This is a genomic window from Sphingobacterium kitahiroshimense (assembly GCF_025961315.1).
GTDB classification, from domain to species: Bacteria; Bacteroidota; Bacteroidia; order Sphingobacteriales; family Sphingobacteriaceae; genus Sphingobacterium; species Sphingobacterium anhuiense.
This window is the reverse complement of record NZ_JAOQNK010000001.1, coordinates 5,421,122-5,536,464: the sequence shown is the minus strand read 5'-3', so window position 1 is coordinate 5,536,464 and position 115,343 is coordinate 5,421,122. Positions and strand designations below refer to the sequence as shown.

72 protein-coding genes (2 of these 72 running past the window's edge) are annotated in these 115,343 nt (G+C 37.4%); 24 read left to right on the top strand and 48 right to left on the bottom strand.

The features are described 5' to 3' along the window. The 6 genes from M2265_RS23645 to M2265_RS23620 all read left to right on the top strand — a co-directional run. Positions 1 to 209: the 3' portion of a hypothetical protein gene (locus M2265_RS23645; protein ID WP_132770172.1), read on the top strand. Its footprint begins 127 nt before the window's first position; the window shows 209 of its 336 coding nt (coding positions 128–336); its start codon lies off the left edge, out of view; its stop codon occupies positions 207 to 209. Positions 210 to 359: 150 nt separating this feature from the next. Then, positions 360 to 1,343, top strand: coding sequence for an L-histidine N(alpha)-methyltransferase (locus M2265_RS23640; RefSeq protein ID WP_132770174.1), 984 nt, complete (start codon positions 360 to 362; stop codon positions 1,341 to 1,343). Between the two features lie 7 nt (positions 1,344 to 1,350). Then, positions 1,351 to 2,541 carry an ergothioneine biosynthesis protein EgtB gene (egtB, locus tag M2265_RS23635; RefSeq protein ID WP_317126535.1) on the top strand — a complete coding sequence of 397 codons (1,191 nt, stop codon included), beginning with the start codon at positions 1,351 to 1,353 and terminating at the stop codon, positions 2,539 to 2,541. A 260-nt stretch (positions 2,542 to 2,801) separates the two neighbouring features. Further along, positions 2,802 to 3,893, top strand: a complete 1,092-nt coding sequence (locus tag M2265_RS23630; RefSeq protein WP_132770176.1) for a zinc-binding dehydrogenase — start codon at positions 2,802 to 2,804, stop codon at positions 3,891 to 3,893. Between the two features lie 6 nt (positions 3,894 to 3,899). Then, complete coding sequence (locus M2265_RS23625) at positions 3,900 to 5,153, top strand: MFS transporter (RefSeq protein ID WP_243655413.1); 1,254 nt, start codon at positions 3,900 to 3,902, stop codon at positions 5,151 to 5,153. A 40-nt stretch (positions 5,154 to 5,193) separates the two neighbouring features. Next, entirely contained in the window at positions 5,194 to 6,192 is a 999-nt protein-coding gene (locus M2265_RS23620; protein ID WP_132770178.1) for a metallophosphoesterase family protein, read from the top strand. 104 nt (positions 6,193 to 6,296) lie between these two features. On the opposite strand, the gene M2265_RS23615 is transcribed toward M2265_RS23620, so the two are convergent. The 3 genes from M2265_RS23615 to M2265_RS23605 form a co-directional block, all read right to left on the bottom strand. Next, complete coding sequence (locus tag M2265_RS23615) at positions 6,297 to 6,443, bottom strand: hypothetical protein (RefSeq protein ID WP_165905890.1); 147 nt, start codon at positions 6,441 to 6,443, stop codon at positions 6,297 to 6,299. 95 nt (positions 6,444 to 6,538) lie between these two features. Continuing rightward, complete coding sequence (locus M2265_RS23610; protein WP_207902422.1) at positions 6,539 to 8,320, bottom strand: RagB/SusD family nutrient uptake outer membrane protein; 1,782 nt, start codon at positions 8,318 to 8,320, stop codon at positions 6,539 to 6,541. Positions 8,321 to 8,325: 5 nt separating this feature from the next. Further along, complete coding sequence (locus M2265_RS23605) at positions 8,326 to 11,535, bottom strand: SusC/RagA family TonB-linked outer membrane protein (protein ID WP_132770182.1); 3,210 nt, start codon at positions 11,533 to 11,535, stop codon at positions 8,326 to 8,328. Between the two features lie 909 nt (positions 11,536 to 12,444). On the opposite strand from M2265_RS23605, the gene M2265_RS23600 reads away from it, so the two are divergent. After that, the gene (locus tag M2265_RS23600) at positions 12,445 to 13,308 is read left to right on the top strand and encodes an AraC family transcriptional regulator (RefSeq protein WP_132770184.1); all 864 of its coding nucleotides are present in this window, start codon (positions 12,445 to 12,447) and stop codon (positions 13,306 to 13,308) included. 125 nt (positions 13,309 to 13,433) lie between these two features. On the opposite strand, the gene M2265_RS23595 is transcribed toward M2265_RS23600, so the two are convergent. Both M2265_RS23595 and M2265_RS23590 read right to left on the bottom strand, forming a co-directional pair. Beyond that, entirely contained in the window at positions 13,434 to 16,220 is a 2,787-nt protein-coding gene (locus tag M2265_RS23595) for a glycoside hydrolase family 2 TIM barrel-domain containing protein (RefSeq protein WP_207902423.1), read from the bottom strand. A gap of 373 nt (positions 16,221 to 16,593) precedes the next feature. Next, positions 16,594 to 18,261, bottom strand: coding sequence for a glycoside hydrolase family protein (locus M2265_RS23590; RefSeq protein WP_207902424.1), 1,668 nt, complete (start codon positions 18,259 to 18,261; stop codon positions 16,594 to 16,596). A 493-nt stretch (positions 18,262 to 18,754) separates the two neighbouring features. On the opposite strand from M2265_RS23590, the gene M2265_RS23585 reads away from it, so the two are divergent. Further along, positions 18,755 to 21,871 carry a SusC/RagA family TonB-linked outer membrane protein gene (locus M2265_RS23585; RefSeq protein WP_132770188.1) on the top strand — a complete coding sequence of 1,039 codons (3,117 nt, stop codon included), beginning with the start codon at positions 18,755 to 18,757 and terminating at the stop codon, positions 21,869 to 21,871. Between the two features lie 17 nt (positions 21,872 to 21,888). Continuing rightward, positions 21,889 to 23,451, top strand: coding sequence for a RagB/SusD family nutrient uptake outer membrane protein (locus M2265_RS23580; RefSeq protein ID WP_132770190.1), 1,563 nt, complete (start codon positions 21,889 to 21,891; stop codon positions 23,449 to 23,451). Positions 23,452 to 23,711: 260 nt separating this feature from the next. Here the strand turns inward: M2265_RS23580 and M2265_RS23575 are convergent, their stop codons facing one another. Continuing rightward, entirely contained in the window at positions 23,712 to 26,627 is a 2,916-nt protein-coding gene (locus tag M2265_RS23575; RefSeq protein WP_207902425.1) for a glycoside hydrolase family 2 TIM barrel-domain containing protein, read from the bottom strand. A gap of 242 nt (positions 26,628 to 26,869) precedes the next feature. Between M2265_RS23575 and M2265_RS23570 the strand changes: the two genes are divergently transcribed. Further along, positions 26,870 to 27,040 (top strand): hypothetical protein, encoded by a 171-nt coding sequence (locus tag M2265_RS23570; RefSeq protein WP_165905891.1) that lies wholly within the window; start codon positions 26,870 to 26,872, stop codon positions 27,038 to 27,040. A 67-nt stretch (positions 27,041 to 27,107) separates the two neighbouring features. Here the strand turns inward: M2265_RS23570 and M2265_RS23565 are convergent, their stop codons facing one another. The 5 genes from M2265_RS23565 to M2265_RS23545 form a co-directional block, all read right to left on the bottom strand. Then, positions 27,108 to 27,869 carry an HpcH/HpaI aldolase family protein gene (locus M2265_RS23565; protein ID WP_132770194.1) on the bottom strand — a complete coding sequence of 254 codons (762 nt, stop codon included), beginning with the start codon at positions 27,867 to 27,869 and terminating at the stop codon, positions 27,108 to 27,110. Positions 27,870 to 27,887: 18 nt separating this feature from the next. Further along, positions 27,888 to 29,036 (bottom strand): galactonate dehydratase, encoded by a 1,149-nt coding sequence (gene dgoD / locus M2265_RS23560; RefSeq protein WP_132770196.1) that lies wholly within the window; start codon positions 29,034 to 29,036, stop codon positions 27,888 to 27,890. A gap of 3 nt (positions 29,037 to 29,039) precedes the next feature. Further along, positions 29,040 to 29,828 (bottom strand): SDR family NAD(P)-dependent oxidoreductase, encoded by a 789-nt coding sequence (locus M2265_RS23555; RefSeq protein ID WP_132770198.1) that lies wholly within the window; start codon positions 29,826 to 29,828, stop codon positions 29,040 to 29,042. Positions 29,829 to 29,944: 116 nt separating this feature from the next. Beyond that, positions 29,945 to 31,255 carry a sugar porter family MFS transporter gene (locus M2265_RS23550; protein ID WP_132770200.1) on the bottom strand — a complete coding sequence of 437 codons (1,311 nt, stop codon included), beginning with the start codon at positions 31,253 to 31,255 and terminating at the stop codon, positions 29,945 to 29,947. Between the two features lie 66 nt (positions 31,256 to 31,321). Continuing rightward, the gene (locus M2265_RS23545) at positions 31,322 to 32,230 is read right to left on the bottom strand and encodes an AraC family transcriptional regulator (protein ID WP_132770202.1); all 909 of its coding nucleotides are present in this window, start codon (positions 32,228 to 32,230) and stop codon (positions 31,322 to 31,324) included. Between the two features lie 291 nt (positions 32,231 to 32,521). Between M2265_RS23545 and M2265_RS23540 the strand changes: the two genes are divergently transcribed. Then, the gene (locus tag M2265_RS23540) at positions 32,522 to 33,433 is read left to right on the top strand and encodes an AraC family transcriptional regulator (protein ID WP_132770204.1); all 912 of its coding nucleotides are present in this window, start codon (positions 32,522 to 32,524) and stop codon (positions 33,431 to 33,433) included. A 71-nt stretch (positions 33,434 to 33,504) separates the two neighbouring features. Here the strand turns inward: M2265_RS23540 and M2265_RS23535 are convergent, their stop codons facing one another. From M2265_RS23535 to M2265_RS23505, 7 genes are all read right to left on the bottom strand, one after another. Next, positions 33,505 to 34,344 carry an SMP-30/gluconolactonase/LRE family protein gene (locus tag M2265_RS23535; RefSeq protein ID WP_132770206.1) on the bottom strand — a complete coding sequence of 280 codons (840 nt, stop codon included), beginning with the start codon at positions 34,342 to 34,344 and terminating at the stop codon, positions 33,505 to 33,507. 179 nt (positions 34,345 to 34,523) lie between these two features. Next, complete coding sequence (locus M2265_RS23530) at positions 34,524 to 35,312, bottom strand: SDR family NAD(P)-dependent oxidoreductase (RefSeq protein ID WP_132770208.1); 789 nt, start codon at positions 35,310 to 35,312, stop codon at positions 34,524 to 34,526. Between the two features lie 8 nt (positions 35,313 to 35,320). Beyond that, positions 35,321 to 36,487, bottom strand: coding sequence for a mandelate racemase/muconate lactonizing enzyme family protein (locus tag M2265_RS23525; RefSeq protein ID WP_132770210.1), 1,167 nt, complete (start codon positions 36,485 to 36,487; stop codon positions 35,321 to 35,323). Between the two features lie 158 nt (positions 36,488 to 36,645). Continuing rightward, positions 36,646 to 39,546 carry a glycoside hydrolase family 2 protein gene (locus M2265_RS23520; protein ID WP_132770212.1) on the bottom strand — a complete coding sequence of 967 codons (2,901 nt, stop codon included), beginning with the start codon at positions 39,544 to 39,546 and terminating at the stop codon, positions 36,646 to 36,648. Between the two features lie 86 nt (positions 39,547 to 39,632). Further along, positions 39,633 to 40,340, bottom strand: a complete 708-nt coding sequence (locus tag M2265_RS23515; protein ID WP_132770214.1) for an RraA family protein — start codon at positions 40,338 to 40,340, stop codon at positions 39,633 to 39,635. Positions 40,341 to 40,372: 32 nt separating this feature from the next. Then, positions 40,373 to 42,004 (bottom strand): sodium:solute symporter family transporter, encoded by a 1,632-nt coding sequence (locus M2265_RS23510; RefSeq protein WP_132770216.1) that lies wholly within the window; start codon positions 42,002 to 42,004, stop codon positions 40,373 to 40,375. A gap of 18 nt (positions 42,005 to 42,022) precedes the next feature. Further along, positions 42,023 to 44,986 (bottom strand): glycoside hydrolase family 2 protein, encoded by a 2,964-nt coding sequence (locus M2265_RS23505; RefSeq protein ID WP_132770218.1) that lies wholly within the window; start codon positions 44,984 to 44,986, stop codon positions 42,023 to 42,025. Between the two features lie 244 nt (positions 44,987 to 45,230). Between M2265_RS23505 and M2265_RS23500 the strand changes: the two genes are divergently transcribed. Beyond that, positions 45,231 to 46,097 carry an AraC family transcriptional regulator gene (locus tag M2265_RS23500; protein WP_132770220.1) on the top strand — a complete coding sequence of 289 codons (867 nt, stop codon included), beginning with the start codon at positions 45,231 to 45,233 and terminating at the stop codon, positions 46,095 to 46,097. A gap of 130 nt (positions 46,098 to 46,227) precedes the next feature. After that, positions 46,228 to 48,471 carry a glycosyl hydrolase family 95 catalytic domain-containing protein gene (locus M2265_RS23495; protein ID WP_132770222.1) on the top strand — a complete coding sequence of 748 codons (2,244 nt, stop codon included), beginning with the start codon at positions 46,228 to 46,230 and terminating at the stop codon, positions 48,469 to 48,471. Between the two features lie 183 nt (positions 48,472 to 48,654). Here M2265_RS23495 and M2265_RS23490 read toward each other — a convergent pair whose 3' ends face one another. The 13 genes from M2265_RS23490 to M2265_RS23430 all read right to left on the bottom strand — a co-directional run bounded on the left by M2265_RS23490 (position 48,655) and on the right by M2265_RS23430 (position 72,668). After that, a complete protein-coding gene (locus M2265_RS23490; protein ID WP_165905892.1) occupies positions 48,655 to 50,685 on the bottom strand; it encodes a GDSL-type esterase/lipase family protein in 2,031 nt (676 codons plus the stop codon). Positions 50,686 to 50,835: 150 nt separating this feature from the next. After that, positions 50,836 to 53,076: an alpha-L-fucosidase gene (locus tag M2265_RS23485; RefSeq protein ID WP_132770226.1), complete on the bottom strand. Its 2,241-nt coding sequence runs from the start codon at positions 53,074 to 53,076 to the stop codon at positions 50,836 to 50,838. Positions 53,077 to 53,344: 268 nt separating this feature from the next. Beyond that, on the bottom strand, positions 53,345 to 55,321 hold the full coding sequence (locus M2265_RS23480) for a RagB/SusD family nutrient uptake outer membrane protein (protein WP_132770227.1): 1,977 nt from the start codon (positions 55,319 to 55,321) through the stop codon (positions 53,345 to 53,347). Between the two features lie 11 nt (positions 55,322 to 55,332). After that, positions 55,333 to 58,554 (bottom strand): SusC/RagA family TonB-linked outer membrane protein, encoded by a 3,222-nt coding sequence (locus M2265_RS23475; protein WP_207902426.1) that lies wholly within the window; start codon positions 58,552 to 58,554, stop codon positions 55,333 to 55,335. Between the two features lie 289 nt (positions 58,555 to 58,843). Then, positions 58,844 to 61,642 (bottom strand): sugar-binding domain-containing protein, encoded by a 2,799-nt coding sequence (locus M2265_RS23470; protein ID WP_207902427.1) that lies wholly within the window; start codon positions 61,640 to 61,642, stop codon positions 58,844 to 58,846. A gap of 358 nt (positions 61,643 to 62,000) precedes the next feature. After that, positions 62,001 to 62,771, bottom strand: coding sequence for an SDR family NAD(P)-dependent oxidoreductase (locus M2265_RS23465; RefSeq protein WP_132770229.1), 771 nt, complete (start codon positions 62,769 to 62,771; stop codon positions 62,001 to 62,003). A gap of 84 nt (positions 62,772 to 62,855) precedes the next feature. Then, a complete protein-coding gene (locus tag M2265_RS23460; RefSeq protein WP_132770231.1) occupies positions 62,856 to 65,279 on the bottom strand; it encodes a glycosyl hydrolase family 95 catalytic domain-containing protein in 2,424 nt (807 codons plus the stop codon). Positions 65,280 to 65,431: 152 nt separating this feature from the next. Next, on the bottom strand, positions 65,432 to 65,872 hold the full coding sequence (locus M2265_RS23455; RefSeq protein ID WP_237682801.1) for an L-rhamnose mutarotase: 441 nt from the start codon (positions 65,870 to 65,872) through the stop codon (positions 65,432 to 65,434). Then, the gene (locus tag M2265_RS23450; protein WP_132770233.1) at positions 65,856 to 67,496 is read right to left on the bottom strand and encodes a sodium:solute symporter; all 1,641 of its coding nucleotides are present in this window, start codon (positions 67,494 to 67,496) and stop codon (positions 65,856 to 65,858) included. Before M2265_RS23450 ends, M2265_RS23455 begins: the two co-directional genes overlap by 17 nt. Before the next feature lie 11 nt (positions 67,497 to 67,507). After that, a complete protein-coding gene (locus tag M2265_RS23445) occupies positions 67,508 to 68,728 on the bottom strand; it encodes an enolase C-terminal domain-like protein (RefSeq protein WP_132770235.1) in 1,221 nt (406 codons plus the stop codon). 581 nt (positions 68,729 to 69,309) lie between these two features. Further along, the gene (locus tag M2265_RS23440) at positions 69,310 to 70,326 is read right to left on the bottom strand and encodes a zinc-binding alcohol dehydrogenase family protein (protein ID WP_132770236.1); all 1,017 of its coding nucleotides are present in this window, start codon (positions 70,324 to 70,326) and stop codon (positions 69,310 to 69,312) included. Positions 70,327 to 70,372: 46 nt separating this feature from the next. After that, on the bottom strand, positions 70,373 to 71,131 hold the full coding sequence (locus tag M2265_RS23435) for an SDR family NAD(P)-dependent oxidoreductase (RefSeq protein ID WP_132770238.1): 759 nt from the start codon (positions 71,129 to 71,131) through the stop codon (positions 70,373 to 70,375). A gap of 49 nt (positions 71,132 to 71,180) precedes the next feature. Beyond that, positions 71,181 to 72,668: an alpha-L-fucosidase gene (locus M2265_RS23430; RefSeq protein ID WP_132770240.1), complete on the bottom strand. Its 1,488-nt coding sequence runs from the start codon at positions 72,666 to 72,668 to the stop codon at positions 71,181 to 71,183. A 189-nt stretch (positions 72,669 to 72,857) separates the two neighbouring features. Here M2265_RS23430 and M2265_RS23425 point away from each other — a divergent pair, with 189 nt between their 5' ends. Continuing rightward, positions 72,858 to 73,757: an AraC family transcriptional regulator gene (locus M2265_RS23425; RefSeq protein ID WP_132770242.1), complete on the top strand. Its 900-nt coding sequence runs from the start codon at positions 72,858 to 72,860 to the stop codon at positions 73,755 to 73,757. A gap of 70 nt (positions 73,758 to 73,827) precedes the next feature. On the opposite strand, the gene M2265_RS23420 is transcribed toward M2265_RS23425, so the two are convergent. The 3 genes from M2265_RS23420 to M2265_RS23410 all read right to left on the bottom strand — a co-directional run bounded on the left by M2265_RS23420 (position 73,828) and on the right by M2265_RS23410 (position 81,227). Continuing rightward, entirely contained in the window at positions 73,828 to 75,357 is a 1,530-nt protein-coding gene (locus M2265_RS23420; RefSeq protein ID WP_132770244.1) for a RagB/SusD family nutrient uptake outer membrane protein, read from the bottom strand. A gap of 52 nt (positions 75,358 to 75,409) precedes the next feature. Continuing rightward, complete coding sequence (locus M2265_RS23415) at positions 75,410 to 78,532, bottom strand: SusC/RagA family TonB-linked outer membrane protein (RefSeq protein ID WP_207902428.1); 3,123 nt, start codon at positions 78,530 to 78,532, stop codon at positions 75,410 to 75,412. Between the two features lie 304 nt (positions 78,533 to 78,836). Continuing rightward, the gene (locus M2265_RS23410; RefSeq protein WP_132770246.1) at positions 78,837 to 81,227 is read right to left on the bottom strand and encodes a PDZ domain-containing protein; all 2,391 of its coding nucleotides are present in this window, start codon (positions 81,225 to 81,227) and stop codon (positions 78,837 to 78,839) included. A 1,179-nt stretch (positions 81,228 to 82,406) separates the two neighbouring features. On the opposite strand from M2265_RS23410, the gene M2265_RS23405 reads away from it, so the two are divergent. Both M2265_RS23405 and M2265_RS23400 read left to right on the top strand, forming a co-directional pair. Continuing rightward, the gene (locus M2265_RS23405) at positions 82,407 to 82,601 is read left to right on the top strand and encodes a cold-shock protein (protein ID WP_021189194.1); all 195 of its coding nucleotides are present in this window, start codon (positions 82,407 to 82,409) and stop codon (positions 82,599 to 82,601) included. A gap of 293 nt (positions 82,602 to 82,894) precedes the next feature. Next, the gene (locus tag M2265_RS23400) at positions 82,895 to 84,001 is read left to right on the top strand and encodes a fatty acid desaturase (RefSeq protein ID WP_243655414.1); all 1,107 of its coding nucleotides are present in this window, start codon (positions 82,895 to 82,897) and stop codon (positions 83,999 to 84,001) included. Between the two features lie 167 nt (positions 84,002 to 84,168). Here the strand turns inward: M2265_RS23400 and M2265_RS23395 are convergent, their stop codons facing one another. Continuing rightward, complete coding sequence (locus tag M2265_RS23395; protein WP_243655415.1) at positions 84,169 to 85,128, bottom strand: heavy metal-binding domain-containing protein; 960 nt, start codon at positions 85,126 to 85,128, stop codon at positions 84,169 to 84,171. 283 nt (positions 85,129 to 85,411) lie between these two features. Here M2265_RS23395 and M2265_RS23390 point away from each other — a divergent pair, with 283 nt between their 5' ends. After that, positions 85,412 to 85,978 carry a hypothetical protein gene (locus M2265_RS23390; protein WP_132770248.1) on the top strand — a complete coding sequence of 189 codons (567 nt, stop codon included), beginning with the start codon at positions 85,412 to 85,414 and terminating at the stop codon, positions 85,976 to 85,978. A gap of 78 nt (positions 85,979 to 86,056) precedes the next feature. Here M2265_RS23390 and M2265_RS23385 read toward each other — a convergent pair whose 3' ends face one another. Together M2265_RS23385 and M2265_RS23380 are read right to left on the bottom strand one after the other, a co-directional pair. After that, on the bottom strand, positions 86,057 to 87,100 hold the full coding sequence (locus M2265_RS23385; RefSeq protein ID WP_132770250.1) for a fatty acid desaturase: 1,044 nt from the start codon (positions 87,098 to 87,100) through the stop codon (positions 86,057 to 86,059). Between the two features lie 485 nt (positions 87,101 to 87,585). Continuing rightward, complete coding sequence (locus M2265_RS23380) at positions 87,586 to 88,635, bottom strand: alpha-L-fucosidase (protein WP_132770252.1); 1,050 nt, start codon at positions 88,633 to 88,635, stop codon at positions 87,586 to 87,588. 311 nt (positions 88,636 to 88,946) lie between these two features. On the opposite strand from M2265_RS23380, the gene M2265_RS23375 reads away from it, so the two are divergent. After that, the gene (locus tag M2265_RS23375) at positions 88,947 to 89,438 is read left to right on the top strand and encodes a hypothetical protein (RefSeq protein WP_021189189.1); all 492 of its coding nucleotides are present in this window, start codon (positions 88,947 to 88,949) and stop codon (positions 89,436 to 89,438) included. Positions 89,439 to 89,659: 221 nt separating this feature from the next. Here the strand turns inward: M2265_RS23375 and M2265_RS23370 are convergent, their stop codons facing one another. From M2265_RS23370 to M2265_RS23355, 4 genes are all read right to left on the bottom strand, one after another. Continuing rightward, a complete protein-coding gene (locus tag M2265_RS23370) occupies positions 89,660 to 91,486 on the bottom strand; it encodes a right-handed parallel beta-helix repeat-containing protein (RefSeq protein ID WP_132770254.1) in 1,827 nt (608 codons plus the stop codon). 179 nt (positions 91,487 to 91,665) lie between these two features. Beyond that, complete coding sequence (locus M2265_RS23365; RefSeq protein WP_132770256.1) at positions 91,666 to 92,580, bottom strand: alkaline phosphatase family protein; 915 nt, start codon at positions 92,578 to 92,580, stop codon at positions 91,666 to 91,668. Between the two features lie 394 nt (positions 92,581 to 92,974). Then, complete coding sequence (locus M2265_RS23360; protein WP_132770257.1) at positions 92,975 to 96,208, bottom strand: sugar-binding domain-containing protein; 3,234 nt, start codon at positions 96,206 to 96,208, stop codon at positions 92,975 to 92,977. A 264-nt stretch (positions 96,209 to 96,472) separates the two neighbouring features. Then, the gene (locus tag M2265_RS23355; protein ID WP_132770259.1) at positions 96,473 to 98,803 is read right to left on the bottom strand and encodes a GH92 family glycosyl hydrolase; all 2,331 of its coding nucleotides are present in this window, start codon (positions 98,801 to 98,803) and stop codon (positions 96,473 to 96,475) included. A 227-nt stretch (positions 98,804 to 99,030) separates the two neighbouring features. On the opposite strand from M2265_RS23355, the gene M2265_RS23350 reads away from it, so the two are divergent. Continuing rightward, a complete protein-coding gene (locus M2265_RS23350) occupies positions 99,031 to 100,341 on the top strand; it encodes a hypothetical protein (RefSeq protein ID WP_132770261.1) in 1,311 nt (436 codons plus the stop codon). Positions 100,342 to 100,395: 54 nt separating this feature from the next. Here the strand turns inward: M2265_RS23350 and M2265_RS23345 are convergent, their stop codons facing one another. Further along, positions 100,396 to 101,133, bottom strand: a complete 738-nt coding sequence (locus M2265_RS23345) for a GntR family transcriptional regulator (RefSeq protein ID WP_231576925.1) — start codon at positions 101,131 to 101,133, stop codon at positions 100,396 to 100,398. Between the two features lie 93 nt (positions 101,134 to 101,226). On the opposite strand from M2265_RS23345, the gene M2265_RS23340 reads away from it, so the two are divergent. Genes M2265_RS23340 through M2265_RS23330 form a run of 3 tightly spaced genes read left to right on the top strand, consistent with a single transcriptional unit; the run spans position 101,227 to position 105,655 of the window. Next, on the top strand, positions 101,227 to 102,549 hold the full coding sequence (locus M2265_RS23340; protein WP_132770263.1) for a sugar porter family MFS transporter: 1,323 nt from the start codon (positions 101,227 to 101,229) through the stop codon (positions 102,547 to 102,549). 41 nt (positions 102,550 to 102,590) lie between these two features. After that, entirely contained in the window at positions 102,591 to 104,342 is a 1,752-nt protein-coding gene (locus tag M2265_RS23335; protein ID WP_132770265.1) for a class I mannose-6-phosphate isomerase, read from the top strand. Positions 104,343 to 104,359: 17 nt separating this feature from the next. Beyond that, a complete protein-coding gene (locus M2265_RS23330) occupies positions 104,360 to 105,655 on the top strand; it encodes an amylo-alpha-1,6-glucosidase (RefSeq protein WP_132770267.1) in 1,296 nt (431 codons plus the stop codon). Positions 105,656 to 105,791: 136 nt separating this feature from the next. Here the strand turns inward: M2265_RS23330 and M2265_RS23325 are convergent, their stop codons facing one another. Next, positions 105,792 to 106,478, bottom strand: coding sequence for a hypothetical protein (locus M2265_RS23325; RefSeq protein ID WP_132770269.1), 687 nt, complete (start codon positions 106,476 to 106,478; stop codon positions 105,792 to 105,794). A 309-nt stretch (positions 106,479 to 106,787) separates the two neighbouring features. On the opposite strand from M2265_RS23325, the gene M2265_RS23320 reads away from it, so the two are divergent. Then, entirely contained in the window at positions 106,788 to 108,125 is a 1,338-nt protein-coding gene (locus M2265_RS23320) for a cytochrome ubiquinol oxidase subunit I (protein ID WP_132770270.1), read from the top strand. A gap of 6 nt (positions 108,126 to 108,131) precedes the next feature. Beyond that, positions 108,132 to 109,208 carry a cytochrome d ubiquinol oxidase subunit II gene (gene cydB / locus M2265_RS23315; protein WP_132770272.1) on the top strand — a complete coding sequence of 359 codons (1,077 nt, stop codon included), beginning with the start codon at positions 108,132 to 108,134 and terminating at the stop codon, positions 109,206 to 109,208. Positions 109,209 to 109,232: 24 nt separating this feature from the next. On the opposite strand, the gene M2265_RS23310 is transcribed toward cydB, so the two are convergent. Continuing rightward, a complete protein-coding gene (locus tag M2265_RS23310) occupies positions 109,233 to 110,117 on the bottom strand; it encodes an AraC family transcriptional regulator (RefSeq protein ID WP_132770274.1) in 885 nt (294 codons plus the stop codon). A gap of 235 nt (positions 110,118 to 110,352) precedes the next feature. Then, the gene (locus M2265_RS23305; RefSeq protein WP_165905893.1) at positions 110,353 to 111,639 is read right to left on the bottom strand and encodes a Gfo/Idh/MocA family protein; all 1,287 of its coding nucleotides are present in this window, start codon (positions 111,637 to 111,639) and stop codon (positions 110,353 to 110,355) included. 347 nt (positions 111,640 to 111,986) lie between these two features. Continuing rightward, on the bottom strand, positions 111,987 to 112,571 hold the full coding sequence (locus M2265_RS23300) for a hypothetical protein (RefSeq protein WP_132770276.1): 585 nt from the start codon (positions 112,569 to 112,571) through the stop codon (positions 111,987 to 111,989). A gap of 279 nt (positions 112,572 to 112,850) precedes the next feature. Next, positions 112,851 to 115,343, bottom strand: coding sequence for an NPCBM/NEW2 domain-containing protein (locus M2265_RS23295; RefSeq protein WP_207902429.1), 2,493 nt, complete (start codon positions 115,341 to 115,343; stop codon positions 112,851 to 112,853). Next, positions 115,292 to 115,343, bottom strand: the 3' end of a protein-coding gene (locus M2265_RS23290; RefSeq protein WP_207902430.1) for a hypothetical protein. The gene runs 101 nt beyond the window's last position; 52 of the gene's 153 nt are visible here — the last part of the coding sequence; its start codon lies beyond the right edge, outside the window; it ends in the stop codon at positions 115,292 to 115,294. Before M2265_RS23290 ends, M2265_RS23295 begins: the two co-directional genes overlap by 52 nt.

Below are 115,343 nucleotides of genomic sequence, written 5' to 3'. Positions count from 1 at the left end.
TGGTCCTGATCATTCCAATTTTCACCTATAAAAAAAGACAGAATATCTTAAGACTATGGGAATATCCTGCTAAATCAAACGATCAATCCTGGAAAAACTTTTCAATACTAAACATCATAGAGTCTTTTTTCGTTTTATTAATTGGATTTGCTGGTTTATCAGCTGTACTATCAAGAGCATTCGGAGAGGGATATCCTATATTTGGGTAGAAAAAATAATTTAAGATCACGATACAGTCCTCACCTATCGCTAATACTCTTTCCGCACTACAATCCGACATCTTACCCTAAGCATTTCTCATTAAGCAAACAAGTAGTCGTATTCAACTGTTATCTTTCAAGAACAGTAAAATAAGAAAGATGAATAGCAGTCTCCACAGCGAAAACCAAAAAGCAACAATAACTAAGCATAAATTCCAAATAGAGGTATTAGATGATTTAAAAAATAATCCGAAGAGATTATCCTCTAAATATTTTTATGACAGTAAAGGAGATCATCTCTTCCAAAAAATCATGGCACTGGAAGATTATTATCTTACAAAATGTGAACTTGACATCTTCAAAAATCAGACAGCTGAAATTGCTAATTTAATATGTGCAGATGACAAACCATTTGATCTGATAGAATTGGGAGCAGGCGATGCTATGAAATCCACATTTCTATTGCAACACCTTGTTCGTAGAGAAGCAAACTTTACTTACATGCCGATCGACATATCTGGTAATATCCTTTCAGTTCTAAAAACAAATCTTAACGATGCAATTCCAGCTTTAAATATCATCTGCCTCAAAGGTGAATATTTTGAGATGATCGAAAAAGCAATGACAATATCGTCAAATCGCAAAGTAATATTATTTTTAGGGAGCAATATTGGTAATATGGAAATTGCGGATGCTGAACAGTTCTGCTCCAAATTGAAGAGTAAACTAAATCCTGGAGACAATGTTTTAATAGGTTTTGATTTAAAAAAGCATCCTAAAACGATACTTCGTGCTTATGATGATCCAACAGGTATAACTGCAAAATTCAATCTTAATCTTCTCCTTCGCATTAATCATGAACTCGGGGCTAATTTCAACATAAATCAATTTGAACATTATCAAACCTACGATCCCTTAAATGGCGCATGTAAAAGTTATCTCATTAGCCTAACAGAACAGCAAGTGACACTCGGCGAGGAGCAGATCTCATTTAAAAAAAATGAACCCATTTACATGGAGATATCACAAAAATTCTCACCTTCTGACATCCGAGATCTCGCCAATAGCTCAGGTTTTAACTTTGTCAGCGAACTATACGATTCGAAAAAATGGTTTATGGATGCAATATGGGAAATCAAGTAAAAAAACGATGATGAATACAAAACATACAATAACCGATCACATTACAGATTTAGAAGAACAATATTGGACTATTCGAAATCACTCTGTACATATATGCGCACCTTTAGCCATTGAAGATTATGTTGTGCAGCCAATAGTAGATGTCAGTCCTCCAAAGTGGCACTTAGGGCATACAACTTGGTTTTTTGAAACATTTTTATTGATCCCTTACTTTCCTGAATATCAAGTTTTCGACTCACAGTATAATTATGTCTTTAACAGTTATTATGAAACTGTAGGCGCGCGGGTCATCCGAACCGATCGTGGAAATTTAAGCCGTCCATCCGTATCTGATATTTACAAGTATAGAGCTTACGTAGATGATCAAATGCAGTTATTTTTTAAGCAGAAACGACATCACTTACAAGACGTATTAACTTTGCTCGAACTGGGACTTAACCATGAACAGCAACATCAGGAATTACTGATTTCAGATATTAAATATATTTTGGGACACAATCCACTTTTCCCATCCTACAAAAGCGATCCAGAACCTTCAAAATCCGAATTCGTAAATAACGAAATGATTACCTTTCCAGCCGGAATATACGAAATCGGATTCGAAGGAAAGGGATTCTGTTTCGATAATGAACTTGGGAGACATCAAGTCTATTTACAAGAATTCGAAATTGCTACACAAGTTGTCAGCAACGGGGAATACTTAGAATTTATAGAAAACGGAGGGTATCAAGACTTTCGCCATTGGCATGCTGAAGGTTGGGACTGGGTAAAAGAAAATGATACTCATGCACCACTATATTGGCATAAAATTGACAATCAATGGATGCACTATACATTATCAGGTCTAAAAATATTGGATCTCAATGAAGCACTCAATCATATCAACTATTTTGAAGCGACTGCTTATGCAAATTGGAAAGGAATGCGTTTACCAACAGAGGCAGAATGGGAAATCGCGGCTGATAACATGCATTGGGGCGACCGATGGGAATGGACCGGAAGCGCCTATCTGCCTTATCCAGGTTTTAAAAAAGAAGCAGGTGCGGTAGGCGAATATAATGGAAAGTTCATGGTCAATCAAATGGTTTTACGAGGTGCTTCGGAAGCTACGTCAAAAGGACATAGTAGAAAGACATATCGAAATTTCTTTCATACACAGCACCAATGGCAATTTACGGGTATTCGACTAGCACGATGATATCGATCACAACGAAATCAGCCCTATAATATCAAAAAAAACGATAATAAATAACGGTGACATGGATTATCAAGCCGTGGCTAATAATTTGAAAAGAACGTAACTGATAATAACCTATGTGACCAAACAAATTTTATAAGAAACCAAATCATGTACCTTAATTTCCATAAATTAATATAAATTTAACATTTAAAAGATATAGTATTTATAAACAATGTTTAGCATTGTAAAACATTTTATGTTATATTTACAATACAATTATGGCTAAGCAAGGAAAATTCTTGGTTTTTGAAAAACCTAAATCTCCTCTTCAATCAGTATCGACTACGATACCAAATCTGGAAGAAGGAGAAATACTCGTCAAAATAAATTACGCTACACTTTGTGGCAGTGATCTTCATACTTATTGCGGTCTACGTCAAGAACCTTGCCCAACTATACTTGGGCATGAAATAGTGGGGACAATAATGGAGACAAATTCAAATTCAGTTTTAACAGATGCTTCCGGACAGGAACTCAAAGAAGGAGATGTTATCACCTGGACCGTATTTGCTAGTGATCCCGAAACAGCTAGTTATAATGCAGTAACGCCTCAAAAAAATGAGAATCTATACAAATATGGACACAGACAGATTACTGATCGTGACAGTTTTCATGGAGGATTAGCATCACACATTATATTAAGACCACATACTTCCATTCGTATTCTTCCAAAAGAATTACCTGCACCTATTGCAGCAACGATCAATTGTGCCATTGCTACATCAGCTGGAGCTATTCGGTTAGCTGGAACCATCAAAGGTAAAAAAACACTTATTTCCGGAATGGGTTTATTGGGTCTCGTATGTGTAGCGATGTGTAAAGAAGCAGGCGCATCCGAAATTATAGTAACAGATATTGATGACAAACGCTTAGCGCTTGCTAAAAAATTCGGCGCTACCGAAACTCTAAATTCTAAGGAAACTACGCTTGATGAATTAGCAATTGTTAAAGTAGGAAATGGGATTGATCGCTTTATTGACATGAGTGGCTCACCAGATGCTATGGAAGCAGGAATAGCACAATTGGGTATAAATGGAGTTGCCGTATTTATTGGAGCAGTGTTTAAACAGCGTAAACTTGAGATCGATGCAGAGCAAATGATCCGACGCATATTAACAATTAAAGGTTTACATAATTATAATTATGAAGATTTTTCTACAGCAGTAGATTTTATTGTACAGAATTTCGAGAAATACCCATTTCTTGATCTTGTTGAAAAAGAATTTTCTTTAGATGAAGTGAATGAAGCTTTCGACTACGCTGTAATAAACAAACCAATACGTGTCGGCATCAATATGGACATCAAATAACAGAAGATGCAGATTCAAAAAAACTTCAGAAAAGAGCAGTGGAAGATGCTATTTATCACCATGTTCTGTTATTTATTTTTCTATACAGGTAGACATAATTTTGGCTGGGCGGCAAAAGGAATGTCAGCTGAATTAGGTATAAGTTACCAGCAAATCGGATGGATTAGCTTTTCCATGCTGATGGGGTATGCCATAGGACAATTGATTAACGGTAATCTTGCAGATCGTTTAAGTCCTAAAATCATGATCTTAACAGGCGGTTTTTTATCTATTGTCTGCAACCTGTCTATTAGTTATGCCAATACTTACGCTGTAATCCTTATTCTTTGGACGCTGAATGGTTATTTTCAATCTATGGCCTGGGGATCGGGAAGTAAATTAATCTCCAATTGGTGGGATAGCAATGAACGAGGTAAAGCTTTTGGTTTTTATACCATGGCAGCAGGGAGCTCATCTGTACTCACATTTTTCATGGCCCTACTTTTAGTACAACAAGAACAAAGCTGGCGTACACTCTTTAGGTATCCCATACTCTTTCTTCTTTTTGCCTTACTCCTATTTTTAATTATTGCAAGAAGTCATCCTGCTTTAAAAGGATTTACACTACAATCAGATAGTGCACAAAACGATTCAACCTCAAAATTAGGTTGGAAAGAGTCTTATAAGCTCGTATTCGGAAACAAAAAATTTCTGATTGCATCCTTTGCAATCGGATTTCAAAGTATGGCAAGATATGGACTTATTTTCTGGGTGCCGATCCATTTCTTAGGGAATAATTACAAGGAATCAAATGGTAATTTATGGCTAACTTTATTCATTCCTATCGGTATGGCTGTGGGAGCGGTTTCATTTGGTTATATTTCAGATGTACTATTCAACAAAAACAGAAGTAAATCGATTAGAGCCGGAATGCTCTGTAGCTGCGCAATTGCTTTGTTGATTTATATTATACCAACCCCACATCATGCATTCGCTGCTGTCTTGATGTTTACTGCTGGTTTTTTTGTGTACGGACCCCAAGCTAACTTTTGGACCTTAAGCCCAGATATCTTAGGAACCAAATTAGTAGGTACCGGTATAGGTGTTATGAATATGTTCGCTTATGTGTTTGCTGCAATCGGAGAACCCATATTTGGAAAAATTATTGATTACACTGGCAATACATCAAACATCTTCCTTGTAGTTGCTGTAATTTGTGCAATTTGTGCTATCATTATATCATTTGTAAAGCCAGCAACAGCAAATGAAGTTCAGATGTAAAAGCACTATTAAATGAAAAAAATAAACCGGATTATAAATTATGATAAACAGAAAATCATTCTTAAAAATTGGGGGGCTAAGTCTATCAGGACTCCTTGTAAATAAATCTATAGCAGCTCCAATAGTTGAAAGTATTGAAACAAATAGCATTAAAAATCGTGGAGTAAAATTTGGAGTCATATCAGATCTTCATTATGATCTCATGCATGATAGTGACCGAAGAGCACAATTATTTATTGATGCTATGGTCAAACAACAGCCCGATTTCATCATTCAATTAGGTGATTTTTGTGTTCCGAAACCTCAGAATAAACCCTTATTAGATATTTGGAAAAAATTCAGTGGTGAAAAGCATTACGTTTTAGGTAATCACGATACTGATGGTGGTTTCTCCAAAGAACAGGCGCTGGCATTTTGGGGTGCGACAAATCCTTATTATTCATTTGACAAGAATGGTTTTCATTTTGTCGTATTAGATGGCAATGAAAAAAGTGAAACGAAGAAAATAGATGGCTATCCCCGTTCTATTACAAAAAAGCAACTTAACTGGCTAAAAAAAGACCTTCAAAACACATCCTTACGTACCGTTATTTTCTGTCATCAAGGGCTTGAAAATACATTAGGCGGGTTAGATAATGGCATGGAGGTCCGTTATCTATTCGAACAGATCAACCAAGAGGCAGGCTTTAACAAAGTAGTACTCGTGTTAACAGGTCACCATCATATGAATTATCACAATGAGATCAATGGGATCCATTACGTTCAGATTAACAGTTCATCATACTATTGGGCGGGAGAAGACTTTAAAAGTACGGCGTTCTCAGATGATTTTTACAAAAAACACGGCATCCTTCGCTACACACTCGTATATGAAGATCCAATTTGGGCAGTAATTGACCTAGACAATAAAAAGAATATTCGTATTCAAGGTACGAAAACCAAAATGGCTGGAGTACCATTAAGCGATGCAGGAATTGATGTTTACAAAGATGTATATCCGATTACTTCCGAAATTGACTCGCGAAAATTGAAGTATTGATTTCATAATAAAGGCCTCTAAAGAGGCCTTTATTATGAAATCAATATCATTATCTTATCTGGAAACAATTAACATTACCAGAAAAATCAGCCACATAATTATAATTAACTTAGATATTCTTTACTTAAAAAGATAACTGCTCCGGAAGCCATCGATGCTAATAATATTCCATTGCGATCCAATTCATTACCTCCATTAACATATAAATATACACCACAGGCATAAGTTTTAAAGCGAGCTATTGGTAGCAAAAAATCTCAAAAGAATTATTTGCTTCATTATACTATAACAAAAGTTAGCCCTCGAAAATCAAGGGCTAACCATATTCAAAAAAAATTAACAGCTATTATCTCCAACCTAACGGCTGTATCAAATTTGGATTCAAGACAGTCTGTCCAATTGGAATCGGACGGTAATAATATTTAGGGCCATCAATCCACTGACGCGGTTGATTCTTATCTTTAAAAAAGACAATATGTCCTGAACTACCGTTACTCAAATAAATATTATTTTCACTTACATAATATCCAGGTAACGCTTTGTATTTTTCAGGTAATGAAGCTTTATCAGATTCTTTCTCTAAGATAACAAGATCGGGTTCGCCATCTCCTGTTACATCAAGTGCTCCAAAGCCAGGCACATAAATACCTTTAGGGTTGACTGCAAATAACTCCCCAACATACCATCTATTTAGATCATTAAACCTAAAACCCTCAGAGGCTAATTCTATTCTTCGTTCTCTACGAATTTCTAAAACAATCCCTTTATTAGCATGTTTTACATTACTATATTTTGAAGCCATAATAGGATCAATATTACTCTGTGCATCTGCAAGTTTTAAAGTAGGCATTCCTACCCGTCTTCTTAATAATCCAATAGTTAAATCCAGTTCACCTTGCGTTATTTTGCCAAGTTCTGCTTGCGCTTCTGCATAGTTTAAAAGTACCTCAGCATAACGCATCATTGGAAGATCCGTGTAGTTTAAGTTCCATCCCTTACGCTGATTTGGATCTCTAGGATAAAATTTAATCTGAAGATATCCACCATAACTTGGTTTCAATACATAAGGAATATTAACATCAGGATTCGTTTTAAAACCAGGTTCCATAATATTCTCTGCTAAACGAGGATCGCGATTTTTAAATATTTCAGTCACCTGTTTTTTATCATAATCAGGTAATGAAGTAAAACGGGAACCATCCTTCATCAGAAATTCCTCCATCAAGTCTTTACTCAATGCCCATTGGTAATCAAATACAGTATGCGTATTATTAGCTACCCCATCCGCTTCGCCATTCTTCCATAAATAAATAATTTCTTTATTGGCTGACAAATCTTTGCTAGCAAATAAGTTCCTGTAATCTTCTTGAAGCTTACCTGTATTAGTGATACTAAATCCTCCCTGATCCATTATCTGCTTAGAAGCACTTGCCGATCTTTCCAAAAATTTATGGGCAGTCTCTTCTAAATTAAGATATGTGTGATACTTACGATACGTCCCTTCATAAAGAGCAATACGAGACAGCAAGGTCAATGCGACCCATTTCGTCACTCTGGTATTTGTTCCTCCAGGTTTAATATGCGCCACCGCATATTCTAAATCGGCCATAATAGAATCGACAACTAAAGTCCGGCTATCTTGCTTTTTCATCAGCAAGTCTTCATCCGTATCTTTGATCACCTGGTTGTACCAAGGCACATCACCATAAGTCATCACCATATTATAATATAGGTTTGCTCTAAAAAAACGAGCAATACCTACATAATGATTAATCGAAGCTTGATCTCCCGTCGTGTTTGCAACTCTTTGTAGCATAAAATTGATTCTACGCACGTTATCCCATCCTCCCCATCCACCAGCATTAGCAATTGTTAGATTACCTCTAACCATTGCATCTGTTGTTGACGATCCACTCATACCCGCAATATTATCCGTAAATCCATCGCTATAAGTAGGACCAATCATGCCGTAAAATCCATTCGTATATGTTTCTAAATCAGCAGGAGTCTTAAATGTGCTATTCTCAGTCACACTCGTTTGAGGAAATCTATCCAAAAAATCTTTTTGACAAGAAGTGAGTGCCAATACGGCTACAAATGCCAGAGAAATAATTACTATGTTTTTCATAATCATTAAAAGTTTAAATTCATACCAAAAGAATAGGTACGTTGAAATGGATAAATCTGTCCTCCTAATCCTTCTGGATCTAACGAAACTTTAAGATTAGATTTTTCAAATAGATTCTCTCCACTAAAATAAAAATACACTCTTCCAAGTCCAGCTTTCTCAACCCATTGCTTAGGAAGTGAGTAACCAAAAGTTATATTCTTAACTCGCAAATAACTCGCATCTTGCATATACTTTTTATTTGGAACAGCTAATGAACGATTAGAAACTTCTGCGGCATAAGCTCGAACCGCAGGGAAATAACCATCTGGATTTTCCGGAGTCCAGTGATCCAGATTTTGTACAGTTACATTAGTCCATGGCTGGGCATAAATACCCCAAAAGTAAACATGAGCACCACCCGGATACCAATCCTTTTTACCCACTCCCTGAAGGAAAACGCGTAAATTAAATCCCTTCCAATCACCCCCCAAATCTAAACTATACGGATACTGAGTACTCGAGTTCCCGACAATTACACGGTCGCCATGATCTTCTAAGGTATTTTTACCGAAATTTATTCTTTTGTCACCATTTAAATCTTTAAACTTAATATCTCCGATATAAGAGTTATTACCTTGATTACCATTTCCGATATCAACTTGATTTAAAGCGTCCAATTGTGCTTGGTTTTCAAAAACACCATCATATTCCAAACCCCAAATTTCACCAAGCTTCATTCCTGTATAGTAGTCGCCCAAATTCCCGGCAGGATTACTAAACTTTGTTATCTCAGCTTTACTATTTGCGATAACAAAAGTGACATTATATTTAAATGGTGAATTAGATAACTCAAATTGATCATTCCAACCCAAACGTAACTCCCAACCTTTGGTTTTAAGATCTGCAGCATTTATCTTTGGTGATGCTGTTCCAAAAACGCCAGGTAGGGTCCTTCCTGCAGAAAGCATACCTTCAGTTTTTCTCACATATGTATCAAAATTTAAATTCAATCGATTATTGATCGCAGCTAGATCTACACCGAAATTCGTCGTAGAAACCTTTTCCCAAGTTAAACTATTTGAAACTTCACCTGGAGCTCCAATTGACATAGGTCTCTCGTTTCCTAATATCTGTCCGATTTTGGACGCCGACATTGTGGGTACAAACGAATAATTTGCAACACTTTGGTTCCCCAATTGACCATATGATCCCCTAAGCTTAAACATATTAAGTACAGGTTTAATCGGTTCAAAAAACTGCTCTTCCGAAATTACCCATCCCGCTGATGCAGAAGGAAAAAAGCCCCAACGATCACCTTTTGGAAATCTTGACGATCCATCATAACGTCCATTGAACTCAGCAAGGTATCTTCCTTTGTAATTATAACCTAGCCTATAAAAAATCCCCTGAACAGCCCAATCATCTATAGTATGACGCGTCGTCATGGTGCCTGTAGCCAGTTCGACAGTTGGTAAATCTTTTGATAATAGATCATTTCTACGCAACGATGCCCATTCATTTTTTCTATATTCTTGATTGTAACCAAGTAGAGCACTTAAATTATGATCTCCAAATGTTTTATTAAAATTTGAATAAATATTGATAACATCATATCTGTTATTATCATTGCTTTTACTTGCATATGAGGTCGTCGAACCGGCATACTTAATCTCTGTCTCAGGTCCAATTTTATAAGGAATTGGCACATCATATGAATCAGTATTTCCACTTGTACGCCGCAATGTAACATCAGCATTGATATCCCAAATATTTTTTATTATTGCAGCTTTCGCATTAAAGGTTGTTTGAAACTCATTTATATTACGTGTCGTTCGTCCTCCTTCTTGCATACGTCCCAGCAAACCTGCTCCTGCCGACGTCCAACTTCCATCAGGATTTTTAGGCACATCCAAGGAGCTTGTACGATTGACATTCCAAAAGAAGTCACCATCCATAAAAACTGGAGAATTAAAATCTCGAATAGTCAATAAAGTATTATTACCAAAAGAAAGCCAATCATTTACTTGAAAATCAGCTTTACCGCGTACGTTATATCTTTTTAGAACATCTTCACCATATTTTAACATCCCATCCTGTTTATAATATTCGCCTGAAAATAAGTATTGTAGCTTTTCTGCTCTTTTGCCAACACTCATATTAACAGTCGTAGTAGGGGCAGTTTTTTTGTATGCTTCATCCATCCAATCCGTCGAACCATAATACATATAATTCAATTTATTGGTAGGATCCAGAATAACATTGGGCAATGACGGATCTTCCTGCATTTTCTTTGCATAGTCTCGAATTGCATCAGGAAACAAATCATAAAGTGGAGCTGCGGCCATACGCTTATATTCCATAACAGTAAGAGGGTCTGTTACAATATCTGGCATTTTACCTACAGTACGGACCGAAGTGTTGATGCCTAAATTTACTTGAACATCATCACTTTTAGCAGTTTTAGTAGTGATTAACACAACACCGAATGCGGCTCTTGCACCATAAATAGCAGCTGCGGCTGCATCTTTTAAGACGGTATAAGTTTCGAAATCATTAGGATTCAATCGGGCCAATTCATCTTCCGAATGTGGAACATTATCTACTAAAATTAATGGACCACCTCCATTTATAGATGTTGTGCCCCTAATATTAAAGGTCGCAGCTGCAGTAGGGTTTCCACTAGGATTTGTAATATTTAAATTAGGGATTAATCCTTGCAACGCAGCTCCAATATTGGTGACAGGGCGATTTTCCAATTGCTTGGCAGAAATCTGATCTACAGCACCAGTTAAATTAATCTTTTTTTGTGTTCCAAAACCTACCACAACAGCTTCATCAAGAACTGAAGCATCCTCTTGTAATTCAACACTTAATAAAGAAGTAGCTAAGATTTCTTGTTGCTTATAACCTACCGAAGTAAATACCAGCGTTGATCCTTTTGGAACTTCCAAAACAAACTCTCCAGCACTATTCGTTTTAGTACCTATTGACTTCTTTCCTTTAACAAAGACAGATACATCTTGTAAACCTCGCCCTTGATTGATTACTTTACCCCTGACAAGGATTTCTGACTGTACAATATTGTGAAGTGGTGAAGCAAATATTTCATTCTGCTTCACATGCATTAGGGATAGCACTAAACCAAGGGATAATGCTTTTTGGGTAGTTGAAACTCGATACAATGGGCAATAAAATTTACCTTTCCATTTTGAAACGAGGGAAAACTTATTCATATTTGAACAATTAAGGTTAATTAAAATTTTTTCTAGACTTTTTGGTTTCCTTACACTTGAAGGAGATGTTAGCGCATCTCCTTTCTTTTTAAGGATGTTGTAACTAGTTATCCATAGGCATTTTTATTTTAGATGATTTAAATAGTGTTTATTAAAAATGTCAATTTTCAGCTATTATATTATGATTTATCTGTTTACAAATAGTAAAACAATAAATTAAAAACAACATTAACTCCCCAAATATAAGGCCTTAAGTTTAGCATTACTTAAACTCAATATTAAATTAAAAATTTTTTTATTCATATTAAGTAGACTTGTGAAGAACATTTCATATTCTACAATCTTTAAGTAATTAGCAAAAAATGGTTTTTATCAGGTTTTATATAGTAAATCACGCTCGGTATAAATAACAGGGTAAGATGTAAATGATCAATTTGAAACTTGTCTCAGAAAGAACATTTTGTAAAATTATTACCAACAATTATTTAATATATCTTAACATCAATAATAGATATTATAATTCAAATATCAAAGACAATTCATATAAAAATGACAAAACAAACAAATTAAAACGTTTAAAGCAACATAAAAGAAGAAAACAAAAGAAAAATGAAAACAACTAAAAGTTTAGCATTAATTAACAAAAAAAAGAGTAATTAAAAAATAACAATGACTTATAAGAACTTTTAATCTTAAAATATTGGATAAACTCGTAATTGACCAAGATTAAATTGAAAAATTCGTAGCCCAATTTTTCAGTAAATAAATATCTAACTATATCTTCTAAACAACTAGAATGTAACAACCCTGTGAATTACAATATACGAGACAGGAAATACTTGTGACTACTTAAAACTAATCTTATATTAGCTATGTACATTTATAGAACCTAAAAAACCATCAATATACATGAAGCCCGTATTTGCAAAAGTTTTAGAAGGATTTGAAACCAATATATTTGTAACACGTGAAATAAACCGACCTTTTTTTTCAACGGAATTTCATTTTCATAAAGAATGTCAATTCACATACATTGTCAAAAGCGAAGGTCGTCGCATGATTGGAGATAGTTTAGATACTTTTACCAGTGATGAACTGACTTTCATCGGATCAGATTTACCACATGTTTGGCACAATGACAGTCAAGATTTAAATATTAACCATGCGGCATCTTCGATGGCATTATACTTTGAGCCGGATAAGTTAATTAGTACACTTTCCCTTTTTTTTAACACATCCAAACTCGAGCAGTTCTTTGCCCTATCTCAGAGAGGGCTAATATTTCATGGTAAATTAAAAAATGACCTGAAAAGTATTTTACAAAAAATGATAAGCAGTGAGGGTATCCCAAAAACGATTCTCTTACTTGAGCTTTTCCAAAAAATGTTAAATTCTCAGGAATATAGTTTTCTTTCAAGCCCAGGATATACAAATACTTACATTGCTAAAGACAATGAAAAGATTGATAAAATTTTCCGACATGTATTCGACAATTTTTCTAAAGAAATAAATTTAAAGGAAGTTTCCAAAATAGCGAATATGACCAAACATGCTTTTTGTAGATATTTTAAAACCCGCACGCAAAAAACATTTATTCAGTTTGTCAATGAAGTCCGTATTAGTCAAGCATGTAAACTCATTAATGAAGATAAAAACCAGATTGGAAATATCGCTTATGATTGTGGTTTTAACAGTTTATCAAATTTTAACAAGATTTTTAAAACTACAAAAGGAATTACTCCAAGCGAGTACAAAAATGAGTTGCTGAAATAAAAAATAATGCTTCATTGCTAGTAAATATCGATAAATTGATACTCGAAAAATCATTAATAAATATAAAGTCCAGTCGAAGTTAATCTGTCTGGACTTTATATTCTTATTTATAATTTTATTTCTTTTTATTTTTCAAACCGTAACATTACTTTACCAGTTACACGGTCCCCCCTTTTTAAGGGACGATAGTCAACATCTGCATGAGAGGATAGAAAACCTTCACGTTCAGCATTATTGTAATCTGCGACCAACATATTAATACTATTTTTATCCGTGCTTATCCAAGCTCTGAAATGTTGTTTTCCATTACCTAAGACCTTAACCTTATTCCCATCTAAATTCGACAAATCAGCTGAGTAAATATTTTCTTTCGTTGCCCTAAAGAGGTTCGAACCTGCATCTGTCTGATCAAAAGACCAACCTAAGTGGGGTAAGGCAGATGGTCCCGCCGAAGCAGAAACAGGTAGATCAGGATTAAAAGCGACAGCATGACCAGTCAATGACCCGAGATGATCCTCCGGATACATATTCCAATATCCACGACGTTTCCATTCTAAATTATTAAATTCTTTAGGTATTTCAAATACCAATCCAACCTGCCTTGGTGATACTGCAGTTCTCAATTCAAAATCATAGCTAACCGTTAATACGCCATTTGCTTTAAACACATAAATATATGCTCCTTCAGCTTCTTTGTATGTACCCTTAACAAGTATAGTTAAACTATCTTTCTGTGTGTTATAGACCACCGATTGACATACCCAGTTCTCACAAACAGGGTTAAATGGTTCAAAATTTTGATCTTTACCAACCATTTGAATACCCCTGCCTTCCGAGTTGAGCGGTAATAACATTAATGTAGCACCCTGATTGATCAAATTGTTACCATGGACATCATAAACTTTTAAAAGCCCATCAGACTTATTGATTTTAAACACCTTGTTCTTGTCCTTAACAAGGATAGCCTCATTTTTTTCTTCAAAACTGACAGAACCTTTCTTTTCAACCTCCGCGGCCGCTATCCCCGGTTTCAGAGAATATAAATATTCATCTATTACAAAACCTAAAGGAGAAATTATTTTCAAATAAATTTCCTGATCCAAGTGTTTTTCATTCTTCAGATCGATATCAAAATGGCCTTTACTTCTGGCAGGTAAATTCACTTGCACAGCTCCACTATCCTGACCAGAGCGCCATTCAAATCGACAAGCAGACAGATCCGTAAAATTATGACGATTGTCGACATCAAAAGATACGACACCGTCATTTGATAAATTTCCACGCTGTTCAAGTCTTACTGGACTATATGACTTTTTCATATTCCAGTACTCGGGTTTCGCCCGACGCCAGCCATCCAACGGACCCCATGTTCCATATCCGACAACCTTATTGTTAGGTAAGAAAAAGGTATCATCTATTCCAGCCCAGATTGCGCCACCAAGCACACCTTGACTGTTGTACATAGCTGTCCACATTTTATCCAATAACGGTCCCCACATATTTCTTACACCGGGATCTGCCGATAGTTCAAAACGATTGTAAGAATTTACATGGATATATTCGTCAAAAGTAACCGGACGTTTACTATTGCGATATATATCTGGACCAGTTGGACCAGGATAATGATGGTTCGTCACCTCAAGCTCGCCATTATCAGCATCCGGGCCCCATTGACTGAATATGCGGGGACGGGATGGATCCATCTTTTTAATAACTTCACCAGCTTCCTTAAAATACTCTTTATAAAGATTAGACTCATTTCCTAAAGACCACATAATAATAGAAGGATGACTCCTGTCCCGGTTAACCATCTCAATATGTTGATTCACCAGAAGAGGGTACATATCCTCTTTTTTAATAGCAGTCTCATGTGCCCAACAAAATGGAGCCTCAACCTCTACAAACATACCAAGCTCGTCACAAGCCTCAAGCAATCTCTCATCAGGAGGATAATGCGATGTACGAATATAATTTACATTGGCTTCTCTAAACAACTTAACATCTTTAGCCCAAATATCACCTTCCAAAGATCTTCCTCGCAGTGGCATCACTTCATGTCTATTGACCCCTCTTAACTTGATCGGTTTTCCATTAACAAAAAACTGGTTTCCTCTTACTTCAAGCTCTCTAAAACCAACTCTTCGCTTTGTACGATGTAAAACACCCGATCCATCACTTAATTCACAAATTAACGTGTACAAATAGGGAGACTCAGATGTCCAATGATGAGGTTTACGAATCTGAAACTTTATACTACGATTTAAATTTATACCATTTTTCAACTCATCAACTAGATATTCCGACTTTCCTAAATCAACGGATCTTCCCTCTGTGTCCAACAAACTAAATGCTAGTTTAAGAGTACCTTTGGCTTTAATAGATTCATTGGACAACTGTACATCCGCAGACAATACCGCATCTGTATAGGTCGCATCAAAATCAGTAACCACATGAAAAGAAGAAATATTTGTCTCTGGGATCGCAAACAAAAATATATCTCGAGTTATACCACCAAGGGCATGTACAGCATAACGTGATGCGCTCGCTAAGGAATCAGCTAAACTTTCGCTACGTACAGCTATGGTAATCTGGTTAGTAGCACCATAGTGAACAAAATCTGTCACATCGATCTCAAAAGGAGTAAATCCCCCTATATGACTTCCTACTTTCTTACCATTAATATAAACTGTACTTTCACTAAAGATCCCATTACTTCTAAGCTTGACGCGCTGTCCTTTCCAACTTACAGGAATTTCAAATTGACGAAAATAGCCCGCTTTAGCTCCTTTCTCTACTTCACAGCCTTGCATCACCCATTCGCCCGGAACCTGTATATTCTTACAATCTACAGCTTGCGGAGACTTCCAGAAACTTTCGCTCGGATCAACATCAAATAACCATTTCCCATTCAAATCTATTTTTGTAGATTGGATATGATCAGGAAAAGGCGTTAATCTTGGAACAACAATATCTTGCGCCCATAATATAAGCGGGGAAAGAAATCCAAAGAAAAGGACTTATAATGATTTCATTTATTTAGATTTTAGATATTTACTCATGATAAAAAAATCCCTCTCGGATTACAGATCATGTACGTTTCAAAAATGAATAATAAAAATCGTCTTTTCTGCAACTAAACTAACTCTTTCTTAAACTATAATACCTCATAATATCACATACAACATCTCTTTCAGTATAAATTATTGAAAATTTACCCACATACACTAAAAATTAAAAAATCCAGCAAATGTATACTTGCTGGATTTCCTACATCAAAAAATAAGATTAATCAAGTTTCAAATCAAAATTAAATGTTGACTTTTGAACACCTTTTTCGTGAATAACAAGTTTCATTGGATTATTCGCCACCTTTGTTAATGGCATAATTCCTGTTAATGTAATTTTGCTCATGGCATAAGGATCAAGTGGAGCTATCGGTCCACTAGCGATCAAAGTTTTCTTTTCACCATCAAGAATATATAATTCTAACTTACTTTCCTTAGATTTCACTAGCCCAAAATTATCCACCTGTACTTCGAAAACTTGCTGATCTTTTGTTTTATCCACGATCGGCTTTCTAGCTGATAAAATCGCTTCGTTATATGCCACCCAAGGCACTCTGGTATAACCAAAAAGAAGCTTTCCCGACCTGGACTTACCAATTAATTTTGGAGCAAATTCATCTTGAGTTAACCCATGCCCACTATTCTCAAATGTAATGATAACCCCATCTTTTGTGTTTTCTATTTTAGTTGCACGGCTCCCTTTTCCATAATTAACAAGCTCTGATTTTCCAAATCGCAATGTTTGTAAATCCAATTCCTTAGCAGGATCAAAATTAGGCTCTTTTAACACTTTGACACGGACAAATTTTGTATTTAAAGATGGTAGTTCTGTATTCAACATTTCCATCAGCATTCCAGGGTTCAATGGAATCGAAATATTTTTTGAACTATGTTGGTCATTCGGTTTATCTTCCAACTTTAAAACATCAATAACGGCGAAGTTAGCCTGATAAGCTCGACCGTACTTATCCTGCAACACTTTAATGCGCTCATACTTAAACCAATCTTCCTTTACACCATCCTGATGAAAAGATATACCAGTGGTATAAGCTTCTCCTGGATCAGTTATCCAATTTACACCATCTTTAGAACGCTGATAAAAAGCAATTCGTCCCAACCAATCATTTACAATAAGATAATACTGAATATGATCGCGCCAAACAACTGGATCTTCGAACTCTCCATCAACAGCTGGATATATACGTTTATCTGTTATCTGATTATAAGGACTTAAACCTGTTTCACTAAACCAGATACCACCACCTCGGCACACCATCAAATTAGAGCCATCCTCACGTTTTGCAAAGGTTAGGTTTGACAAACCTTCGATGATAGGACGATCCCGTTGATCAAATACAAATTTCTCATACTTCCAAGGGCCGTTATAGCTATCAGATATGTAGTAACCATTGATCACAGAAATCACATACTTACCATTTTTCGCTCTGAAAATTTCAGGATTATGTCCTTTACCTATAGTATCAACAATTTTGTATGGTCCAATTGAATTATCACTAACCGTATGGTATACAATTGAATTCGGCCATTCCATATGTCCTTTCTCTGAACTTTCAGGCCATCCACATACATAAAGATGAAACTTACCATCGTCGCCTTTTAAGATGTTACCGCCCCAGTACGATCGCTCACCATCTTCAATTCCATTATCAATATATCGTTTCCGCACTCCCTCCGCTCCCCAATCACTTCCAGTTATAACTTTTCCTTTAGGCATAGGTAGAAAACGATCTTTAAAGCGAGCACCTTCAACAAGTAGATCCCATTCTTTAGGACGTGGCCTTTCAGTAATTTGACCATAAGATGGGGCAATCATCCACAAGCAAAATAAAGCAGTCGTATACAGTCCAAATTTTCTCGGCTTTTTCATAATCTTAAATGAAGTAAATAATTGTTATGTAAAGATACCTATGACCAATTTCATATTGCAAAGCCTATTTTACCAAGCTTTGATCCAATATTATCACTTAATATCTTAAATCGAAAAGATTAATTAGACAAAAACTCCAATTATTATCAAAGGAACTTCATAAAAATATATGACCTAGTAAAACAGCCTACTTTACATAAAGTTATTTACCCTATAATGACACTATATTACCCTTATGCGATTGGCAAGTTTTACCATATCCCATAATTAAGTTAAAATAGTTTTAATACATGTCAGAAAAGTTTTGGTTATTCTTTTTTTCTCATACTAGTTTTACAGTTCAATATAAATCACGACTATCACGATCAATAAATTTTGACACTAAACAGAAATGTGGATGATATTACGTAGGTAATTTTCATATAATATCATTGCTTATTTAAACAAACGATTGTAAACAATATCCTCAAAACAATAAACTAAAATTAAACCTATGAAAAGAAAGCTAAACGTTAACATTACGGGAAGCATGACTGCATTTGTGCTTTTGTTTGGGACTGTCCCGATAGCAAAAGCAAGCTCATTACATTATGCGCTAATAAATGCACAGCAAACCTCTCAAAACCAACAAATAAAAGGAAAAGTTACTGATGAATCAGGCAAACCTTTAGTTGGAGTAACCATAAAAGTAAAAGGAACGTCAATTGGAACTAAAACCGATTCAGAAGGTAATTTCAACCTGAATGCTACAACCAATCAAACATTGGTTATCACATATGTCGGTTATATTTCAAAAGAAGTTCCTATCGGTACAAACCCTGCTAACCTTACTATTACACTCGACACGGAGGTTAATATGCTGGAGGAAACTGTAGTAGTTGGATTCGGTACACAAAAGAAAGCTACATTAACTGGTGCCGTCAGTGTAATGAAATCTGATGCAATATCCAACAGACCCATTACAAATGCAACCCAAGCACTTTCTGGACAGGTACCAGGTGTATGGGTAAACCAACAGTCTGGACAACCGGGTCGTGATGGCGCTAGCATCCGAGTAAGAGGAATCGGTACTATAGGAACAAGTGATGCACTGGTTATCATTGATGGTATAGTAGGATCACTGGGAGCAGTAAATGCAAATGATATTGAGTCTATTTCAGTTCTTAAGGATGCTTCTGCTGCTATTTATGGTTCTCGAGCTGCTAATGGAGTTATACTTGTACAAACGAAGAAAGGTGCTAAAGGCAGAGTTAAAATCGATTTCACTACATCTTTTGGAAAACAGACTGCAACTAAACTTCCTGAGATGATTACAAATTCGGTAGATTATATGAACTTATATAATCAGGCACTTATAAATCAAGGAAGTCCAACATTTTTTAGTAAAGAAACGATTAACGAATACCAAAATGGTAAAGACCCCAATATTTATCCCAACACAGATTGGTTAGATCTGATCATGCGTAATGCTAGCATTCAGACCAATCAATTAGGTATATCTGGCGGGGAAGGAAATACCCAATTTAACTTATCACTGGGTTATACCAATCAGGATGGAATTGTGCAAAATGGAAATGCAAAACTCTACAATCTCAGAGCCAACGTAGATACTAAAGTCAATGATAAATTAGATGTAGGTTTACGATCTGGTATTCGTTACCAAAACAGAAAAGAATCCTTTAATGGTTCAGGTAATTTATTTACGGAACTCTATCGTACACTTCCTTACTATGGAACCTACACCTCAAATGGTGAATATGCTTCTACATGGGTTAATTCAGTCAATGCTCAATTCCGAAATCCACTCGCTATGGTTAATGAAGGAAAGAACCACAGTGCATATGGAAACTTTAATACCAATGTATTTTTAAATTATAAAATACTTGATGGATTAAAGTTTAATATTACAGGAGGGGTAAATTATTCAACAAATGATAATCAGACTTTTGTTCCCAAAACTCTTGTCTATAACCCAAAAACATTAACTGTCACTTCAACAATGAATGCCTCAGGCCCTAATGCGAGCAATAACTGGGATAAGACTCTATATAAAACACTTTTTAGTAGTTTGACTTACAACAAAATCATTGCAGAAAATCATGATTTTACGATAGCGGGAATATACAGTCAAGAGGAAGAAGAATACCGGACTTTATCGGGATCGATAATGGGATTCGTCAACAATACATTAACTGAAATAAATGCCGGGCTTACTACACCACTAACAAATGGAACGACATATGGTTGGGCACTTCGCTCCTATATAGGGCGCTTTAATTATGCATATAAAGAGAAATACTTACTTGAAGGTATTGCACGATACGATGGTTCTTCACGATTCTCTCCAGAAAACAGATGGGGATTCTTTCCATCTATATCTGCCGGATGGAGAATTACACAAGAAGATTTCATGAAAAATCAGACATTGATTGACGAATTAAAGATTCGCGCCTCATGGGGTAAATCTGGCAATGATCGTATGGGGTTCAATGACCAACGAGATTTGTATGCGTATATTCCAACACTTGCTTTTGCTAGATTTTATCCCTTAAGTGACAATATCGCAACAGGAATTGCACAGATGTCCATCGTTGATGAAAATATTAAATGGGAGGTTGGTACAAAAACAAATATTGGATTTGATGCCACTTTATTAAAAAGAAAATTGAATGTGACATTTGACTACTTTGAGGATAAACGCGAGGGTATTTTACGTCAGATCCAACTTCCAAATTTCATAGGAATACGAAATGCCCCTTTCAGAAATTTAGCAACTGTAAGCAACAAGGGATGGGAATTATCTTCTAACTATACTCATAAAATTGGAGAAGTGGATATTAATGCTGGCTTTAATCTGACCCATGTAAAAAATAAGATAGACTACATACCTGATCCACAAATCGGACGAAACGCATTATTACAAGGAGAAGCTATTAATGCATTCTATATGTGGAAGTCTTTAGGTATATTCCAATCGCAGGAAGAAGTAGATTCCAGCCCGAAGCAAAATGCTGTCCCTACTAAACCTGGTGATATTAAATTTGAAGATTTCAGTGGTCCTGAGGGAAAACCTGATGGTATCATCGATGCTCATGACCGACAAGTTGTCGGCAAACCAATACCAACCTGGACGTATGGGGCTAATATTAACGTGAGTTATAAAGGAGTAGATCTGCGCATTAATTTACAAGGTGTTGCAGATGTTGAATCATATGTTGGTAGTGAATTATATTTTCCTTTCCTAAATGGTGCAGGAGTATCAAAAAGATGGGAAGCTGGCAATACATGGACACCAGAAAATCCCAATGCAAAACTACCAAGATTAGTACAATATAGTGCATCCAACAGTCAAAATTATGCAGATAACAGCTTTTGGCTTCAAGACGCCTCGTTTTTAAGAGTTAAGAATATACAATTAGGTTATTCGTTGCCTAGCAGTCTACTTTCTAAACTCAAAATGGGCGGGATTAGAGTGTATATTGATGCACAGAATGTTTTCACGTTCACCAAGTTTGAAGGGCTTGATCCCGAACGAGACTTAGCAAATATGTCTCCTGCACAATATCCAAATGTTAGGATGATTACAGGAGGTATAAATCTAAAATTTTAATCTAAAAAAAGCTTATCATGAACACTAAAAAATATATCTCAATGAGTATAGCTGCTTTAGCTATTCTAACAACGTCGTGCCAAAAAGATTTCCTAAACAAACTCCCGCAGGATTCCATTTCACCAGAAGTCTTTTGGAAAACAGAAGAAGATGCTAAAGCTGCAAACATTGGTTGTTATTCTGCACTTTGGGATGTCACGACAGAAGTATTGCCCTATCTAGATGTACTAACTCCTAACGCATATAGCAATTATCCATGGGAAGGATGGAAAAATATCTCTCTGAGTGCACAGACACCCAATGATCTAGGAGGGATGGGAAATATGTATAATGGTGCTTACGGAGGTATCTCGGCAACAAACAACTTTCTAGCAAATATCGATAAAGTTCAAATGGACGAAGGTCGAAAAGCTACGATGAAAGGAGAAGCATATTTTTTAAGAGCTTATTATTACTCCATTCTTGTTAATTATTGGGGGGGAGTTGTTATGATTTTGGACAACCCTAATCTTGAGCAGATGAATGCAAAAAAAAGCACAAAAGAAGAAGTGTATGCACAGATTGAAAAAGATTTAACGGCAGCAACAGAGATGCTTCCAAATGAAGCTAGTGAAAAAGGTCGTGTCACAAAAGGTTCCGCATATGGTCTTCTGACTCGTATTTACCTTTACCAAGAAAAGTGGGGAAAATCGGCTCAATCAGCATCTCAAGTTATGAAAATGGGTTACACTTTATTTCCGAATTATCGTAGCCTATTTTTAGAAGCAAATGAGAATAACAGCGAAGTAATCTTTGACATCCAATTTTTGCAACCAAGATTTCCAACGAGCTGGGACATTTATTTAGGTATATATGCTCCAACAAATTCGCCAGGATGGAGTTCAATAGAACCTACACAAGATCTGATAGATGAATACGAAATGAAAGATGGGAGTAAATACACAACTACCAATCCAATTGCTGATCCCAAAGATCCTAACAATAATAGAGATCCAAGACTTGATCAGACGATTTTCAGAAAAGGAGTACTTTACAACTCCGTTCCTTATCCTGTAACAGCTGATGGTTGGCCTGGAGTATATACAGGTTATAGTTATAAAAAATACACTGTATACGATAATAATACAAACCTTAGCAATGCAATAGGTGGAACCGGTCTTTCACAAATTAATGGAATTGTGATTAGGTACGCAGATGTTCTACTGATGTATGCAGAAGCACTCAATGAAATTTCGGGTCCAACCAATGATGTATACACAGCGATCAATCAAGTACGAGCTAGGCCTACGGTCAATATGCCTGCTATTCCATCTGGTCTCTCTAAAGAACAGATGCGTGAACGAATCAGACATGAAAGAAGAATTGAATTTGCTGGTGAAGGTCTTTACTATTCAGATATTCGAAGATGGAAAATTGCCGAGGAGATACTAAATAAATCAATCGTATTAAATGGTGGACAAACCAAAGGATCAATTGAAAAGAGAATATTCAGAAAAGAGAAAGACTATTTGATGCCTTTCCCTCAAAAAGATATAGACAATGCTCCAAACATGAAAGATCAACAGAATCCAGGGTATTAAAACCTTGGAGTAATTAGATATCTATATCTCCCCTACTAATTCCTTAAATATGAAGAAAGCACAGTTACAATTGCAGCTGTGCTTTCTTCATTATCATAAAACCCCATTCTCTACTCATTTAAAGGAGCTGAAGATTTATAATAGTACTGGCAAAGACCATAAACCAAGTCAGTAATTATCATGATTTTTCTAGCCAACCTCTAATTATTTAAATCCAATAAATATAAGTTAACTAAAAAGACACCTTATATTTTAATTTTTTACTTCAACTGTAAAAACACTGTTCCTGAATATTTCTTGGTTTTATTGCGAGTACCTTGATAATTACCCCAACTAATCGTCCAATAATCCCATTTATCACTCACGAGCAATTGCTGGCCACCATCTTTATTAACATTCATTTTTGCAGCTTGCTTACCATCACTAATTACATTTAATGCACCCCTATCTCCTAACACGGTATAACTATAAATATTTTCTTTCTTAGCTCGATAAATTCCCGATGCTGACATTTCAGCTTTGTACAATACCGCAGGATCTTTTTTAGTAAGAAAATAGTCCGACATCGAATGAGATACTTCAAAATTTGGTTTGATACCAAAAGATTCAGTGCTGTTATACACTTTTTTAGCCGTGCCCTTTAAAGCTGACATATGTTCCTCAGGATAAGTTGTCCAATAACCCTTGCGATCCCAGCTTATTTTATCCAGATCAGAAGCTACAGGCACACCTACCCCTATATCCCAGGTATAGGCAGGAATACTGTCCGCGCTGTATGATATTTTAATTTGCCCGTTAGGATATAAAGAGGTAACCATCTCAACCGGATACTTATCCACTTCACCTTTGCTACGGATTACAAATACCTTTTTATTCAATTGATCAAAACTAAAGTTAGCAACACGATAATCACCCGATAATATGGCATCTGTATTTTTGAGTACACCAGCATCTTTAGGTCTATTCACCACTAGAAGCGGATTTCCTGTAATTACAGCTACATCCTTTACGGATCCCTGATCAATAGCTCCTGTTTTCTTATTGATTTTAAAAGTAAAATCGCCAGATTTTAGTGTGAACTGACCACTTTCATCAGCCACTGTCCAGACACCTGTTGATACGATTGCAGGGGCTTTATGTTCACCCTCCATAATGATCAACTCTTCATCAATCAATACACCTGTTTTGTCTTTAAACTGAATCTTTACGGATGAAGTAGAAGTCGAGATCGGAACAATCATTTGACCTTTAGCATGGGGCGCCACGTCTGGCATAGCAATAGCAACTTCTTTACCATTAATGAAAGCTGTTGCTTTGATACTTTGCAAATTAGTATGATCATAGCGATTATGAATTGGTAAAATGATATTAGTTGTTGTTTTTTTAACATCGTCTACCAGCACTCTTATAGGTGAGTATGCTTTTTTAGTATTCCAGAATTCTGTTTTCTTCCTTCTCCACACATCAACAATTCCCCAAGGACCGTAACCCGTCATACCATCTTTCATTGTAAAAGTTTCATCAATCATTCCCCAGATAGCACCGCCAAGATAGCCTTTCACATCAAAACGATAGGTCCAGGTAGAGTCCATACTCACTCCCCAAAAATCCCTCACATTAGGATCATAAGTGCTCAAATCGGTATTATAACAGTTCACATGTACCCACTCATCGCCAATAATCGGCAAATCCCCTTTCATGTTTTTCTCGTACTTGCCTAGATCGCTATATTTACCATTATATGCCGGGTAGTGCGATACCAGAATGTCAAAATTTCTTTTCCCTTGATCCAAAGCAGTAGCAGGGAAAGACCAAGAAACGGATCTGCTCTTATCCACAGATTTTACAAACTCATACGATTTTTGAAAATTAGTACCCCAATTACTTTCATTCCCGATAGACCACATCACAATAGAAGCATGGTTTCTGTCCCGATCTATCATCTCACTTAACTGACTAAGGTAACGATCCGTATAAGCTGAATCACTCTGTGTCTCAAATTTATTGTAAGGTACCACTCGCCAATCCAACACAAAACAAACCGCAGTTTCTTCCTGTACATAGATGCCATATCGATCACAGAACTCAAGAAAGTCTTCAGTTGGAGGATAATGTGAAGTACGGATAAAATTCATATTCGATTCTTTGGTCAGTACAGCATCCACACTATCCTGTGCCCGATTGGTACTACGCCCAAGTGTAGGATGCATATCGTGTCGACAAGCCCCCCGTAGCTTTACAGTTTTGCCGTTCACCAACATTTCATTGTCTTTATTAATTTCGATACTCCGAAAACCAACCAACTGTTCGATCGTTTGTTGGATCTTACCATTTTTTATGACACTTAAAATCATTTTATATAAAAAAGGAGACTCCGCTGTCCAAGAACTTACTTTTGGGACAGCAATACTGTCTTTCCAGATATCACCGATAGCTTTTAAAGATCTCGGTTTTGCCCAAACTTTTTTTCCAGAAGGATCAATTAACTCATAATGTGCCGTTAAGTCTTTACTTTGAGGTAACTCCATCTGTATACTTAATGTTCCATCCGTATAATTATTAGTAAGCCATGATTTAGCGTATAAATATTGAACAGGACTTTCTGGTAAGATAACGTAATCAACTTTTCGCGTGATCCCGCCTATAGTATGATGTGCATAACCAGAGGCATAAGAAATATCATCCGCACGATCCGTGACTTCCACATGCAACCAGTTGTCCTGACCAGGTTTGATAAACTTCGTTATATCCACATCCCACGCGGTAAACCCACCAAAATGCTCACGTACGAGGTTCCCATTAAAATAAACCTTTGCATGATTAAATACACCGTTGAAACGCACAGCATGACGTTTACCTTTAGTATTTTCGGTGATGTTTATTTTTTTACGGTATACAAAGGCGGTGTCATGCTTTATTTTAAACCCTTGCATCATGGCCTCACCTGGCACCATAATTTTATTCCAGTTGGCTGAAGCAGTCTTATCAGAAATTGACGTAGCAGATGGGGTAAGATTAATTTCCCATTCGCCATCCAGACTTTTCACGGGACTAGCTATACCTTCTACCCGAGTAGGTTTAGGTGGTAAATGCTGTCGGCCACCTGCCATAAAGTTTTGGGCAACCACATGAGAAGCAAAAAATATCATTAAAATGAATACTGACCAATTTTTCACAATTTGCATTTTTAAGAAGATTATAATTTAAAAAACTTATAACTGCAAGATATATCAATCCAAGACCTGATTCTAAAACAATATTGATCATTAAGTAAACTATCCTACCTCCTAATAACAAATTAAAGTAGTGAATTTTTGCCTATCCTAAAAACTAAGCCTAATTGGAATTCTCAATGCCACATAAACAACACCAAGACTCATGTCAGCAGACCTTGGTATTTTTTTAATATAAAGGCATTTTGCAAGGCGTAGATCCAACATTTTATCAATACTATTATAATTACACCAATATCAAACAGGGCAATTCAGAAGAGGAAGTTCTTTTGAACAAAGGAAATATCACCGGAGGAGTAGGTATCTTGGGAACAGCAGTAGAACAAATTATTTACGTCGATGAACCCATACAATAAATCTTTAAATAAAAAACGAATCTCCTTTACTGTAGCACGTAGCTCATGGTAAAGGAGATTCATATAGCTATCCCTTCATGCTTGTCAGCTCTTGTAAAATCGCTTTCGAAGCTTCTTGAATAATACCTACATCTACCGAATAAGAAATATAATTGACACCTAATTGTATCCAAGATTTAGCATCTTTCAAGTTATCCGTAAATACACCGGTTGCTAATCCCTTTGTCCGACATTTATCAATAATAACTTGCATCTTTTCCAGTACCAAAGGATGGTTGATCTGACCGCTCACACCCAAAGCCTGCGATAGATCATAGGGACCTATAAAAATTACATCAACACCTTCCACTTCAATAATTTCATCCACATTTTGAATAGCCTCAGCCCCTTCCAGTTGTAAAATCAAATAGTTATCATTTGCCGATTTAAAGTACTCAAATCGGTCTGTATTGGAATACGCGGCAGCACGTACAAAACGGCAAACCCCACGCATTCCTAAAGGTGCAAATTTAGCATACTGAACGGCCTGCTGTGCCTCAGAAGCATTCGTAATCTGTGGAACTTGCACCCCCTTAGCACCAATATCGAGCGCTTTTCCAATTTCCGTTGGGCCATTTTCTGCAACTCTAATAATTGGAAAAGTATTTGAGATCTCAGCCGCTCGAACCAAATTTTGTGCATTTAAAACATCATTAGGACCATGTTCCAAATCAATGATTATAAAATCAAAACCCGCATATCCCATCGCTTCGATCATCCCCGCATCCGAGGTCTTAGAAAATGGTCCGATCACCACTTCCTTATTTTTCAATTTAATTTCAAAACTCATTATCTTAATCTTAGTAAACTACCATTCAGCTATTGAACCGTCTTCATTTCTCCATATGGGATTATGCCAGTCATGACCAATCAAGCTCATCTTTTTAACATAATCTTCATCAACGGTAATACCCAAACCAGGGCCATCTGGAATCTTCACCATCCCCTTTTCATAAGAAAAAACTTCACTATTGGTAATGTAGTCCAGTAGATCATTTGAAGAGTTATAATGAATGCCCAGACTCTGCTCCTGAATCGCGGCATTATGAGCAACAGCATCCAATTGCAAACACGCCGCAAGTGCTATTGGTCCAAGAGGACAATGAGGAGCTATTGCTACATCATAAGCCTCAGCCATGGAAGCAATTTTCCGACATTCCGTAATGCCTCCAGCATGAGAAAGATCTGGTTGAATAATATCAACAGCGCGACTCTCCAATACTTTCTTAAAATCCCAGCGTGAAAATAAGCGCTCTCCCAATGCAATAGGAATATGAGTCAATTTTGCCAACTGCTCGATACCTTCCATATTTTCAGAAAGCAGTGGCTCTTCAATAAATATAGGATTGTACTCTTCCAATTTTTTAACCAATATCTTAGCCATAGGTTTGTGTACCCGACCATGAAAATCAATTCCGACATTGATCTGATTGCCAAAGTGCGCTCTTATCAAAGCCATCCGCTCTAAAAGCGCATCGATTTCACCAAAAGAATCTAGATACCGCATTCTATTGGTGCCATTTATTTTTATCGTTCGAAAACCGAGATCAACCACCTTTTGAATTTCCTCCAAAATAACCTTTGGTTCGTCGCCACCTACCCATGAGTAAACTTCAATCTCGGTACGGCATTTCCCTCCAAGTAATTCATAAATTGGTGCATTAAAAAATTTACCTTTAATATCCCAAAGTGCTTGATCTATGCCTGCTATTGCACTCATGAGAATAGGTCCCCCACGGTAAAACCCACCTCGATACATCATATTCCAGTGGTCTTCAATATCCATCGGATTTTTACCGATAAGTGTATCCATAAGCTCACGCACTGCGGCACTTACAGTATCTGCCTTACCTTCTAAAACAGGTTCACCCCAACCAATTATACCTTCGTCAGTGACAATTTTTAAGAACAACCATCTCGGCGGTACTTTAAAAAGCTCATATGCAATTATTTTCATACCTTAAAATTTATCCGCATGATAAAGACCAGCAGTCAATCCTCCATCAACCATAAATTCACCACCTGTTATATTAGAACTTGCTTCACCAGCTAAAAACGCAACCATATGAGCAATATCTAATGGTGTCGAAATTTTACCAGTTGCATGCAATTTCACAACATCAGCCTCGACTTGTGATGGATTATCCTTATCAGCCAACCAGTTTTGATAGTGGTATGTATCCGTAAACCCTGGACATACACAGTTAACCCTGATTCCATATTTCCCGAGACTTAACGCCATACTTCTTGTCATGGCATTGACCCCGCCTTTAGCTGCTGCATACATTTCTGTATCGGGCAAAGTTCTGAAAGCATGATTAGAAGATATGTTAATAATTGATCCATGGCTAGCGTGCTTTATCATACTCTGGGCAACATACTTAGTACACAAAAATACACCTCTCAAATCCGTATTAATAACACGATCCCAGTCCTCTATTGTAGCCTCCAAAATTGATTTAAACAACGTAATACCCGCATTGTTGACCAATATATCGATCGATCCAAAAAATTGTTCTGTCTTTGCAATCATATTGATCACACTCTCTTCAGAACAAACATCAGTTTGTACAGCATAAGCCTGATAACCTTTATCAGTCAGTTTTTTTTGTAGATCTTCACCTTCCTGATTGTTAATGGTAGCGATGACGACTTTAGCACCACATGCAGCGAAGTATGTTGCAATACCCTCTCCAATACCTTTCCCTGCCCCCGTGACGATGACGACTTTATCTTTTACTTCGTTCATTAAAATAATGTGTGCTTTGTTTATTAAAATTTATATAATTCTTTAGCGTCTGAAGGCTAAATACATTTTCAACTCATGGAGTTTAAATTTTCACCAATTAAAACATCTCAATGATGTTAGACCCGATTATTTTTAGTTTCTGGCACATAAAGCCACAGGAATAAGAAATAGATCGCACATAAACCACCAAATATGGTAAATGTCTGAAATGTGGTCAATGTGGCAATCATGACTGGAAAAGCATAAGTAATTCCGAAACATGCAACCCACAAAAAGGCAGAAGCAATGGACATGGCCTGTTCTCTTATTCTTAATGGAAAAATTTCAGCAATAATAACCCAGGTAACCGGTGCCAATGTCGCCGCATATGTTCCTATAAAAAGAAGAACAAGTACACTTACAAATTTTTGAGGAATGAAATCACCTTGGAAAGAAAGCCCGATCAAGAGCAATAAAATTGCCATGGTACCTGCACCTATCATCATCAGTTTTTTTCGTCCAACTTTATCGACTGTTCGAATAGCAACCAATGTGAACAACAGATTGACCGAACCAATCAAAATCTGTATTAACAATTGATTTTCAACGTTCATACCAACTTTTTCAAAAATAATTGGTGCATAAAACAAGACCGCATTAGCGCCCGATATTTGCTGAAAAACAGCGATTACGATAGCTATCAGTAACAAAAAAGAATGTGGCTTTTGAAAGATGGAGCGATAGATCGCGCCGATAGAATCTTTTCCCTTCGTATTTTGACTCTGTAAATATTCCAGCTCATTAACCAATTCCTTCTCATCTACGGTATTTTCAAGAATACGTTTACCTTCGGCAAGTCTACCCTTATAAATCAGCCATTTTGGACTCTCCGGAAAGAAAAATGATGCGATCAAAAAAGCGGTTGCAGGAATTGCACCACTTATAAACATCCATCGCCAATTCCCTTCTATTCCTGAAAGAAAATAATTGGACAGATATGCCAACAAAATTCCAATTACAATAGCCATCTGATTTAAGGAAACCATTTTACCCCGGATCTTCTGCGGACTTATTTCCGCAATATAAAGTGGTGACAGAATAGAAGCTCCGCCGACACTAAACCCCGCCACAATACGCCAAAAGATAATACTATCAATGGTATTGGCTATTCCCATGAAAATAGATGATACAATAAAAATGAGGGATACTAGAATTAAAGAAGGCTTTCTTCCTAATCGCTGTGCGATTCTTCCAAAGGCCATAGCCCCAAAGATACAACCAACGTACAAACAACTTGCCACCCAGCCCAACTGATCAGGTTCAAGGTTAAAATGTGGCACAATAAAAGGTATAGTCCCCGAAAAGATGGCAATATCAAAGCCAAACAGCAGGCCTCCTAAAGAGGCAATCAAACTATATAATAATACCTTACTTTCTCTAGCATTCATAAACTTGGTTTTAGAATGACTAAATTAGAAAGAGATACAAACTTAAGGATGTATAATTCGTGTGAATTAATGGATTATATTCTCATCCAATTTAACACTGTTACGATAGTGAGAAGGCGATACACCCATATGATCTTTAAAAAGTCTTGAAAAATAATATTGATCCTCAAAACCGAGATCGAATGAAATCTCCGATATCCTGCTATCCGAAAACTGCAACATATAACAGGCTTTCTGTACTTTAAGGTGATTTAGATATTCAATCGGAGAATAACCAGTACGCATTTTAAAGAGCTTTGAAAAATGTGAAACAGAAAGATTACTATTAGCAGCAATATCTTTTAAACTAATTTTTGTGCTAAAATTAGTTTTAAGGTATAAGATGGAGCTATTTATAATATCCCCTTTATTCTCCAGTTGCCAATTACTAGAAATCTCACGATGAAGATATCCACTTAAAAAATAAGGTAAAGTCATCGTTAGACATTCCATAATCTCACGACCATATCCTTTTAAAAGTAATGTGTACATCTTCTCAAAAATAGATTTCATTTCTTCTCCAAAGACAAATGAATTTTTGTTAAGCAAAACATTCTTATATATACCATCCACAATATCTCCGGCATTTCTACCATTAAAATGTATCCAGTAAATTGTCCATGGATTATTATGATCCGCTTGGTAGGTATGTGCAGTATTGGCCGGAATTAAAATATATTCATTCGCCTGGATATGGTATAAGTCGTTGCAAATAGAAACTTCTCCTCTCCCATCCACGCAATGGATCAGAATATGTTGCATACATCCTTCTTCTCGTTGGCGATAATGAAACCTTGCTTTTGGAAAATAACCAATATCTGTAATGTAAAAATTACCAGAAATTTTTTCCAAACTATTCTGTTTAACAACAATTGGGGGAACGACAACGCACACCTCGCCATCAAAGCCATCTTTTTTATTTTCAAATTTCTTCATTTCAAATTTATAAAAGAAAATAATCCATGTAAATGAAAATTTACGCTATCTATTCATGTTAAACCAACATTATCTTTGGTAAAGCAAAACGATTATAAGCATATTACCAAAGGTAACAATAATCCCTAATAAATACACCTTTATAACTAGGGCCCCTATTATGATGAAAATATAGATTTAAGCGCTTCAAAATTGCATATTGAAGATTTGAAAATTATTCATAAAATAGCTTGTACCTCTAGTTTAAATTGTAAAGACATGTTATAACCATCGAAAACAATCCGACTAATTATGACTAAAAAAATTTCTATTTCTGAAGGATTTAAAGGCGAAGAAGCGATAGCATTACCATTGGATATTCTACAAATGCAGAAACTGCTACCAGCTAAAAAAAATCTATTTATTACCCATATTGGCTATTATCCTGAAGCTAGGTATCATCTTAGAAACAGAGATCAGGGATGCAACGAACATATTCTCATCTATTGTTCGGAGGGTATGGGATGGGTAACACATGAAAATAGAACAGTACATTTATCAGCGGATACCTATTACCTTATACCTGCAGGCGAGGCACATAGCTACGGAAGTAGAGATAGCAATCCATGGAGCATCTATTGGTTACATTTCAAAGGAGAAGATAGTGGATTAGTTCAATCCTTAAAAGGTAAACCACTTGCATTAAAAAATACAGGTCCACAGAGTAAAAAACACAGCCTGGATCTTTTTCATAATATTTATGAAAATTTGAAATTTGGTTATCATGCAGAGACATTGGATTATATTAGTTTTACACTTCTTTACTTCTTAGCATCCTTAAAGTATCAAGAGCAATATCTTCGTAATAGTCGTCTGAATAGCGAAAATATCATGAATAAGTGCACTGCAATTATGAAAGAAAATTTAGAAAAAAAGTTAACACTTCAGGAATTATCTACCCTGATAGGTTACTCGTCTTCCCATCTAACAAGTCTTTTTACAGAAAAGATGAATAGCTCACCAATGACCTATTATAATCGAATCCGACTCGAACAAGCATGTCAATATCTAAAATATTCATCCTATAAAATAAAAGAAATCGCTTTTAAGTTAGGGTATTTTGATCCTTATCATTTTTCAAGAAGTTTCAACAAAGAAATGGGTATCACTCCCAAAATTTATCGTCAGCAATATTACATACCGACCGAGCAAATCAATCAATAAGCATTGATTGATAAAACGAAATACAACTTATCACACTTTCATAGAGTATGAGAAGTCGCATTCATTTTTTATTATGAAATTTTATAATGGAACACCGAACCACTATTAGGGTATTTCAAAAGTTGCTGTTCGTCTAGTCCTACTTTTGCCGTTGAAATAAACAAATCCTGATTATTAGGTCCGCCAAAAACACAAGAAGTAACATGGGGTGCATCAACAGATATTCTATCTAAAAGCTTGCCTGTATTTATATCCCAACAGTATACGCCGTACCCTCCCCAATGGGCAACCCACAAGTTTCCATCAGGACCTATACACATACCATCCGGAGAACCGTATTCCGATGGAATTTTAACCAACACATCATAATGAGCAGTTTCATTAGTATCTTTTGTAAAATCATACCGACGTATTTCATTCGTAAAAGTATCAATAAAATAAGTATAGGGTAATTTCCCGCTCCATACAATTCCATTAGGTATAGAGACCGCATCAAGCATGACATGCAGTTTTTGATCTTTATAACAATATAACTTTCCACGCCCAGAAATGGCATCCATATGCATTGTTCCGATCCAAAAATTACCGTCCGGATCCAGACCACCATCGTTTGTTCGGATCTGACCATTCTCGTGTGGAATATCAATAATAGGTTTTACTATATTTGTAGCTTCTTCCCAAGATGCCAACATCCCCTGCATGCCTAAGATAAAACCGTGACGATCATTCAATACAATTTTACTGACATAGTCATCCAAATTCCAGATACTCGTCTGTTCACCACCAAACTTATGTTTATAAATTTGTTTACCTAAGATGTCAACCCAGTAGATACTAGCATTACGCTTATCCCATAAAATACTTTCTCCTAATTGACAGGTTAATTTGACCAATAATTGTGCATTTTTCATTAGAATATAATTATGTTTGAGTTTACTAAACTCAGTTTATCACTTAGATGGTGTTATCTTAAATCCGATTAAACGTAAAAGGATTGGATCAGATGAGTAAAACTACCATCTTATCCAATCCTTTACCATATACTAAAATATCATAAAGATGTATAATCTTATGCATTCCAACCGTTCCCTTAGTCTTGCATCAAAGCACTTCTGCCACCATCAATAAGGTAGGTCGTTCCATTCGCAAACGCTGCATAATCGCTCGATAAAAACACACACCAAGCACCGATTTCCTCAGGGGTTCCTAAACGTTTCACAGGATGAAGCGCAACAGTAGAAGCTCTTGCCTTCTCTGCATCATCGAAAGAATCAAACCATTTTTGATTTCCAGGTGTATCAATAAACCCCGGAGCAATACCTACAGTACGAATATGAGGAGCCCATTCAATGGCCATGGCCTTCACCATAGCCAATAACCCTGCTTTAGCTACATTGTATGGAAAACAACCTTTCATAGAAGAATAAGCATGATTAGATGTCATGATAATAAAAACACCTTGATCAGCTTGATCTAGTAATGGTTTCATTTTTTTTCCCACCTGCCAGTGTGATTCAAGATTAAGATGTTGATTGAGATCCCATTTTTCCTGATCACAGTTTTCAACAGTATCAAATACATTCATTCCTGCATTAGAAACGATTACATCAAGTTTTCCATAAATTTGAAGCAACTCATCTGCGAACAGTTGAATCTCCATAGCCTGGGTTAAATCCACCTGATAATAAATTGCATCATCAGTATAGGCCTTCATCTGTTGTCGATAGTATTGTACCTGCACTCCATCAGCAGGTTGCTCTGCGCATACAATAACGCGAGCTCCGGCTTGAGCAAATCGGATAGAAGTACCAAGTCCAATACCAGATATCCCTCCCGTGACTAATACAGTCTTCCCTTTTAAATCAATTGATAATGCCATCGTAACTATTAAACGTAAAATCCAGGTCTTGGTTCTAATATTCCTGGATGTTTTTCCATTTCCTCTTCTACAAGATCCACTCCTAATCCAGGTCTGTCACTTAATGAAAGTACACCATTTTGAACCATATCCGCAATTGGATGATCGATAACAGTATCTCTCCAAGCAACATCGTTAAACATAAATTCCTGTCTAAAGAAGTTAGGCACAGAAGCACATACATGTGCGCTTGCCAATGTCGACAAAGGTCCATTTGGATTGTGTGGCGCTAATAAAACATTATAGGCCTCCATCATCGTTGCCATACGCTTCATTTCGGATGGTCCTCCACAACGGGTAATATCGGGCATCATAATATCACAGATATTTTTTTCCAAAACAGGTCGGATACCATGTCTTGTATAGTGACGTTCCCCGACACAAATCGATACATTTGAAGGAATCCGTTCACGCATAGCTCGTAAAGTATCTGCGCTTTCCGGACCTGCAGGTTCTTCATACCAGGTAATATCTAATGCTGATAAGCGTTGTGCCATTTTCACAGCAACCCGATAATTCAACATTGCATGTGTCTCGATCATAATATCAAAATCAGGACCAACGGCATCACGAACAGCTTTACTCACATTAAAAGCTAAATCCTGTTGCTCCGAAGTCAAGGTTAAATTAGGAGCAAGATCTTCTCCATATAAATAATTAGTATGTGCAAATGGATCAAATTTAAGACCTGTAAAACCAGCTTCTTTTACTTTAAGCGCTTGTGCGGCATAATCTTCTCCATTATGTCCACCACCAGTAAACCAGTAGTTAGCATAAAGCAAAATATCTTTACGGAAAGCGCCTCCCAACAATTCGTAACAAGGCACACCTAACACTTTAGCTTTTAAATCCAGGAGCGCCATATCTATTCCACTGATGGCACACATACTAGCACCATAGGGACCAACCCAATTGAGATCACGGTAAAGCTTTGTCCATATAAAGTCAGTCCGCATCGGATCTAAACCGATTATACGCTGACCTACATGTTTTGCTGCTTCAAACACCAAAGGACTTCCTGGCCAATTTGTTGCTTCCCCAACACCAGTATGACCTGTATCCGTATAAATTTTTAATAGTGTCCAGTTGTATTTTACTCCCTCTACCAACCAGACCTTTACATCCACTATTTTCATTAGAATATATATTTATGAGTCTATTTTTTCAACGACATCTTAAGCTCGTTACACTCGTTTTAATTTTTAATGGTTCTAAAACGAATCCATATTTATTCATTAAGGCATAAACTTTATAAACGAAAGTTTATGCCTATTTTTCTATTTAAAGTTACGTATTAATCAATCTGTAAGATCATACTTCCTTTTATCACATCACCTTTTTTAAGCGTAATCCGACCATCTGTAAAGGGACTTCCATAAAAGGGCTCAGAACCACTGTTTGTATAATCAGCAACTAACCATTGAATATGTTCATCCTGTTTCCATGTACGGGAAGCTTGCTTGCCTGTAGCTAATAGATTCACCTGTTTACGATCAGCAGTCTTTAAAGAAGCAGTCACCACTCTAGCCTTTGTAGACCTAAAATCATTTGATCCCATCGTATTTGCATCATCCTTCCAAGCTTTCGCAACCGGCTCACCATGCGCTTCAACCTCATATACGTTGTTCGCATTTAACTTCGCTACACCATGATTTCTACCTATGTGCGTTTCGGGATAATAAGAGAAATCTCCTTTTCTAGACCATTTAAGTTCATCATAGTGTAAAGGCAGTTCTAACATTAAACCATACTGATAAACAGAAACTTCAGCAGCCTGATAATTCATTTCATAGTTTGTTTTAAACAGACCTTCTTTTGTAAAAATGAACTGTTGCTTACCTGTACCTTGTTGATACGTCAGATTCAAATCGACAACGATACTATCTTTATCATCCCGAGCCTGTACCTGTGTAGCAAACAAAGTGTACTGTTCATAATGCTTGATCGGGTATATATTATTTTGATACGTCTCCCCTGCTACATTTGGTTTTCCACCATCCTCAGCATTTGCAGCGATAATCGCCACAGATGGTCCTTTGGAAAGGACTTGTTCACCAGAAGTTCTAGCAGCAGTCATTAATCCATAAGTTTTGCTGATGGTATACACAACATCTCCTTGGGTAATATAAACAAATGCCGAATCCTGTTTCAAAGCTAACGCTTTAGGTGTTCCATTTACTGTTACTGCTTTTGGCGTTTCAAAAATCTCATGTTCAACCTCAAAACCACGAGCATCATTGACAATAATTTCAACCTTATTGAATACACCCGAAGCATTTGGGACAACAAGTTTACCTGCTGAACGAGCTTGCAGATTAGAAGTTACCGGAATTAATTTACCATCAACCATCACTTTTATTTCCACATCTTTTAATGAACGGAAATCATAACGATTTTCAACATCGAAGGTGATATTATTGGAATTACTTTTCAAATTAGAAATACGCACTGGAGAATAGGCTTTTTTCATCCCGAAATATTCTGGTTTTTCTCTTCTCCAGCCATCAATTGGTCCCCAAGGTCCATAACCTACAATTCGTCCATCCGGCATATGGAAAGTATCATCAATACCACTCCAAATTGCTCCGCCTAAATTACCTTTATGAACATACATCGAGTCAAAATAAGTAACCATTGGTGCATTAAATGCATCTCTTACCCCTGGATCAGTCAATAATTCTCTTCTATTATAATCCGATAAATGGGCGTATTCACCAAACAAAGTAGGTCTGCTCATTGTATCTGTAGCCCCTGGACCATTAATTCCGGGATAGTGATAATTAGCAATATCAGCTTTACTACCAGCATTGTTAAAACTTCCCCAAGTTTGATCATGAAATACAGTAGGTCGGGTTTTATCCAACGCTTTTACGGTCTTGTTTACCTCAGCCCATAAATCACTCCACCTAGACTCATTACCCAATGACCAGAAGATGATCGATGGATGCTTTCTATTGCTCACGACATTATCCATATTTGCACGTAGCATTGTAGGCAAAAATTTCGGATCTTGATAATTCCAATGACGCCAGATAGGTGAAGCGTGGTGCTGTATCCAGTTTAGAGCCGATTCACTTTCTACATACAAGCCCAGTTCATCTGCCGCATTTAAAAACTCTTCCGAAGGTGGGTAGTGGGAAGTACGGATATAGTTTAGATTACCCGCTAAAAATACTTCAACATCTTTTCTATCCAAAACTGGATCAGATGCTCTACCCATTAACGGATGTACAGCATGACGGTTTACCCCTTTCAACTTAACCGGACGACCATTAACCAAAAGTTCATTACCTCGAATCTTAATGTCACGGAAACCAACTTTTTGTACATTCGATTGTACCACTTGAGTTCCATTCAACAATGAAGTAGTCAATTCATACAAATACGGACTTTCAGCAGTCCAATGCTTAGGCTTTGATACCTGAATATCCAGATCAAACGGTATTGTCTGATTTCCTGTCGCCGATTTTTTAGCTGTTTTCTTTTCAAAAACAGTCTTACCACTTTTATCTTTTAGCGTATATTGAATAGCTAGATCTTGATTTCCGGATGTGTTATTAGCCACAAGTGCCTGCAAATGAAGTTTAGCATCTTGATATTTAGGATCAAATTTAACCTCCACATCTAAATCAGCAACATGAGTCTCAGGAAGCGCAAATAAAGTCACTTTCCTCAAAATACCGCCAACCGTATGCGCTGCGTACTGGGATACACACGAAAGAATATCACTGATCGTATTGGCACGTACCTCAACAGTCAAGACGTTAGTACCAGACTTCACTGCTTTCGTAACATCCATTTCAAAAGCAACAAAACCTCCTTCATGTTCTCCTATATATTGCCCATTCATTTTCACCACAGCATTTGAACTAACAGCATCAAATTTTAGAGCAATACGTTTACCTTTCCAAGATTCGGGAATAGAAATCTGTTTTTCATAAACCGCTTTTTCACCCGCTTTAACCTCATATCCTTGCATTTCCCATTCACCAGGAACTTTTATAGTCGCAGGTTTCCCATTTTCAACCCGAAAGGACCATACTCCATTTAATGAGATCTGCGGTTGATCGATACCTTCCACCTTCGCAGGTAAAGGAGAAAGTATTTTTATGTTAGCACTTTGCTGCGCTAGACCCAAGTGTCCAAACCCCAGTAGCAGTACAACCATTACTGCGTTAATCTTTTTTATATTCATCGGAATAACATTACATCTTGAGCTCACACGCTCGGTTTATGTATAATTTTAGAAAAATCGATCTTTGATGAGTAACAAAAAGCTTATTACATGATACCATAGGTATCAAAAGCTTCCTTAGCACCCATACCCTCTAAAACCTTTTTCAGAACAACTTTTTCACTTCGAGCTTTTTCCAATGCCCGAGTAAAAACTTCAACCTCATGCTCCTTCGGCACTAAACAAACACCATCAATATCTCCGATTAAAATATCTCCATCTTGAATCATAATATTGTTGATGCATATTGGCACTCTCCAATCAATCACCTTGCCACGAGGAGCTTGATCCTGTGCATAATTACCCATTGAGAAACAAGGGAAATCTAGTGCTAAGATACCATTCGTATCTCTAGAATAGCCATTTACAATCGCACCAGCAGCACCCAGCATTTTTGCTCGTGCGCTCATGATTTCACCCCACAAAGCATAACTTGGTGACGAGCCACTACAAATATAGATTTCATCCTCTTTAAGATCATCCAAAGCTTCCAGCATATACCCAAAAGTTTTAGCTAGAACCGGATTTTTAGATGTTGACTCTCCCAATGAACTTACATCGGCTTCCAATACAGTCATTGCTCTCCCCACAACAAACATATCGTCACGAATGGAACGGATATTGGGTGGTAAAAACTGATGGTACATCCCCATCTTATCCATAATATCACCAATGACTGCTGTAAATAATTCTCTGCGGATCAGCGCGAATAATTCCTTATCATTGTTCCACTCTACTTGCAAATTTGTCTCCATTTTATATTTTTTATTATTGCTATTATTATTGATTACCAAAAAACGATATACAAAGCGGTCAACACGCCTATAATTAACAAACTAACCACTTTAAATAAATCTGACACCACAAACATTTCCTTCTCCAAGATCAATGCCTGCTGATTTTTTCTTTTCTTATCAAAAACACTAATGACCGTCATCGTGATCACTGTAAAGACAAAAACCACAAGAATACGATTCATAAAAGGCATCTGATCCAACCATACATTCTTAAACAAAATCGAATAAAAGAAAGTCGATAGCGCTCCACCAATAGCGGCGTTAGAAGTTGTCCATTTTGTCAAAATACCCATTAAGAAAATAGCCAGTACACCAGGTGTTATAAAGCCCGTAAATTCTTGAATAAATTGAAACCCTTGATCCAGATTACTTAATAATGGTGCTAATGCAGCTCCAATAAATAGCGAAACTACAACCGAGATTTTACCCAATTTGACTAAAAAAGACTCTTCAATCGGTTTGGTTTGCGTATTTTTATAAATATCCAGCGATACAATTGTCGCAATACTATTCACTTTGCCAGCCAAGGAAGCCACAATAGCTGCCGTCAATGCGGCAAAAGCCATTCCTTTAAATCCAGTAGGCAAAATCGATAACAGCAATGGATACGCTTTATCAGGCTTAACGATATCTCCGTCCATCATTCCGTTTTGAAATAGCGGATTATTCCCACTCTGATATAGATAAAATGCAGCAATACCTGGTAAAACGACAATTAAAGGCATCAGTAATTTCATAAATGCGGCAAACAACATACCCTGTTGCGCAGTGGCTAGATTTTTAGCTCCTAATGCCCGTTGCGTTATATACTGATTACAACCCCAATAAGAAAGATTCATAATCCACATACCACCTATAAGTACCGACCACCCCGGTAGATCCATGTAAGCATCACCACCATCAGGTTTAGTCAATTGTCCTTTTTCAATAAAAAGATGAAAATGAGAAGGCACCTCTGCTTTCAATACTTTCAAGCCATTCCACCACCCTGACAATCCTTCAGCATCTGCAACTAAACTAAGCGCAATATAAGTTGTGGTCAAGCCACCGATAATTAACAGGACTACCTGTACGACATCCGTATAACCAATGACTTTCATTCCGCCTAATGCAATAAACCCAGCCAATATGGCCAAAATCCAGATACACCACACAAATGGAACATCCGCAATTGCATGTATTGCCAAAGCTCCCAAATATAGGATCGAAGTGAGATTAACAAAAACATATACCAGTACCCAAAACACAGCCATGATCATACTCACCCGATTATCAAACCGCTTCCTCAGAAATTCAGGCATCGTATAAATCTTGTTCCTCAGATAAATGGGCAAGAAGAATATCGCGACAATGATCAATCCTAGGGCTGCCATCCATTCGTAAGAAGCAATTGCAATACCCAAGGCAAATCCGGAGCCGGACATCCCAATAAACTGTTCTGCAGATATATTAGAAGCAATGATGGACGCTCCAATCGCCCACCATGCTAATGATCCCTCTGCGAGGAAAAAATCATGACTTAAAGAGCCAGACGTCTCCTTTTTCTTATAGATATAATATCCATATCCACCCACAAGAATGAAGTACAGAACATAAATCAATTGATCAATCCAAGTTAACATATGTAGTTAATTTTATAATTAAAATCTTAAGGTTATAGCACCGTTACATGGAGACGCTTCTAACGTTTTGCAATAGTTCCCCCATGCGATTTCAGGATAATCCCATTTATTATTGACAAACAGTATAACTTGCTCACCCTCCATACGGTCTATTCGACAAGCAACATCACCCTTTGGTGCTATCACAGAAACACGGGTTGATTTACCAGAAGAAAGTGTATAATAAAAAGTATTCTCTTTCATACTTTTTGCTTTGTTGGTCAAAGGATGCTCACTTCGAGCGCCTTTATCCGACCAGTAATAGTAATTGTGCGTATCCTGGTCCCACCCTTGAGTAGGTTTCTCACAATATGCAGCCTGTTTACTTTTATAAAGATCAGCACTCCCTTCATTTCCGGCAAATTCTCCTTCAGGATAGTAATTCCAATATCCATCTCTTTTCCAATTCAAACGGTCCAGATCATTTGGCATATAATATTTTATACCAACCTCTCTTAGATAGCCGTTAGGTTCTCCAGCAGTACGGTAATTAGTCGTCATTTCTCCTCCAGACTTGATCACAATATCAAAATATACTTGTAATCCTTGATAAGTTCCAGCAATAGCAAGTAACGCAACACCATCTTTAATTTCACATTTCACAGAGGTCTTCTTCCAATCTTTATCGTAAATCAAATATTTGTTCGCGCTTTTTCTAACTTCTGCGCCCGTTAAATGATTCAGGTTTACATCCATATTCAAGAAAGGTCCTTTTTCGATAAACACCTTCCCATTAGTAGTTGCACCTTCAATCAACCCTGTTTCCTTCGAAATAGGTATTTCAAAATTATGTCCCTTGATGATAAAATTTTCTTTATTTTCCACAAGTTTAAGTTTTCCTTTATGTGAAGCTTCAGGCATATCGATAGGTCGTTCACCAAAATAATACTCGTAAGTATCAACTACACGACCATCCTGATCAATAAAGTTTAAGCATACCGATCTCCCCTCTTTCCATTCTTCCGCCGGTAATTCAAATTGTCCTTTAGCATGGGGTTCAATGGAAGGCAATCCAATTGTCTTCGTACGTCCTTCATAAGTATATGCTAATTTTACTTCATTCAAATTAGTGTGATCATACCGATTGTACACATCAAATAGAATTTGTTTATTCGCCGAAAACTTTTTCACGATCTTGCCCTCATTCAATATCCGAATGGGAGACTGAGCTTTCTTGGTCGACCAGAATTCAGGTTTGGGCCTTCTCCAGACATCTACAATACCCCATTCTCCATATCCTACAGCATGACCTTGATATCCTTCCGGCTTTGCAGATTTTGCAAATTCATTCCAAAATGGTGTACCTTTTTTCAAGGTTTGAGGAATATTAAAGGTATCATCTACATATCCCCAAATTGCACCACCCAATCCACCTTTGGTCGGAAATAATCTTCCCCACATCATATCCATCGAGATTCCCCAAAATTCTCTGATATTCGGATCATCTCGTAAGGTCTGATACGTGTAACAAGCAGGATGTGCCCATTCATCAAACAAAGCTGGTATACCATGTCCTTCATATCCTTTAGTTGTCTTTCCAAACTGTGTCAGATTACCGTTAACATCCTGATAGTGCATACTCAGTATTTCATAAATCTTCGCATCACTAGATTGCGATCCTGGGTAACTCCAGATAACAGGCCTAGTTTGATCAGCATTTTTAACCAAATCCCAACTTTTTCTGAAATTACTTCCGTAGATAGATTCATTTCCAATAGACCAGATAATAACCGATGGATGTGTTCTAAAAGTATTGACCATTTCGCGGCATTGGCTCAGATATTGATCCGTGTGATTGGCATCATTTTGAGTAGCGCCAGGTGCATAATTCTTTTGTCTATAAGTATCAACAAAACAAACAGCTGTTTCTACTTCTACATAAATTCCATAGCGGTTACAGAACTCAACAAATCGTTCTGATGGCGGATAATGTGAAGTTCTTACAAAATTAATATGAGCATCTTTAAACAATTTAACATCCAAACTATCGTAGTAAGGTACACTAACACGGCCTAAAGTAGGATGAACATCATGACGATTAGCCCCTCTTAATTTAACAGGTTTCCCATTCACAAACATCTGGTCTTCAACAATCTTAACTTCACGAAATCCGATCGCTTTACTAAACGCATACGTATCATTACCGTCTTTTTTAATTTTAACATCAAGACGATAAAGATAAGGATGTTCAGCATCCCATTTCAAAGGATTAGCTATTGGAAAACTATTGCTATTGTGACCTTTGTTTACCACAAATTGTTGTTCAGACTCGGAAACGAGTTTATTCTTACTATCATATAATGCATAATGAACAGTAACACCTTGCGCCTCTTGCAACGTATAATTTAATTTTAAGACAGCATCTTTAAAATGCTGATCCAAATCTGTTTCAACACCAAAATCATGTATGCTATTTACAGCAGTTGCAAATAGGGTAACATCTCTTAATATCCCTCCAATCGGATGATGTGCATACCCCGAAGCGTAAGATATATCATCCCGTTTATCTTGAACTTCCAGAAAAACTACATTTTCCTTATCAAAATTAACATAGGGACTGATATCGGTTTCCCAGCGTGTAAATCCTCCTTTATGCGTTCTGATCACTTTACCATTAATACTTAATGTCGCTTGACTATAGACACCATCAAAGCGCAAGACAATCTTTTTCCCTTTAAAATCTTTTGGAAGCGTAAACTTTCTTTTATAAAAAAATGATTTATCATGTTCTATTCCATACCCTTGCATCACGGCTTCCCCAGGTACTTGTATTGGTGCCCAATCGGATTGCTTATCAAATTGAAACTGCCACTCTCCGTTGAGCGATAGTACAGGACTTTTAACCTGGTTTGTTTTCTTTGGTAACTCATAAGCTAACTCCTGTCCCAAAACACCGAGATGAGAAACAGACAAAAACAAAAATATCACTACTAATTTCAACATCTTCATTTTAAAAATTGGTTATTATACACATAAAATATTTACTATAAAGGTATATGAAGCGAACACGCGAACATAGAACTCAAAGTTATCGCTCCTGAAGACAACAAACTAAAACTTGATACACATGAAATAAAACTTTTTACACCCATCTTCATAATTTAACATGACAAAATAATCAGTATTGTTTTATTCGAAAAATTATTACTTATATTTGTTTGACAATTATTAATCATCATATCCTATTATGAAAGCACAATTTATTGAACTGTCTCCCCCTAACGAGAAGACAATCCTCATCAAGCAGGTCGATCAGGAGTTTTTGAGTAACCCCTTACATTTCCATGAGTTATGTGAACTCGTCCTAATTTTAGAGAGTTATGGAAAACGTGTCGTTGGCAATCATGTCGATAGCTTTAGTGCTGGAGATCTTGTGCTAATGGGACCAAATATCCCTCACATCTGGCGTAATGACGATATTTTTCTTAATCCCCAACATGATGAACGTGCAAGAGCAATCGTACTCTATTTTCCAGCGGATTTCTTACTACGACTTACAGATGATCAAGCAACCATTAGTGCTATGCAGCAATTCATCAAAAGATCAAAACGAGGATTGAGATTTCATGGACAAACCTTAGAACAAGCTACCGAACTAATTAAAAGTCTAGCACAGAAAAAGAGTTTTTCTAGAATCACAGGATTTCTAAATCTTATTGAATTACTCCATCAGGCAGAAGAATGCGAAAATTTAGCCTCAGAAGGCTATAAACCTACGTTTGGAGAACAAGAAACCAATCGCATTAATAATGTATACATTTATGTTATGCAAAATTTCCGAGAAGAAGTTTCATTAGGAATAGCCGCAGAGTTGGTTAATATGACACCCAATGCCTTTTGTCGTTTTTTCAAACGCCATACCCAAAAATCATTCTCTAAATTTGTTAATGAAATGCGTATCGGACATGCGTGCAAATTGCTGATGAATAAACAACTGTCAATTTCTGAAATCTGCTACCAAAGTGGCTATCAAAATCTAACCAACTTCAATAAATTCTTTAAAACTATTATGAGAAAAAGTCCACGGGAATATCGTAAAGAAATGGACATGTAATTCCCTAATACAGGTATTAATACACGTTGATAAATTATAAAAGGTTAACTTTGCATCAATAATTGATAATAAACATCCAAACAAACTTTAGTGAATTCTTTAACTTTGGCAAGAACCATTAGAGCTTTCAATGAAATCATATTTATTATCATTAATAGCGATAGCTACGCTAACCTGTCCGCTATACGCACAACCTTCTAAGCAGGACAATCTTCAATCCGAACATTTAGCAACCCGTTGGGACGAAGCCATCCCTTTAGGAAATGGTATGCTTGGCGCATTAATCTGGCAAAAAGATAATACCTTAAGACTATCTTTAGATCGTGCCGATTTATGGGACGAGCGTAAGGCATTTCAACTTGAACAACATGACTTCAAATGGGTACAGCAAAAACTTCATTCGGGGCAATATACCGAAGTACAAAAATGGGGTGACAATCCTTATGGGGATTATCCCTACCCAACCAAACTTCCTGCCGCAGCCATGTCTTTTGATCTCGCTTCTTTAGGCAAAGTAGTCTCCAATGTACTGGATATAAAAACTGCAACAAACACCGTCCGCTTTGACAACGGAAACACATTTACTTGCTTTATTCATGCAGATAAACCAGTGGGTTATTTTGAGATTACAGGTCAAAATATACAAAATGCCCTTCCCAAATTACTTCCACATCAATATGCGTTGGCTTCTGATAATAGTAACGAAGTGTCCGTAGTCGATGGACAAAGTCTATCGCGGCTAGGCTATAAACAAGGGAAGTTGACCACATCAACACACAGCCAGCTTATTCACCAGCCGACCTATGAAAATAGGTTTTATGAAGTATTATTGGAGTGGAAAGAAGTCTCGCCCAATAAGCTTATTGGTATGTGGACTGTAGCCAATAATGAAAAAGCAAACTTAAATAAAGAGATCCAATCAAAAACCACCAACAAATTTACAGAAACTCATCTCTCCTGGTGGCATGCTTACTGGAAGCAATCAGCGATAAACATACCTGATGCTTTATTACAAAGACAGTACTATTTGGAAATGTATAAACTCGGCGCTGCAGCACGAAAAGGAGCACCGGCCATTACACTTCAAGCAGTTTGGACTGCAGATAATGGTGGATTACCGCCATGGAAAGGAGATTTTCACAATGATCTGAATACACAGCTCAGCTATTGGCCCACCTATACAGGAAATAGACTTGCTGAAGCCGAAACTTTCACAGACTGGTTATGGAAAGTCAGACCAGCCAATTTAGCTTACACCAAACAGTATTTTGGTGTTGAAGGTCTTAACATTCCCGGCGTTCTGACATTAAGTGGAATCCCCATGGGCGGGTGGGTTCAATATGCCCTTTCACCAACAGTAAGCGCTTGGACCGCACACCATTTCTATATGCAATGGAAGTACAGTATGGATAAGAAATTTCTTAAGGAAAGAGCATTACCGTACATTATCGAATCGGCCACTTACCTTCGCAACATTACAGAGGTCCGCAATGGAAAACGTTATCTTCCACTTAGCGCAAGTCCTGAATATAATGATAATAGCACAAATGCCTGGTTTAAAGATTGGACCAATTTTGATCTCGCCCTTGCCCATTTTCTATTTGAAGCTGCCGCAGAAGTAAGCGAAGCTAGCGGACAAGTAAAAGATGCCAAAGCATGGAGAGCTGTAGGAACACAACTACCCGGTTATGCAAAAAATGAAACAGGATTAATGGTTGCGGTCGATGTTCCTATGGAGCATTCCCACCGTCATATGTCACCCTATTTATCCATTTATCCACTAGGTCTTTTGGATATCAATAAAGCAGAAGATAAAGATCAGATCACAAAATCAATGCGCCATTTAGAAAAATTAGGCACTCGTGCTTGGGTTGGTTATTCCTTCAGCTGGATGGCTTGTTTACATGCCCGTGCAAAAGAGGGCGATCAGGCAGTTCTTAATCTCCAAAAATTTGCTAACAATTTTTGTTCGACCAATTCCTTTCATGTCAACGGAGACCAAAAAGGTGGACAATACTCAGGTTTTACTTACCGACCGTTTACATTAGAAGGAAACTTTGCATTTGCACAGGGAATCCATGAATTATTGTTACAGAGCAAACAAGGTTATGTAGAGCTATTTCCTGCAATCCCGATAAGCTGGAAAAACATTTCTTTTACTGACCTCAGAGCTGAAGGTGGCTTTTTAATTAGTGCCTCCAGAACAAATGGCCAATTGGATAAGCTGATTATAAAGTCAGAACAAACCGGTACTTTAAGATTGCGCTATGAGCAACCATTAAAATCAAAATCTAATAAAACGATCAGTAAAGAAAGAGATACATATAATATTTCTTTAAAGGCTGGCGAAAAATTAGAACTTGAAAAAATATAGTCAAATAGAATGTTTCCTAAATTAGGATGTATATTCCAAAATTGGAAGTAGTAAAAAAACAAATGAGAAGAGCCCAATAAATATTGGGCTCTTCTCATTTTAAAATTAATTTTATGTCCAGTTTAATATGCTAGCGCTTGCAATAAACTATCTAGTCAAAGCGCATTACACTTCAAAAGAAATTTATTCACCTAATGCCTTTTGAATTACTTTTGACAAAGCCTGTGCCCATTCGGTATATCCTCCAGAAAGATGGATCCCATCAGTGCTATAATCATCCAACGATAAATTACCGTCAGCTTTTATAAACGTATCGGATAACGGCATATAGATCCAGCTTTCATCTTTAGCCTGAAGCTTCAAAAGACGATGTATATCCTCATATTTCCTTCTTCGCGGATCCGTACGGTCCACGCCTACAGGCAATGGCCCCGTCAAGATCAATTTAGAATTCTTCATATTTTTGCGTATCCATTTTTTTATTTCCAGGATACCTGCTACAATTTCTTCAGCCGTATCGCCATCTAAAAAATTATTAACGCCTATTGTCACCACAACAACTTTAGGAGCAGCCTCCTTATACTTACCATTCATCAGTCTCCAAAGTACGTTCTGTGTTCGATCGCCAGCTATTCCAGCACAATCCCATTTGTATGACGAAAAAACCGATTCAAATGCATTGTAACCAGGTTTATAAGGAAGATGTGTTCGTGTACCACCGATCCCCTGTGTAATGGAATTGCCGACAAATAAAATGTCCAACTGTTGCTTTTTACTGTCCAAAATGCGGTTAATATCATCATTTTCTCCCCACCAGCCCATATTTGGATTCCAACCAGCTCCAGCCCGATATTCCGATCCTGCTGTGGCAATAGCAGCAAAGTTCAGCTTACGATCATCTGCTCTTAGCAGAAAATCTACCAGTGGCGTTGGATCAGGTAAGCTGTGAGGATGATGACCCACTGTTGATTTATGTATAATTTCCAATTTTCCGCCAGCGGCAATATAAGCTTTGGCAAAAGGAAGTGTATTTTCATCCGGCGGTACGATATCATCCACATCACCGACAACATGAATCGAAGGAATTTTTAACGCACCGATTTCAGAAGCTCTATCCACAGGTGCATCTTTAAAATTAAGAGCCTGTTGTTCTGTCAGTTTATAAACCTGTTTAAAGATTTCCCAATTCTCTGGACTTCCTTTTCCCTTTCCTTGTCCTCCCGGCCAACTTTTAAAATTTAACACAGGTGCGTCAGCATAAATGGCACTAACACGATCCGGATAACGTAGAGCCCAATTGTATATATATACCCCACCTCGACTCATACCTTCCATAACTGCTTTTTTATTCAGTCCGAATTGCTGTAAGAATTTATAAAAATTATTCCAGATTTGTAGTGACTCCTCATTGCCAAAAAGTTCGGATACATCACAGTAAACGATATGATATCCCCGCTCCAACATCGCAATATCCAATTGAGGTTCATGTCCCCAGAAACGTGCGCGCCATATCCATGGGCTTCCTTTAGCTACGATTTTAGGTTTCACAACTCTCGCTTCTTTACCTTCAAAATCGAACGTTTCAGAAGAAAATCCATAAAAAGACTCACGCTTTCCATTTTCAATTTTAATTTTTGAAGATCCGATTACTGGCGTTTTTATAAGCTCATATAACCGCTTTGCAACAAGACTAGCACCGATAGACGTTAGCCTTTTCTCCTTATCCAGATAGACATCACCTCCATATAAAGCAGGTGACAAATCCGCAATTTCGCAGTTACTCTTAAAAGCAAGCGTCTGTAATTGTATTTTCTCAGATAATTGTTGCTTTTCATTCAAGTTTCTAGGAGTACTAAGTAATACGACTCTAGCTCCATTCTTGATTGATGAAGTGATATTTTTCAATAATTTGCTATCATCTTCTTGTGAAAAATCAACATCATGATTCAGATCAAGAATCAGAAAATCTCCTTTCTTAATATTCAGATCATCCAAATGTTTTAATACATGATTATCAATAGATATCGGAGCGTTTGTTACGACATCCATTCCATTTAAAAATACTTGATACTCTTGGCCGAACATCCCTCCCAACTGTGCCGGAAAACTATTTTTCTCAGGCATAAACATCGCAGATCCTGTCGTGAATTCCTGTCCGATACAATAAATTTTACCCTTAGATTGAGCAAAAAGTATCGTAATAGTGCTCAGCATAATAAGGATCCATTTGATACAAATAGACAATAGATTTTTAATCATCAGCTGTTAGGTCTAGATAAAAGATTAAGATAAAAAACCAATAAATATCAAGCGTATAATTGATATTTATTGGTTTTTCAAACATAGACATTAAATGTAAATCGGTTATTCAATAAAATCCAGTTCAGCTATAGTAAGAAGTTTTCCTCCTCCAGTTATTTCTGTCGATTCAATTGTGATGTATCGTGCTTGGATATTTTTAGAAAATCGATGTGTGCGCTTTGTCGGATCATTAATTAGATTTCCAAATTCAAATCGTTCAGCATCACTCCAATTCTTTCCGTCATTACTGACTCTCACCACGCCTTTCGCCATCATCCCTTTGCCGTGTTCTTTTTGTGGTGTATAACTAAATGCTGTTAAATTATACTGCTGTCCAAGATCGATCGAAATATGTTGTGCAGCGCCATTATCATTAGATTGCCAATACGTTTTTGGATCGGCATCGAAAGCCATCTTTGCATTATGTTTAGCAACCTCACTGCTATTATCGATAAGTTGCCACTGTTTTTTAGCAATGCCGATTGTTTCTTCTGCAACCGCACCGACCAATTTATCAGCACTGATTGCTACAGCTTTTATCTGACCACCTTCTACAGCGATCGGCTGCGTATACACAGGCGACTGTGCTGTAGGCTGACTGCCATCTAACGTGTAGTGTATTTTAAAATTGGTGTTTAGATTTTTAAGGATATCCTCACCATGGGGTTTCCATCCAAATTCACTCTTCAAAGGAACAATAGCAACCATACCATCTACACTGCGATTAAAGACCAATTGCGGAGGTCTTCCCGGAGCATAATGTGCGGCAACGTTACTGACAATCGGAGTTGCTCGACTCTCCAATACGCGTATACGGAATTTATCCGACGTCACTTCAGGGAAACGAAGAATACGTTTATATCCCACATTAGTCGCATGCGCAATCTCTTTCCATTGACCATCAATCCAAGCATCTACAGCATGCTTTTCAATACGCTCTCCATTTGTACTTACAGCTTCTTGAATAACAAAGCGATTTATTTTTACAGGTTTTACTGTTGTGTAAATCAGTTCCGGATTTTTATCCGACAACAGGGTAAAAGATTCCATATTGTCATCCAATGTTTCTTTGCTTCCTTTTGCTCCCCGCAAAAGATTCTGACCATAAGTTTCTTTAATACGGCTTCCTACTTCATGTAGCACCTTAACGTCTTCAGGTGAAAATTTTCCATCTCTATTCGGCGGAATATTCAGAAGAAACGTAGAATTACCGCCGACCGATCGTTCATAAATATCAAAAACGTCATCTGTGCTTCTCACTTTCTGATGCGTATCGTCTCTATAGAACCATCCTTCTCGAATCGAAGTATTTGTTTCAGCCTGTTGATAATGTAGGTATTTAGCTTTTAAAACCTTAGCCCTACTTCCTAAATCTTCATCTGTAAGATCGAGAAAATTCTGAAGCCCTGCGGGATCCTCGTTGTAAGGAATTACATTCCATTCTGTACTTCTAGTATTGCCAGATTCATTTCCGCACCATCTGATATCTTCTTTTCCAAAAATTACGGCCTCCGGAGCCAACTTTTTAATCAATTCACGCCAAGCATCGTAATTATATTTTTGACCACCTTTTGTCTTCGGATGTGCACCATCAAACCAGACCTCGTGTATCGGACCATATTCCGTCAATAATTCAAACAGTTGGTTTAAGAAATATTCGTTGTAATCGTCTACCTTAAAATTGAACTTTGTTTTATTTTTAAATGGTCTTCCTTCTACTTCACGGGGAATTGTTCGTTGCGTGTATTCGCTTAAATTACCATAAAGCCCTTCAGGACTTTCAATTTGAAAAAGATCTGCTGGAGATAAATATACCCCCAGTTTTAATCCATACTTCTTACAGGAAGCTGTTAAATCTTTCAAGATATCACCTTTTCCTTCTCTGAATCCAGTAGACATAATACCATGTTTCGTATACCTACTTTGCCAAAGCACAAAACCATCGTGATGCTTCACCGTAATGATTACTTTTTTCATACCCGCGGCTTTCATTGCCTCGCACCATTGGTCGGTGTCCAGATTTTTGAGATCAAAGATCTTCGGGTCTTCCATACCATTTCCCCATTCCATTTTAGTAAATGTATTGGGACCAACATGGATAAAAGCAATAAATTCATTTTTTAAAGCCTGGTATTGATTTGCTGTAGGCACAACATGAACGGCTTTCCTTAATATATCTTCAGGACTATCGGTACTCTTAATTTCGTAAGTATTCTTAACAGGTATTTTCTTACTATTCACTTGCGCATGACCATATATAGAGGCAAACCCTAACATAGATGTCAATAGGATAGATTTATTCATAATTCTAATAATTTGATTAACATAGTTATTTAGATTTTGAATAATAGTACTGAGCATTATTCAATGTGCAATTTACTTTGTACTACTGGAAAAGATGAATACTAAATTAACGTATACTAAGCCTATATTACCATTTTAAACTTAAACATCAGACACAAGGAAGCAATTCGTCGAATAATCGTTATACAATAGTTCAAAAAAAAATCTGCTATTTCCATTTTATTTATACAATAAAATGGAAATAGCAGATTAACAACCGGAAATTGATCTATTTTGCTCCAAGCCCTGCTGCTGTTGGCCAGCCAGGATTCTGGTAAATAACTGAATTCGCTACCGAACCATCTGTTGAGGCAAGTTGAAAATGCTGTACCGCGATTGGTGACAAATAGTGCGCTAAAGTAAACCGTACTCCGTTATAAGAAAGCATATTCCGGCGAATTTCATGAGGACGAAGATACATACCCAAACTCGGGTCAGATACAATAGCCTTTGGTTCATCGGCACCGTAAACGAGTTGCTCTGGTTTATACCAACTCTTCATAGGTCCCCATATTTTGAAACCTTCAAAATGATCAGCTTTGCTAACCAATTGATCCATCGAGCGCCAGCGCTTTAAATCCATCAAGCGTAATCCTTCAGCCATCAATTCATTTCTTCGTTCTCTTCTGATATTATATAAGGTCGGAGAAATCAGATTTCCAGCAGAATAAGCACCCCAATCCTTTACCTCCAATCCCATCTGAGTTGCCGCTATTGTTTTCTCAAAATCTACATCAACCATTGCCCGTTGACGGATCTTTTGCCAATAGTTTCTTGCAGTCGCATCGATGCTACCATTTTTTTCATAAGATGCTTCTATGTAATTGAGGTAAGCTTCGGTTGCACGGAAATTAATACTTCCAGTAAATCCCATACCATTATTCGTCTGTTTTCCATCATATGAAATGCCTTTTCGAATGGTATAACCAGAAATATAACGTCGTTCTGCTGTCGTTTCGCCGATACTTGGATAAGGTTCAATGGGTGTACCATGCGTTCCTGCCCCCAGATTTAAAAGAACATTTTTTTGTCCTGGTTCTTTTAAAAACAGGTTCAATCTACCATCTCTCTCCTTCCGGATATCGGCAATATAATCGTCGCCATGATATCCAGACCCTGCAGCATATATGGGTAATCCATTTTTCATAAGGAAACTTTCCACCAAGCTCCGCGTTAAACCAACCGCATAGTTACCAAGTTGCGCATACACAGGAACATTATGTGTTACAAGACTTTCACTGTACTGTCTCCATAAAAGAACTTCACTATATCCTGCCATATTTACTGCTCCAAACATCGAAAAGTAAGGGTTTTCGTTATTTGGTGATTCAATAATTCCAGTGTTGGGCACCAGATCGATTTGATCTGCCACCTGCTTAGAGGCATCCATAGCTAGAGAAAGAAAATAGTTAATTTCACCATCGATGCTTCCTGTTGGATAAGTATATGTTTGCGTATACGCTTTCGTTTTTCCTGGCCAATCAGCACCATCAGGAACAAATGCCGTTCCTTTGAAATATTTCAACCAAGTTCCTTCATTTAAAGCAACTCGAGATTTCAATAATAACGCCACATTTTTAGAGATACGTTGCTTCGCACCATCTATTGATGTGCTTTTCAATAATGTAATTGCCGAATCTAGATCCGAGATGATAAACCGGGCAACTTCGGTGCGTGGATCTCGCTTTGCTGCTTCGATCAAAATTTGTGGATCTTTATCATTCATTGCATTTCTAATAATCGGAAAATCACCTAATTCCTGTAATTTCTGAAAATAGATATATGCACGTAAAAAATAGATCTCACCAATGTAATGTTCAATATTTTGTTGATTTCCCACTATTGTTTTAGCCTTCCATTTTGGTAAGACGCTGTTCAGGAAAAAGTTCATCTGATAAATGTTCGAAAACTCCCAAGCACCACCCTCAGTATCCACTCTCCATTCACCGGGAAGATATCGCTTGTTTATATCTGGAGATATCATATTATCCGTTCCAGCATCAATTCCAAATGTGCCGAAACCCCAACCGGAGTGTGATGGAAGAATATTAGGATATTGGCCTATAGCATAACTTGCTAATTGCGATTCTTCATTAAGATATTTTTCTGGGATTATCTGCGAAGGGGGTGTAATATCGAGATAATCATTGCATCCTGCTACCATCCAAAGCGGTAGCACTAAAGTAAGATATTTTAGTAATTTCATGTTTTTTTGAATTAAAATGTAAGACTTAACCCTGCTGCCCACATTTTGGTAAGTGGGTAAACCGTACCACTGGAACCTCCATCTATGGTTTCAGGATCAAACATTGTCGCGACATTTGATTTTTGCCATAAATTTTCACCAGACAAATATATCCTTCCCTTTGAAATACCGATTTTCTTCAGCACATCAGCACTAATCGTATAACCGATCTGAATATTTTTAAGTCGGATATAAGCTGCATTCTGTAGGTACCGTGTTTGAACCTCCTGATTTTTATTCGTACCAAATATTGGACGCGCATAATAAGCATCAAGGTTTTCACCAAACATATTATCTCCAGTTCTAAAATAATCCATATGTTGGGTTAACCCTGTAGATGCCCAAATATTAGAGGTGGCACCCCAAAAATAATAACCCGGTTGCCATACATCACGTTTGATTACTCCCTGTAAGAACATACTGAAATCGAAATTTTTATAATCAGCCCCAAAATTGAACCCAAAGGCATATCTCGGTGTACTATTTCCGATTACTTTACGATCCCCAGGCTCCGATTCTGTCCAAGACCCAAAATCAATTTTACCATCATTGTTCAAATCTTTGTACATGATATCACCGGCTTCCCATTGACTTCCAATGACAGACTGTCCGCCGTTAGGTAAGCTATTTAAATGACTTTCCATTTCTTCCTTAGACTTGGCAATCCCTATGGTTTCATATCCCCATATTTCACCCAACTTTTGTCCTTCTCTATAGCCTCCGTTAAATGAACCAGTTAGATTTGGATACCTTGTAACCGTAGAAGTATAATCCGACAGTAAAAACTTAACATTATATCCAAAATTGTCCGCAATTTTATCCCTCCATCCTAATGTTAATTCAAATCCATTCGTTTTTAAATCTGTATTATTCGCTTGAGGCACCGCAGTACCCAAAGTATTGGACAGTTGTGGTGCTGGTCCCACCATATTCAATGTTTTTCTCTGGAAAACATCAAATGAGCCAGATAACCGATTGCTTAATAAAGCAAAATCAACTCCCATATTTAACGTTTTAACCGTTTCCCATGTCAGATTTGCACTCACCAATCCTGCTGCAGATGCCGTATTTGGACGCTGATTATTAAGAAGCCAACTTCCGGATGCAATACCGACGGGCATTACAACATAAGTTGGGTACCAAACATTGGTATTTTGATTTCCTAGTTCACCGTATGAGGCCCTAAGTTTGATCATATCGATGTATGATCTTGTATTCTCCATAAAACTCTCCTTAGCAAGATTCCAACCTGCAGAAAATGATGGAAAGAATCCCCATCTACTGTCTGCTCTGAATCGAGAAGATCCATCATAACGCATACTCGCTTCCAACAAATACTTAGAATCATAATCATAATTAAACCGGCTAAAAAATCCGGCCGATGCCCAATCCTGATACTGACCAGATACTGTAGGTGCCTTTGGCTGTCCACTTGGATCTGTGCCTGAAGTCAAATCAATGACAGGTTGTCCAATAATCATGATACCATCTCGAGAAGCATTTAGGTCACGATAAGCTGCGCTTTCGATTTGGAAACCAGCCATTCCTTTAAAGTTATGCAGGTTCCAATTACGGGTCAACTCAGTGTAGGCATTGATATTATAATAGTTTTCTTTATAAGCGTATTCCGCTACATAAGAAGAATTTTTATAAAGAATCGGATTTCCTGCGACATCATGGTTATAAAGTTGGTTTGAAAAAGTATTATCAAAACGGCTCGTAATCCTATAAGTTGCAGTTCCGTAGGTTTTCCAGTCTTTAAGGGGTTCGAAAACAAGTTGCACCTGTTGTGTATTGATATCTTTAACGGTCTTATAATCTCCCCCTTCTAACATCCCCATTACCGGTGAGGGTGAATTATAAAGAAATCCATTTGGATCCTTATAAGGTAATGTAGGCCAGCCCTGACGGCCTAGATTGTCATAAAAAGAATTATTAAGATCCGTTGGTTTTTTAAAATCTTCACGAACAAGTCTTCCTATATAATTTAAGTTTAGTTTACTGGATATTTGCGAATTTATCCTTGCTGACATCGAATATCGCTTATAGACATCCGTATTAAGCGCCATTAAACCCTGTTGATCCAATAAATTGGCAGAGACGTAATAGGTTGTCTTATCGCTACCTCCCGCAAGACTTAGGTTATGCTCATGTCCAAAAGATTGATCTTTATACATCAGATCAAAGTAATCCACATTATCATTGCCCTTCATATATCCATCGGCCCATTGTGCAGGATTGGTAGGATTAGGAATAATACTCGTACTAATTTTACCTTCTTGAAATTGCTTGATGCGTTCCAGATGTTCTTGATCAAAATGGGGGGCGCCGTTTCCGTTGACTTGTGCTTGATTAAAATAATTTGCAAATGAATAAGAGTCCATCGTTTTCAATGTTAATGCAGGCGTACTTATCCGTAAACTATTATTGTAAGAGGCTACAGGGCGACTCCCTTTTTGGCCAGACTTAGTTGTTACAAGTATAACACCAAACGCCGCTCTAGACCCATAGATGGAAGCGGTACTCGCATCCTTAAGGACAGTGACAGTTTCGATATCTTGTGGATTTAAAGCAGTCAATGATCCCTCCGCTCCGTCTATTAAAACTAAAGGAGCTGATGACGATTGTCCTATTGTACCACTTCCGCGAATATTTAAAGAGGGGTTACTTTCCAGAGAACCGTTATTTTGAGAAATATTCAATCCTGGAGCAAGGCCCTGCAGTGCCTGCAGTGCATTCTTAACAGGTCTATTTTCCAATGATTTTTTATCTACAACAGCCACCGATCCAGTCAAATTAGTTCGTTTTTGCTGCCCAAAGCCAACAACTACAACCTCATCAATCATATTATTCTCAGAAGATAATGTAACTGTAAATTGGGTTTCTTTACCAACAGCTATCTCCTGCTTGATGTAATTAATATAAGAAAATTGTAGCATCGTTTCTTGATTTGGTACGTTTAGCTTAAAAGCACCATTTATATCCGTTTGTGTTCCGATTGCAGTTCCTTTTGCCCTAACGCTCACTCCTTCCATAACAACACCTTGTTCATTACGTACTACCCCTTGAACCGATATATTATTTTGTGCTTGAACACTAATTGTTATGGCACAAAAAGCATTAAGTAAGGCTATTTGATGCCATTTCGGGACAGACAGCCGAGTTGCCCAGAGACAACATGTTATTAAATTCACTTTCATTATTGATTTGATATTTGGTTCAAAGCAAAAATAAAAGAGTATAGGTTCGTAAAAATGTAAGAAAGAATTAAAACGATGTAAAAACGGCTCATTACTAATGAGGAATAGGTTTAGAGAAAAGAACGAAATTCCAACTGCTCGAAAGTAAATAAGGAAATCAAAAAAAACGATCAAGTAGAAATGCTACTTGATCGTTTTTAAAATTATATTTAAAATAGATTTTATTCATGGACTAAAAGTCAGAAAAATAGTACGATCTATTTTCCCCCTCTATAGCCTTTTTTTAATAAATACTCTTGGGATCTGTTTTCAATTGATCTTTATCTGTTTTAATCATCAATGCTTTAATCTGCTCCGGATTTTGAATGGCTGTTGGATTAAATTGATTGCTATTCATATAATCCAGCGTAGAGATCAACAATTGCTTTGCCACAAAACGTTCATCCAATTTTTGAGATAGATCTATTGAAACCAACATTAATTTACCCTGACCAACTTTCGCTTCATAAGCCAATGCCAATTTACGGTTATTAGCAAAGTTATCCACCATCTGAATTACTGATTGACCACCTGACAATGAATCAACGATCATTGTTGTGGAATTGATATTCAGATCCCACCATTGCCAATTGGTATGCAAGTCTGTTGGAAATTTTTTAAACATCGCGTGATTAGGATCAACCAACATTCCCATTGTTCCCGCCTGTTTAGGAAAATGAACCGGGCTCCAGAATACAGGTACAAATTTTCCTTCTAGTCCTTTTATCTTTTTCCAATCCGGATTCAATAAGACCTTTTTCCCTTGATTCAGCAGTACAAATGCTTCATTCACATCTCTTGTGTAATGCACATCGCCATATGAAACTTTTTCTGATTCAGGATATACCCAGATATCCCATTTATTGGTATATGCAGTACCTTTCAGATCAACTTCCACAGACAGTTTTGATGCCGTCGGTACTTCTCCCAAATCAAACTGCAATTGTCCAATGCCTGCATTGTATCCATTGGAAAGATTACCAACAACTGTTCCGCTTTTTAAGAGTTTTTCTCCTTCTTTGATCCGCCATACGATTTCCTGGTTTTTAAGTATTTTGCCACCATAATTTGATACCGCGATCTGCGCTTCAAATCGCTCTGAGTTCGTGTACGTGGCCTTTGGAAAATGGAGTAAAGGAACAATCGGCGCATTAAACTGGCTGAAAGTTTTCGCATCAATCACACCCTTACTATCCCAGAAAGCATCAAGCAATCCAACCAAAGCCGTTCCCTGGCCAGGAAAATCATGCAGATCCAACAATTGAAAACCACTGATTCCACCCGTTTTAAGCGCTCTTTCAATTTCTTCTTTATACAGTATTGCTGCTAACTTTCCTGAGGCCGCTGTGAAAGCCGCTGCTTGACCCAACATCCCTTTCTTTTCCAGATCATTTTTTACCGCCTTAAAATTGATTGGCTCCAATACACCCGTATATTTATCAATCTCTTTCAGATTAGGGTATACTGCGTATTGACCGATTTCATGGGTTACAATTGGAACTTGAAAATTCGCTACCGCTTTTTCATAATTTGTATTAAATGCCGGTGATTTCGAATTAAATACACCCTGTCCCCTTACCCAACCATCTTTCGTATATTGGGTAATCAGAAAATCGTCATTATATTCAGGTCGATCTCCATGCCCACTTTCAAACGTGTAAGATGTATTAGCATACAGATGCCTTTTATCAACCGATTTCAATGAATCGACCAACTTATTTAAGGTTTTCATATCACCCTGCAACTCATTACCCATACTCCACATCATAAAAGAAGGATGATTACCATATTCACGAATCATACGGCTTGCTTCCTGGTATAAAAATGAAGTCATTCCAGCATCTTGTCCGATCGTTAAAGACCATACCGGAAGCTCTACCTGCAAGTACATCCCGATTTCATCCGCAACATCAAATGCAGCCTTTGGCGGACACCAAGAATGAAATCTGATGTGGTTCAAACCCCATTCCTTTGCCGTCATAAAAACTTTCTCCCATCCCGCTTTATCCATCGGAGGATGTCCGGTTAAAGGAAAAATATTACATTCTAAAGTACCGCGCAGGAAAACAGGCATGCCATTCAATTCAAAAGCATTGCCCCTTGATGCAAATTCGCGCATACCAAAACGAACATTTTCCTTAGATTGATGTTTTTTGGTTTTCAAGAATACCTCGCAAGTATACAGATCAGGAGTAAACTCACTCCACGTCTTCACATCACCTGCAATCGGATATTCGTATTCCAGTTCTGTTACACCGGGATTCAAAACAAGTTCCTTGTTCGGGTATATTTCATTTTTAGCTTGCTGTCCAATCTGCACATTAAGGGTCCCCTTAATTGCCTTACTATCAAAATTATGTGCCTTAACCTTTACGCGAACTATTTTTCGAACTAAATCAGGAAAAACCTGTAAATCGGAAAGGTTAACCTGATCTAATGCCTGCAGACTAATTTCACCGATAACACCATTCCAGATAATCTGTGTATGATCGGTATAAGCATGTCCCATATTATCAGTACTGATATCAAAAAGCTTACGGTTGTCCACTCTGATTGTAATCTGTTGCTCTTTTCCCGCCTTTAAATAAGGTGTTATATCATAAAAATGAGGGGCAATTAGACTATTTTCCTCCAATTCTACCTTTTGACCATCTACCCAGACATTTGTTTTCCAGATTGTTCTTTCCAGTTTTAAGATCACCCTCTTCTTGTCCCAAGCCTTGGGTATAGCGATAGCTTTACTATACCAGGCAGAACCTAGATACGCATGTTTACGTGTCAAGTGTGACACTTGTGGTTTTTGAAGAGCGGGCTTTAGCGTATTTGCAGTTCCCAAACCAGCATCATCAGTCGTACCCGGTAAAAGCATGGACTGCTTAAAATATTGTGTCGGCCACCCCTGCTTCTCGCCAATATCCAAAGAATCCAATGCAACCGACCATTTGCCTGAGAGATCCAGTTTCTCCTGCGCATAACCAACAGCACCAAAGGTCAAGCCATTTAGAAGCAGACCATAGCGAAGAAAGTTTTTAATTGTTATCATAGTTTTTGTTTATACCTTATTCAACATCGTGTATTTAACACAATCACAAATTTAGCTAGGAGACAGCGGTATAGACAATAGACAAAATGCTCAAAAACATGTAAAAAAAAAGGAAAGTTCACCGATCCGGTATATGAACTTTCCTTTTTTTAATACCACACTGAAAATATAAAAACTTTTTATTGATTCTAATTCAATAAAAATATCATTCCAAAAAATAAGTACGTAATCGATTCTTAACGCACCAATTGACAGCAACAACCTTTGTTTCTCCGAGCCAGAGTTTCAACTTGAATTTGGAACCCCCAGGCTATCTCTATTTCCTGCTTCATCAATAAGATTAAATACACGGTATACACTATACATTTCTTCTGTAACCCAGCTCTGCACCACCGCTCACGGGTAAATTAACTCCCGTAATAAAGCGTGCTTTATCAGACAATAGAAATACACAGGCATCAGCGATCACATCACCTTCAGGGCAGTAGCCCAATGCATGAATATCTTTCAAAAAATCAAAGACATTATCGGGATCGGCCTGCTCCTGAGCCCATGTCTTAAGCATGGGCGTCATCACTGCTGCAGGAAGCACAGTATTAACCCTTACTCCATCTTTTGCATAGTCCAGCGCCATTGATTTAGTAAGTGCATTGATGGCACCTTTTGTCGCCGAATAAGCCGCATGATTTTCCTGTCCGATCTCTCCCACCAAACTCCCTGTATGTATGATACAGCCTTTCGACGCTTTTAAATGAGGATAACCATGACGTGTCGTCAACAAGATACTCTTGATATTCACATTCATCAAGAGATCCCACTCATCATCTGTTGTTGTATGCAAAGGTTTTGATGGGGAACCCAATCCGGCATTGTTATGAATAGCATCTAGCTTTCCAAAACGGGCTATTGTCTTTTCTACACTCTCCCTTACACCCTGATCTTGAGACACATCACAGCAAATCCCTAGATGCTCACCACCTATTGTTTTTATCGTTTCCGCAACACTCAGCTCGTCCAATCCAATGACAGCGACATACGCCCCCGCTGCAACATACGCTTGTGTGCAGGCCAATCCAATCCCCGCTGTACCGCCGGTAATCAAGATTACTTTATCCTTCAATTCTTTCATTGAACTCGATCTTTTTATAGCTATTTATTATTAAAAGCCCATAAGCTTTTTCTTGTCAACTTTATGCCAGTACCGTGATCACGACTATAGCAATTTCTGTAAATTAACGCTTTTTCCAGGAGTCAGTTTGACTTCAACTACACGACCCTTATATTTCACTTTACAGGTAGTAGCGTATTTTGCTTTGACAAAAGCAGACTTCAATTTACCTCCTTGCCAATTCATATCCACTTCGACAGCTCCTCGAGCCTTTAAACCTGATACTTCACCATCACTCCAGCCTTGCGGCAATGCGGGTAACAATTCTATAAAATCTTCATGACTTTGCAAAAGCATTTCAGCCATTCCTGCGATCACACCAAAATTACCATCAATCTGAAAAGGAGGACAAGCGTCAAACATATTATAATATGTTCCACCACCGCCATCATATTTTGTATTCATATCTCCAGTCGGCCTCAACTGTTTATTCAACATCGTCAATGCACGATCACCATTATGCAACCTTGCCCACAGTGCAATTTTCCAAGCGTAGGTCCATCCCACACCATCATCACCCCGTTTTTCTAAAGATTTCTGTACCGCCTTAGCTAGCTCCGGTGTTTTATTCACCGTTATTTCGTTACCCGGATAAAAAGCAAATAGATGTGACAAATGCCTGTGAGCAGGTTCAACTTCCTCAAATTCATGTGCCCATTCCATTAACCTGCCATCGCTTCCTATTGTTGGTCTTGCCAAATTCCCTTTAGCCACCTGTACTTTTTTCACAAAAGCATCTTGCTCACCTCCCAAAATCGCAGCTGATTTAAGCGTATTTTCAAAAAGGTTAAAAATAACCTGTTGATCATGTGATGGGCCCATACTGATCTGTGCCACAGAACCGTCAGGAGCTTTAAATGAATTTTCAGGAGATGGAGAAGGACCAGAAACTAAAAAGCCAGTTTTAGGGTCAGCGACCAACCAGTCCAAATAAAATAGACAAGCCTCTTTTAAGATCGGATAAGCTTTGGTTAAAAAAGCTTTATCCTTTGTAAAAGCATAATGTTCCCAAATATGTTGCGCTATCCAGGCGCCACCACCAATGTGCATGCCCCAGCTCGCACTTTCTCCAGGAGAAGTATACCCCCATACATTTGTGATCGGGTGCAGGGCCCAACCCGACATTTGATATTGTGTTTTTGCAGTCTTTTGACCCGGGGCCACTAAAGAAGCAATCAGGTCCATCAATGGTCGATGCGATTCCGATAAGTTTGCCACTTCCGCCGGCCAATAATTCATCTGAACATTGATATCCGTATGGTAGTCACCATTCCACGGAGTCTGTATTTTATTAGCCCAGATTCCTTGCAGATTTGCCGGTAATCCACCATCTCGTGATGATGATAACAGGAGATATCGACCATACTGAAAATATAATGGATACAAAACCTGTTCATTCCCAGATTGCAAATTACTAGCCATCAAGGTGTTTGTTGCTTGATCATTCTTTGCATTTCCCAATCGAAAGTCCACTCGGTTCATATAAGACGAGAAATCTTCTGTATGTCTCTTTTTCAGAAGCGGATATTTTTTAGACACAATCTTAGCCACGATTTGAGCATGCTCTTTTTCAAAATTTGGATTAACAAATGTTGGATATTCCTGCTTATAATTTGTCTTAGCCGTCACAATCAGAGTCAATGCATTTGCCCCAGTAATCTGGATCGCTTTACCTAATGCACTAATTTTTCCGCCTTCCAGCACCGGAGTGACCTGCGCAATATATTTCATTCCATCTCCTCCTTTACCGTTGTCCATCGTTCCTGACATCTGCAGCCTATTGTCAACCACACGTGTTTCGAACCTTTCCGGTCGATCCAGGTTCAGAGCAACCTGAATTGCTCCGGGACAATCCGCAGTCAAACGAATGACAATAGCCTGATCCGGATGACTAGCAAACACTTCCCTCGTAAACTTGACGCCATTCTGAATAAAAGTTGACCGCGTTATTCCGCTCATCAGATCCAGTTCGCGATAGTAGTTTTGATATGGTTTATCCGATCCAAAATCTAACCGCAGATCACCTAATGTCTGAAAACAACCAAAAGGCACGTTTGCCCCATTTCCGGATCCAGATCCCTTACCCTTCGTTATCTGTGTTTTATTCGTTAGCGCTGTCGCTTCTTTGTATTTTCCTTCAAAGAGCAATTGCCTAATTTTGTTGAGTGCGTTCGGTGCATCAGGATTATCGCCATCATCCATACTACCGCTCCATAACGTCATCTCGTTAAGCTGTATACGTTCATGGTTAACATCGCCAAATACCATAGCTCCAAGTGAACCATTACCTACAGGCAATGCTTTCAGCCATTCGGGATCACTTTCCCATCCATTTGCCGCATCTTTAACAAGTGCATTAGCCGGACTTTCATACCAAATTTTATTCCTTTTTGCATCCTGGGCTTTCAAAGTCGAAATACCAATACAAAAAATTAGTAAACAAGCAGCAAGTTGCTTTGTATTATTCATTGCAATTATTAGTTATGAGTGTCGGTTTTAATTGGTAAAAATGAGCACATGACACTCTGTTTAATGATATATTATATGATTTCGTTTACATAAACGAAATTAAAATCAAATAAATTTTTCGATAGCGAAAATTCTAAGATACAATATGCATTTTAATCCGTGTGGAAAACCTCTTCCATATCTGACCAAGTTGCACCCTTTGCTGCAGCATCCGGTAACGGAATCTGACAGGGATCCGTCTCTTTCCACCAGCGCTGTGTCTCCGGATCATCTCCCATTTTCTTCATATCCAATTCAAAATTATCACCTACATATTCAAAATAACTAAAGAGATAGTTTTTCCCGTCTATTTTTTTTAAGTAAATGGAGTAATTCTGAATATTACATTCTTTTATCATTTTTAACACACTAGGCCATGCCGCTGCATGAAGCTTTTTATACTCCTCTATTTTCTCCTCTTTAAGCCCAGTGACAGATGCATACCGTTTCACCTTTTGAAGTGAACCGTTATCTTTACATCCGACGAAGATTAATGAAACCATCACTAACCCGATTACAAATCGAAGTAATACCTTTTTATTTAAATATTCCATATAATACCACAACAATTAATAACAATAGTCCCGATAATACCCTATAATTTCCAATACCTTTCCAAGCTTTTCCCTTAAGAGGTTCCAGTGGATTTTTCCAGTATAATTCCTTACTTTCGGCTGTATGTTGCACAGGAAAACGATAAGAAAATATGATTTGTATCAACACACAGATTATAAACAGGTAAAAGGCCATCACCATAAAGGGGATCTGGCCTATCCATGTTCCTGGTAAAAGCTTATTCGCGATAAAGACAATCACACCCAATGCAGAACCGATCCATAGTGTCCATTTCGAAGATGCCGCAGAAGCCTTCTTCCAAAAGATTCCTAAAAGAAATACACATGTTATCGGCGGTGCGATATGTGCAATTACATCGTTGATTCCATTAAATATACTTTCGTATTTATCTAACAAAGGAAGAAGAGCTAAAGAAAAAGCCATAGCTACTACTGCCGAGATTTTACCTGCAGTTATAAGCTGCTTATCTGTTGCATGTGGTCTCTTCTGCTTATAGATATCATAGCTGACCATAGTGGAAATAGAATTGAGTGCACCTGATATCTGACTCATTAAACCCGATAGCAAAGCTGCGACCAATACCCCGATCAAACCAGATGGCAACAATTGTGTAATCATCAACGTATAGATACCTTTTGAATTTACATTTCCGGCAACGTCAACACCTAAGCTTGTCAGATCCAACTGCCCCGTTTTAAATAAAGTGTAGGCAAATAATCCAGGAAGAACAAAAATAAAAACCGGCAAGATTTTAATAAACCCACAAAAAAGTGCACCTACGCGGCCATGATTTTCATCCTTAGCACCGAGTACCCGCTGCACAATCGTCTGATCCGCACACCAGTACCAGATACCTAAAATGGGGTAACCTAAGATCACGGCATACCATGGCATACCACTACTGTCCCCATGGGGACGCAACATCGATAATCGTTCAAGCTGACCTTCATCAACCAAAACATCCTTCATCGAAATCCATCCGCCCATCTTATCGTAAGCAGCAAAACTGATAATAAAAGCACCAGCCAAAAGAACAATAGTCTGGATAGATTCCGTTATAACCACGGCCCGTAAACCTCCGAGTATCGTATAGATGCCCGTGATAATACAGATAACGGTAATACTCAAATACATATCAAAACCAAAAAGTGTTTTAAGTACAATCCCCCCTGCCAACATCGAAAATGCGATATGAATCACAATTGCCGATACAATGGATATCATCGTCAGCCATTCACGACTTGCTTTATCATACCTACGTTCCAAGAAATCAGGTAAAGTTGAAACACCTGACTTCAGATAAAACGGTACAAAAAACAAAGCAAGCAGGATAAGAGTAAAAGCTGCCATCCATTCAAAATTACCATTCAACAACCCGGTATCAAATCCGCTCTGTGCCAAACTAACTAAATGGACCGTTGATATATTTGTTGCAAAAAGAGCAAGTCCTATTGCCGGCCATTTCAACGATTTGCCCGCTAAAAAATAGTCACTGGCAGAACCTTTATTTTCGAGTTTCTGACTCACCCCTGCCCATATCCCTACCGCTAAGATGAGTAGTATATAAATGATGGCAATACTTAAGTCTAATGATCCTAACATCAAATTATTAATTAAAGTAAATCACAACTACTTCCTACTTCCATAGGAGTTTTATACACGCCCCCTTCAATCTGTACAGGATGTACAAAATGGGATTTTAAATGCGGAATATGTTCTAAGAATAATGCTTCATGACCCATGGAAATATGATTAAAAAGCACCAGATGCTGATGCAATTGTCCCATATCGCCTACATGTGGCACTACCGGAATATTATATTTTCGACATAATAAACTTACACTGATAAATTCACTAACACCACCTACCCTGACAGCATCGACCTGCACAAATCCAGCGGCATTTAGCTGTAGATAATTCTTAAATACAATACGATTGGGGACATGTTCACCCATTGCAACCTTAATTGGCGCTATTGCATCTGTTAATGTCTTATGTGCTAAAATATCATCTGGATGTGTAGGCTCTTCAATCCAATAGGGATTCATCGCTTTCAGTTCATCACAGATCGACAGTGCCTGCGGAAGTGTCCATTGCTGATTTGCGTCCAACATAACTGTAGCGGCATCGCCGGCTACCTCCCTTACAATATGAGCACGTTTAATATCACGGAGCGGGTCAGTACTTCCAACCTTCAGCTTCATCGCACTAAAACCATTATCTAAAGCCCTACGGCAATTCTCCCGCACTTGCTCATCCGAGTAGTTAAACCAGCCCACTGAAGTATCGTATCCCGTATAGCCACTATCAATGATACCCATACGGCTATCCTTCGTGGCCAAATTCGTTTCTAACAAATCAATCGCTTGCTGAGCGGTCAATTCATCTTCTAAATACGATAAATCAAGTGTATTCACAATCTCCTTAGCTGTCAGATCGGTCAACAATTTCCATAGCGGCACACCTCTAGTTTTCGCCCATAGATCGTAACAAGCATTGGTTACTGAAGCCAGTGCCAAATGCACAATTCCTTTATGGGGGCCCAACCATCTAAACTGCTGTTCATTGCTCAGCGCATTGAATATACGACCAAAGTCGGCCATTGTTTCTTCTATCCCTTTACCCACTAAGCGTTCAGCATAAAAGGCAGCAGCCTGGCATACTAATTCATTACCTGCCCCAATAGTAAAGGCTAATCCAGTACCCACACGGCCTTTGTCATCCACTAATCTAGTTACCGCATAAGAATAAATTGGGTCTTTATGCACAGCATCACTTCCAGCTCCTGTATTCAAAGGAAAGCGTTTATCTTCGATATCAAATCTCGTTATCATCTATTTATTTAAACTGTTATTTTTTAATTATCACTATTTCCGAAGTTTTATTCATGTTCACCATAAACCCTATTTTCCTAAGACACATATTGATTTAAAACCAACCTCCCATCGTCCATGACGATCATCAGTACATATTACCGGTAAGTGCTTCGATTCTTAGTGATATCATTGGTTCTCTACTGATCATAAAATTAACCTAAATAAATAGTTTTGATTGACGGATTATTAATCAGTATTGATACTATATTAACATAAAATACTAGCAAAATCTTATATCTCTGGTCAATTTGTTCAAGCTATTTACCATACGTCTTAATGGACTAAAAATGTAAATAAATAATAATGTGTTTTTGAATATAAGAGCATATCAGCAACTAAAACAAAAATGTGGCACAGAATTGCTCCTGCACCACACACTAACCATCTTAAAAAATAACTTTAAGGATATTATATTTTTAAATAATTTTGAAACAAAAAGTATATATAAAACATTTTTTTGAGTTATTAATAAGGCTAGTTCATTCTGTCATTTATTATAACGACCTAGTTTTCTTCGTCAGCATTTATAATTTTCTAAATTAAAAATCGATAACAGCCTTAATCAGATTTTGGTCTGGTTGATACAACGTTTCAAAGTCATCAATAAGATGATCGAAAGGAATCCGGTGGGTAATGTATCCATCCGTATCAATAAGTCCCGCTTGTAGCAACTGGATTACTTTCTTAAAGTCTTGAGCCCGGGCAGAGCGGCTTGCTTTTAATGTTATTTCTTTCCTATGAAAATTAGGATCATCAAAAGTAACAGATCCAACAAATAATCCTACAAAAACAATAGTTCCTCCTTGCGCAACCAGGTTAAACGAATTTTCCATTGATCCTTTACTACCCGTTGCATCAAATATCATAGTCGGTAACTCTCCTTGAAAAGCATCTTTGATAGCACCTTCAGTATGATCTGACAATAAGATGGTTTCTACTTCAGGAAATTTATGCTTAATAAAATCCAGCCTATCTTGTAACAAATCCACAACCGCAACTTTCACTCCCGACAATCGTGCGATAGCTGCAACGCCCAATCCGATTGGACCGGCGCCGATGACCAGAACAGTGTCGTCGTGCAAGATCTGAGCGCGGTCTACAGCATGCGCACCAATCGCCAGAGGTTCGACCAAGGAAATCTGATCGTCATCAAGCCCCTCTGTAAGATGTACATTAGTGGCTTTATACGTGATGTATTCCTGCATTGCACCATCTTCATGAACGCCCAATACGGTTAAGGTGCTCCCACAATTTGTTTTACCCTTGCGCACAGCCTGATCTTCTACCAGATTACGATAAGGCTCAACTGTGCACTTATCTCCAACCTTAAGCCCTTTCACTTCACTTCCTACTGCAACAATTTCGGCAGATACTTCATGCCCCAAAATACGAGGATAAGTAAAAAAAGGTTGCTTGCCTTTGTAGGCATGCAGATCGGTACCACAGATCGACACTTTCTTTATCTTCAACAATACATCATCAGGTTTAAGATCTGATGGCTTTTCTTTGGTAATATATTCAAACCGGCCTGGTTCATGCAATATAATTGCTTTCATGTTTTTCATTAAAAAAATACTTGTTTATGTTCAATTTGACCTTAGGTCAAAAATTAACAGTCGCCCCACCATCAATAGGCAATAAAACCCCGGTGATATAACGTGCTGCTGGAGAGGAGAGAAAAACGGCGGCATTCCCCACATCTTCAGGTTTTCCAAAACCTTCCATAGCGATCCGATTAACGATCTTTTCTTTGCGCTGCGGATCGTCACCAATTGCTTTAAAAAACATCGGACTCTCTATCCAACCCGGAACTAACGTATTGACCCTTACATTATATTTCGAAAACTCTGTGACCAGATTTTGCATCAGGCCAGTCAAAGCAGTTTTAGAAGTACCGTAAGCCGAGACACGATCCATACCAAACATTCCGGTCATAGACCCAATAAATAAAATAACTCCATCTTTTCTTTCAACCATTTTAGCGGCACACGACCTGCTTAGGCTGAATACACTGAGCACATTGGTCTGTATAATTTTTTCAAATTCAGCATCACTAGTTTCCAGTGCATATTTTTTTAAATGAACACCTGCATTGTTGACTAAAATATCAATTGGCCCTACTGCAGATTCTATACGATCTATCAATCCTGGAATAGCTTCTGTATTGGCTAGATCAAAGACAAAATAATGAACATCCCCTCCTAATTCGAGTTGCGCCTGCTGTAGCGTTTCTTCTCGACGGCCTACAATGACCACTCTCGCACCCGCCTCCAACATTGCTTTTGCTATTCCAAATCCAATACCTGTTCCGCCACCTGTTATCAAGGCTGTCTTGCCTTTTAATGAAAATGCTGTTAACATAGTTGTATTATTTTAATTAATTTAAATTCTTCTAAAACTTATATCATAATCAGTTTCCAACGCCAATTTCACTGACAATGGCTTCTCCCACAGATTCTACAATCTCAAATTTCACGTAACGCGTTTTTACTGAAGCAAAATCCGATATCTTTAAATTGGTGTTTTTCTGCCACTTCCCTTCCGTTATCTTTTTAAAGTTTTGACCATCCAAACTTGTGGAGATCATATATTTAGTTATTATCCCATTATAACCTAACCAGCGTGCCGGTAGATAATACAGCTTCCTTATATCTTTGGCTGTTCCCAGATCAAGGACAAGGGCTCGTGATTTATGAGGTGCAAATTCCCAATAAGTCTGAAAAGGTGAAAACCCGCCGTTATCAGGAATCTCATCACTGCATCCATCGATCATCACGTTCGCTGTGGTCTGGGTCAGCAGCGCTGCGATCGGCGAGCCATCATTAGCTGGAGGTGCTGGCTGGGTAACTGCTTTACCAGCAGTAGCGGTAATACCCACAGGTAAAATGTAACTATTCACGGTTTCGGGCTGTGCCGGTAGCGGTAAACGGGAGGTATCTGGTTTCCATCTTTTTCCAATTTCGACCAAGCGATCGACTACCTCTTTATCAAAAAGACCCTTACGGTTAGGCGCTATATTGAGCATGAAATTGCAATATAGCGGTTCAAGACGCTGTAGCTTATCCAACGTATAGTCCAGACTTTTGACATTCTTAGGTGAATCTGCATGCCAAAACCAGCCGTTGGTCATCGTCAAAGCCATCTGCGAAGCAAACACATTATTTCCAGGAGGAAATACCCCTTTTGGTCCTTCATAATAAATCAAATCCGTTTGAAAATTACTGTTGCCATTATGTTCAGATATAAGGCAATTGGGTTGTAATTTTTTAACATGATCATAGATGCGTTGATACGAAATAAGGGTATGGCCCATTTTCCAGTTCCATCCATCGAAAATAATTTGCGGGATCTCTCCATAATTTGTTAAGAGCTCCGTGAGTTGATTCAGTATTAACTGCTCTTCTTTCAGCCCTCCGTTTTCAACACCATTGTGACGGTCCCAAATGGAAAAATATAAACAAGGCTTTATACCCCGACTACGAAATGCATCCACATATTCTTTTACAACATCTTTTTTGTAGGGACTACTTGCGACATCATAATCCGTATACTTAGAGTCCCATAGACAAAATCCGTCATGATGTTTTGTGGTTAAAATAGCATACTTCATACCTGCAGCTTTACATGCATCAGCCCATTGATTGCAGTCAAGCTCGGTCGGATTAAATTTCTTGGGGTCGTGATTGGGCGATGCCCATTCCTCATCGGTAAATGTCCCCATGTTAAAATGCATCATAACCCCAAATCTCAGATCGACAAAATCTGACTGTAAAGTATACAAACTCTTATTTTCTTGTCCCTGAACATTACCCGACAGCATCGAGATTGTACTTAACAAAAGTCCTAACTTTCCAATCTTCAACTTGGAGTAAAGTCTTTTTTTTCCTATTGATGCCATATTAAAAATAATTATACACTTAAGATTTTATTCTGGTTTATATGATGACTAAGTTAAAGGCTTAAAAAATTAAAAACCAATTGGCAATTCACCAATTTATACGCTATATTAGCATAATTAAAAAACCAAACTTTAATATAGCAGCAATAGAGCATTGCTTCGGGATCATATTAAAGGTAGCTAGATATTATGAAACCAGTTCCAGCTAAAATATTAGAAGGTAAAGAAAATGATGTGTTTGACACCAAAATCGTCAACTCGCCTTATTTCTCAACGCTATTTCATTTTCATGAAGAATGTCAGATAAATTATGTCGTCAAAAGTGAGGGCACTAGAATGATCGGTGACAGCATTGAAAGTTTTAGCCAAGATGATCTCATCTTGGTAGGCTCTAACATTCCCCATGTCTGGCACAATAGTAAAGAATACTTCATCGCTTCTGAAAATGAAAATCAAGCTAAATCCGTGACCCTATTTTTTCATCCAGATAAGATTATTAAGATTATTTCCCAATTCGGAAACGTCAAAACACTTGCTGATTTTTTTCAGCTGAGTAAACGATGTATGCGCTTTAAAGGTAAAACCAAATTGCAGATAAAAACTCTATTGATCCAATTAGCAGATGAAGTTGACGTACTCACCCGTTTGAACCTCTTGACTAAAATACTGCAGATACTGAGTGAGACTAAAGAATACGACTTACTCACTGGAGCAGGTTATACCAATACCTATCAGCTGAAGGACAATGACCGTATGGATATTATTTTGAAGCATATTTTCAATAATTTTGCGAAAGAGATCCATCTGGAAGACGTGTCGGAGATGATCTATATGAATAAGCAATCTTTCTGCCGTTATTTCAAAAGTAGAACGCAAAAAACCTTCGTAGAATTTGTCAATGAAGTACGTGTCGGACATGCCTGCAAACTGCTGACACAGGAAGATTACCGGGTAAACAATCTGGCGTACGATTGCGGTTTCAATAGTCTTTCAAATTTCAACAAGTTTTTTAAAAAATTCAAAGGATTAACACCTCGGGAATACCGAGGTAAATATATGTCCTCATCAGTAAGAGGCCATAACCTGTAAACGAAAATAGCCCCCTGACAATAATATCAGGGGGCTTTTCATGGTCATATCGAACATGAAGATTTAGGGATTACGGCGTGTAATCATCATTTTGTTTCAGTTGTTTATTTTTATCCAATTCATCCTGCGCAAAAGGTAAAACATTGTTCTTCTCACCGAATTTCAATTGTACACCGCCCGGATTTTTAATTTTTGAAAGTACATTTTCCATTTGATTACGACGTTTAAGATCGTAATAACGGTGTCCTTCCAAGGCCAATTCTATCCGTCTCTCATGCAAGATAAAATCACGTAACTTGTCTTTGGTATTGTATACGGCCTCATTTACCTTCGGCATACCGATACTTTTTCTTTCCCGGATTTCATTCAACGCTTTGTAGATACTTTGGTCAGGACCGCTCACTTCATTTTTAGCCTCGGCATACATCAGTAAAACATCGGCATAACGGGTATGGATGATGTTCTGATCCGTCAGTGGCGTCTTCGTTCTGTTGAACGGCAACATCGACAGATCTACATATTTTTTCTGAACATAAGTCGTCAATAGCGGATCTGACTCTTCAAATACTGATCCATCCGGATTGACATATTCTTCAGTCGGCACTTTGATCGTAAATTTTAAACGCGGATCACGATTGCTGTAGGGGTCTGATGCCACATAACCTGAGCCCATTTCATTGATCATTTTACCGTTGGACATTTCATAAGCATCGACCAGATTTTGGTAAGGTGCTATACTGCCATACCACCCGACTTCGACCAATAAACCCTCACCACCCTGTGGATTGTTGGGTGCGGAATATTTCGTCGAAAATATAATTTCTGGATTGTCCTTTTGTGTAGGTGTGAAAAAGAGATTCTGGTACCCACCTTGATAGATCTGAAATTTACCTCCAGTAATGATATCATTCGCTGTACTTGCTGCCAAAGGCCAATTTTGCTGATAAAGATACACGCGGGTTTTTAAGGCCTGCGCACTCCCTTTTACGGCATGGCCATCTGTATATGCTAAATTGGGCAGATTAGTGATGGCATAATCAAGTTCACTGTGAATAAACTTCAGCACATCTTCTTTCGAACTCTGGACGATTTTACTTTCATCCACAGTCTTTGGCTCAGTCTCATACAGGATCACTCCGCCAAATGCCTGTACCAAGTCGAAGTAAAACATCGCCCTGATAAATCTAACCTCAGCCTTATACACTGCTTTTTGAGCATCGCTGCTTGGCGCCTTATCAATATTATCTAAGAAAAAATTACATCCCGCAATCCCTTCGTAAGGTGTATTATAAAATGTGCCGGTGACGTTAGTCGAGTTGACGATACCCTGGGTCAAATCTCCAAAGCCATAAAAACTATGGCGATCCAGTGCATTATCCGAATAGGTATCCAACCATAATTTACCCTGGCCATAAAAACCAGACTGCAATCTTCTATATACGCCCGCTACAGCCAACTTCACATCTGTATCGGAAGTCCAAAAGGCTCCTCCGTCAATAGCTGTAGTCGGATCTTTATCCAGAAAGTCTTTGTTACAAGAGCTAAGCATACCGATCACGAAAACTGCGATCAAAGATATGCTGGTATATTTTGCTTTCATTGTTGCTATTTTTATATCAATATTCGTTTTTTTATTATCTCAAGAGGCTAGATTAGTATTTAATCTTGATTCCCGCTGTATACATCTTAAGCTGCGGAAATTGCGCAAATCTTCCAGAACCCGATCTTTCCGGATCATTACCTTCGTATTTTGTCCAGGTGATCAAATTGTCGCCCGATACATACACCGTAATTCCTTTAGCCGCTATACGTTTGGTAATGGACTCAGGAAAAGTATAAGACAGGTATAGATTTTTCAACCGTAAGTAAGATGCATCTTGCAAGAAGTAGGTTGACGGGTATCCCGATACGCCGGCATAACCTGACAGGTACACTGCCGGAACGGTGTTACTCGGATTGGTCGGTGTCCATGCATCCAAAAATCTCGTCGGTGGTGCTGATCCCTGCATAAAAGGATCGTAACCCCATTGGCTAACCTGCACCTTTTGTCCTTGTACGCCCTGAAAGAATGCACTTAGATTAAATCCTTTCCAACCTGCATAGACATTGAAAGAATAACTGTAATCCGGGAATCTACTGATCCGGATGCGATCTTCTGGACCGATACTTCCATTACCGTCCACATCTCGCATCTTCAGGTCACCAGGTTTAACTGCACCAGAATTTGGCTGTTTCGGTGAATTGTCGATATCAGCCTGACTCTGAAAGATGCCGATCCAATCGTATAGGAAGAAATTATTATAAGGCTGACCAATTTCAATCGTTCCTAAAGTCTCGGCCAATCTATTAGTCACTTTATTGCGGTAACGGTTGAAGATCACATTAGCACCGTAATTGAATTCACCTATCTGATTCTGATGTCTCAGCTCAATTTCTATTCCTTTATTCACCATAGCCCCTGCATTGATGATCGGAGGCATTAAACCCATACTAGCCGGAACATCCGTTCTTGTTTCCAGGATATCCGTCGTATTTTTATTGTACCAGTCGATGGTTGCACCAAAGAGCCCTTTGTAAATATCAACATCTAAACCAATGTCGGTAATCGCTGTTTTCTCCCAGCGTAAATTATTCTCAACAAGACGCCTCTTCATAACACCAGCTTCTAGATCTGCGAATGTATAGGTTGTACTGGAAAGGATATTCTGGTAAGGATAATAATCGAGATTCCCATCTCTTGTTATTTCCTGATTTCCCAACGCGCCATAAGAAGCACGTAGTTTCAGATTATCCAGCCAAGTTGCATTATTTTTAATAAAATCTTCTTCTGAGATGCGCCAAGCGGCAGACCCTCCACCAAATGTTCCCCATCTATATTTTGGTCCTACCCGCGAGGTTCCATCATGACGAATATTACCTTCCAAGAAGTACTTTCCTTTGTAGTCATAGTTTGCCCTTCCAAAAAAAGACTTGAGCGCCCATTCAAAAGAACTACCATTCAAGGTTTGATCTTTAGGAGAACTTCCGTCCAGTTCCATAAGAACATTGTTAGGAAAACTATAGCGTCCGCCTCCTATTGTAGTACTTCTATTATCCTGCTGTTCATATCCTCCCAACACACTGATATTATGATCTTCAGCTATCGTCTTTACATAGTTTAATGTCGAGTAAAATGTTTTGGTAATATTACGGTCAGACGATTGTCTAAGCCCATTAAAAGTTGGATTACCATTTCCCGACTGCTCATATTCGCCTTTATCGTTGGGATGAAAGGCGTAGGCAGGGCTACCAAACTGGCGCTGTTTATATTCCTGATTATAAAACGTAAACGCTGCCTTTGAAGACCATTTCAATCCTTCCATAAGGTCGACATCCACAAACGCCTGCGCATTGACATTGTAATTTTTGGTCAGCTGTGCACCTGTATTGTACACTTCCTCTGGCGTACGGTTAGTTCCTCCTGTACTCATATAATCACGTCCAGCCGATCGACCACTACCATCTGGTAAATAGGGTGAAAACGTCGGTGCAGCCGCATAGGCCAATAATAACAGGTCATCGTTGGTCAACCAGGGCGCTTTAAAATCCTGATATGAAAAGTTGACATTAGTACCTACTTTTATCCTTTTGTGAACCTGATTGGTATAATCTGTTAGACCATTGTATCTTTTATAAAGATATCCTTTGGTAATACTGTTCTGATCCAGATAATTGAGGGAGATATTGTGCGTACTCTTCTCACTTCCACCGTTAACACTGAGATTGTGGTTCTGAATAGGACCTTTTCCGAGCACATGATCTAACCAGTCAAAGTTTGGATATTCGGCGCTATTGGGATTATTTTTATAACTATCGATCTGCGCCTGCGTGTATACCGCTGGCTGTCCGCTTCTGGCTCTTGCCGAATTATACATCTCCATATAGGTCACCGAATTGGTGATCAGATCCGGGTATTTGGTCGCTTCACTGGTGCCCCAGTTTCCTGTATATTCAATATTACTGGTTCCGAGCTTACCTTTTTTTGTGGTAACTAAAATAACGCCATTAGCTGCTCTTGCGCCATATATAGAAGCGGAAGATGCATCTTTAAGAACAGTAACATTTTCAATATCTTGCGGGGATAAGTTGGACATCGATCCAACAACTCCATCAATGAGTACGAGCGGGTTGGGCGACGCTCCGCTCGACCCAAGCCCCCTTATCCGCATGCTCCCATTGTCCCTGCCAGGCTCCCCGGTAGGTTGTACCACATCAAGTCCGGCGATGCGTCCCTGCAATAGGTTTTGAACATTAGGAACCGGACGCTCAGTAATGGTCTTGCCCGATACACTCGCCACAGACCCGGAAAGGTTGACTTTTTTCTGGGTACCGTATCCTACAACCACAACTTCGTCGATTTGCTCACTACCTTCCTGCAAAGTGATACTGTATGTTTTTGCATCCCCGATCACCACATCCTGAGGCTCATAACCAACAGAGGTAATATGCAAAACATCTTTTGCGGTAGCATTGACACTAAAGCGCCCTTGTTCATCAGTTTTAACCGTTTGATTAGTTCTCTTAACCTGAACAGTGACACCAGGAAGAACTGTACCCCGCGCATCTTTAACCGTTCCAGTGATGGAGACCTGCTGTTGATAAGTTGTTGCATATGCAGCATGAACAGGAAGATACAGCGTGCTTAAAAAGAACGGTACTACCAAAGGTATGGTAGTCTTTTTTAGAAATACCTGCATGCGATATGCACCTGGAATTATAGGTTTGAATAAATACATAGGTAAATTGGTTTATAATGTAACTGGTTTGTTACCCTAAAATTATTAAACTAATCTATCCCAAATACACGTTATATTACCCGATTTGCATGCATTATTAACATCTTTAAAAAAACTTAAGTTTAGTAAGGATTATAAAATTCTTACCATAACAAAAGCCTCTCAAAAATTATCTGAGAGGCTTTTTTGTAGACCTAAAGATTTTCTCTATCCGTATGAAGATCTAATCTATTTCATAAAACACAATCAACAGCACGTGGCTTACATTCAGTAGAAATAGCAACAACATGCTTTTAATGATCAACTATTTGATCACAATAGTTTGTTTATTTTGGTTCCTATGAACGATTAAAGTAAATGAATCTTTAGCTTCATCTCGTTTTAAAATTACCTGAAGGTCGGCTAGATGATCTACCTTTTTATCTTGACACCCTATAATCACATCCCCTATCCGTAATCCGTTTTTATATGCTGTACTACCTTCATCAACCTTAAGTACCAATACACCAGCTATGGACGCTAGGCCAGCTGCAGATTGCTCACCTAAGTTTTCAATAGATTTGAGGGTTGCTCCTTTCCACATATATACATCTTTCTTCGTATCCGCTCTCGTTTCTGCTACCTGAGGGCTTTGAGGTCCTTCGGCTAATGCTTTAAGACGAGGATTACGAACTCCCATATGTAGCATGTCAAAATTTTCAAAGCCATCAAGTTTAGGAACATCCAATCTAAAGTCACCAATTGACGCATCTTTATATTTTGCTAAGATCACCTTTCCATTGCTTTCTATTCCTTTTGATTGATCGTTTAACAATGCCTGGCTACTTGTGTAATAATTATTATCAACCGTATCTCCCCAATATTTAACCTGGATATCCTCATGAGCCGTCATAACCACGTTATTTCTGAATACATCATGACTATTTTTAAACCATACATGTGGATGAAAACCATTATTGATCATCACATTATTATATACTTTTCGATAAAATCCCTCTCTAAGTTTGAGGCCACCGCTTAAACAAATATTATTATAGATTTGGTAGTTCGTCGAACCATCATCCAGATCAATATCCCAACCGTGATCACACTGAAATCTGTTGTCATGTAAAAGAGTCGTCTTCACCGCATCTAACGTTACCCAATTAGGATGTACCGCTAATAGTCGATCCATCTCTTGGCGGTCAGGGTGCCAAAACCGGTCTCTTCCCCAAGAATTAAATGCACCATGATCACTTGTTTCAAGTACGGTATGAAATACATCATTGTAAGCAATTTCATGGCCACCCCATGTTCCATCTCCTACATTTATTCCCGATCTAGGGACTTCATATATGGTATTGTACAGTACTTTGATCGACGAGGCCATTGCGATCTGAACTCCAGCAACCTGTTTTTCGATCGTTCCTATTTTACGGATCAAGTTGTCACTAGCCTCACAATTCATTGGATAATCCTCCGATTTAGGACCAGGAATCGTATCCATTTTGCTTTCCGCTACAAAGTTTTCATAACGAAAAGACGGGGATCGTACCGCATCAGGATTTCCCACAAAGTTGATTGCGCCAGCGCCTATACGTTCAATCAAATTATTTGAGATTTTCACATCCCGATTGTAATTACTGACAAAGATGGCATTACCGCCTAAGTCTACAAATTCCGATTCCTTGATCTCACAGCGCTCAGCACCTTCAATTTTAACTGCTCCCTGCCGATAAATTGTCCAATCACTTCTCAGTAGAGGCTCGGAAGTCTTCATAAAAGTAGGCGCCGTGTAGACAAAACGAATACCTGCTACATGTACATCATGCACATGTTGTGTTAGATTACCCTTAATTGTTAAGATATTCTCCAACTGTGGGGCTTCCAATTGCAGGTTATTAGGATTTACTCCTGAGGCAGGATAATAATATAATGTACCTGAACCTTCATCCAGATACCACTCATTAACGGCATCCAATTCCTCAAAAACATTCTCGACAAAACGATAGGTTTCATGCATCGCGCTGGGTCTATTATTCTGTTCGCCTCCCTCCAGTTTCAGTTTCCCTTCAGCATCTTTACCTACAACACGGTAATGAAACCCACCCCATCGGCCGATATGCAACGCATGTACATAGGCACCTACAGGATTTTTCCAGCCCTTCACACGATCTGGACTAATGGCATCAGCAGCATACCCATTGAACGGAAGTATTGCTGGATCATAATTTGGATATCGTGCACGAATTAACTGCTTTCCATCTGCAAATAGGCTTTGGAAACTCATACCTTTTGGCACCTGAGTTTTCCAGACGCCGTTAGCACCTTTTGTCCAGGACAGCTTAAGTGGTACAGCCCCGCTCCAAGTAACACGTTCGCCATCAATCGCTTTAATCGTAAATGGTGCATCTGCAGTACCAGACAATTCAGCTCCAACGATAAGTGGTTTGTTAATATAATATTCACCTTTGCTAATCAGCACCTCAACCGCTCCTTTATAGCCAGTTTTCTTCAATTTAGCAACACTTTCAAGCGCTGCAGACGGACTTCTATAAGGCTTATCTACAGTTCCTGGATTGCTATCTTTACCCGTCTTGGCAATATAGATTTTTTTAGGCACAGCAGACTGAGCAATAGCAGTATTCCCCTTCCAAACGATACTAAAAAGTAACATTGCTAATATTCGAGGAAAATACGTTAGAACATTATTCATAAGATGAAAAATTGATTATTTATAATAAGTTATAGTTTTTATAATGCAGCAATTAAAATCTGCATCACGATTAAGGTTTTCAAAACTAATTTAATAAAATTTACGCAAAGCAAACTATGTAGTTTTTTTAAACTATAAATGGATGGGGCATCGTATTTCAGCCCGCTATTTATCACAGTATAAATTACAAGTCTATCAACCAAGTTTGACCAGAAATTGTAATAATAGGATGCTTTAATTCACAACCGGTTTGTTACCCTAAATTTATTAAACTAATCTATCCCAAATACACGTTATATTACCCGATTTGCACGCATTATTAACATCTTTTTTTAAAATCAAAATGTTTTTAGGAATGAACTTGTTAAAAAAAAAGCCTCTCAGTTCATACAGGAGGCCTTCATCTAATTAATATCATATGTTTTTTATTTATTACGCCAATATGAGGCTTGTCCCATAACTGATACTTGTTAAAACCTAAATCCCCTTGGCATATCACGAGCCAACTGATATTAAAAAGATGACTTATACCTACCAAAGTGGTATCTTGTCATTCTGATCCATTAAAAAATTTCAAGATATAAAGTTTACCTTCTTTTAGAGTAACTACTGCCGAAGAAAGAATCTAAAATTTTTCTGATTTCGTATCCCATTGTTGTTGTCAATAACCTGTAAATACCTCTAATTTGAGTTCGTAGCTACCTAGCCAGTTTTTATCGGAAGTTTCCATTTCAAAATATTTCGAGTCAATCTAATCCGAAATTCAATAGTAGTCGGCTATAAAACAGAAATCCCTAATTCCCCCTTGTGCTAAACTGTTGAGACCACACATCTATTGTTGATTAACAGTTTTAAAATTTCATAAATAATAAAAAAAATTTATTTTAGAAAAAATATTTTGATTTTAAATAATCAAAGCTTATCTTTGTCTTAGAATCAAGCATGATTGCGTTTAATAAAACAGTAGGTTTGCCCTACACTGTCTGTTTACTCCTATCAATTGCTAATTTTTGTTATTCATAAAAAGTGCGCAGTACTCTTAGAGCTTGACTCCAATCAACCTTCAATTTACACACATCCTTTTTCTTTCTAGCAGATCGATTAACTTCTGGAAGTCATATTTTATGTCTTTTACAGTAGTTCAGAATTTTAAATAATTTTAATAAAAACAATAATATAATGCAACAAGGAACAGTAAAATTCTTTAACGTTACCAAAGGTTTCGGTTTTATTACACCAGCAAACGGTGGTCAGGATGTATTTGTACATTCAACAGGTCTAATGGATGATATTCGCGAAAACGAAAACGTTACTTACGAAGTAGAAAACGGTCAAAAAGGTGTTAACGCATTTAATGTGCGCATAGCAAGATAAAAGAATTCGGGAATTATTTTAATTCTCGGTATTTTTGATGTAGTAATTAGCATCTGTGCTAATTAACTACATTTTTTAATGTACCCTCCCAACTTAAATCAGTTTCATCAACCACGCAAAGAATGGTATTTATCATGTGCTTGTGATTAATTTCCAAAAGAATATACTTGTATTAATTACTTTAACAGATCAAATCCCGTACTGAACAAATTTGGAACTCCATTTATCGATCTATACCACTATTTTTCAATTGTAAATATTTTAAATATTATGATCACTATGATTGATTTGCAATGAAAAATAGAATTACGAACACACTAAACTATAAATTTATTAATAACATATCATTTTTAGACCATGTACTTCAACCACCTTCCTACGGGTGGCAAGATGCGACGGGGAAACTTATTAAGCCCAGTAATAAAGAAATCATTACCGAATTCTTTAAGCGGTTTAACATCTTTAAGGACCGTAGAAATTGGCTTCCTTTTTTCAGCTGGTTCAAGATTGCCTGTCTTATTCCATTTTTCTTTATTTTTTTAACGAATTACCTGACCTGGTGGACAGTTCTAGCGGCCTTTGTATACAGTATGATCATCATGGGGACCCATGGAACGATCTGGCACCACCGCTACTGTACACATGGAGCCTATAAGTTTAAAAATCCTTTTTGGCGGTTTGTTACGCAAAATCTCACAATCAGTGTTATTCCAGAAGAAATATATGTTATATCACACCATGTACATCATGCCAAATCAGATCAACCAGGTGATCCTTATAATGCCCAGGCTGGGTTTTTATACTGTTTTCTTGCAGATGTCAATCACCAGCCGATATCTAAGAACCTGAATGAGCAGGATTATAACAGAGTTAAATCCCTGATGTCACATACGGGTGTACCAGCGAATTCTTATCATCAATATAAAAAATGGGGCTCTTATGTACCTCCTGTTTATGCTATAGTATCTTCATTATTAAACTGGGCATTTTGGTACAGCGTATTTTTCCTAATAGGCGGTCATCCACTTGCTTGCAGTTTGTTTGGTGCAGCAGCTTTCTGGGGAATTGGTGTCCGTACTTTTAATTATGAAGGTCATGCCAAAGGAGAAGATAAACAAAAGGAAGGCACAGATTTCAGTGTGAATGATAAATCTATCAACCAGGTATGGCCCGGAATTGTCGCAGGAGAATGGCATAACAATCACCATTTATTTCCTAAAAGTGCACGCAGTGGTTTCAAACCTCATCAGGTGGATCTCGCTTGGTACTATATCAAATTATTGCATAAACTGGGAGCTATCTCCAGCTATAGAGATGACAAGAAATTGTTTTACAAACGTTATCACAATCCTTATCTCGAAGCAAAATCAAATAAAAAAAATGAAGATATTATTGCATAAACTGTCATCATAAAAGAGCGTACAGATTATTATCTCTTTTATTTTCGGAAATGTTATTGTACTGTAGATTTCAATCGAGATCATTATTTACAGAATGAAAATTAATACAGGAACGCCTAACTTTAATTAAAAAGTTAGGCGTTCTTACATTAATTATTTATGATCATTTAATGTTGATGTTCATGGTGTTTTCCTTCATCATTACCTTTCTCTCCCTGAGCTACGTCAACTGTAAAATCTGCCGTGTGCACTTGTCCGTCAATTTTAAACTGTGCCCACATGCGGTATATCCCCGCTTTTTTAATATTTGTTTGCGCATATATCGGAAAGCGCTTATCTGATACCGGATGGATATGAAGGAAATCTTTATCTTTTGCTCCGATCATTACGATATGAGCCGTTGCTCCTAAATAATTTTGAAAATCACTTTCCTTTAATTTCTTACCATTCTTTTCTACAGAGAATTGCAGATCTTGCGTTTGATTTGTTCTTAAATCATTTGCATTAATCAAAGTAACCGTATAACCTGCCGTTGTTGCTACTGCTTTTGGATTCAATTCAAAAGAACTGTTAATCGCAGTACCTGTTACTTCAAGTTTCTTCATCGCAACTTCTCCACCCAATCCCTGAGGTTTATAATCTGTAAACAACAGGTAGTTTCCTGCGACCGGAAATGTTTCTTTCACACTGTAAGTACCATCTTGCTGTTCTTCGGGATGAATATGATCAAACCAAGATAAATCTTCCTTTACAACCAAGAGATGCATTTTCATTTCATGTACTTCCTCTAGTACGACATTTTTTTCATTCTCTTTGATAGAAATCGACAGCGCTGTTTGTTTTCCGGCTTCTATAGGTTGTGGTGAGGCTAAAATACTTACCGCTAACTTGGTCGAATCTTCCTGATGAATAGGCTGTAATTCCATACCGCATTTACTACATTTATCACCTTTATGTCCTGTTACTTCAGGGTGCATTGTACATGCGTAAGTATGTTCGTGATTGTGAGTCGAGTCTTGTTGTGCTATCATATTTGCTGTTTTGTTTTTACTATTTCCTGGATTGTTACAGGCCGCTAATGTTGTCATCGCTGTCAATCCTAAAAATATATTTTTTAAATTTTTCATATATGCATGTTGTTTGTAGACTAAATCTTGAAATCTACCTTTTTGTTTTCCATCCTACCTCAATATTTATTATCAGGAGGACAATACAAAGGTGAGGAAAAGTTGCGCTTGCTATTTTACGGTATTTTGAGTTTGATTTGTAAAATTTACTGATTTCACTTTTGGTCCCCCCCTATAGCATTTCTTTGCATGCTATGCGCCATCACTGCAAACTGAATTTATTGATGATAAACTTAGGGGTCTTTGGCACGGTTTTCAACGTATGTAAGCTCAATAAATTAATATGATGAAACTTACTCTATTAACAGGTATCGCTCTTTTTACACTCAGTTTTAGTGCATGCGCGCAACAAAATGGAGCAAAAAAGGAAAGTACGGCTATATTCACCGATAGTCTGGAACATGATCAAGAGCTCGAACTAACTCCTCAACAGGAAGAAAAAATTAATGCGATAAATAAAAGTACAGCGTCTAAGTTTGAAGCAATAGGCCGCAATTCATCTTTATCCGGCTATCAAAAGGGACAGAAGAAACGTGAGCTGGCCTTACAGCATAAGAAAGAAATTTTTAATGTATTAACTGCTGAACAACAAAAAAACTGGTTGCAAAAGTATGGTGATGAACGAGCATCGATTAAAGATAACGTAAGCGACAACGCAGATGAGGCATTAGAAAAATTGGAAAATCGTTATGATGCCGACAAAAAACTTATTGAGAATGATCATTATTTAAGCAAAAGCGAAAAGAAAATACGTCTCGAAAAGTTAAAAGTCAATTATAAAAATGAAAAAGAAAAGTTAAAAGAAGCGAAAGAGAAAGCGACATCGAGTGGCTTGCTTCAAGGAAGATAATGGCACAGGAAGATAGTAATAAGACCTACATCCAAGCGCCAACAATCAATTTCATTCGCAATTCCAAGACTTAAAAAACTAACTTATTTCATTAAAACGATTTGCTCTTCTAAATGTTCCCATATCATTAAAACGGACACCATGTGCTTTCATGATTTCATGTGCTTTTTTACGGGCGATATGCCTTACATAAAAAGATTCATTCACAACAAAATGATGAATACCATGTGTCCATCCAAAAAAGAAACAGAATATCTGAAATGGATATGTCCACCAAACGTTTAATATCTGGGTCTGTTCGATCACGTTTCCTTTCTCTACATCTCCAAAATAATGTAAATTTGAAGTGATGAAATGGAGACAGAACTGGCGTAATAAATTTGGTAATAGAATAATATAGATAATAGGATTGCACCAGCTTAATATTGATTTAATCACTATTGGGAAAACAAAGCCAATATCAAATTTTCGATTTAAAAAGTCAAGTAATAAATCTGCACCAAAAAAATATAAAAGGATATGTGAAACGATGGTCAGTGGAATTAATCCAAAGACACCGCACAGCTTAAGTTTATGAGCAGTTTCAAATTTCAAATTGCCATTGTCTACTTCACGTTTGATATCGGAGAATAATCCTCTGACGCGAAGTAAATTTCCTAATACCAAATCCGGAGTAAACAAAAGACGTTTCAATGTCCATTTTTCACCATTGGTAACTCCTCTTTCTTCGACATCATGTAAAGTCCCTGAAAAACGATGGTGATGTAAATGCAGTGTGCGCCTAAACCAAGGATTTAAAGTTAGAGGTCTTAGGATCCATACCGAAAATAACATCACATTATGAATGGCTTTATTACCTTTAAAGTACATGTAATGAATTAAATCATGTTCCAATTCATGCAAAACGCCAAACAAAAATGCATTTACGACGATTAAACTCCAAGCCGGAACAACATCAATATACCACAGATATCCCATTAGTAAACTCAGGCCTACACAGAGTAAAAAAATGCTGAGCCCTATCGCATTTTGGTATTTTAGCAAAGGATATTTAGATTTTAATGCCTTGTATGACTCTGTTATCTCTTTTCTGATTTTACTTGTCCGTTCTTGATGCGTCACAATTTTCTACCTTAAAATTTCCTTGCAAGATACCTAATCTTGGACAAATAAATAGTTTTAAGCTCAAAAGTAAACACAGCACTGACATAACTTAAACTTTACTTTATTGTATTTTGATCATAAAAACAAGAATACTTACCCATGCGTAGAGTATAGATAAAGCGTGCCTTAAGCGTACTATATGCGTAGATAAAGCGTAGATACAGTGTGAAAAGCGTATACTTCACACACTTACAGCACACTTACCACGCACTTAGCTTGTTTAGATAAGGTACATAAGCAAATACGCTTTATATATACTTTATCCCTGCTTAGTATATGCTTAGGGCATGTATAGTGTAGAGCATGCTCAGAAAATATATTAGCGCTCTGCCTACTCTTCATTAACACATATCTATCCCCAAACAACTTTCATTTCTCATTGAAACAAGTTTTTCTGGTGTCAACTTCTTAAAATAAAAACCAGCTATTAAAATAGTACTAAACTACAACCCTAGATTTACTTTAAGCTTTTGTAGGACCTCCACATCAGTATCTTTGACTCTACCTTCACGATTTGGACCTACATTTAATATCAAAATATTATCTTGAGCTGTTGCTTTTTTATACATATCTGCTAATTCCTGAACAGGGCGGGGCGTATTATCATCGGTATGATAAAACCATCTTTTCCCTAAAACTACTGTTGTCTCAAACGGCATATAATAAACCTGCCCTTGGTTTAGAAACAATTTTGGGTCTGGATTTTTAGGAAGATAGGGATCGCCTAAACGAAAGTCACTTGGAAAATAACGGATTGGAAAATATTCCTGCTGATCATTTGGAAGTACGGGATGTTGGTCAACATTTTTTGGAGAACCAACCGTCCAATTAACCCCTACTTGACATTGCGGTGCAAGCTGTTTTACATTGGAATAAAGTTGCTGAATAGGCCAACGGTAGTTTTCCTTTTCCCAACCACCATCTAACCACAACTCGACTACTTTAGTATGTTTCTGCGTCAGCTCCAATAATTCATTGATTTGGTTCAGCATATATTTATTATAAGCAAAGTCTGCTTTTACATCCTTTACATTTCCATTTTCTTTCCGATCCCATAATGAATAATAAAGTCCTAAACGGATACCCTGCTTCTCACATTCCTTAGCTATCGCTTCTACAACATTTGTTTTATTACCAGAGTTGGCAACATCATATTCGGTATATTTACTATCCCATAGACAAAAACCATCATGGTGCTTAGCAACTAGGATCATGTATTTCATTCCAGAATTTTTGGCTGTAGCTACCCACTGCTTCGCATCGATTGTTGTCGGATTGTAGGAGGAGGCTGGTTTTGATCCATCTGTCCATTCCTCATTATGAAAAGTATTGATTCCAAAATGCACGAACATGCCATATTTGCGTTTGATTTGCTCCAGCTGATATTTGCTCGGCTGTGTAGATGATGCCGGCACGTGAACCTTTGACTGCCCAAAGGTATAGGAGCCTATGGCTAAAAGCATCATAACGAGGGTGTTTTTTTTATTGATCATAATTTATTTTAATGCTAAAATTTTAGTCGTTTATAATTTCTGCTTGAACGTAAGAAAATTCGCAACATATAGGGCAGATATTATTATTCAAATTTATTTATCACAAGCAATCATTGATTATCATGATAAAGTTAGTCGGATAGAAAACAACTTAATGAAACAATATTAACCCGATATGATGCTATATTATCCGATCTGCATTGATGCAAATTACAGCGGTTAATAAAATCATCATATTTCGATTTTTCTTCACTTAGACATCAGTTTGGTCGGCCTTTTGCTATACTAAAGTAACTATAAAATCACATCAAATGTATATTCTAAAAAGCATGATTGTGTCCGGATTTTTCCTTTTGACACTTAGCAGCTGTAATCAACCAACTTCCAAAACCCAAGCCCCGGCAACACCGACTGAAGCGGCACCTGTATTGACCATAGATGGCAATTATGTTACTGCTGACTATGATAAAAGGGCTGAAGGATTTGACTGGGTTGGTGTCACGATTAAAAGCGAACAGGATAGCAGTATCACGATACAGATAAGATCTCGTGCTGATAAGAAAAAACCGACTTGTACACTTGATAAAAATGCAACAAAAATTAAAGAGGGAGTTTATCAGGCCTCACTTCAAGGAAAGAATGTATTATTTACTTTCGATGGTACTTCTTTAACGATAGCACCAGAAAAATCTGAAGATGAAGGAGTTTTAAATTATTACTGTTCAGGTGGCGGATCGCTAGCAGGCACTTATAAAAGGATTGCTGAAGCATTAGACGCGACACAAGTTGATAGTCTTAAGTAAGATAACGTCTGTAAAAAGAGAGCGGGATGGAGTTATTTCATTCCGCTCTCTTTTTTATAAAAAATCCTGTCGCTTTTTCATACACTATTCAACATTTATAAACACAATAGTTGTCTACACATCTACATAGTTACTTTTATAATGAAGCGTACGATATCGCTTGCATATACACTGTTTTAACTATTAAAATTAAATATTTTGCGAACTGAATCATATTCTTATTAATGAATTTTAAGATCTGTTTTAACATCGCGCTTACTCATATTATGCATAGCTAGTGACAGTTCCTCATCTGTTGCTGTATTTTTTTTGATTAACACTTTTTGACAGTTATCCAATACGACAGCTGGAGCCCGCATGTCTAAATCTTTTGTAAATGGAAAATCGAACGTACTCTTCGTTATATGGTTGCTCTCAAAAGTCAATCCAGTGACACTTCTAGCGGTTAAGAGATGTGGCGAGTATAAAGTAAAATCATTATCGACAATTTTGATATTACGATGCACAAAATGTCCTTTGATCTGCGCTCTATTTTCTGGAAGAATAGCTATTGCATAATTATTTCCCGGTAGGTTATAGCCACATTCTACAAATGAGTTATTTTTAATGGTCACATCCCTCACTGCTCCCGACTCAAACCAGCTGTTCACATCTCCCGCAATCAAAATACCGTGCATACCTGTTCGGTAAAATGTATTACCTTCAATTTGTACTCTACGCGGCGTTGTCACCAATATGCCTCGTGCATTTGTTCTTTCAAAACGACTATCACGGATCTCAACTTCTGGAGTCCAGGTCAGATTTTCAACAGCATCTCCTATTTTCGTATTTGTAGGTATACTACCATTCAATTTCAATCGAATCTTAGTTAAAGATAAGGTTTCAATACCTGTAACCGTTAACTGTCCCAATGGTTGTATAGCCTCTCTACTCACAATACTAATCGTATCATGAAGTGTAAAAGCATCAAAGCCGTAAGATTGATGATGTTTAAATTCGACTATTAATTCTTTCGGAGATACAATTTCAGCGATCTGTAGATATGTTCCGTGAACATTGATCGGATCATCATGCAGGCCTTTAAAATGACAGTTGGAAACTTTGATCTTCCCTTTGCAACCCGAAAACTGCATCCCGTCAGCAAAAGCAGCAATAGACCTTCCTTTAACGGGCACGACTTTTACTTGTTCATAATCCAGATTTTCGGAAAACTGAGAGGTAATACCAATGCCATGCATATAGTTCATGGTGAGATTAAAGAGTTTGATGTTTTTAGACCGATAGATAAATCCCCCAACTTCGTCCCGAACAGTATTACGCATACTTAATATACCCCCAACTTTATAATCAGCCTTTAGTTCCCCCTCAAAACGCAAAATATTGGGTGCTATTTCTTTTACTCTGGCCTTGGCTAATGGTTCATATTTACTATAAAGACTTATCCCCTGTGCCGTATCTACCATCATCGTGTGTAAATGGTCTCCGGGTGTCCAACCTTCCCCATACCAATATAACTTATTATTCTTGAGCGTGTAGGTCGATGTGGGATTTACTTGAGCGACCAGATATCCTGCACCTAATTCTTTTATGGTCATTTCGGACATCGTAGGTCGTTCAAAGGTAATAGTCAGATCCTGCAAACGAATATTACTGCTCCTGATAATCGAAAATGTGGTCATCTTACCATGAAATACAAATTCAGCGCCATTTCCTTCTACCACCAGATCATGCATATCTTCTATTAACATTCCGATATGTTTGGTTTTATCTGGCCATTCTGTTTCTGAAGAACTATTGGTAATGTATAGTTTTCTTTGCGCAGCTTTCTCCGGCCAAAAATCATAACGTCCCGGCTGTAAGACAAGTTTCTTCGCTTTTTTATCTTTACAATGCTTTAGCACCTGTTGCATGGTTGCAGATGCATCTTCAAATGTATTGGGCTGTATTCCATGCTCATTTGCTTGAATGGTCTGCGCAAGTGCTCCATGACCAACCGTTACAAAGCATACCATCAAAAAAAGAATCGCCTGGCCCAATATTTTATTCATATAGTGTTTCTCCAATTACTTCTAAAATAGCGCTTTCCACTAAAAGTAAAAGACACTATTTTACCATCTATTAGTGCTATGTTGACATTAAAACATGCCCATTTAACATAAACATCAAAAAAAGCCAGTTAAAGAAAATGGATTTCCTTTGACTGGCTTTCATCACTATAACTATTTCTCTATTTAAACACAGATTCCAGCACTTCCCCTGTCCACGCTAAGGGCTTTTTAAGTCCAAACAAATGCAAGATCATTGCTGCCGTATTTACCGTATTGTTAGGTTCTTCAATTTTTAATCCTTTCTTAATTTTTGGTCCTATAACTCCCCATGGTACGATCATCTCATCGACACTTACACCGCCATGTCCATATTCAATACCACCATGATCTGATAAGAACATAAAATTGGTGCCCTCATATAGACCTTCTTTTTTCATTTTCTCTAAAAATATGCCTATTTGCACGTCAGCTTCTTCAATCGATTTGATGTATTCTGGAGACATCCATTTATGACTATGCCCGGCATGATCGGTATGTACTGAGTAAAGGAATACAAGGGTTGGATCTTTCTTATTTTTCACAATAAAATTAAATGCTTTATCGTAATTTTCAATATAGGCATCATCTTTTAAGTAGCTAACTTCATCAAAATTTTTCTGATTATGCGGGTAGAAGAGATTAATCCAGTTATAGTAAAAGGCAGTTTTAACATTTGGCATTTGTTCTTTAACAACGGTAAATACAGAAGGGTAATAACCCTGAGCATCTTTTACCACTGCCGGTAACTTAAATTTATCGATCTGCCAGCCATTATCTACTACTCCGTGCTGTTCTGGCCCACTTCCAGTAAGATGACTGGTCCAATTTGGAAGGGTTACGGAAGGCATGACCACCCTAGTAGTCATCGATAATGCTCCTTCTGCCATTAAAGCATCAAGATTTGGTGTATGTGCCTGCTTGAATCCTTCGACAGAAATTCCGTCCAATGCGATCATTACTATTCGCTTACTTTTAGGTCCACCAGCTAGCGCTGTACAAACAGTGGTCAAAATCAACAATAAATTAATTGCGATAATTTTTTTCATTTTCATCATAAATATTTGGTTATTTAATTACGTTAATTGCCATTAATTGTAGTTCTTCCCATTATTAAATCATTCCACTTAAAGATGTAAATAGCATACAAAAAACAACATGGATTAATTTCAAATTTATAAACAAAAATTTAATATAAGTAAACTTTAATGTAAATTTTATATTAATAAACAGTCAATTACATATTAAAAAACACAAAATGTTTAGCAAAACTAAATACAACATCTATCTGTTGACGTATTACAAGGTGCTCCACTGATTTAAATTTCGTTATCAAATAGGTTAATATATGATAATTTTTAATCGAGATATCCATTTTGACGTATCATAAATGGATGATACGTAAAAAGGCCTTCCGAATAGGAAGGCCTTTTTATAACACGTTGATATATATTATTCGACATCTTCAACAAGCGACAGCTTAGAAAGCATAATATTAGGCCCTTTCGTTCCTTTTATCTTAAGCTTTAAGTTGCCATCGTTAGAATCTTCTCGCATTACATGAAGTTTAACCCATTTACCCTCTTTATCATGGCGTGTGAGTGTATAGTCACGTCCTTCAAAATTGATATCTGCCTCACGTCCATTACTATTCCAGTCATGGAAAAACAAATAAAGAGAACCGATCATGCCTTGTGGTACTTTTAGGTCTACCTCTATTTCCTTTCCCTGCCAAGCGGCACTTGTTTCGTCCTTCCAAACACCATCTGCTTTAACAGTATAGGTTGTCCCCTTTTTACTCTCACTCTGATCTAGATCTTTAGTCCAGTCAATATTTTGATTGATTTTCTTAGACAATTTACCTCCTTCTACATATAAAACTGCCTTTGAAAATTCAGAGGGTACAGCTGTCTTTAAGGGCTCGATATAAGTAAACGTTTTACGTAACAAAGAAGCATCACGACCGTAACTAGGATCAAAATCGTCTGAAGCTGCGTAAGCTAATAAGCTTGAACGAAGTTGCTGACTTACAATATTTTTTTCATCTTGTATATTAAAACCTGTCACCAATAACTTTCCATTACCCACTTTCAGTTCAAATATAGATGCCAATTTATTATTTCTATGAAAATCATCTACAGGTTGTGCCAATGGTCTGTATGAGGCAGGAAACTCATTGATATAAAATGCTCTTGCTCCACCATAAATATGCTGCCACTGCCAGTCACTATGTGAATCTGTAGGAAAACTTTTGAATGCAGGATGCTTATCTCTTACGATCATACCAATGGTATTTTTCCCTTGTCCCGGGAAGAACGTTAATGACCAGTACAATGGATAATAACTGATGATATCGGAGCTCTCTAAGTTTCCAAGATCGGAAGCATCCAGTAATACCGTTCCTCCATTTCTAAGGACTTCTTCAGTTTTTGCATCAAACCTATTTGCAACATAGACCTTTTTCGTTTCCTCCTTTTTAACTGTAGGATATACCCATATTTGCCATTCATTTTTATTGGCTCGATTTTCTAAACCTACTTCGATTGTCAATTTACCCGCTTTTTGAACCGCAGATAAATTAGTTTTAATTTCACCAACGAGATCTGAAGTTCCTCTAGCAAATGTTCTTTTTGCAAAGGTACCTTTTGCAATTACACGACTCTCTTCATCTCTGATACTCCAGTAGATACCATCCTGTATATCGGTTGATCCATAATGTGCCAGTTGCACTTTGGCTAAAAATGGTTCTTCGGCCTTCCATACAAATTTGGGTATACGCAAGAGGGTAACAGTGGTATCATTATGCATTCTAAATTTATCGGGTGTTGTGATTCCCTTACTATCGTAAAATACGTCCAACCAGCCTATCAGTGCTTCGCCTTGACCTTGATAATCCTGCATACTTAACAACTGTATACCTGCCGCAGACGGTGTTCGTAAGAAAGATTCGATTTCATGTTTATACATGATTTGATTCAACGCTCCTGATGCCTGAACAAATTCTTCATTCTGTTCCTCAATATTGTTCTTGCGCGCCTGCTCTCTGAATTCTTCAAAATTGCGTGCTTTTAATACTCCGGTATATTTTTTTATCTCATCCCATTTCGGATATACGGGCCACTGCCCAATTTCATGTGCAATGACAGGTATTTTAGACTGACTGTATACTTTTTCAAAATCCCAATCGGTGTGCGCTCCGATTATACCTCGCGTGCCACCAAGCTTATCAATATAATGTGTCGCGATAAACTGGTCCATATCAGTGATCTTACGTGCGGATGAAACTGCGTACAATCTTCTGTTATCATTTTCCTTATAAGGTTTTAACCATGACTCCATCACATCGAAATTTGAATTACCCAACTCATTACCGATAGACATCGTTGCAAAAGATGCATGATTACCATAAGATGCAAACATACGGTAAATCTCTTTCTGCGTGAAAGCATCTGCTGAAGGATTACTGCCCAGCCCTTGTGGTCTACCTTTTGTATTCATCTCTTCACGACCTGGGTTATCTGCGGCCATCCACCAGTCTAACCAGATTACTTCAGGTTGTAGGTATAAGCCTAGACGATCTGCCGCCTGAAATGCGGCTTCAGGAGGACACCAAGAATGAAAACGAACATGATTTAAACCATAATCTTTGTATATTTTAAAGATACGTTCCCATTCTTCAACGTGCATTGCTGGATATCCTGTCAAAGGAAAATGGACACAATCTAGGTTCCCACGAAAGAAAACAGGTTTGCCATTAACCGTAATTTTTGACTTAGACGCTTTGATCTCACGAAACCCTATTTCCATTTCCTTCCTATCCAGTAAATTGCCTTTCCTATCTAGAACTTGAATAGAAAGCGTATACAAATTTGGGTTCATATCATCCCATAATTTCACTAAATCCGGCATCTGCTCTTCTATATCCAATACTTGTCGTACGCCCCGCAGATCAATATTCTTTTTTGTCTCAAAGACTTTATCCTTCGTTTTACGATCTGATAATATAATGGATAGCGAAATATTTCTACTCTTTCCGCCTTCATTTACAAGTGTATCTTTTATCTGTAGTTTTTTTGGAGAGATCTTCGTAAATATTTGTGGATTTTGAAATCTTGTCGCATTTTTAGCAATTAATTCTACCTGACCAACCATTCCATTCCAGATACTCTGTGTGTATTCTGTATAGACGTGACCTTTGTCTCCTATATTATGGATCATATCGTTATTGACACGTACTGTCAAACGATGCTTTCCAGGCGATACATACCCAAGGTCATGAAGATGCGCAGAACTTAACGCATCGTACGTTGCAATTTCTTTATCATCAATAAAAACCTTAGACTCCCACATAACACGTTCTAGGTTTAAATACAAACGTTTATCTTTCCAATTCGCAGGTACAACAAAGTCCATTTGATACCATGCGGGACCGTAATATTTATAAGCTCGGGTCAAGATCCCAAAATCTGAACCCGTAGTTTTTTCACCATACCTGGCCTGATCGGTTGTCCCCGGAATAGTAATACGTTTATCTAAATCTTGCTTTTGCCAACCTTGTGCCAGCCCTACATTTTTTTCATCCAACCGGAAACGCCATACCCCATCCAATTTCTGATGTTCCTGAGCTGTAGCAGAAAAATGTAGCGAAAATAGGAACAGAAAAATCCCTAGGTATTGTTTTATCATAATAATCAGTGAATATAAATTAAACTCTTATTACAAATGTAACCAAGTATTCAAATCTAATAAATGGATAAAAATATGATTATCATGCAATATATTATGAATGTCTATCATCAGTAATATTACTTTCTATTTCTCTGATATCATTTCTAATATCCAAAAAAACAGCCCCAAAATGTTTCAATTTTTGGGGCTGTTTTTTTGGATAAAAGACAATCTAATATTATGCGGAATGATTTAATCTAAATATACGATGAAACTAAAAAATTATTTATTCTTTAAAACAATACTCATCTTCCCTCCTTTTACCAAGTCTTGAAACGGCAACTCCTGACCAGACAAGATCTTTCCATTCAATTGGATCTGATCCAGATATATCCTACTTGTATCTTGATTTTTAACTTCGATCTCAAATTTATTTTTGCGTAGTGTTTTAGGCAACGAGATGGTTATACGATCAAAAAGAGGAGCCCCAACTTGAAAAGATGGGTTTTCACTGGTTAAGCTTCTTACATCAAACAACCCTATGCTAGACATGACGTACCAGGCCCCCAATTGTCCCTGATCTTCATCTTGTCCAAAACCGTAACCGTGTATTGCTTCTGTACCATAGAATTCATTACAGATTGCACGTACCCACTTCTGACTCAGGTCTGGTCGTCCTGAGAAATAAAACAACCAGGAAATATGTAAATTAGGTTGATTACCATGATTATAGAGGCTTTCAATCCCCGCAAAAGCATCAATATGTGCACCTCCTCCAAAGATATTCTTTTGCGAAATTGTAAAGATGCTATCCAGACGTCGATTAAACAAATCTTCGCCGACAAGTTTTACTAACTCCTGCGGTACGTGTGGAACGTAAAAAGTGTATTGCCAGGCATTTCCTTCCTGAAAACCGCGCCATGATTCATAGGGATTAAAATTTTGAATGAATCTTCCTTCACTATCCTTAGGTCTCATAAATTTGGTTGAAGGATCATACAATGTCCGCCATGCATCTGATAATTTATTGAGCACACTGTAGTCCGACTCATGTTTCAAAGACTTGGCAAATTGTGCCGCTGCTGCTGCTGAAAAGGCATACTCTAAGGTATGCGAAGCACCAAATGGAGACCCATTGGTTAAGAGCTCTGGATTACCTGTTTCATCTTTTATATAAGGGGAGTATCCCTTATCGACAAAAACCCCTACATCCAATTTGCCTGCACCCGGAAGCCGATCTTTAGATTCTAATTCATTTTTTCTAACTGCCTGATAGGCTAAGTCAACATCATAATTTCTGATTCCGACATTATATGCGGCAGCGATTGCCAAACCAGTAAAATTAGTACCCACACCTGACACATATTTACTATTAGCAATACCATCTCCTAACCAACCTGCATCTTTATATACGAGCAATTGACTTTGGATCCAATCATTATAATAATCAGGATATGCAATAGACCATAATTGTGTCAGATTCCAAAAAGCTCCCCAGATTGCATCAGTATTATAATGATGATGTACCGGAATACCTTTCCCATTTAAAGGAATCTGTCCGATACTACCGTCATTCTTAGGATATGCACCATTGACATCACTAGCTAAGCCTCTTCCCAATAAGGCATGATAAAGCGCTGTATAGAACTTAGTCCGGTCTTCAATTTTACCCCCTTCAACAAGAACACGCCCCAATTCGGCATCCCAAATCTGAATCGCATTCTTCTTAGCTTCTTCAAAATTTAACTTTTTAGCTTCCTGAAGCAGGTTCAATTTAGCATTTTCAATCGAAGTATAGGATAGACCTGTCTTTAGTTCAATCGCTTCCCCTTTTTTGGTCTTAAAGCGTAAATAGAGACCTGCTCCTTTACCTTTTATCGTTTTTTTATCCGCAAAAATTTCTGAATCTAGAAAGGTACCATAAGCGACAGGCAATTTATCAATCTCAGCAAAAAAATACATTTTTATATCGGCTCCTTTTTGATATTTCTGTACATAAAGCGGACTTGTTATCACATAACCCCATACATGTTGCTGATCATAAGTAACCTGAGCATCAATGACAGGACCGCTTTCCCCCATGACATGACCAATATCAAAAATTACATTTGCTGAATCAGTTGAAGGAAATGTATATTTATGGAAACCTACCCTTTTTGTGGCCGTTAATTCTGCCTGAATACCATAATCTTTTAATTTTACACGATAATATCCTGATGTGGCAAATTCATCTACTTTATCAAAAGAAGAAAGGTAACCACTATGGGGCATATCCACTTTACCAGCATTGGTTTTTATTTCCCCAACCGTTGGTGCAAAGACAACTCCACCGATTTGAAATTCATGAAAATGAGGAAATCCTGCTATTGAATGATGTCTATCATCATAACCAACAGCCTCCCAACCGGAGCGATTTCCATAACTACCATCTGTACTAGGTGCTAATTTAGCCATTCCAAAAGGCACTGCCGCTGGAGTATAAAAAAAATACCGACTATGAACTGAACCTATATTGGGTTTAACATATTGGGTTAAATGTTGTTTTTGCTGTGCGTAAGAGCATGTAATAAAGGTCAATACTCCACAGCAATACATGATTATATTTTTTATCATCTTTATTTATAAGGTTTACACACAAACTTATAAAATAAATTTCAAATGTATAGACATAGAGTAAAATTAAAGATCAAAAAATAAAGCATTAAAAAATAAAAACAGATATGAATAATTGTAAAATTATGAATACCAAACAATTTAAAGCAGGATAATTTGGAATTAAAGATTGTTTTTTTATACTTTTGAATGTATATACATAAGAATAAACCAAAATTTAATCCGTTATGAAAAGATGCATACCGATCCTTACTTTCGCGCTACTGCTAGCAGGCTGCACATCGAAACAGAAAAGTCAAGATATTGAACTTGCAAAAACTATTTTAGCTGATCAAAAATTAGCTTTTGTTGACAGCCTAGCGAGACAGGTCATTAAAGAAGGCTTCAATGCCGGAAGCGGCTACTCGCAAATATGGGCGCGCGACTTGAATACTTTTATCGAAACCGCACTAGAAGAACGTACTAAAGAGGAGGTAAGAGGAGCTATCTTAGTATTCTTTAAGATGCAGCAAAAGAACGGCGAAATGGTTGATGGTTACGTCTTGAAAAAAGACTTCACCTGGCACGATGATACTCCTTATTATTCGGAGAACGACCCTGAACATGTGGGCTTTAAGAATACCGTAGAGACTGATCAAGAAACCTCGCTTATTCAACTTCTGGGCAAATACATTACAAAAACAAAAGATCATAGTATCCTTGAAGAAAACATCGGTGGTATACTTGTAAAGGACCGCATTCAACTGATGCTGGATTATTTACATCGTGAGCGATACAATAAAGAATATAAACTCTTGTGGGGAGCAATGACCGCAGACTGGGGAGATGTCCAACCACATGATGATTTTGGTTGTGACTGGAATAATCTATCCAATGAAGCGATTGATGTTTACGACAATGCCATGTACATCATTGCTCTAAAAACACTTATTGATATTATGCCCGACGCAAAAAAAATAAACGAATGGAAAAGTCTGAAAAAGGAAATTGAGATCAACACCATGAAACACCTTTGGGATAAAAAACAACAAAAATTCATTCCGCATATTTATCCTAAAGATTCGCCACTGCCTGAAGGATTTGATGAGAATAAAATTCATTACCACGGTGGAACAGCCATAGCTATTGAATCGGGACTTTTAAGTAAAGAAGAAATTAAAACAGTCAATGATCAAATGTTGGAAAATGTACGTCTATCTGGCATGCCAAGTATCGGCCTTACACTATATCCGACCTATCCTGAAGGATTTTTCAAAGGCTGGATGTCAAAACCTTACGCCTATCAAAATGGTGGAGACTGGACCTGGTTTGGTGGTAGAATGATACAACAATTAGTATTAAACGGCTATCCAAAAGAAGCCTATGAAGAGATTCAACCGATGATAAACCGAGTGGTCAAAAATAAAGGATTTTACGAATGGTATGGAAAAAATGATGTTCCTAGTGGTTCTGGTAAATTCAAAGGCTCTGCCGGAGTTTTAAGCAAAGCGATTCTATTAATGAACGATTGGGCTAAAGAAACTTTAAATAAAAACTAAAAACTTTGTTACAAATGAATCTGGATAATTAATTATCCAGATTCATTTTATATACTAATAATCGCGTCTACTTTCTACGGTATACGTAAAACTCTCAGCACGATAATATCCAAGATTGTATTCAATAGGCCTTCCTGATTGATCAAAGACAAATCTCTTCCTTGACAAAATAGGTGCACCAATAGCTATTTCAAGCTTGTCGGCGATAAATTTATTAGCTGCCATCGCATCCAGTTCTTCCTGAGACAGATCGGCTACAATATGAAAATCGGCTTCTAATATTTCATAAAGCGGACGTTTAAAATCTTCATCTCCGGTCAAACCAATACGCGGATGGAAGTAAGAGATAAAATAAACAAACGGATCGTCTTTTTTACCTCGCAAACGTTCTAATTTAAGTAACTTCAAATCTTCTGGTACATCAAAAAATTGTGAAACTGCTTTATCAGGAATTTCCCAACTAACATGAAGTTCAAAATTTTTCACCTCGAGACCCCGATTTTTCATCTCTTGCGAGAAACTTAACCAATTTTTAGACTTTGAACTAAATTTAGCACTTGCTACCTTGGTACCTATCCCCTTCTTCCTGATTAACAGCTCTTCGTAAACCAACTTATTGATTGCCAGCCGTAATGTTGAACGTGAAATTGCCAAGCGCTTAGCCAGTTCAATTTCATTTGGCAATAATTTCCCATCAATATATTCCGGTTGCTTGATCAGTTCACGCAACAAATTCTCGGCCTGTATATGTAATGGTATCGGACTTTTATGGTCTATTTTAAGATTCATCATATTTATTACTTAGGCTAAAGTAAGATTTTTTGCATTATTAAAAAAATAAATATATGTTTGTATGTATATACATACTAATTATAAAACCTTAATATGAATAAATTTTTCATCCTTATTCTATGTATCGTGTCGCTAGGGGGGCTACTTTTCGGATTTGATATGGCCGTTATAGCAGGAGCATTACCTTTAGTAAAGCAATTTTTTGGATTAACACCAAATCAAGAAGGCATATTTGTCAGTTCAGCTTTAATTGGCTGTATAGTGGGCGTGATTTTTACAGGTAGCTTTAGCGATAAGTACGGCCGCAAGCCTGCGCTTATCGTTGCATCTATTCTCTTTTTAGTATCAGCAATAGGCTGTGGACTAAGCACGAGCTATATGATGCTTATTCTTTTTCGTGGACTTGGTGGCATCGGTGTCGGCATTGCTTCTATCGTTGTTCCGCTATACATTGCAGAGATATCCCCAAGTCAATTTCGAGGCCGAGCCGTGACTTCCTATCAACTGGCAATCACTTTTGGTATTCTGATCGCTTATATTAGTAATTATCTGATTATTCAACATCTTCCTTCACAAACTCATGGACAGTGGCGGACTATGTTCTTAGTTGGTGCAATACCTGCAATATTACTTTCTATTGGAGCATACTTTGTTCCAGAAAGCCCACGTTGGTTACTAAAAGTTGGAAGAAATGCTGAGGTAGCTGAAATAAGTGCTAAACTTAATCTCCAAAATTTACAAAATAGCCCACCTGAAACAAAAGGAAAACTAAAAGACCTTTTTTCTCCGGTTTACAGAAAAGCATTCTTACTGGGTTTACTCCTACCGCTATTCTCACAACTTAGTGGTATTAATGCCATTGTTTACTATGGTCCGACGATTCTTCTGGATTCGGGCATTTCGATGAGCAATTCCTATCATGCGCAATTGTTCTTTGGTCTTGCAAACGTACTTTTCACATGCTTTGCAATATGGAAAGTGGATAACTGGGGACGAAGACCTCTATATGTATTTGGAACATTGGGGGCTACCCTCAGCCTAATTGTGACCGGGTTTCTATTTGCAACAAATCAAGAGATTAACAATACGGCTTTAATCATTTCGATACTTTCGTTTATGTTTTTCTTTGCCTTTTCTATTGGTCCATTAAAATTTGTAGTTGCTTCAGAGATTTTCCCAAATTCCATCCGAGCGCGCGCCATGGGTATCAGTATCTTGGTTATGTGGATTTCAGATGCCATTATCGGTCAATTGACCCCCATCATCCTAGATGCTTGGGGAGCTCGCTACACCTTTTGGCTATTTGCATTCTTCTGCGCTATTGCCTTTATAACCGTACTCCTATTTTTACCTGAAACTAAGGGTAAACCCTTGGAAGAAATAGAGAAATATTGGAAAGATAAAGCCCGTAAATAAGTTAGCTATACATTCAACAGATTTCAATAAAATAATTAAATATGCATACCATTAAAGACTCAGCAATAGGCCAGTACAATATTATGCCCGCTTTCCCTGCTACAGGTGAAATCTCAAGCTCATTTCAAAAATTAGTTCGTGTACTGCTCGACAATAATATACGTATCATCGATGGTTTTGTTGGTGTAGATTGGAAATTTGTCATTGGAGAGATTTCAAAAGAATTTAAAAATTACGACATTAAACCACGCTTCATCGCTATTGATGAGGCACTTTTATCAGAAGAGATTATTAATAATCAGGTAGCACCTTATCTTGGTGGAAATGATCCCTTATTTGGAAAAAAATCCCCTCTTCCATTATCTTCTTATTTTAACGCTGAAAAATTAGCGAAATTCCATGATATGCTCGCAAATAACCAAGAGTATATCATCTTTTACGGACCTGGAGCAGCTCTTTTAGATAATGAAGCTTCTATCATGTATGTTGATTTGCCTAAAAGTGTTCTAATTCAGCGCATGAGAGCTGGAAAAGCATGGAACTTAGGATGCAGCAATTCAAAAGATCCAAAACAGATTTACAAACGATATTATTTTGTGGATTGGCAAGCGTTAAATAGCCACAAAAATTCAATTCTATCTCGGATAGAAATCATGGCAGATCAGCAATCTGACAACACATTACCTTGGATAAAGGGATCTGATTTAAGACAGACCTTGCATCAAATGTCTGTCAATTATTTTAGAGTAAAACCTACATTTGAATCTGGTGTTTGGGGTGGACAATGGATGAAAGATCATCTAACAGGGATAGATCAAAGTGCAAAAAACTACGCCTGGTCCTTCGAGATGATTGTTCCAGAAAATGGCTTGTCATTAAAATTTAATGATCTACTTCTGGAAATTTCATTTGATCAATTGATGTTCACTGAAAGCAAAAATGTCCTAGGCTTGGCTGAACCAAGATTTGGTGTAGATTTCCCAATTAGATTTAATTTCTTAGATACCTTTGATGGAGGAAATTTATCAATACAGTGTCACCCTAGCCCGAAGTATGCAAAGTCACAATTTGGAGAAAACTTTACTCAAGATGAAACCTATTACATTGTAGACAGAAAAGGAGATGCACAAGTATACCTAGGTTTTCAAGACGATATCAATAAAGATAAATTTCAAAGTGCTTTAGAACATAGTTTTAAAACCGGAGAAGCCATTGAGGTAGATCAATATATTCAAAAATTTGAATCTAAAAAGCATGATTTATACTTGATACCGCATGGTACAGTGCATTCATCTGGTATCGATAATTTAGTTTTAGAAATTAGTGCGACTCCATACAACTTCACCTTTAAAATGTATGATTGGGTAAGACCGGATTTGGATGGCAAACCACGTCCTTTAAATATCGACCGTGCTTTTGACAATCTTAATTTTGAAAGAAAAGGACAAGTGGTCAACGATACGTTAATTGCGAAACCTGTTTCCCACAAAATTGATAATCAAACAACTAAAGTTCATTTAGCTACACATGAAGATCATTTTTATGATGTCGTACGCTATGACTTTGACCAAGAGGTAACGATTGAAACAAAAAATCAGTGTCATATTCTGATGCTTGTTGAAGGGGAGGCTGTGGAATTAACAACTTCAAATGGTATGAGGGAAGTTTTTAATTATGTTGAGACATTTGCCATTCCAGCTGCAACAGGATCATATTCACTTCGTAACCTTGGAAAACAGCCGGTAAAAGTGATCCAATCATACGTTAAAGATTCAAAATGCAACCAATTTTAAACTAAACATCTAAAAATATGAAAAACTTATTTTTTGCAATAGCTTCCTCTGCCCTTTTATTTTCCTGCAATCCAAGTGGAAGCAAAGGAACACAAAACAGTTGGCAGGCCGATATGAAAAAAGACAGTAGTTTTCAACTAGTCAAAGATATGGCAACCAATACCATAAAATCCGGTTTCAATGCTGGAGATGGATATGGAGAGGTATGGATCAGAGATTACAATACCTTTATCAATTTAGCTACACAAGTGCATCCTCATGAGCAAATCAAAGATCAATTGCTTATATTTCTAAAACTACAGGGGCCAGATGGGAATATTGCAGATGGCTTTGTTAAAAAAGCGAGCTTAAAAAATGGCACATCTGACTACTATACGATAACAAATGTATTAGCTCCAGATTATGCGGGGCATAAAAATACCGTAGAAACAGATCAGGAAACTTCTTTGATTCAGGCTGTTTACAAATATGTGAAAGCATCCCAGGATACATCTTTCTTATCGGCCAAGGTGGGTAATAGTATCGTTAAAGACAAAATGGAAAATGCCCTCCAGTTCTTAATGAATGAACGATACAATAAAACTTATGGTTTACTTTGGGGTGCAACCACGGTTGATTGGGGTGATGTACAACCGGAACATGATTGGGGTGTGCATTTAGATGAAAATTCTCATATTGCATTAGACATTTATGATAATGCAATGTTTCTAATTGCATTGGATAACTATATGGAACTTGTTCCTGAAAAAGCATCCCAGTGGAAACCCATCCGCGATGAAATCGCTGCCAATACAATAAAGCATCTTTGGGATGAGAAAAATCAAAAATTTATCCCCCATATTTATATCAACGGATCACCATTTTCTTCAGATTTCGATGAGAATCAGATCTACTATCATGGTGGTACTGCTATTGCTATCGAAGCCAATTTACTGAGTAAGGAACAAATAAAAACAGCCTTAGATAAGATGGTCAAAAATGTGAAAGATTCCGGTGCCGCTACAATCGGCTTGACGATCTATCCGACTTACCCTGCAGGTTCATTCAAAAATAAAGGTATGTATCCATATGGATATCAAAACGGTGGGGATTGGACCTGGTTTGGTGGCCGTATGATACAACAGTTGGTCAAAAATGGTTACGAAAAGGAGGCATATGAACAAATGAAACCGATGTTGGATCGGGTAATAAAAAATAAAGGCTTTTATGAGTGGTATACAAAGGATAATAAACCTGAAGGATCAGGCACCTTTAGAGGTGAAGCTGGCGTATTGTTTTATGCTATTTCACTATTAGAAAAATCACAGGGCTAATGATTTTTAGGAACTAAAACAGTCATAGATCCTACGAGCAGAAAAATTACTTCTTAAAGTAACGCAATATGATTTAAAAGAGGTGTAATCAAAATGGTTACACCTCTTTTGCGTTTTTCAGATTAAATAAAAGACCTTATTTAATATCAAATTTTAATTCGAGCACGTTTGCACCTTTAAATTTGCTTGCATAGCCTGGATCAAGTAAATCGACACGTTCAATCGTAGCTTTTACCCCAGGCTCTATTTTACGCAAGGAATAAATTAATTTTTTAGTTTTTCCCTTGTTTTCAGAGCCCAACGTAAAAAATGCCTTCAGACCTGTCATCTCATATTTACCATTAACTTTAGTTCCATCAGCATAATCAGTTTCTCGTGGTTGAAAAATAGCACCTCCATTTGTTTCCGTATTTGCATTTGCGATTAATTTATCTCCTATTAAAAATGCCTTGTAATCGCCGGCTGTTGCCTGATTCTTTACAAAATTATCTTGAATTTCTATTCCTTTTTCATCGTAAACTTTTAAATCCATTTTGTACGCGAGCTCAGCATCTAAGTTAATCGCACCTTTTGTTAAAGCGTTACCAGAGGCATCAAAGTTTACAGTAATTACAGCACCTTCCTTAGCAGTGGTAACACCGTGAAAATGATCCCCATGACCTGCTCCTTTAGTGCCCTGAAGCTCAGTAAACTGTAGAGATGCCCTAATTTCTTCCTTCTCGACAGGAACCTGTTCATCCTTTTTGCAAGACGATACTCCAATTAAAAAAACCACCGAAGCCAATAAAAGTACAGTAATACGTTTGATAAATTTCATTTTCATGATTAGATTTTGATTTAAGTAAAACAATTCGAAGTCGCCATATACGCAACTATGTTGCAAATATAATAATTAAAACCTTACATGCAACTATGTTGCTTTAATAGTGGTTTATATTTTATAAATCTTTATTAAAATAAAGCCATAATAGAAATCAATAAGTGTTTCATAATATCATAATAGCCATTCCGCATCCAACTCAATCTGCAGGATGGTTTATAAAAATCATCACAAATAAGTAAAAGCACTTTATTGTTTCCCATATAAAAAACAATTATATTTAGGTTATATTTTAACCTCATATAATGTCGTATGGAAGACATGATTCTTTACAATCGGTTACAGTTTGCTTTCACCATTACCTTTCACTACCTGTTTCCGCAATTAACGATGGGCCTCTCCCTGATGATCGTTTACTTCAAATGGAAATTCTTACGAACGAAAATTGAAGAATACAATCATGCTGCAAAATTCTGGATGAAAATATTCGCTTTGAACTTTACAATGGGTGTCGTCACGGGTATTCCAATGGAATTTCAATTTGGTACGAACTGGGCAAAATTTTCCGAATTAACGGGTGGCATTATCGGACAAACATTAGCCATGGAGGGTATGTTCTCCTTCTTTCTAGAATCGTCCTTTCTAGGGATGTTTCTTTTTGGAGAAAAGTTACTTGGACACAAACTCCATTTCCTCTCTGGATTAATGGTATTTATCGGTTCTTGGGCGAGCGGCTTTCTCATCATTGCAACCCATTCCTGGATGCAGTATCCGGTGGGATATGAAATATTAGAAAATGGAAAATTTGTATTAAATAATTTTACTGCGCTTTTTAATAATCCATGGCTATGGCCTTCCTATTTACATAATCAGGCAGGTTCTCTGATTACGAGCTCTTTCTTTGTAGCATCCATAGGTGCTTTTTACTTATTGAGTAATAAACACAGCAAATTTGGAAAAATGTTCGTTAAAACTGGTGTCATTTTCGGTGTTATATCCTCTATTGTAGTTGCTTTTCCAACAGGTGATATGGCTGCTAAGAATGTTGTCAAATATCAACCGGTCACCTTTGCGGCTATGGAAGGTATTTTTAAGACCGAAAAAGGGGGATCAGAAATCGTACTTATTGGTCAGCCAGATATGCAAAATAAAAAATTAGATAACAAAATTGCTGTTCCAAATGTCCTTAGCTTTCTTACCTATCAACGTTGGGATGCAGAGATCAAGGGTTTGAATGAATTTGACGAATCCATACATCCTACCAATGTACCTGGACTGTATTATGGTTATCATATCATGGCGGGCCTAGGCACCATTTTTATTGCAATAATGGTAGCGGCCACGTTTTTACTTTGGAAAAACAAATTATTTCAGACAAAATGGTTGCTCTGGATCATCATGTTTATGATTCCTTTCCCCTATATCGCTAATACTGCAGGATGGTATACAGCTGAACTAGGAAGACAACCCTGGCTTGTATACAACCTGATGCGCATGGTAGATGGCGTTTCTCCAACCGTTTCTTCTGGCAATGCCCTATTTACTTTATTAGGGTTTGTTGGACTTTATATTTTATTAGGATTATTATTTTTAATGCTTGTGTTAAAAATAATAAGAAAAGGTCCTGAGCCTCAAATCTCCTTAACGTAATTGATCATGGAAATATTTTGGTTTATCGTATTAATGGTCATGCTAGGAATCTATGTTATTCTAGATGGTTATGACTTTGGAGCAGGAATTGTTCATCTCTTTTTTGCGAAGACAGAAGAAGAAAGAAAAGCAGTAACAAATTCTATCGGACCTTTTTGGGATGCTAATGAAGTATGGCTCATCGCTTCGGGAGGGGTCTTATTTTTTGCCTTCCCAACGTTATATGCTTCAGCTTTCAGTGGCTTCTATTTACCCTTGATGCTTGTTCTCTGGTTGCTTATCTTTCGAGCAATAAGTTTAGAATTAAGAGGTCAAGTGCATAACCGCATGTGGGAAGCATTGTGGGATAAAGCTTTTGGCTTAGCCAGTCTCCTGCTTGCTTTATTCTTTGGAGCGGCTTTAGGTAATGTTGTCCGGGGAGTGAACCTTGGTATGGTCGAAAATGGAGTCTCTAAACAGGAACCACATTATTTCTTTCTGGCACTTTGGAACCCAACATTTGATCCACTGGCAGAACATCAAGGTATCATTGACTGGTTCACCATACTATTAGGCCTAGTCGCAGTTGTTACACTGACTATCCACGGCGCTAACTGGATTATATTAAAAACTTCTAGCTCTTTAAGCCAGCGATTAAAAGAGGTCATATTTAAGCTCAACTTTGTCTTATTATTTTTAGTAATCTTATCCGCTTTTGTGTGGCACTATGTGAAACCAATTTCACTGCATAATTTTGGAACTTATTATTGGCTTTGGATTTTCCCGATCATTGCTTCTATCGGACTAGTTGGGCAGTTTCAAATTAAAAAATTCAAAAAAGACTTATCAGGATTTATATTTTCATCCCTATTTATCTTCGGAAGTTTCGGCTCTACTATAGCATCTATGTTTCCAATCTTACTTCCATCGACAAATACTGTAAACCCATCTTTAACGGTGCAAAACGTAGCCGCACACGAGTATGGATTATCTGTTGGACTAGGCTGGTTTTCTATCGCCGCTGTATTGGTTATTGTTTATTTCATTATCCAATTTAAAGTGTTTAAAGGTAAACTGGATGATGTTGGTTATGGAGATCATTAGAAGATCTTCACAACTAAGGATTTTTTAAATTTCTGTAAAAATAGTCTGTCTGTAGTTGTTTGTATATTCCTTTGGGTTACATCCTATGATCTGTTTAAAAACGCGATTAAAATTAGTTATACTATTAAAACCACTGCTAAAAGCAATAAACGACACACTGTCTAAGTGATCTCCATTTAATTTATGGCAGACTTCTTTTATGCGGATGCGATTTAAATAAGATACAAAAGTAATTCCGCAATGTTTTTTAAAGTACCGACAGAAGGCCTGCGGAGTTAAATTGGCATGGTTAGCGACATCTTCCAATGTAAGTTCTTTTTTATAATTTTCTTTTATGTAATTGCAAACTAAAGTCATTCGACTTACATTTCCGTTGGATTGGATAGCTGATTCAATTCTTTCAGCACAAAGTGGAACTGTTTCTTTAGAAATTGAAGCTAATGAGCGTAACAAATAAAAGAACTGCATTAATTTATCCAGCTCATCAGCACTCTTTAATTGTACTACTCTTTCAGAAATTTGATTAAAATAAGCCTCTGGCACTTTAAATCCACATGAATTACGGTTAATAAAATGATTCAGGGATTCAAACTCACCTAATGAAAACAAGGACTTCAACTTACCGTGCGGATCAAAGAAAATAGAAATTGATCTTGATTCATTGAATAAGCCATCTTGAGACATCGATTTAAATACATGAGGTTGATTGGCTCCCAAAAAAAATATATCATTTTCTTTAAAAGGGTGCAAAGTATCTTCGACAACCAAAACGCCCTCACCCTTTTTAATCCACATTAATTGTGCTTCTTGATGACTGTGCAAATGCGGATAAAATGAATCCATTACATCTTCTTGTATCGTTAAACTTTGTCCTTGTGTTGTCGGCACATTAAATTGGAGAGTTTTCATAGCATGTTTAGAATTAAACTTTACAAAAATTTATTATTTGGTTGATCTAAATATAACAACTAGATTTTAATAAAGAAAAATATGATGTAAACATTAACCAATAGTACTTTACATTCATGGCTATTTTTGAAATTCAAAAAATCCTTTTTGACAAAAGAATAATAGACTAACACAAACAAGTATTGAACAATTCTTCAATAATTATTTCCAACAAGTAACTAGCAATCCTAAATATCTACACTTTAGGATACGAATAACCATTATGATAATTTGCTGCCAAATACTTATTCGCTTCTTTATCTGAGAACTGACGTTTGTCCTTATCCCAGTACAATTTTTTACCCGTTCTGTATGCAATATTTCCCATTTGAGATAAAATGGCAATATGTGCACCCGCTTCAACAGGGGCTTTCAGAATACTTTTATTTCGCGTAAGAATTGCTTCAACAAAGTTGTCCATATGCCTTTCCAAACCATTATCTTTTGATTTTTGAAATGGTACCGCAGCCATTCGATCCCCTTCTGGCAATACTTCCCACCCCTCTCTATTCAGTACTAAAGTGCCATTGTTTCCGATAAAAGCCACACCATGGCCTTTGTTATAAGGTCCACCATCAATACCTATTGCATGTTCCCACTGCACATTAAACCCATCAAACTCATATAAAGTTGTCAAAGTATCTGGTGTCTCCTCAACATCATCGGGATAAGCAAATTTTCCTCCTGCTGCCATGATCGAACGTGGATCCGAAACTTTCATACCGATCAACGCAAAATCCAGCATATGCACGCCCCAATCTGTCATCAGACCGCCGGCATAATCCCAAAACCAACGGAAATTAAAATGAAAACGATTGACATTAAAAGGCCTTTTTGTAGCAGGGCCCAACCATCTATCATAATGTACACCTGCTGGAATTGCTGAATCCGGGACAATTGGAACATCCTTCTTCCAACCTAAGTAGGCCCATACTTTAACCATTCTTACCTTACCGAGACTACCAGTATGTAGAAATTTTATAGCATCCTCAAAATGCTGTTGACTACGTTGCCACTGCCCTACTTGAACAATAGCATTATACTTTTGAGCGGCGGCCACCATGAGCTCACACTCTTTGATCGAATTGCCAATCGGTTTTTCTACATAGACATGTTTCCCCGCCGTAACGGCATCCACCATCATCAAACAATGCCAATGATCGGGAGTTCCTATAATCACAGCATCAACATTATTATCTGCTAATAATTGCTTATAATCAATATATGTCTTAACGTTTATATCACGCTTTTTCAATTCGAAAACACGGTTATTTAGAACATTTTCATCTATATCGCAAAGTGCAGTGCATACGACATTTGTATTTTTTAATATTGCGGTGAGATTGGACCATCCCATCCCATTTACACCGATTACACCAATGCGTATTTTTTTTGAATCTGCCAACACCTTTGTTCTTTTAAAAAATAATGCAGATGCCGCTAATAATGTAGAGGTTTTAATAAATTTTTGTCTATTCATCATAATGTAGGCATTGATTGCCATTACAAAAGTTTACCTATAACTATCCCCACCAATTAAAATGAATAATTTAACCTTAAAGGATCAGGATATGATAAATCAATTGAGTTCAGGTTTATATTTAGTTTACTCTTCCTAAGATATAAAAAATAAAAGGAGACACAAACAGACTAAGCGAGAGCCCTTTTATAAATTTCCGACATATTTCCAGCAACTTTTCTATATAAAAGACTCTTAATCTACCTCTGAGCAAATACTATATTATTTTTCAACAAAAAAAACCGTGCTTAGTGGCACGGCTTTAACTGCGTTATATATTAAATAAGTTACATTAAAATCTATCAATATATTTAAAAACGATAACTGGCACCTAGTGCAAAAATGCCTTTAAAACCATAACCTGCTTCAAGAAAACCACCCCAATCTTTACCAATTCGCAAACCCAATGGATTTACCTGAAAAGCAAAGATAACATCATTAGTAGTGGTCTTTTCATGATCTGTTCTATCACTACCGTTAGCCAATATTGCTCCAGAAGCAACTGTACCATAAAAATCAATGATTCCTCGTTTCACATAAGAATATTTAGCAGTAGGTAGTACCATATAGAAATTACTCTTCCTATAGGTAATCTCATTTGTACTTTTATTTTTCATATCTGAAGAAGCATTAGCATAGCTTAGATCGGCTCCTATCGAAAATCGATTACTGAGCGCATAGCGATATCCCGCCGACAGCATACCAAATGCTTTTTCATTTGAACTTTCGCTTCCCGATATTGCGCTGACAAAAGCATTTGTAAATACATCTGCTATCACCAATGGAGTTGCATCACTATAATCGATTCTGATTTCATGTTTCTTAGACTCCTGAGCGTGAGTATGAAAAGCAAACCCTACTACAGTCGCAATCGCTATAAAAATTGATTTTTTCATTGAATTTCTATTCTATTTTATTAAATATGGAACAAATATAGATGAACTATACCTTTTATTTTTGTGAAAATCCATTATATTATCGGAAAAATCAATCAACTTCGATACTTGTGCTTCATCAAATAAACAGTATATAAACTTGTAATAAAAACATACGTTTTATAGAAAACTTTCTAAAGAAATAATTCACAAGCTACGTTACTTTAAAAAAACATGATTAAAAAAAGCGCTAAAGCAGGAAATTTGCCTTAGCGCTTTCAACCTGTGTATAAAAGTAGATTATTCTACCACATACCAAGTATATCCATTTGCTGGTATTTTAACCGTCAATTCTACTGTATAATCACGGTTCAATTGGTAAGATATTAAATTACCTTCTTGTTCTCTAATTTTTGCTGCTGTGGACAATCCGGTATAATAAAGTGGTATTTGAATTTTACGCACGATTTCTTTATCTGTAGGGTTATAAAATAATGCAAAAGCTTTCTCTTTTTCATTAGGATTCACGTGCATCATTCCGTCCCAGTCCCGAGCATCAGGTTTACGTAAATGGATGATATCACTGTTCAATATATTGCGATAACGCTTATACCATTTAATCACATCGACAACCATTTCTTTCGTTTTTGGTGTATCGTAGAGACGAGGCCCTCGGTAACATGCTTGCACACCTGCGCCATAATTTTGGATCATATGCATCTTATATTCATGAAGGTGGTCATTCAATGGCTCTAAAGTCGCATCTTTTCCTCCTCCCTGATATTCTACTAAGGGCACAAAACTCCATAAAGAAGAGGGAATTCTATCCCATGTACAATCATAATTTAACTGACGTGCATGCATGAGCTGACGATCGCGAGGTAAAGACCAATTAGCCTCTCTGTAGCCAATTCCCACTTTATTAGATCCGTTCAAAAAGTAAAAATCGGGTACATTCATATATATTCCTTGGGAAGACATCCAGTGATAAAGTTCAGTAACCTTATGAAATTGTTTCCATTGTGAATCTGCTAGACCCTCGTGATGTGCATGGGTAGTCGAAGCACAGAAATCTCCTGGATAAGAACCATCATGCTCGAAACACTTCATTCCTGTCTTTTCAAAAAAGTATTTTATTTTCTCAAAATATTCATACCCCCAATCACTAGCAAGACATGGGGAACTTCCAAAGCGCATACCTCCACGTTTACCTGTCTCGGGATTAATCACATCGACCTCATCACTGATCCATCTGCTGGCTAAAAGGGAATAACATCCCATATCAATGCCTTTACTACGTGCATAATCAACAAAACCCTTGAATTTCGCGATGTTTGCATCGGAGATATCTTCCGCATTTAACCCCGAACCAAAGCTAAGTATAATCATCTCATAACCTGTCGAATCGCACTGATCTATGGCTCTATGTACCACTTCAGGATCAGTGGATGTTAAATGCATAAAGATAGGATTCTCGCTAGTCCATGGCGCTATAGTCCGATACATCTTACGCGTAAACAATCCTTTACGCTCCCGATCATCACTATCAAATGGCATTTCATAAACAGTGAATGATTGGAAAGTACCTTTACTTTCTAAGCTATAATCCGGACCAAGCTTAGGTGATACATCCAATACACAAGGGGTCTCCAGAAGATAATTACGTTGCGAGGTGTAAGCAGGATCTGTCACCCATTTTTCTGTAATATCACTTGTTTTTTCAGTAAAAGCTCCTCCTGCAGCAAAATCACTCTCAACATGAATATTGGGTAATCTAAAAACTGAAGGATCACCATCTCCTGGTGACTCAGGTTCTGAGAATGCCAAATATTCCAATTGAAAGAAATCAATATTTATTGGTAATGTAGATTCATTAATCACTTCCATTCTTTTACTAATTACCGGAATATGATCATAGATGCTAAAATAAAGCTTCACTTTCACATCCTTCAACTCTCGTTCACCACGAAGGGTAAATACAAGTTGCTGGCCTGATACCGGTTCTTTATTAAGTGCCCAGCGATTGCGGGCCCATTTGATTCGTTCTTCCAGTGGTTTTATTTCAAAATCTTCTACCATAAACGACTCCGGTAATGTTGTCATTTTATCTAACCACTCATTCTTAAGATATCCCCGTTCTTCTTGACCATTTAAACCGCCAATATTCCATTTTTTACCATCAATCTGTATCGTTCCCTCACTACTTACTGCCCTAATCAAGCTTTCCCCTAACATGCGGTTCGTAATATCTACCGTCGCCAAATTAGGAAAAATCCGAAAAGTTCGCGACATCATAGCATTTGCAATTATTATACTTTTACCATCTGCCGAAGTGTAAATTCCAGCTTTAGATTTCTGAGGAGTAATTAACCAATCAAATGCAGTCTTGTCTGATGACAATTCTTTCATCACTGGTAATGTTTTGATTTTCGCCGCAAGTTGCTTACTGATTCCTGCATCCATAGTGGAACCCGAACCCACTGTCCCAACATCAACAAGTACAGGTTTTACAGTTTTATAATCAATCTTTGGTGCAATCCAAACGGCGTGATCACCACTAGGTCCATCATCAGTTGTTTCGGCTACAAGTTCAAGATACATTATGTCTTTTAACGAGACGTCAATCTGCTGAGGACGATCTCCGCCTTTAACTACTGAACTTGTAAAAATAGGTTTACCATCACCTTTCAAAATAAATTTTACGGAACCTTTTTCTAAGACAGGTTTACTCTTTGTAACACCTACAAACTGCTTTTGTCCTTCCTTTTGAACGAAATACCATACTCCTGCCAA

Coding starts and splice junctions, on each gene's coding strand:
- M2265_RS23640 (WP_132770174.1), top strand. CDS start 360: ATGAATAGCAGTCTCCACAGCGAAAACCAAAAAGCAACAATAACTAAG.
- egtB (WP_317126535.1), top strand. CDS start 1,351: ATGATGAATACAAAACATACAATAACCGATCACATTACAGATTTAGAA.
- M2265_RS23630 (WP_132770176.1), top strand. CDS start 2,802: ATGGCTAAGCAAGGAAAATTCTTGGTTTTTGAAAAACCTAAATCTCCT.
- M2265_RS23625 (WP_243655413.1), top strand. CDS start 3,900: ATGCAGATTCAAAAAAACTTCAGAAAAGAGCAGTGGAAGATGCTATTT.
- M2265_RS23620 (WP_132770178.1), top strand. CDS start 5,194: ATGATAAACAGAAAATCATTCTTAAAAATTGGGGGGCTAAGTCTATCA.
- M2265_RS23610 (WP_207902422.1), bottom strand. CDS start 8,320: ATGAAAAACATAGTAATTATTTCTCTGGCATTTGTAGCCGTATTGGCA.
- M2265_RS23605 (WP_132770182.1), bottom strand. CDS start 11,535: ATGAATAAGTTTTCCCTCGTTTCAAAATGGAAAGGTAAATTTTATTGC.
- M2265_RS23600 (WP_132770184.1), top strand. CDS start 12,445: ATGAAGCCCGTATTTGCAAAAGTTTTAGAAGGATTTGAAACCAATATA.
- M2265_RS23590 (WP_207902424.1), bottom strand. CDS start 18,261: ATGAAAAAGCCGAGAAAATTTGGACTGTATACGACTGCTTTATTTTGC.
- M2265_RS23585 (WP_132770188.1), top strand. CDS start 18,755: ATGAAAAGAAAGCTAAACGTTAACATTACGGGAAGCATGACTGCATTT.
- M2265_RS23580 (WP_132770190.1), top strand. CDS start 21,889: ATGAACACTAAAAAATATATCTCAATGAGTATAGCTGCTTTAGCTATT.
- M2265_RS23565 (WP_132770194.1), bottom strand. CDS start 27,869: ATGAGTTTTGAAATTAAATTGAAAAATAAGGAAGTGGTGATCGGACCA.
- dgoD (WP_132770196.1), bottom strand. CDS start 29,036: ATGAAAATAATTGCATATGAGCTTTTTAAAGTACCGCCGAGATGGTTG.
- M2265_RS23555 (WP_132770198.1), bottom strand. CDS start 29,828: ATGAACGAAGTAAAAGATAAAGTCGTCATCGTCACGGGGGCAGGGAAA.
- M2265_RS23550 (WP_132770200.1), bottom strand. CDS start 31,255: ATGAATGCTAGAGAAAGTAAGGTATTATTATATAGTTTGATTGCCTCT.
- M2265_RS23545 (WP_132770202.1), bottom strand. CDS start 32,230: ATGAAGAAATTTGAAAATAAAAAAGATGGCTTTGATGGCGAGGTGTGC.
- M2265_RS23540 (WP_132770204.1), top strand. CDS start 32,522: ATGACTAAAAAAATTTCTATTTCTGAAGGATTTAAAGGCGAAGAAGCG.
- M2265_RS23535 (WP_132770206.1), bottom strand. CDS start 34,344: ATGAAAAATGCACAATTATTGGTCAAATTAACCTGTCAATTAGGAGAA.
- M2265_RS23530 (WP_132770208.1), bottom strand. CDS start 35,312: ATGGCATTATCAATTGATTTAAAAGGGAAGACTGTATTAGTCACGGGA.
- M2265_RS23525 (WP_132770210.1), bottom strand. CDS start 36,487: ATGAAAATAGTGGATGTAAAGGTCTGGTTGGTAGAGGGAGTAAAATAC.
- M2265_RS23520 (WP_132770212.1), bottom strand. CDS start 39,546: ATGAATATAAAAAAGATTAACGCAGTAATGGTTGTACTGCTACTGGGG.
- M2265_RS23515 (WP_132770214.1), bottom strand. CDS start 40,340: ATGGAGACAAATTTGCAAGTAGAGTGGAACAATGATAAGGAATTATTC.
- M2265_RS23510 (WP_132770216.1), bottom strand. CDS start 42,004: ATGTTAACTTGGATTGATCAATTGATTTATGTTCTGTACTTCATTCTT.
- M2265_RS23505 (WP_132770218.1), bottom strand. CDS start 44,986: ATGTTGAAATTAGTAGTGATATTTTTGTTTTTGTCTGTTTCTCATCTC.
- M2265_RS23500 (WP_132770220.1), top strand. CDS start 45,231: ATGAAAGCACAATTTATTGAACTGTCTCCCCCTAACGAGAAGACAATC.
- M2265_RS23495 (WP_132770222.1), top strand. CDS start 46,228: ATGAAATCATATTTATTATCATTAATAGCGATAGCTACGCTAACCTGT.
- M2265_RS23490 (WP_165905892.1), bottom strand. CDS start 50,685: ATGCTGAGCACTATTACGATACTTTTTGCTCAATCTAAGGGTAAAATT.
- M2265_RS23485 (WP_132770226.1), bottom strand. CDS start 53,076: ATGAATAAATCTATCCTATTGACATCTATGTTAGGGTTTGCCTCTATA.
- M2265_RS23480 (WP_132770227.1), bottom strand. CDS start 55,321: ATGAAATTACTAAAATATCTTACTTTAGTGCTACCGCTTTGGATGGTA.
- M2265_RS23470 (WP_207902427.1), bottom strand. CDS start 61,642: ATGATAACAATTAAAAACTTTCTTCGCTATGGTCTGCTTCTAAATGGC.
- M2265_RS23465 (WP_132770229.1), bottom strand. CDS start 62,771: ATGAAAGAATTGAAGGATAAAGTAATCTTGATTACCGGCGGTACAGCG.
- M2265_RS23460 (WP_132770231.1), bottom strand. CDS start 65,279: ATGAATAATACAAAGCAACTTGCTGCTTGTTTACTAATTTTTTGTATT.
- M2265_RS23455 (WP_237682801.1), bottom strand. CDS start 65,872: ATGGAATATTTAAATAAAAAGGTATTACTTCGATTTGTAATCGGGTTA.
- M2265_RS23450 (WP_132770233.1), bottom strand. CDS start 67,496: ATGTTAGGATCATTAGACTTAAGTATTGCCATCATTTATATACTACTC.
- M2265_RS23445 (WP_132770235.1), bottom strand. CDS start 68,728: ATGATAACGAGATTTGATATCGAAGATAAACGCTTTCCTTTGAATACA.
- M2265_RS23440 (WP_132770236.1), bottom strand. CDS start 70,326: ATGAAAGCAATTATATTGCATGAACCAGGCCGGTTTGAATATATTACC.
- M2265_RS23435 (WP_132770238.1), bottom strand. CDS start 71,131: ATGTTAACAGCATTTTCATTAAAAGGCAAGACAGCCTTGATAACAGGT.
- M2265_RS23430 (WP_132770240.1), bottom strand. CDS start 72,668: ATGGCATCAATAGGAAAAAAAAGACTTTACTCCAAGTTGAAGATTGGA.
- M2265_RS23425 (WP_132770242.1), top strand. CDS start 72,858: ATGAAACCAGTTCCAGCTAAAATATTAGAAGGTAAAGAAAATGATGTG.
- M2265_RS23420 (WP_132770244.1), bottom strand. CDS start 75,357: ATGAAAGCAAAATATACCAGCATATCTTTGATCGCAGTTTTCGTGATC.
- M2265_RS23415 (WP_207902428.1), bottom strand. CDS start 78,532: ATGTATTTATTCAAACCTATAATTCCAGGTGCATATCGCATGCAGGTA.
- M2265_RS23410 (WP_132770246.1), bottom strand. CDS start 81,227: ATGAATAATGTTCTAACGTATTTTCCTCGAATATTAGCAATGTTACTT.
- M2265_RS23405 (WP_021189194.1), top strand. CDS start 82,407: ATGCAACAAGGAACAGTAAAATTCTTTAACGTTACCAAAGGTTTCGGT.
- M2265_RS23400 (WP_243655414.1), top strand. CDS start 82,895: ATGAAAAATAGAATTACGAACACACTAAACTATAAATTTATTAATAAC.
- M2265_RS23395 (WP_243655415.1), bottom strand. CDS start 85,128: ATGAAAAATTTAAAAAATATATTTTTAGGATTGACAGCGATGACAACA.
- M2265_RS23390 (WP_132770248.1), top strand. CDS start 85,412: ATGATGAAACTTACTCTATTAACAGGTATCGCTCTTTTTACACTCAGT.
- M2265_RS23380 (WP_132770252.1), bottom strand. CDS start 88,635: ATGATCAATAAAAAAAACACCCTCGTTATGATGCTTTTAGCCATAGGC.
- M2265_RS23375 (WP_021189189.1), top strand. CDS start 88,947: ATGTATATTCTAAAAAGCATGATTGTGTCCGGATTTTTCCTTTTGACA.
- M2265_RS23370 (WP_132770254.1), bottom strand. CDS start 91,486: ATGAATAAAATATTGGGCCAGGCGATTCTTTTTTTGATGGTATGCTTT.
- M2265_RS23365 (WP_132770256.1), bottom strand. CDS start 92,580: ATGATGAAAATGAAAAAAATTATCGCAATTAATTTATTGTTGATTTTG.
- M2265_RS23360 (WP_132770257.1), bottom strand. CDS start 96,208: ATGATAAAACAATACCTAGGGATTTTTCTGTTCCTATTTTCGCTACAT.
- M2265_RS23355 (WP_132770259.1), bottom strand. CDS start 98,803: ATGATAAAAAATATAATCATGTATTGCTGTGGAGTATTGACCTTTATT.
- M2265_RS23350 (WP_132770261.1), top strand. CDS start 99,031: ATGAAAAGATGCATACCGATCCTTACTTTCGCGCTACTGCTAGCAGGC.
- M2265_RS23345 (WP_231576925.1), bottom strand. CDS start 101,133: ATGATGAATCTTAAAATAGACCATAAAAGTCCGATACCATTACATATA.
- M2265_RS23340 (WP_132770263.1), top strand. CDS start 101,227: ATGAATAAATTTTTCATCCTTATTCTATGTATCGTGTCGCTAGGGGGG.
- M2265_RS23335 (WP_132770265.1), top strand. CDS start 102,591: ATGCATACCATTAAAGACTCAGCAATAGGCCAGTACAATATTATGCCC.
- M2265_RS23330 (WP_132770267.1), top strand. CDS start 104,360: ATGAAAAACTTATTTTTTGCAATAGCTTCCTCTGCCCTTTTATTTTCC.
- M2265_RS23325 (WP_132770269.1), bottom strand. CDS start 106,478: ATGAAAATGAAATTTATCAAACGTATTACTGTACTTTTATTGGCTTCG.
- M2265_RS23320 (WP_132770270.1), top strand. CDS start 106,788: ATGGAAGACATGATTCTTTACAATCGGTTACAGTTTGCTTTCACCATT.
- cydB (WP_132770272.1), top strand. CDS start 108,132: ATGGAAATATTTTGGTTTATCGTATTAATGGTCATGCTAGGAATCTAT.
- M2265_RS23310 (WP_132770274.1), bottom strand. CDS start 110,117: ATGAAAACTCTCCAATTTAATGTGCCGACAACACAAGGACAAAGTTTA.
- M2265_RS23305 (WP_165905893.1), bottom strand. CDS start 111,639: ATGATGAATAGACAAAAATTTATTAAAACCTCTACATTATTAGCGGCA.
- M2265_RS23300 (WP_132770276.1), bottom strand. CDS start 112,571: ATGAAAAAATCAATTTTTATAGCGATTGCGACTGTAGTAGGGTTTGCT.